The sequence below is a fragment of the Pseudomonas sp. AO-1 genome, from assembly GCF_019775695.1.
Taxonomy (GTDB): domain Bacteria; phylum Pseudomonadota; class Gammaproteobacteria; order Pseudomonadales; family Pseudomonadaceae; genus Aquipseudomonas; species Aquipseudomonas parakoreensis.
In genome coordinates this window covers 6,595,001-6,706,456 of the sequence record NZ_CP079947.1, presented here as the reverse complement: position 1 = coordinate 6,706,456, position 111,456 = coordinate 6,595,001, and the positions used below count along the sequence as shown (strand labels likewise).

The window sequence follows — 111,456 nt, the reverse complement described above, 5'->3', positions numbered from 1 at the left end:
TGACGTAATCGTCGGCACCGGCATTCAGCGCCTGGACGATATCGCTTTCGCCGTCGCGGCTGGTCAGCATGATCGCGGCGGGCGGCGACTCCATGTGTTCGCGGGTCCAGCGCAGCAGCGCCAGACCAGTGATGTCGGGCAGTTGCCAGTCGAGGATCAGCAAGTCGAAGGTGTCCCGACGCAACTGGCGCAACAGGTCCTCACCCCGTTCAAAGCTGTGCAGCGACCAAGGCTGCTCTCCCACTGCTGCCATCTGCTGCAGGGTTTGCTCGACCCGACGCAGTTCGGCGGGTTCATCATCCAGTATCGCAACGCGCATACGCGTGGGTTCCTTGTTGCTTGGGCAGTGGCCGGCCACGTTAACGGCTCGGCCTGAGCAATAAAAGTAAGCCGTTCACCATCGGTCGACGTCCGCTATGATTCTTCGGATCTACATCCTCAGACCTGTGGCCCATGAAACCATTCACTGTCCCCTGCCCTGTTTGTCATGATTAGCCCGCGTCGACGTGAAAGCCGCGAGCCGAGTCAGGTTCAGCGCCTGTTTCGGCGATTGGTGCGTGAGTGGTTGTGGATAAGTCTAGTGCTGTTGCCGCTGACTGCCCTGTTGTCGTATCGCGCGCAGATTAATCTGCACGATGCGTCACCGGTTTGGAGCGCGTTGCTTTCGGCGGGATGGGTGGCGGTTGTCCTCGGTTTGCTGCCGTGGCGTCCGCGCTGGGCGATCTGGGTAACGCTGGGTGGGGTGGCGGGTGTGTTGCTCACCAGCGCCGGACTGGCGGAAGTTCGTCACTGGTGGTCACCGACGCCGGCAGCGCTTGGCATATTGTTCGGCTACCTGGTCTGGAACTGGCGGCGCCTGAGCGTGGTGCTGACGTACTTTGGCTGGGAGCTGGCACGGCTGGATCGCGAGCCGAAAGTATTCCCGGAACGGCGCCGCGCGCAATTCACCAGCGCTGACCAGCTGCAGGGCCAGATCATGGCGCTGGAGCAGGCCATGAGCCGCACGCGCGATACCCGGCGCTTCATTGCCGACGGTCTGGAATACCTGCCGGTGGCGACCCTGATCAGCGATCCCAAGGGGCAGATCCTGCTCGGCAATCGCAAGGCGCGGGTATTGTTTGATCACCCGCTGGTTGGCGACGACGTCCTCGAGCAACTGGCCCGCCTCGGTTATCCGGAGTTGTCCACAGAACCCCGTCCGGCGCTTTCCACCTTGGCGCTGCTGGAGTTTCGCGATCACAAGGAACGCAGCTTGCGTCTGGAACGGGCGGCTTTGCTGCCGGTGGATGGCGATACCCCCATCGGCTGGCTGCTGAGCCTCACCGACCTGAGTGCCGAACGCGCCGCCGAAGAGCAGCGTGGGGTCTTGTTGCGGTTTCTTTCCCACGACCTGCGCGCCCCACATTCAGCGATTTTGGCCCTGCTCGATGTGCATCGCCATCAAGCCGGAGCGGACTCACCGCTGTTCGAACAGATCGAGCGCCAGGTACGCCGCGCGTTGGAATTGACCGATGGTTTCGTGTTGCTGGCCCGTGCGGAATCCGAGGCTTACCAGTTTCAACCCAGTCTGTTCGCGATGCTGGTGCTGGACGTGCTGGATCAGGCGCTGCCCATTGCTCAGCAGAAAAGCATCAAACTGTTGCACGCGATGGATGAGCAATCCCAGGAACGCCTGATCAGCGCGGATCAAGGCCTGTTGACCCGGGCCTTGTTCAACCTGTTGGAAAACGCCATCAAGTACAGCCCGGCAGGCACCACGATTCAATTAAGCGTCAGTTGCCAAGGCGAGTGGCTGTGCTGTGAATTGACCGATCAGGGCAAAGGCATTGCCGCCGAGGAACTGCCGGATCTGTTCACTCAATACCGACGATTTTCATCGGCGCAGGGAATTGATGGTATCGGGCTGGGGCTGTCGATGGTCAAGGCAGTGATCGATCATCATGGCGGTCGCATCGAGTGCCACAGCATCGTCGATCAAGGCACTACGTTCCGGCTGCAGCTACCGTTGATGGCCGAGTGAACAGGCACAAAAAACCGGCTATATCAGCCGGTTTCTTTACTTCCGAAAAAAACTTATGCACCTTTTACGGTATTTTATGAGCTTGAGAAATATATAAGTAAATCAATAAGTTACTTTCAATATTCAGGCTTTTTCTACAAAACCGTACACAGGTTATCCACAAAATCTCAGACAGCCAGCTGATCATTCGCGGCAGGTGCCTGCGGCGCCGGTGGCAGCGAACCCATTTCGCGCTGAGTCTGTTCGTTCCAGGATTGTACCCGGTCGTTCAGATCGGCGATGGCGCGAGGTCCAGTGCCTTCGGCGTACATCGGCTGACCGATGACCACGGTGATCACACCCGGCGTCTTGCCCCAGCCGATTTTCGGCCAGAACTTGCCGGCATTGTGTGCAATCGGCAGGACCGGAAGCGCCGCATTCACCGCCAAGGCGCTGCCACTGCGCGAGAACTTGCCAATAGTGCCGTGGGGAACGCGGGTGCCTTCCGGGAAGATCAATACCCAGACGTTGTCCTTGAGCAGCTCATCGCCTTTGGCTGCGACTTGCTTGAGTGCGGCTTTCGGGTTGTCGCGGTCAATCGCGATCGGCCGCAGCATGGCCATGGCCCAGCCGAAGAACGGCACGTACAGCAATTCACGCTTGAGCACCTGGCTCAAGGGCGAGAAATAAGCGGAGAGAAAGAACGTCTCCCAGGTGCTCTGGTGGTTCGACTGAATCACACAGGGCCGGTCCGGCACGTTTTCCGCGCCTTTGATTTCGTAACGAATGCCGAGAAACACCTTGGTCAACCACAAGGCGCAACGGCACCAGTACACGTTGATAAAACGATAACGCGCCTTGAACGGCAGAAAGGGCGCGATAAAAAAGCTCAGGCTGCACCACAGCAAGGCAGTGGTGCCCAGCAGCAGGTAAAAGAGAAAAATTCTGATGGCCTGCAGTATCGACATGGCGACGTTTACCGTTACGGGCACTGCCCGACTGTTCAAGCGCACTCCCGATCAATCCCTGGTCAGGAAATTCAGAAGCACTCTAGTTGTGGATAAGTTCTGCGGCAATCGCCGCCAGATCGTCAAAAATCAGGGTGCCGACCGGAAGGGTCTTGCCCAGAGTTTTTTCGCCTTTCCCGGTCTTTACCAAAACGGGCTGTGAATCGACGGCTTTGGCGGCCTCCAGGTCACCAAGGCTGTCGCCGACGAACCAGACATTCGTCAGCGCCACGTTGTAATGCGCCGCGATGGTTTGCAACATCCCCGGTTTCGGCTTGCGACAGTCGCAACCTTCGTCCGGCCCGTGCGGGCAATACACGATCAGCCCGACTTCACCGCCCTGCTCCGCCACCAGCGCGCGCAAGCGCGCGTGCATGGCGTCGAGGGTGGCGAGGTCGTAATAGCCGCGAGCAATACCGGACTGGTTGGTAGCGACCGCCACCGTCCAGCCGGCCTTGCTCAACTGCGCAATCGCCTCGATCGAGCCGGGCAACGGAATCCACTCCTCCACCGACTTGATGTAAGCGTCGGAGTCGTAATTGATCACTCCGTCCCGATCGAGAATCAGCAGTTTCAACAGCAGTCCCTCAACCCAGCAGCGAAATGTCGGCAACCCCGAGGAACAGGCCACGCAGGCGCGCCAGCAGCGCGTAGCGGTTGGCCCGGACCTTGGCGTCTTCGGCATTGACCATGACCGCGTCGAAGAACGCATCTACCGGTTCGCGCAATGCCGCCAGACGCGCCAGCGATTCGTTGTACTGACGCGCTGCGGCCATTGGCTGCACTGCCTGATCCGCTTGCTGGATCGCCGAATACAGCGAGAACTCGTTGGCGTTGTCGAAGTATTTGGCCTCGACCACGGTCGGCACCGAGCCTTCAACCTTGCTCAACAGGTTCGATACACGCTTGTTGACCGCCGCCAGCGCTGCCGCTTCCGGCAGTTTGCGGAAGGCCTGAACCGCTTGCACACGCTGGTCGAAGTCCAGCGCCGAACCTGGCTTCAGGGCACGGACCGACAGGTAAGTGGCGACATCGACGCCTTCGTCTTCATAACGCGCCCGCAGACGGTCGAAGATGAACTCCAGCACCGAATCGGCCAGGCCGGCAGCCTTGACCTTGGCGCCGAACGCAGTCACGGCGAAGGCCACGGCGTCGTTCAAGTCCAGATCCAGTTGTTTCTCGATCAGGATGCGCAGCACACCCAGCGCCGCACGGCGCAGGGCATACGGGTCTTTGCTGCCGGTTGGCAGCATGCCGATACCGAAGATACCGACCAGAGTGTCGAGTTTGTCGGCGATCGCGACAGCCGCACCGGTCAGGGTCGCCGGCAGTTCAGCACCGGCACCGCGTGGCATGTACTGCTCGTTCAGCGCCAGCGCGACATCTTCCGGCTCGCCGTCATTGAGCGCGTAGTAGTAACCGGCGACACCTTGCATCTCCGGGAACTCACCGACCATTTCGGTGGCCAGGTCGCACTTCGACAGCAAGCCGGCACGGGCCGCCCACGAAGCGTTGCCGCCGATGCGCGCGGCAATGTACGCCGCCAGTTTCGAAACGCGCTCGGCCTTGTCGTAGACGCTGCCGAGTTTTTCCTGGAACACCACGTTCTGCAGGCGCAGGTTGAAATCTTCGAGTTTCTGCTTCTTGTCTTGCTTGAAGAAGAACTCGGCGTCGGTCAGGCGTGGTCGAACCACTTTCTCGTTACCGGCAATGATCTGCTGCGGGTCTTTGGATTCGATGTTCGCCACGGTGATGAAACGCGGCAGCAACTTGCCCTCGGCATCCAGCAGGCAGAAGTACTTCTGGTTGTCCTGCATGGTGGTAATCAGTGCTTCCTGCGGCACGTCGAGGAAACGTTCCTCGAACGAGCACACCAGCGGCACCGGCCATTCAACCAGCGCGGTCACTTCGTCGAGCAGCGCCGGAGGCACGATTGCCGTGCCTTCCTGACGGGTCGCCAGCTCTTCGGTGCGCTTGCTGATGATCTCGCGACGCTCGTTGGCGTCGGCCAATACATAAGCAGCACGCAGGTCGGCCAGGTAGCTCGACGGCGAACCGATGCGCACGTTTTGTGGATGGTGGAAACGGTGACCACGGGAGTCGCGGCCCGCTTTCTGCGCAAGGATGGTGCAGTCGATGACCTGGTCACCGAGCAGCATCACCAGCCATTGGGTCGGACGCACGAACTCTTCCTTGCGCGCCCCCCAACGCATGCGTTTCGGGATCGGCAGGTCGTTCAGCGAGTCTTCGACGATGGTCGGCAGCAGGCTCGCGGTCGGCTTGCCGGCGATGTTCTGGCTGTAGCGCAGTTTCGGACCGCTCTGGTCGATTTCGCTCAGCTCGACGCCGCACTTCTTGGCGAAGCCCAGGGCGGCCTGAGTCGGGTTGCCTTCAGCGTCGAAGGCGGCCTGACGTGGCGGGCCGTCGAGGTTGATGCTGCGATCCGGCTGCTGGGTGGCCAGCGCCGTGATCAGCACGGCCAGACGCCGTGGTGCGGCGTAGACGGTTTTGCTTTCATAGCTCAGGCCGGCAGCTTGCAGGCCCTTGTCGATACCGGCGAGGAACGCATCAGCCAGGGTGTTCAGGGCTTTGGGTGGCAGTTCTTCGGTGCCCAGTTCAACCAGAAAATCTTGAGCACTCATTGTGCAGCCTCCAGCTTGGCCAGTACTTCGTCACGCAGGTCCGGGGTCGCCATCGGGAAGCCCAGCTTGGCGCGCGCCAGCAGGTAGGCTTGCGCAACGGAACGCGCCAGGGTGCGAACGCGCAGAATATATTGCTGACGCGCGGTCACCGAGATCGCCCGGCGCGCATCCAGCAGGTTGAAGGTGTGCGAGGCCTTCAGGACCATTTCGTAGCTTGGCAACGGCAGCGGCTGGTCGAGTTCGATCAGGCGCTTGGCTTCGCTTTCATAGAAGTCGAACAGTTCGAACAGTTTGTCGACGTTGGCGTGTTCGAAGTTGTAGGTGGACTGCTCCACTTCGTTCTGGTGGAACACGTCGCCGTAGGTCACTTTGCCGAACGGACCGTCAGCCCAGACCAGGTCGTAGACCGAATCCACGCCCTGCAGGTACATGGCCAGACGTTCCAGACCGTAAGTGATCTCGCCGGTCACCGGGTAGCACTCGATGCCGCCAGCCTGCTGGAAGTAAGTGAACTGGGTCACTTCCATGCCGTTGAGCCAGACTTCCCAGCCCAGACCCCAGGCGCCGAGGGTCGGCGATTCCCAGTTGTCTTCGACGAAGCGAATGTCGTGGACCAGCGGGTCCAGGCCGACATGCTTGAGCGAGCCCAGGTACAGTTCCTGGAAATTGTCCGGGTTCGGCTTCAGGACCACCTGGAACTGATAGTAGTGCTGCAGACGGTTCGGGTTTTCCCCGTAGCGGCCGTCAGTCGGACGGCGGCTTGGCTGCACGTAGGCGGCGTTCCAGGTTTCCGGGCCGATGGCGCGCAGGAAGGTCGCGGTGTGGAAAGTGCCGGCGCCTACTTCCATATCGTAGGGCTGAAGTACCACACAACCTTGCTCGGCCCAGTATTGCTGGAGCGCGAGGATCAAGTCTTGGAAGGTACGCACGGCTGGCGTAGGCTGGCTCACGAAATTCACCTGTTTCTTGGGCTGCGATTTAAAGAGCGGGAGTATACCCGATTCAGTCGCACCTCCACCCCCTGGAGCCTTATGCCACGCTGCTTTTGGTGTACCGAAGATCCGCTGTACATGGCTTATCACGATCAGGAGTGGGGCACGCCGCTACGCGATGCGCAGGGTTTGTTCGAGTTGCTTTTGCTCGAAGGGTTCCAGGCCGGGCTGTCGTGGATCACCGTGCTGCGTAAACGCGAGCGCTACCGCGAGGTGTTGTACGGCTTCGACGTGCAGCGCGTGGCGCAGATGAGCGACGCCGAAATCGCTGAATTGATGCTCGATCCGGGGATCATCCGCAACCGCCTCAAACTCAATGCCGCCCGGCGCAATGCCCAGGCCTGGCTGGCGCTGGAAGACCCGGTGGCCTTTCTCTGGTCGTTTGTCGGCGGTCGACCGATCATCAATCATTTCAAGGATCGCAGCGAAGTCCCGGCGATCACGCCCGAAGCGCTGGCAATGAGCAAGGCCCTGAAAAAGGCCGGTTTCACCTTCGTTGGCCCAACCATTTGCTACGCACTGATGCAGGCTTCGGGCATGGTCATGGATCACACTCAGGACTGTGACCGCTACGCGCAGCTGGTCAACGGCGGTTAGAATGGCCGCCTCGCGCACAGCACAAAATCAGGAGTGACCTGTGGAAAAGTTTAAAGGCGCCTTGCTGGTAGGCGCTCTGCGGCTGTTTGCCCTGCTGCCATGGCGGGCCGTGCAGGCCGTGGGTTCGGCGATCGGCTGGATCATGTGGAAAACCCCCAACCGTTCCCGCGACGTGGTGCGGATCAACCTTTCCAAATGTTTTCCACAGATGGACCCGGCCGAGCGCGAGCGCCTGGTCGGCCAGAGCCTGAAAGACATCGGCAAATCCCTGACCGAAAGCGCGTGCGCCTGGATCTGGCCGGCTCAGCGTTCGATCGATCTGGTGCGCGAAGTTGAGGGCCTCGACATCCTCAAGGATGCGCTGGCCTCGGGCAAAGGGGTGGTCGGCATCACCAGCCATCTGGGCAACTGGGAAGTGCTCAACCACTTCTATTGCAGCCAGTGCAAACCGATCATTTTCTACCGCCCGCCAAAGCTCAAGGCGGTGGATGAATTGCTGCGCAAGCAACGCGTGCAACTGGGCAACAAAGTCGCTGCTTCCACCAAGGAAGGCATCCTCAGCGTCATCAAGGAAGTGCGCAAAGGTGGTGCAGTGGGCATTCCGGCTGACCCGGAACCGGCCGAATCCGCCGGGATTTTCGTGCCGTTCTTCGCCACCCAGGCGCTGACCAGCAAATTCGTGCCGAACATGCTCGCCGGCGGCAAAGCGGTCGGCGTGTTCCTGCACGCCCTGCGTCTGCCGGACGGTTCCGGCTACAAAGTGATCCTCGAGGCGGCGCCCGAAGCCATGTACAGCACCGATACCGAGGAGTCCTGTGCGGCCATGAGCAAAGTGGTCGAGCGCTATGTCGCGGCGTATCCGAGCCAGTACATGTGGAGCATGAAGCGCTTCAAAAAACGTCCACCGGGCGAAGCGCGCTGGTACTGAGCAAGTTGGCACACTCTGTGGATAACCTGCAGAAGCTGCCGCAGGCTGCGATCTTTTGATCCAGCTTCTGCGGCTTATCCACAGCCTCGTTCATACAAGGGCGCATAAAGATGTCCGAACAACGCAAATCCTTCCGCATCAAGATCACCCACGACAGCTTCGGTGAGTGCCTGGGGCAGACGCGCAATCTGTCGGCCACCGGCGTGTATGTCCAGCATCCAGGCCTGGCTTCGTTGCCCAAAGGCGCGGTGGTTTATGGTCAGGTGCAAGGTTTACCCACAGGCGCGCCACGGGTGCGAATGGAAGTGGTCACGGTGGATGCCGAGGGCATTGGCCTGCGCTATCTCTAGCTTATTGCGCCTGGCGGTCGAGCTTCTTCAGAAACACGGTCATTTCCTTCTCCGCCTGCTTGTCGCCATGGGCGCGGGCGGCTTCCAGACCTTGCTCCCACGCCTGCCGCGCGGCGGCGTGCTCGCCCAGTGCAAGCTGAGCCTTGCCCAATAGTTTCCACGCCGCCGAGTACTTCGGGTCGAAACCGACACAGCGCTGGAAATGCTCGGCTGCCTTGGCGTTCTCTCCCAAATCCAGATAACCCTTGCCCAGGCCAAAGCGCAGCAATGAGTTATCCACACCCTTGGCGAGCATTTTTTCCAGGGATTCGAGCATCGGTGGAGTCCTTTTCTAGTGCTTCAGAAAGATCTGCGGTGCCGCCATCGCTGGCAAGCCAGCTCCCACAAGGATCTCGGGTGCACATCACATTTGTGAACAACCGAAAAACCTGTGGGAGCTGGCTTGCCAGCGATGGGGCCAATGAAGGCACCGCTCATTCAGGATCAGAAGAAGCTCAGACCCACATGAAACAGCTTCTCCACATCGCGGATATGCTTTTTATCCACAAGGAACAGAATCACATGGTCACCCGTTTCGATCACCGTATCGTCGTGGGCGATGATCACTTCTTCGTTGCGGATGATCGCACCGATCGTGCTGCCCGGCGGCAGGCCGATTTTCTCGATCGGCCGGCCGATGACCTTGCTCGACTTCGCATCGCCGTGGGCAATCGCCTCAATGGCTTCCGCCGCACCCCGACGCAGTGAATGCACACTGACGATATCGCCACGCCGTACGTGAGCGAGCAAAGTGCCGATGGTCGCCAGTTGCGGACTGATGGCGATGTCGATGTCGCCCCCCTGAATCAGGTCGACGTACGCCGGGTTGTTGATGATCGTCATCACCTTCTTCGCCCCCAGCCGTTTGGCCAGCAGCGACGACATGATGTTGGCTTCGTCATCGTTGGTTAGCGCGAGGAAGATATCGGCGTCTGCAATGTTCTCCTCCAGCAGCAGATCACGGTCCGACGCACTGCCCTGCAGCACCACGGTGCTGTCGAGGGTGTCGGAGAGATAGCGGCAGCGTGCCGGGTTCATCTCGATGATCTTCACTTGGTAGCGGCTTTCGATGGCCTCGGCCAGACGCTCGCCGATCTGCCCGCCACCGGCAATCACGATGCGCTTGTAGGTTTCGTCGAGACGGCGCATTTCGCTCATCACCGCGCGAATATTCTCACGGGCGGCGATGAAGAAAACTTCGTCATCGGCCTCGATCACCGTATCGCCCTGAGGCAGGATCGGTCGGTCACGGCGGAAAATAGCCGCGACACGCGTCTCGACATTCGGCATGTGCTCGCGCAACTGGCGCAGTTGCTGGCCCACCAGCGGTCCGCCGTAATAGGCGCGCACCGCCACCAGTTGCGCCTGGCCTTCGGCGAAATCGATCACTTGCAGCGCGCCCGGATGCTGGATCAGACGCTTGATGTAGTTGGTCACCACTTGCTCGGGGCTGATCAGCACGTCGACCGGAATCGCTTCATTCTGGAACAGCTGTTCTTCGCGATTGAGGTAGGACGCTTCGCGCACCCGGGCGATCTTGGTCGGGGTGTGGAACAGCGTGTGCGCGACCTGGCAGGCGACCATGTTGGTTTCGTCGCTGTTGGTCACCGCCACGAGCATATCGGCATCGTCGGCGCCGGCCTGACGCAATACCGACGGCAGCGAGCCGCGGCCCTGAATGGTGCGGATGTCGAGACGGTCGCCGAGGTCGCGCAGGCGCTCGCCGTCGGTGTCGACCACGGTGATGTCGTTGGCTTCGCTCGCCAGATGTTCGGCCAGCGAACCGCCGACCTGCCCCGCACCGAGGATGATGATTTTCATCCAGTCACTCCGTTGAATCCGTTTAGCCGCGCGCGGCAGCGATCTTGATCAGCTTGGCGTAGTAGAACCCGTCATGCCCGCCCTGCTGGGCCAGCAATTGGCGACCGTGGGGCTGTTTGATCCCGGCGGTGGTCGCCAGATCCAGTTCGCGGGCACCCGGCGTGCGCTCGAGAAACGCGGCGATGACGTCGGTGTTCTCGGTTGGCAAGGTCGAGCACGTGGCGTAGAGCAGCATGCCGCCGACTTCCAGGGTTTTCCACAGGGCGTCGAGCAGCTCGCCTTGCAGTTGCGCGAGGGCGGCGATGTCGTCGGCCTGACGGGTCAGCTTGATGTCCGGGTGGCGGCGGATCACGCCGGTGGCCGAGCATGGCGCGTCGAGCAGGATGCGCTGGAACGGCTTGCCGTCCCACCACGCGGCGGTGTCGCGGCCGTCGGCGGCAATCAGCTCGGCGCTCAGGCCCAGCCGCTCAAGGTTCTCCTTTACGCGCACCAGACGCTTGGCTTCCAGATCCACCGCCACCAAGCCGGCCAGCGCCGGCTCGGCTTCGAGGATGTGGCAGGTCTTGCCACCCGGAGCGCAGCAGGCGTCGAGTACGCGCTGGCCGGGGGCGAGATCGAGCAGATCGGCGGCCAATTGCGCCGCTTCGTCCTGCACGCTGATCCAGCCTTCGGCAAAACCCGGCAGGCTGCGCACGTCGGTGGCGGCTTCGAGGACGATGCCGTCGCGGCTGTAAACGCATGGCGCCGCAACGATACCCGCTTCAGTCAGCAAGCCGAGGTAGGCGTCGCGGCTGTGATGCCGGCGGTTGACCCGCAGGATCATCGGCGGGTGCGCGTTATTCGCGGCGCAGATCGCTTCCCACTGCTCAGGCCAGAAGGCTTTCAGGGATTTTTGCAGCCAGCGCGGGTGGGCGGTGCGCACCACCGGATCGCGCTCAAGCTCGGCGAAAATCGTCTCGCTTTCGCGCTGGGCGTTGCGCAGCACGGCATTCAGTAACCCCTTGGCCCACGGCTTTTTCAGCTTGTCGGCGCAACCGACGGTTTCGCCGATGGCCGCGTGCGGCGGCACGCGGGTGTAAAGCAGTTGATAGAGACCGACCAGCAGCAACGCCTCGACATCGGCGTCGGCAGCCTTGAACGGTTTCTGCAAAAGTTTTTCCGCCAGTGCCGACAGCCGTGGCTGCCAGCGCGCGGTGCCGAACGCCAGATCCTGGGTGAAACCGCGATCACGGTCTTCGACCTTATCCAGTTGCGTCGGCAGGGAGCTGTTCAGCGATGCCTTGCCACTGAGCACGGCGGCGAGTGCCTTGGCGGCGGCCAGACGCGGGTTCATTGCGCGTCCACCGCTGCACCCAACACAGTGCCGACGGCAAATTTCTCGCGGCGGCTGTTGAACAGATCGGCGAAGTTCAGCGCCTTGCCGCCGGGCAGTTGCAGGCGGGTCAGGCACAGTGCCTGCTCACCGCAGGCGACGATCAGGCCGTCCTTGCTGGCGCTGAGGATTTCACCCGGTGCGCCATTGCCGTCAGCCAGCGTGGCGGCCAATACCTTCAGCGCTTCGCCATTGAGGGTGCTGTGGGTGATCGGCCATGGGTTGAAAGCACGCACCAGACGCTCCAGTTCGACCGCCGGACGGCTCCAGTCGAGGCGCGCTTCGTCTTTGTTCAGTTTGTGGGCGTAGGTGGCGAGCTCGTCGTTCTGCACTTCGCCTTCGAGGGTTCCGGCGGCCAGACCGGCAATTGCCTGGACCACGGCGGGCGGACCCATTTCGGCGAGGCGGTCGTGCAGCGTGCCGCCGGTGTCGTTGGCGCTGATCGGGGTCACGACCTTGAGCAGCATCGGTCCGGTGTCGAGGCCCGCTTCCATGCGCATCACGGTCACGCCGCTTTCGGCATCACCGTGTTCCACGGCGCGCTGGATCGGCGCCGCACCGCGCCAGCGTGGCAGCAGCGAAGCGTGGCTGTTGATGCAGCCCAAGCGCGGAATATCCAGCACGGCTTGCGGCAGGATCAGGCCGTAGGCGACCACCACCATCAAGTCCGGCTTCAGTGCGGCGAGTTCAGCCTGAGCCTCAGCGTTGCGCAGGGTCGGCGGCTGCAACACCTGGATATTATTTTCCTGCGCCAACTGCTTAACCGGGCTCGGCATCAGTTTTTGCCCACGACCGGCCGGACGATCCGGTTGGGTGTAGACCGCAACGATCTCGTAAGGGCTGTTCAGCAGGGCCTTGAGATGTTCGGCGGCGAATTCCGGGGTGCCGGCAAAAACGATGCGCAGTGGCTCAGTCATGAAAGGAGTCTCATAAAAAGAAAAAGGCTTGCCGCAGCAAGCCTTTGAAGAGGGGCATCAAGCGTTCTGGCGGTGCAGCTTTTCCAGTTTCTTCTTGATCCGGTCGCGTTTGAGCGTGGACAGGTAATCGACGAACAACTTGCCATTGAGGTGGTCGCACTCGTGCTGGATGCACACCGCGAGCAGGCCTTCGGCGATCAGTTCGTAAGGCTGGCCATCGCGGTCCAGTGCCTTGATTTTTACCTTCTGCGGGCGGTCGACGTTTTCGTAGAAACCCGGCACCGACAGGCAGCCTTCCTGGTATTGATCCATCTCGTCGGTCAGCGATTCGAACTCGGGGTTGATGAACACCCGGGGTTCGGTGCGGTCTTCGGAAAGGTCCATCACGACGATACGTTTGTGCACGTTGACCTGGGTCGCGGCGAGGCCGATGCCCGGCGCTTCATACATTGTTTCAAACATGTCATCGACCAACTGACGCACTTCGTCGTCCACTACAGCCACAGGCTTGGCGATAGTACGCAGACGCGGGTCCGGGAATTCGAGGATGTTTAAAATGGCCATAGGCTGATTGCTGCACGTATTGAGTAAAGTCGGGTCGATGGCCTGGCAGGTCCGAAGATGCAGACTACCGTTGTGAAGCGTAGCTAATGCAATTTGCAGTAGCGAGCCACGGGGGCTCTGACGGTTCACGCGAACGCACATGATAAAGGGATTCGCTGCATGAGGAAAACACTACTCGCCCTGCTGCTTCTGGCTTCGGCCGCGGCTGCGCAAGGGCAAGTGCAACTCAGGGATGGTTTTCCACAGCAATACACGGTGGTTTCGGGAGACACCCTCTGGGACATTTCCGGCAAATACCTGCGCGAGCCCTGGCAATGGCCACAGCTGTGGCGGGCCAATCCGCAAATTGAAAACCCCAACCTGATCTACCCCGGCGACACGCTGACGCTCAGTTACGTCAACGGCCAGCCGCAACTGACCCTCAAGCGCGGCGAGTCACGGGGCACCATCAAGCTGTCGCCACGCATCCGCACCAGCCCGGTGGCCGAGGCCATTCCGAGCATTCCGCTGAAATCGATCAACAGCTTTCTGCTGAGCAACCGCATCGTCGACAAAGTCGAAGACTTCGACAAGGCGCCGTACATCGTCGCCGGCGATGCCGAGCGCGTATTGAGCGGCACCGGTGACCGAATCTTCGCTCGCGGGCATTTCGACCCGAATCAGCCGGTGTACGGCATCTTCCGCCAGGGCAAGGTCTATACCGACCCGCAGACCAAGGAGTTCCTGGGGATCAACGCCGACGATATCGGTGGCGGTGAAATCGTCGCCACCGAAGGCGACGTCGCCACCCTCGCCCTGCAACGCACGACTCAGGAAGTGCGTCTGGGCGACCGCCTGTTCAGCGGCGAAGAGCGCTCGGTCAATTCGACCTTCATGCCCAGCGCCCCGAGCACCCACATCAATGGACTGATCATCGACGTGCCGCGTGGTGTCACGCAGATCGGCGTAATGGACGTGGTCACCCTGAACAAGGGCAGGCGCGACGGCCTCGCCGAAGGCAATGTGCTGGTGGTGATGAAAACCGGGGAAACCGTGCGTGACCGGATCACCGGCCAGCCGCTGAAAATTCCTGACGAACGGGCCGGTCTGCTGATGGTGTTCCGCACCTACGACAAGCTCAGTTACGGCCTCGTACTCAACGCATCACGCTCGTTGGCGGTGCTCGACAAGGTGCGAAATCCTTAGCAGGCTTAACAAGTTACCAACAGAGTTATCCACAGCTTGTTCCGAATGGTTCGGGACTTATAACGATCAAGGATGATCCATGATGCTGTCTGCCAGTACCTCCATTTCCCCTGCGGAACTGGAAGCGCGTTTGCGCCTGCACCGCTTGCCGGAAATCGGCCCGAAACGTTTTGCCAAGCTACTCGAAGCCTTCGGCTCGGCGTCAAAAGCCATCAGTGCGCCAGGCAGTGCCTGGCGTGCGCTGGGTTTGCCGGCGGCGTGCAGTGACGCTCGGCGCAGTTGCGAAGTGCGCGATGGCGCGAGCCATGCATTGCGCTGGCTAGAGCAGCCGCAGCAGCATGTGCTGATGTGGGATCAAGCGGATTATCCGGCGCTGCTGGCGCAGATTCCCGACCCGCCACCGCTGTTGTTTGTGGCCGGCAATCCGCTGATGCTGGAAAAACCGCAACTGGCGATGGTTGGCAGTCGCCGTGCTTCACGTCCGGGCATGGACACCGCCGCAGCGTTTTCCCGTAGCCTGGCCGGGGCCGGTTTTGTCATCACCAGTGGTTTGGCGTTGGGTATCGATGCGGCGGCCCATCAAGCGGCGCTGGACGTCGGCGGACAAACCGTCGGCGTGCTTGGCACGGGACTGGAAAAATTTTATCCACAGCGCAATCGTCGCCTTGCCGATGCAATGATCGCCTCCGGCAGTGCGGTGCTTTCAGAGTTTCCCCTGGACGCCGGCCCGACGGCGAGCAATTTTCCCCGACGCAACCGGATCATCAGTGGTCTGTCCCTGGGCGTGCTGGTGGTAGAGGCCAGTGTCGCCAGCGGTTCGCTGATCACCGCACGACTGGCGGCGGAACAGGGCCGCGAGGTCTATGCGATTCCTGGCTCGATTCACCACCCCGGCGCGCGCGGCTGTCACCAGTTGATCCGCGACGGTGCGGTGCTGGTGGAAACCATCGAACACATCCTCGAAGCCCTGCGCGGCTGGCAGCAGCTGCCATTATCCACAGAGATGCCGGAGGCCGGACACCCGTTGCTTGCCTTGCTGCATGCAGCGCCGCACACCACTGAGGCGTTGGCCGACAGCTGTGGCTGGGCGTTGCCCAAAGTGCTGGCGGCGCTGACCGAACTGGAAATGGACGGCCGTGCGGTGTGTGAAAACGGTCGCTGGCTGGCCAGGACACGCTAGGTTTTACAGGGAAGATCGGTAAACTGCGCAAAACCTGTTTGCGGAGAGTTTTTTCATGGTCAACAGTTGGCGTGTGCAACAAGCCGCACGAGAGATTCGCGCCGGAGCGGTGATTGCCTATCCAACCGAAGCCGTCTGGGGGCTGGGTTGCGACCCGTGGAATGAAGAGGCGGTGGATCGACTGCTGGCGATCAAGAACCGTTCGGTGGACAAGGGCCTGATCCTGGTCGCCGACAATATCCGTCAGTTCGACTTCCTGTTCGAAGATTTCCCGCAAGAATGGATCGACCGCATGGCCAGCACCTGGCCGGGGCCGAACACCTGGCTGGTGCCGCATCAGAACCTGTTGCCGGAATGGGTGACGGGCGTGCACGACACCGTGGCTTTGCGGGTCAGCGATCATCCGCAGGTGCGGGATCTGTGCTCGATGGTCGGGCCGTTGATCTCGACTTCGGCCAACCCGCAGGGGCGGCCAGCGGCGCGCACGCGGTTGCGCGTCGAGCAGTATTTCCGGGGGCAGATCGATCTGATCCTCGGCGGCCAACTGGGTGGGCGCAAGAACCCCAGCGTGATCCGCGATCTGGCAACCGGCAAGGTCATTCGTCCCGACTGATCCTGCGTCGAAAACCTTTACCGTGAGTCTTCCTCGCCTGAATGGCGAGGAAGACTACGCCTGCCTGCGATTTATCCTGCAATGACGCTGTTTTCCATGTCGGAAAAGTCGCCAAGTGTCCGTATTCATTGATATTTCCCACCTGATTATCAGACTTTCTGGCGTGGCGGAATTGCCAAAAGCAACCATCCTTTCCCTGCACTTGAAACACTTCGATAAGTTAAGGTCTGCGGAGAAAGAATGGACACTACGAATTTGCAACTCACGGATTACCTGCGGGCGCTTCAGGTGACGTTGAAGAGTCACCATGACGGGTGTCGCATCGTGATGCTTGAGGCGGGGGCGGATACTCAGGAGTTCGACCGGTTTATCGATCGACAATTTCGGCTTCGGCTGCAGCATTACATGCTGACTTCACGGGCGCGGATGCTCGAAACCAGACTGGCGATAAAGTCGCGCAGTACTCACTTTCTGCTGTATCGCCACGATCAACTGCTGGCGGTATTGAGGGCGACTCCGGCACCGTTCGAATGGGTATCGCTGGCGCAGCAACACGTTTCTCCCACGGCGGCGCTGTCGCGCCATGTCGAATTCAGCCGCTTGATCTCCTACACACCCAATCAGCTACCCATCGCGGTCAATGGTCTGTTGGCAGCCGCTACCGAATGGGCCATCAAACGCGGCTATAAGGGCGTGACCGCGTTGTGCAGATCGCAACAGCTGCGCTTTTACCAGCGTTTCGGGCTGATGCCGATCGCCTCCAACGCGCTGCACATCGAACAGCGCGCACGCGGCGATTACTGGGTGGTGTCAGCCGAATGGCGGCAAATCCTCGCGGCGGTTCAACCGCCGGATCACGCGACGGTTGGCCATTTGGTGCAGAAACCGTTGGAGTGTCATCTGCCGAGGTGTTGAACGCGTTCGAACGGTGTTGCCAGCCAGGAAGTTGCAACCCTGACTGGCAAGCCGCCGAAGGTGGATCAGGGCAGCAGGATGGTCGAGCCGGTGGTGCGTCGCGCCGACAGTTCGGTCTGCGCCTTCGCCGCATCAGCCAGTGAATAGCGCTGGCTGATGTCGACCTTGAGCTTGCCGCTGATGATCATCTCGAACAGCTCGTCGGCCATGCGCTGCAGGTTCTCGGCGTTGTTGGCGTAGGTCGCCAGGGTTGGCCGGGTCACGTACAGCGAACCCTTGGCCGCGAGAATCCCCAGATTGACCCCGTCCACTGCACCGGAGGCGTTGCCGAAACTCACCACCAGTCCGCGCGGCGAGACGCTGTCGAGCGAGGTCAGCCAAGTGTCCTTGCCGACGCCGTCGTACACCACCGGGACTTTCTGGCCATCGGTCAGCTCCAGCACCCGCTCTGCCACGTTTTCGTGGCTGTAATCGATGGTCGCCCAGGCGCCGTTGGCCTTGGCCAGTTCGGCTTTTTCCTTCGAGCTGACCGTGCCGATCAACTTCACGCCCAGTGCCTTGGCCCATTGGCAGGCCAATGAACCGACACCCCCGGCAGCGGCGTGGAACAGAATAGTTTCGCCGCCCTTGAGCTCATAGGTCTGGCGCAGCAGGTACTGCACGGTCAGGCCCTTGAGCATGACCCCGGCTGCGGTCTCGAAGCTGATCTCGTCCGGCAGCTTCACCAGATTGGCTTCGGGCAGGGTGTGCAAATCGCTGTAGGCACCCAACGGGCCGCTGCCGTAGGCGACGCGGTCGCCGACCTTGAACCGGGTGACGTCGCTGCCCACCGCATCGACGATGCCGGCACCTTCCGCGCCCAGGCCGGACGGCAAGGCTGGCGGGGCATACAGACCGCTGCGGTAATAGGTGTCGATGAAGTTCAGGCCGATCGCCTTGTTGGCCACCCGCACCTGATTCGGGCCGGGCGCGGCGGGCTGGTAGTCAACATACTCGAGCACTTCGGGACCGCCATGGGCACGGAACTGGATACGCTTTGCCATCTGCCTGCTCTCCTTGGGTCGTTTGTAAGCCCCCTATCCAACTCCCCTGCTTGATCTTCGTCAACTGCGGCACGCTTGCCTGCGGTGTTATGCTACGCGCCCATTTGCGCCGCCCCCTGCCTGCGGGGCGTGCGCGTAGTTATGCCCGATTCAAGGTGAAGCCATGACGACCCGCACCGACGCCGTAAAGGCCTATCTGCTCGACCTGCAAGACCGCATCTGCGCCGCGCTGGAAACCGAGGACGGCGGCACGCGCTTCGTCGAAGACGCCTGGAGCCGGCCTGCCGGTGGTGGCGGTCGTACCCGCGTGATCGAGAACGGTGCGGTGATCGAAAAGGGTGGCGTCAACTTTTCCCACGTGTTCGGCAGCGGTCTGCCGCCGTCGGCCAGCGCCCATCGTCCGGAACTGGCCGGTCGCGGTTTCGAAGCCCTCGGCGTGTCGCTGGTGATTCACCCGCACAACCCGCATGTGCCGACGTCCCACGCCAACGTGCGCTTTTTCATCGCCGAGAAGGAAGGTGAAGAGCCGGTCTGGTGGTTCGGCGGCGGCTTCGACCTGACTCCGTATTACGGCAATGAAGAAGACTGCATCCACTGGCACCGCGTCGCCGAGCAGGCCTGCGCGCCGTTCGGGGCGGACGTCTACCCGCGTTACAAGGCCTGGTGCGACACCTACTTCCACATCAAGCATCGCCACGAACCGCGGGGCATCGGCGGCCTGTTTTTCGATGACCTGAACGAGTGGGACTTCGACACCAGTTTCGCCTTCATGCGCGCCATCGGTGACGCCTACATCGACGCTTACCTGCCAATCGTGCAGCGCCGCAAGCACGAGGCGTTCAGCGCCAAGCAGCGTGAATTCCAGGAATTCCGCCGTGGCCGTTACGTCGAGTTCAACCTGGTGTACGACCGTGGCACGCTGTTCGGCCTGCAATCGGGCGGGCGTACCGAGTCGATTCTCATGTCGCTGCCGCCGCAAGTGCGCTGGGCCTATGACTTCAAGGCCGAGCCCGGCAGCGAGGAAGCGCGCCTGACCGACTACTTCCTGCAAGACCGCGACTGGCTGGCCCAGGCCTGAGGACTGTTGATGGATCGTTACGTCGTTTTCGGTAACCCGATCGGCCACAGCAAGTCGCCGATGATTCACAAACTGTTCGCCGAACAGACCGGGCAGCGCCTGGACTACAACACCCTGCTGGCGCCGCTGGACGACTTCAGTGCCTGCGTCACGGCGTTCTTCCAGGAAGGTCGTGGCGCCAACGTCACCGTGCCGTTCAAGGAAGAGGCCTATCGTCTGGCGAACAGCCTGACCGCCCGTGCACAACGCGCTGGTGCGGTGAACACCTTGAGCAAACTGGCCGACGGTTCGCTGCTGGGCGACAACACCGACGGCGCCGGACTGGTCCGTGACCTGACGGTGAATGCCGGGTTCAGCCTGACCGGCAAGCGCATTCTGCTGCTCGGCGCTGGCGGCGCGGTGCGTGGCGCGCTGGAGCCGTTGCTGGCGGAAAAACCGGCGTCGGTGATCATCGCCAATCGTACGGTGGACAAAGCCGAGCTGCTGGCGGAGTTGTTCTGTGATCTGGGGCCGGTATCGGCCAGTGGTTTCGACTGGTTGCAGGAGCCGGTGGACGTGATCATCAACGCCACCTCCGCCAGCCTCTCCGGCGACGTGCCGCCGATTGCAGCAAGCTTGATCGAGCCAGGCCAGACCCTGTGCTACGACATGATGTACGGCAAAGAGCCGACTGCGTTCTGCCGTTGGGCCAGCGAGCATGGCGCGGCAGTGTCGATGGATGGTCTGGGGATGCTGGCCGAGCAGGCAGCCGAGGCGTTTTTCCTGTGGCGCGGTGTGCGTCCGGATACGGCGCCGGTGCTCGCCGAACTGCGTCGCCAACTGGCGCAGTAACAGAGCCTTTGTGGCGAGGGAGCTTGCTCCCGCTCAGGTGCGAAGCGCCCGCCATCGGGTTTGGGCAGCTGCGCAGCCAGCGGGAGCAAGCTCCCTCGCCACAGAGGTCTGGTATGGCCAGCAGGTCAGTCCTCAAACCGGATCGGGCATTTCTCCGGCCCTTCCAGCTTTCGTAACTCCTCCACCACCTGCGGCCGCGCCCGGCGCAGGGTCAGGCTGCGATCCTGACGCAGCAGGCGCCGCGCCTCCTGATGCAGCATTTCCACTCCCGAGTAATCGATGAAGTTGATCTGCTGCGCTTCGATCACCACCCGCGTGCCGTGCAGCCGTTGCAGGCGCACTTGCAGGTAATGGCTGGCGCCGAAAAAGATCGAGCCACCGACCCGCAGCACGTCCTCCTCGCCCTCGCGCCAATGCTGCACCCGCGGTTGTGAAGTGCGTTTGAGGTAGAAGAACAGCGACGCCAGCACCCCGGCGTAGATTGCCGTCTGCAATTCCAGCAGCAGCGTGGCGAGGCAGGTCAGCGCCATGACCACGAACTCGGCGCGGCTGACCCGCAGCAGTGAGCGGATCCCGCGATGATCCACCAGTCCCCAGGCGATCAGCAGAATGCTCCCGGCCATGGCCGGAATGGGAATGTGCGAAATCAGCCCGGCGCCGAAAATCGCGAACAGCGCGACCCAGATCGCCGAAAACACCCCTGCCAGCGGCGAGCAGGCACCCGCTTCGTAACTCAGGCCCGAGCGGGTGAACGAGCCGGCCGACAACGATCCGGAAAAGAACGCCCCGACAATGTTCGATAAACCTTGCGCGCGGACTTCCTGATTGGCATCGAGCAACTGCTGCGAACGCGCGGCAATCGAACGGGCAATCGACAGGCTGGTGACCAGCCCGAGCATACCCACCGCCACCGCGCTCGGCAGCAAGCGCAGGATCAGATCCAGATCCAGTGGCAAGCCACTGAACGGCGGCAAGCGCCCGACAAAGGCGCTGACCCGATGTACATGGCCGAACATTGATGGCCACAGCCACACCAGCAGGCTGGCCAACACCAACGTAATCAACAACGTCGGCCAGCGCGGCAGCAGTTGTTTCAGCACCACGCCAACCACCACGGTGGCCAGGCCGAGCAGCAAAGAGGGTTTATCCACAGCCCTGAGGTGGTTCAACAAATCCATCAGACTGGCCAGCGCCGTGGCTTTGGCCGGCAGATCCAGCCCCAGCAGATTGGGTAACTGGCCGATGGCAATCACGACTGCCGCGCCGAGGGTGAAACCGAGCACCACTGAATGCGAGACAAAATTCACCAAAGCGCCGAAGCGCAGCAACCCCAGCAGCCACTGAAAAATTCCCGCAAGGAAGGTCAGCAGCAGAATCAGCGTGATGTAGTCCTGCGACGCGGGCACGGCCAAGGGACTGACGCTGGCGTAAAGCACAATCGAGATCGCTGCGGTTGGGCCGCAAATCAGATGCCACGACGAACCCCACAGACAGGCGATCAGCACCGGGATGATCGCCGCATAGAGGCCGTATTCCGGGGGCAGGCCGGCGATCAGCGCGTAGGCAATTGACTGCGGTAGCGCGAGAATGGCACCGCTGAGGCCAACGACCAGATCCCGGCCGACGCTGGCGCGGGTTTGCCGGGGCAGCCAGGTCAGGAAGGGAAAGAGTGAGTGGCGACTGGGCAGGGCCATGGGTCCTCGCGGCGTGTGGGTTTAGGCAAGGTTATCAGGACGCGCCAATCACTGTGGCGAGGGGATTTATCCCCGATGGGCTGCGAAGCGGCCCCAAAACCGACGGTCTCGGTGAGTCAGGTATACCGAGTGCATAGACTTTGCGACTGCTGCGCAGCCGATCGGGGATAAATCCCCTCACCACGAGTAAGTTGTCGTCAAGTAGAAAGCGTCAGAGCTTGGCTTTGACCGCTGGCAAAGCATCCTTGCCATCCACGGTCTTCACCCCCTCCAGCCACTTGTCCAGCACCGCCGGATTGGCCTTGATCCATGCCTTTACCGCTTCGGCATTGCTGACTTTCTTGTTCACCACCTCGGCCATGATGCTGTTCTCCATGTCCTGAGTGAAGGACAGGTTGGTCAGCAACTTGCCCACGTTCGGGCAAGCCTCGGCGTAGCCCTTGCGCGTCAGGGTGTAGACGCTGCCGGTGTCGCCGAAATACTTCTCGCCGCCCTTGAGGTAATGCATCTTCAACTGCACGTTCATCGGGTGCGGGGTCCAGCCGAGGAAGGTGACGAATTTCTGCTTCTTCACGGCCCGCGAGACTTCGGCGAGCATCGCTTGTTCGCTGGACTCGATCAGCTTCCACTGGCCGAGGTCGAAGTCGTTCTTCTTGATGATTTCCTGCAGCGAAATGTTCGCGGGTGCACCGGAGCCGATGCCGTAGATTTTCTTGTCGAATTTGTCGGCGTATTTGTTCAGGTCGGCAAAGTCATGCACACCGGCGTCCCACACATAATCCGGGACGGCCAGGGTGAACTCGGTGCCGTCGAGGTTCTTCGCCAGTTGCGTGACGTCGCCGGTGGCGACGAACTTGTCGTAGAAGCCCTGCTGCGCCGGCATCCAGTTACCGAGAAAGACATCCACCTGGCCGTCCTTCAAACCGCCGAAGGTTATCGGCACCGCGAGGGTGTCGACCTTGGCCTTGTAGCCCATGCCGTCCAGCAGAAACCCTGTGATGGCGTTGGTCGCGGCGATGTCACTCCAACCCGGGTCGGCCATTTTCACGGTGTCGCAGCTTTGCTCGGCAAATGCCGAGGCGCTGCCCAGAGCCAGCAGGCCTATCGTCAGTGCTGTGGATAACTTGCGCATGGACTTCCCCTTACATTATTGGTTTTGGCAGGGTTGTGGATAACGGGCCTTGCGTTCCAGATCGTCGAGGTCGATGTGGTTGCGCATGTACTGCTGACTGGCGTCCACCAGCGGCTGGTGATCCCAGCTCTTCAGCTTGCCGATGGTCAGGGCATCGGCGACAAAACGACGACGGCGCTGGCTGGCGAGGACCTCGCGGTGAATGGCCGGCATGTCCCATTTGGCCCGCGCTTCGGCGAGAAAATCGTCGAACAGTTGGCGATGTTGCGGCGACTGGCTGAGTTCTTCGAGTTCACGCGGGTCGTTGTGCACATCGAAGAGTAGGCACGGGTCGCTTTCACTGTAGATAAATTTGTACGCGCCACGGCGGATCATCATCAGCGGGCTGACCGTGCCTTCGGCCATGTATTCGCCGAACACTTCGTCATGCCCGCCCTGCCCTTGCAGATGCGGCACCAGGGAGCGGCCGTCCAGCGGCAGATTCGGTTCCAGGCTGCCGCCGGCCAGTTCGACGAAGGTCGGTAACAGGTCGGCAGTGGAGACGGCAGAGCTGACACGGCCCGGTTTGAACTGACCGGGTGCACTTATCAACAGGGGCACGCGAGCGGCCATCTCGAACCAATGCATTTTGTACCAGAGGCCCTTCTCTCCCAGCATGTCGCCATGGTCGCCGGAGAAGACGATGACGGTGTCTTCCATCAGCCCACAATCTTCGAGGGTTTGCAGGAGTTTGCCGACGTTGGCATCGATATAGCTGCAAGCACCGAAGTATGCTCGCCGTGCGTCGCGGATTTTATCCACAGGCAGTGGCTTGTCCCACAGGTCATAGACCTTGAGCAGGCGTTGCGAGTGTGGATCGAGGGAATGTGGATCCGGTGTCGTCGGAAGCGGGATATCCGCATCGTCGTACAAATCCCAGAACGCCTTGGGGATGGTGTACGGGTCATGTGGGTGCGTCATCGAAACGGTCAGGCAGAACGGTTGGTCGCCGTCCTCGCGAATGTGGTCGAACAGGTATTGCTGGGCCTTGAACACCACCTCTTCGTCGAAGTCGAGCTGATTGGTGCGCACGCACGGCCCGGCCTGCAACACCGACGACATATTGTGATACCAGCTCGGGCGCACGTCCGGTTCGTCCCAGTTCACCGCCCAGCCGTAGTCGGCCGGGTAGATGTCGCTGGTCAGACGCTCTTCGTAGCCGTGCAATTGGTCCGGGCCGCAGAAATGCATCTTGCCTGACAGCGCGGTGCGGTAGCCGAGGCGGCGCAGGTAGTGGGCGTAGGTCGGAATATCGGCAGGGAAATCAGCGGCGTTGTCATAGGCGCCGATCTTGCTCGGCAGTTGGCCGCTGACCAGGGTGAATCGCGACGGCGCACACAGCGGGCTGTTGCAGTAAGCAGCATCGAACACCACGCCCTGAGCGGCAAGGCGCGAAAGATTCGGCAGTTTGATCGGCGACGGGCCGTAGATCGGCAACATTGGCGCGGCCATTTGATCGGCCATGATGAAAAGAATGTTCTTGCGCTTCATGTGATCGCGGCATTCCATAGTGAATAGTTATGCGACATTGCTGCGATCGAGCATGGAGTCCATGCTCTGTCGGGTAAAGCCCGCGCCGGACAATGACTAGGATAAGCACAGCTTATGTATGACGCCCTCGGCAATCTGTCCCTCGACCTGTTGCGCGCTTTCGAAGCGGCGGCCCGTCACCGCAGTTTTACTGCGGCGGCGGTTGAGCTGGGCACCACGCAGCCAGCGATCAGCCAGCAGATCAAGCGTCTGGAAGAACAGCTGGGAGCACGACTGTTTGACCGGATCTATCGTGGCATCGAACTGACCGAGGGCGGCGCGATTCTGTTCGAGCAGGTTCAGCTCGGTTTGCAGAATATCGACGCAGGATTGAGTGCGATCAGTACGCAGCAACAACACGAGGTATTGCAGGTCGCCACCGATTTCGCTTTCGCCGCCTACTGGCTGATGCCACGTCTGCACCGCTTCCACGAAGCCAACCCGAACGTCGATGTCAGCCTGGTCACCAGCGAGCGCAACCACAACATGCTGCGCACCGACATCGATGTCGCGATCCTGTTTGGTGACGGGCGCTTTAAACAGGGCGAAAGCCATTGGCTGTTCAGCGAGGAAGTGTTTCCGGTGTGCAGCCCGCAACTGCTCAAGGAGCGCGCCCTGCCCTTGCCCGCCCAGACGTTGCTGGAGTTCCCGCTGCTGCATCTACGGGGGGAAAACAGCAGCAACTGGTTTGACTGGAGCGGGCTGTTTCGCGAACTGGGCATCACTACCCCGCCGGCGCCGGGGCAATTGCGCTTCGACAACTACACGCTGTTGATTCAGGCGGCGATTGGCGGCCAAGGCGTGGCCATCGGCTGGCGCCACCTTGTGGATAACTTGCTGACCCAGGGCTTGCTGTGTCGGCCGATCGCCGAGACCACGTTGTCGCGCCTGGGTTATTACGTGGTGCTGCCGCAGCGCAAACGCCGGGGCGCGTTGATTCAGCAGTTTGTCGACTGGTTGATGGCCGAACAGGCCAGTAGCGCCGAATCTCTGACTGGATTGGGGTTACCTTCGATTGCGGTGTGAATAGAAAAAGATCGCAGCCTGCGGCCATTCCCTGCAGGAGCTGCCGCAGGCTGCGATCTTTTCAGGTACCTGAGGTCGCGACAAAATTCACATGCTGCCCCACATGCAGGTTCAGCCGCAGCTCATCGGCAATCCCCACCGCGACCCGGTTCAGCCGTTCCAGCGGCTCCGCCAGCCCCGGCTCAAGATTGCCGCCGACCTGGCTGAAATGCTCGATGGTCAGCCCCGCCACGCCGTGAGGCGCGTTAACCAGTGTCCACTGCAATGGACTGCTTTGCAGGGCTTCGCGGATTTCTTCGGCGGCGTGGCGTTGCAGGCCGTCGTCCAGTTCCGGCTCGTCGAGCACGGCAAAATTTCCCACCAGAAACAGCCGTGAAACATTGGCTGCCTGCAGGCCGTCGACCAGCGCATCGACCGCCAGCACTTGTTCCACCGGCCCAAGCACCACCGACCGTTCCACATGGTCGCTGCTGAACGGCAAGCCCGGTGCATCAAGCAGACAGATCACTGCCGAGCTGCCCGCCACGCTTTGCTTGACCCGCTCGGCATCGAACAAATCGCCGCTTTTGGTGCGCAGGCCGGGACGTGGCGCGAGTACGTTCAAATCGTCGAGAATCGTGATGACTTCGTGCTGGCGTCGCAGCAACTCAGCCATCAACGCACCGCCCAGGCTGGCCATGGCACCATAGAGCACCACTTTCACCGTCGGGGTTTCGGCATTTTTCATGGCTGATCCTTTTTATAATCCCTTGTATGGCGTGTGACATATGGGCACCGCCCAGGGTTCGAACCGATTTGCGAGGGCTTCAGATGCCAGCGATCAAGGGCTACCACGCCCACGTCTATTTCGATGCCGATACCATCGATCAGGCACGCGCGTTGTGTGAGCAAGCCGCGCAGTTGTTTCCATTGAAGATGGGCCGCGTCCATGAACGCCCGGTCGGCCCGCACCCTGACTGGAGCTGCCAGCTGGCCTTCGGCCCGCAGATGATCGGCGAGGTATTGCCGTGGCTGGCGCTCAATCGCAAGGGCCTGGTGGTGTTCCTTCACCCCGACACCGGCGACGATTTGCTCGATCACACCGAGCACGCAATCTGGATGGGCGCGATGCGGCCGCTGGACCTGTCTGTTTTCCGGTCAACGAAAGGTAGCTGAAAGGTTGCCCGATTAGGATCGCCGCCACTACCGGCAACAGACCGGTTGGCCAACGCGTGTGATCGCTCGCACGTCAGGCCCAATTAACAACAACAATGGTGATTCTGATGTCCTCTGTAGCCCGCCTTCTCGCTGAAACTCCGCCCGTACGTCTCGTGCTTCCCGTTCTGCGCTGATCCCTCCGATCCGCTCACTCAATTAGCCGCGCTACGCCTGGAGTAATCCCATGCTGACTTTCCTTGGCTTCGCCATGGTCATCACGTTCATGTTCCTGATCATGACCAAGCGCCTGTCTGCGCTGATCGCCCTGATCATCATCCCGATCCTGTTCGCCCTGTTCGGTGGTTTCGCGCCGAAGATCGGCCCGATGATGCTCGAAGGTATTACCAAGCTTGCGCCGACCGGCGTGATGCTGATGTTCGCCATTCTGTATTTCGCCCTGATGATCGACTCCGGCCTGTTCGACCCGGCCGTGCGCAAGATCCTCAAACTGGTCAAGGGCGACCCGCTGAAAGTTTCGGTCGGTACCGCCGTGCTGGCGCTCGTCGTTTCCCTTGATGGTGACGGCGCGACCACTTACATGATCTGCGTGGCCGCCATGCTGCCGCTGTACAGCCGCATCGGCATGAGCCCGCGGATCATGGCCGGTCTGATCATCCTCGCCGGTGGCGTGATGAACATGACTCCGTGGGGCGGCCCGACCGCCCGTGCCGCCAGTGCGCTGCATGTCGACCCGTCGGACATCTTCGTGCCGATGATCCCGGCGATGGCTGCCGGTGTGGTGGCGATCCTGATCATTGCCTACTTCTACGGCAAACGTGAGCGTGCGCGTCTGGGCGAGCTGCACCTGATCGGCGACGAGATCGATCACAGTGAAATCAGCGTCTCGCAGTTCCCCGATGCCCGTCGTCCGAAGCTGATCTGGTTCAACGGCCTGTTGACCCTGGCGCTGATGTGCACCCTGATCGCCGGCCTGCTGCCGCTGCCGGTGCTGTTCATGGTGGCGTTCAGCATCGCGATGATCGTCAACTACCCGTGCCTGCAAATGCAGAAGGACCGCGTGGCGGCCCACGCCGGCAGCGTGCTGTCGGTGGTCAGTCTGATTTTCGCGGCGGGTATCTTCACCGGTATCCTGTCCGGAACCGGCATGGTCGACGCCATGTCGAAAAGTCTGCTGGCAGTGATTCCGGACTTCCTCGGGCCGTACCTGGCCGTGATCACGGCGCTGGTGAGCATGCCGTTCACCTTCTTCATGTCGAACGACGCGTTCTACTACGGTGTGTTGCCAGTGCTCTCCGAAGCGGCCAGCCATTACGGCATCACCGCGGTGGAAATGGCCCGTGCCTCGATCGTCGGTCAGCCCGTCCACTTGCTCAGCCCGCTGGTGCCGTCGACGTACCTGCTGGTGGCGCTGGCCGGTATCGAGTTCGGTGACCACCAGCGTTTCACTCTGAAGTGGGCAGTGCTGGTCTGCCTGTGCATACTGGTGGCCGCCTTGCTGCTGGGGACTTTCCCGCTGTTCAGCACGATGTAACGGCATTCACTCACCATGACGCCAGCTGCTTGCTGGCGTCCTGGTTTAACACTCGCTCAAAGGAATACACATGGATTGGCTGACCAACCCCGAAATCTGGGTTGCCTTCTTTACCCTGACCGCCCTGGAAATCGTTCTGGGCATCGATAACATCATCATGATTTCGATCCTGGTCAGCCGTATGCCCAAGCACATGCAGCAGCGCACGCGGATCTTCGGCCTGGGTCTGGCGATGATCACGCGGATCCTGTTGCTGCTGTCGATCACCTGGGTCATGCGCCTCACCGCCGACCTGTTCGTGGTGTTCGGCCAGGGCATTTCCGGGCGCGACCTGATCCTGTTCTTCGGTGGCCTGTTCCTGCTGTGGAAGAGCTCGCAAGAGATGTACCACGCACTCGAAGGCGAAGACGAAAGCGGCGACGAGCCTTCGGGCAAGGGCGGCAACTTCCTCTACACCATCATCCAGATCGCGATCATCGACATCGTGTTCTCGCTGGATTCGGTGATCACCGCCGTCGGCATGGTCTCCCATGTGCCGGTGATGGTCGCGGCAATCGTCGTCGCGGTGCTGGTGATGATGGCGGCCTCGGGCAAGATCAGCGAGTTCATCGACAAGCACCCGTCGCTGAAGATGCTGGCGCTGTCGTTCCTGCTGGTGGTCGGTACCGTACTGATCGCCGAAGCGTTCGATGTGCATGTACCGAAAGGCTACGTCTACTTCGCCATGGCGTTCTCACTGGCGGTGGAAGCGATCAACATCAAGATGCGCACCGCGATCGCCAAAAAGAAAAAACAGCAGGACCCGGTGAAGCTGCGCAAGGACGTGCCGGGGCAGTAACCCGGTAGTCCGATAGCAATACAAAACCTGTGGGAGCTGGCTTGCCAGACGCCCACAGGTTTTTTTTCCAGCGGATTTTGAGCTCGTACACAAACCCTGTGGGAGCTGGCTTGCCAGCGATAGTGGCGTGTCAGGCAACATCAATGTCGCCAGTGCTGCCGTCATCGCTGGCGAGCCAGCTCCCACAGGGATTTGGGGTGATTGCGCGGGGTGTGGATAAAGCTGTTTTCATGACGCTTTTGTTTCAATCCGCACTTTAGCTGTGCAATGCTGGCGCCCAGTCCGTTAGCCAACTACAGCTTAAGTATCAAAAACGTAGAAACCGCGCGGTACCGTCAACTTGCCCCTTTGGGGCGCTGCTACTACAGGGGGTCTGCATGCTCACCCTGCTCAATTTGCTGTCTGCCGTGGCCCTGCTGATCTGGGGTACGCATATCGTCCGAACCGGCATCCTGCGGGTGTACGGTACCAATCTGCGCCATGTGATCGGCCAGAACATGTCCAAACGCTGGCTCGCGTTCGTCGCCGGCATCGTCGTGACCGCGATGGTGCAGAGCAGCAACGCCACGGCCATGCTCGTCACTTCCTTCGTCGGTCAGGGCCTGATGGCGCTGACCCCGGCGCTGGCGACCATGCTTGGCGCCGACGTCGGTACGGCGCTGATGGCGCGGGTGCTGACCTTTGACCTGTCGTGGCTGTCGCCGCTGCTGATTTTCCTCGGGGTGATTTTCTTTCTGTCGCGCAAACAGACGCGCCTCGGGCAGATGGGCCGGGTCAGTATCGGTCTGGGCCTGATCATTCTCGCCTTGCAACTGATCGTCGAAGCCGCTGCACCGATTACCCACGCCCAAGGCGTGAAGGTGATCTTTGCGTCGCTGACCGGCGACATCCTCCTCGACGCCCTGGTCGGTGCGTTGTTCGCGATGATTTCCTATTCCAGCCTCGCCGCTGTGTTGCTGACCGCGACGCTGGCCGGCGCCAGCGTGATCAGCCTGCCGGTGGCGATCGGTCTGGTGATCGGCGCCAACATCGGCAGCGGCGTGCTGGCGTTCATGAGCACCAGCATGCAGAACGCGGCCGGGCGGCAAGTGGCGCTGGGCAGCCTGCTGTACAAACTGATCGGGCTGTTGCTGATCATTCCGGTGCTTGATCCGCTGGTGCACTGGATGGACGGGCTCGACTTCAGCCCGCAGGAAATGGTCATCGGGTTCCACCTGCTCTACAACACCGCGCGCTGCCTGATCCTGCTGCCCAGCGTCGCGCCGATGGCGCGGCTGTGCGCCTGGTTGCTGCCGGAGCGCCCGGAAGTCAACGGCACCGCCAAGCCGCGTCACCTTGATTTGACGGCACTGTCGACACCGAGCCTGGCGCTGGCCAACGCGGCCCGCGAGACCCTGCGCATGGGCGATCTGATCGACAACATGCTCGACGCGATGCTCGATGTGTTGCGTGGCAAGCAGACCGCCGTAACTCAGGAGATGCGTCGTCTGACCGATGACGTCGAAGCGCTGTACAGCGCGATCAAGCTGTACCTGGCGCAAATGCCCCGCGAAGATCTCGGCGAGCAGGACAGTCGGCGCTGGGCGGAGACCATCGAACTGGCGATCAACCTGAAGCTGGCCAGCGACCTGATCGAACGCATGCTGCGCAAAGTGCAGCAGCAGAAGACTTCCCAGCGTCGGTCGTTTTCCGAAGAAGGCCTGGAGGATTTGGCCGGGTTGCATCAGCAACTGATCGCCAACCTGCGCCTGGGCCTGTCGGTGTTCCTCAGCGGTGACAAGGAAAGCGCCCGTCAGCTGTTGCGCGAGAAACGTCGCTTTCGCGCACAGGAACGGCGTCTGGCCCATGCCCATGTCAGCCGTTTGCAACGTAAGATCGTGCAGAGTCTGGAAACCAGTTCGCTGCACCTGGAGCTGATTGCCGATATGAAGCGCTTGAATTCGCTGTTTTGCAGCAGTGCTTACGTGGTGCTGGAAACGGCAGATACCGGAGCGCTGGAAGCGGATGATATTGCCGACATTACGCATTCGCCTTGAACGTCTGGGGCTGGGGTCAGTCAGTAACATTGATTCAGCTGCAAGATATTCGCGAGCAGGCTCGCTCCCACAGGGAATGCATTTCAAGGTGGGAGCGAGCCTGCTCGCGAAAGCGGCCTGAATAGCGACACGGATCTCCAAATCAGCCGTACGGAAGCCTGTTATGCGTTGCCTGTTGTTCGCCTGTCTGTTGCTCGGTTCCCTGCCCGCCTTCGCCGTTGATCGCTTTCAGGTCGAAGGCTACGCGCTGCCCAACGGTTTGCAGCTGTTGCTCAAACCCGGCACTGAACGCGGGCATGTGGCGATTCGTCTGGTGGTCGGCGTCGGCCTCGACGATTTCGATTGCGATGAAAAAGAGCTGCCGCACCTGCTCGAGCACCTGTTGTTCAGCGGCGTCGACGCCACTGGCGAAGGTGGCCTTGAGGAGCGCATGCAGGCGTTGGGCGGTGAGTGGAACGCGTTCACCAGCAACGCCGACACCACGTTCGTCATCGAAGCCCCGGCGAAGAATCAGCGCAAAGTGCTCGACCTGCTGCTCGGTCTGCTGACCCAGACCCGCATTGACGACAATGCGATCAACGCCGCCAAGCGCGTAGTCGAGCGCGAGGACGGCGGCCATTACACGCGTCTGCAACGTTTTCTCGACCGCCAGGACCTGGGCCACACCGCCAGCAATCAGCTGGCGGTGGAGCTGGGCCTGAAATGCCCGCAACGCGCCGAGGTCGGGCACCTGACCCAGCAGCAACTGGAGAAGGTGCGCAAGACCTGGTACGCGCCGAACAACATGACGCTGATCGTCGTCGGTGAACTCGACAAACTGCTGCCGGCCTATCTGGAACGCACTTGGGGCGCGCTCGAAGCGGTGGATCCGGCCGAGCACCGTGAGCTGCCGGACATCCGCACCAGCGCCGCCCATGAACGCACCCTCACCCGCGGCTTCATCGGCGACAGCGCCAAATTGCACTGGCTGGTGCCGGAGCCGATGCTCGACGATCAGTACGACGAGACCTTCGACATCCTCAAGGACTACCTCGACTGGGCACTGTACCGGCAGATTCGCCTGAATCACGGCTTGTCCTACGGGCCGTGGGCCGAGCGTGAAGTGTTCGGCGGGGTCGGTTTCATGAGCCTCAATGCCGATGTTGATCGCGATGATCTTGTCGAGGCCAAACAGGTGCTGGAAGACCTCAAGGCCGACCTGCTGAAAAACGGCCTCGACCCCGACACCTTCGCCCGGATCAAACAGGCCGCCATCGCCCATCAGGCCTGGGCGGTACAGGGCAACAGCGCCATGGCGGACTACTACTGGAGTGCGCTCGGCGATTACGAGGACGGACGCTTTGCCAACCCTGCCCGCGAGTTGCAAGGCGTGACCCTGGAAACGGCGAACAAGGCCATGCGCGAGTTGCTGTTGCAACCGGGGTATCTGCGGATCGAGAAGCCGTTGCTCAGTGATGATGAGGTGTTGTGGCTGATTGCCGGTGGTCTGGGCGTGGCGTTGCTGGTGCTGATAGGCTGGCGCTTGCATCGCCGGGAAAAACACAAAGCCGAAGGATGAGGAAATCCTGTGGCGAGGGAGCTTGCTCCCGCTGGGCTGCGCAGCAGCCCCAAAACCGACGGCTCAGTTAATTCAGAAACACCGTGCACCCAGGTTTTGCGACTGCTGCGCAGTCGAGCGGGAGCAAGCTCCCTCGCCACAGAAATAAGAGGTTTGCTGACCGGGAGCCTCGCCACGTCGCCCGGCGGACGGTACTCTGTCGAGGTTTTTTCCTACTCAGTCGTGAACCGCCACCATGCAGAAAATCCCCCTCCTGATCCAGCGCATTCTCGAACTGATGAAGCGCTATCCGGGGGTGATTGCGCTTGGCGGTTTCATCTCCGGGGTCGGCAGTTTCATTCTGGTCGATCGCCAGCAAGGGCTGGCGAGCTGGATCACCATCATCATGCTGCTCAGCTGGATCTGGCTGATGCTGGAAAACACCCTGACCGGGCTGTTCACGCGCATCTTCAAGCGGGAAATCCCCCAGCCACTGCTGCGCTACGCGACGCAGATGATCCACCAGGAAAGTCTGTTTTTCGTCCTGCCGTTCTTCTTCATCACGACTACGTGGAACAGCGGCCAACTGATCTTCACCGGCCTGCTGTGCATTGCCGCGCTGATCTCGATTGTCGATCCGCTCTACTACAAATGGCTGGCGCCACGGCGCTGGGCGTTTCTCGCGTTGCACACCCTGACCCTGTTCGCCGCCCTGCTCACTGCGCTGCCGGTGATCATGCACCTGACCACCGCACAGAGTTTCAAATGGGCACTGGGTACGGCGGTGGTGCTGTCGTTCCCGAGTCTGGCGTCGATCTTTCCGATCCGTACCGTGCGCAATGCGTTAGCCATTCTGTTCATCACCGTCGGCATCGGCGCGGTCGGCTGGACCCTGCGCTCGTGGGTGCCGCCGGCGACGCTGTGGATGACCGACGTGGCGATCAGCACGCAGTTGCAGGACCGCACGCCTGGCGCCAGCCTCGAGGAGGTCAGCGCCGAGCAGATCCGCAACGGCGGTCTCTACGCCTACACCGCAATCAACGCGCCGCGCGGGCTGGATGAACGCATCTACCATGTGTGGCAGTTCGACGGCCAGGAAGTCGATCGCATCGCCCTCGACATCCACGGCGGGCGCAAGGAAGGCTACCGCGCCTGGACCCACAAGCAGAACTTCCCCGGCAACCCGGTGGGCAAGTGGCAGGTGCGGGTGCTGACTGAAGACGGTCAGGTGATCGGCGTGCTGCGTTTCAAAGTGACAGACAGCACAGCGATCAAAGAAAAGTAATCCGGTTCGTGCTATTACGTTAGTTCGCTTAATAGCCGAACAAGCACGGAGCTTATGATCAGCAGCTCAATGAGCGGTAATGCCCAGCTGGACACGTCAATCAGCCCTGCCCGCCTGCGGGTTTCCGGGGACTGGACGCTTGCCCATTACGCCGACCTCAAGCACCTGACCGAACAACTGACCGGCCAGTACGACGCCAACACCGTGGTCGATCTCAACAGCCTCGGTGCCCTCGACACTGCAGGCGCTTCGTTGCTGGTGGAGCTGCTCGGTTCCGAGCGTCTGGGCCGCTCCGCCGAACATCCTGACTGCACGATTTCCCCGGCTGACCGCGCGCTGCTGCAAACGGTGTATCGCTCGCTGACCGACTTCTGTGTGCCGATCAGGGAGCCGGAAGTCAGCGTCAGCGTGCAACTGTTGACCCGCATCGGGCGCGCGGTGGAAACGGTCTGGCAGGACACCTTGCAAGTACTGGGTTTCATTGGCCTGATCCTCGAAACCATTGCCCGCAGCCTGCTTCGCCCCAAGCGCTGGCGCATCACCCCCGTCGTCGCCCACATCGAACAGACCGGCCTCGACGCCGCGCCGATCGTGGCGCTGCTGACCTTTCTGGTGGGCGCGGTGGTGGCGTTTCTCGGTGCCACGGTGCTGGCCAGTTTCGGTGCGACGATCTTTACCGTGGACTTGGTGGGCTTCTCCTTCCTGCGTGAGTTCGGTGTGCTGCTCACGGCAATCCTGATGGCCGGACGCACCGCCAGCGCGTTTACCGCGCAGATCGGTTCGATGAAGGCTAACGAAGAGATCGACGCAATCCGCACCCTCGGCCTCGATCCGATGGAGCTGCTGGTAGTGCCGCGGGTATTGGCGATGCTGGTGGCGCTGCCGATGCTGACGTTTCTGGCGATGCTCTGCGGGATCATTGGCGGCGGCGTGGTGTGCGCGGTGTCGCTGGGGATTTCGCCGGCGATGTTCCTCTCGCTGTTGCAAAGCGACATCGGCATTCAGCACTTTCTGGTTGGTCTGGTCAAAGCGCCGGTGTTTGCCTTCCTGATTGCAACCATTGGTTGCCTGGAAGGCTTCAAGGTCAGTGGCAGCGCCGAATCGGTCGGCGCGCACACCACGTCCGCCGTGGTGCAGTCGATTTTCGTGGTGATCGTGCTCGACGCGGTGGCTGCGCTGTTCTTCATGGAGATGGGCTGGTGAGTCGTTTACCCCGTGCGCCCTCGGAGGCGGTGATCGAAGTCCGTGGCCTGTGCAATCGCTTTGGCAGCCAGAGCGTGCACGAGAATCTCGATCTGGATCTGTACAAGGGCGAAATCCTCGCCGTGGTCGGCGGTTCCGGCAGCGGCAAATCGGTGCTGCTGCGCAGCATTGTCGGCCTGCGCCGGCCCAGCGAAGGCAACGTAAAGGTGTTCGGGCAGAACCTGCCGAGCCTGTCCGAGCATGAGCGCTCACTGGTCGAGCGGCGTTTCGGCGTGCTGTTCCAGAAAGGCGCGTTGTTTTCCTCGCTGACGGTGACCGAAAACGTCGCCCTGCCGCTGATCGAACACGCCGGTCTGAGCCGCAACGACGCTGAGCATCTGGCGGCGGTGAAGCTGGCGCTGGCCGGGCTGCCGCTGTCGGCGGCGGACAAATACCCGGCGTCGCTGTCCGGCGGGATGATCAAGCGCGCTGCGCTGGCCCGGGCGCTGGCGCTGGACCCGGACATCCTGTTTCTCGACGAACCCACCGCCGGCCTCGATCCGATTGGCGCGGCGCAGTTCGATCAACTGATCCTGACCCTGCGTGATGCGCTGGGCCTGAGCGTGTTTCTGGTGACCCACGACCTCGACACGCTCTACACCATCACCGACCGTGTGGCGGTGCTGGCGCAGAAGAAGGTACTGGTCGCCGGCCCGATCGACGTGGTCTCGGAAACCGATGACGCGTGGATTCACGAATACTTCCACGGCCCGCGTGGCCGCTCGGCGCTGGACGCCGCCAAATTGCTCAACGAGGTCTGACATGGAAACCCGAGCCCATCATGTGTTGATCGGCCTGTTCGCCGTAATTGTCGTGGCGGGCGCCCTGCTCTTCGGTCTGTGGCTGGCCAAGTCCAGCGTCGACAGCGAGTTCAAGGATTATGAAATCGTCTTCAATGAGGCGGTCAGCGGTCTGTCCAAGGGCAGCCCTGTGCAGTACAGCGGGATCAAGGTCGGTGACGTGGTCAGCCTGCGCCTCGACCCGAAAGACCCGCGCCGGGTGCTGGCGCGGATTCGTCTGGGTGGTGACACCCCGGTCAAGGAAGACACCCAGGCCAAACTGGCGCTGGCCGGGATCACCGGCACTTCGATCATCCAGCTCAGCGGCGGCACCCCAGAGAGTCCGAAACTACGCGGACACGACGGCGAATTGCCGACCATCGTCGCGGCGCCCTCGCCCATTTCCCGGCTGCTTAACGACAGCAACGACCTGATGACCGGCGTCACCGCCCTGTTGAACAATGCCAACCAGATGTTTTCTCCGGAGAACGTCGAGCGCGTCAGCAACACCCTGGCGCATCTGGAACAGACCACCGGTTCGATCAACGATCAGCGCGGCGACTTGCGTCAGGCCATGCAGCAACTGGCGAGCGTCGGCAAGCAAGCCGGCAGCATGCTCGAGCAAACCTCGGCGCTGATGCGCAACGCCAACGGCCTGCTCAACGATCAGGGCAAGCAGGCGCTGGGCAGTGCCGAGCAGGCGATGAAGTCGCTGGAGCAAAGCAGCGCCACCATCAACGGCCTGCTGAGCAAAAACCAGAACTCGCTCGACAACGGTATGCAGGGCCTCAATGGCCTGGCGCCGGCGATCCGCGAACTGCGCGAAACCCTGACTTCGCTGCGCGGCATTTCCCAACGCCTTGAGGCCAACCCCAGCGGCTACTTGCTGGGCAGTGACAAGAACAAGGAATTCACCCCATGAAGCTGACTCACTTCGCCTTCCTCGCCAGTTTTACCCTGCTCTCGGCGTGTTCGATCCTGCCCAAGGCCGAACCTTCGGATGTCTATCGCCTGCCCGCCGCGCAAGCGCCCGCCTCGGCCAGTTCGGCGGCGACCCAGCACTGGTCGCTGCGCCTGAACAAATTGCAGGCCAGCGAAGCGCTGAACCGGCCAAACATCGCGGTGATTCCACAGGGTGACGTGATCAGCAGCTACAAGGCCTCGCGCTGGAGCGATCCGGCGCCGGTGCTGGTGCGTAATCGGCTGCTCGATGGTTTTGCTCGCGATGGTCGGGTGACATTGCTCAGCACCGATGACAGCAACTTCGCTGCGGATCTGGAACTGGGCGGCAGCTTGCAGGCGTTTCAGACCGAGTATCAGGGCAACCAGGCCAGCGTCGTGGTGCGCGTCGATGCGTTGCTGGTGCGCGGCTATGACCAGAAGATTCTCGCCAGTCGGCGCTTTGAAGAGCGCCAACCGCTGAGCGATGTGCAGGTGCCGGCGGTGGTGGCAGGGTTTGGACAGGCCAGTGATCGGCTGACGGCCAAGGTTGTTGCGTGGGCTGTTCAGCAAGGCCAGCAATTGGCTCCAGTTAAACCCTGAAGTCGCCAGGATCGCAGCCTTCGGCAGCTCCTACAGGGTTATGCGTGCCTTTGTAGGAGCTGCCGAAGGCTGGGATCTTTTGCTTCAACCAAAGAACCAGTAGCACACGCCAATCGCGCCGAGCACACCGGCCAGTTCGGCCAGCAGCGCGCATCCAACGGCATGCCTTGCGCGCTGAATTCCCACCGCACCGAAATACACCGCCAGCACATAGAACGTGGTTTCGGTGCTGCCCTGAATTGTCGCCGCCACCAGCGCCGGGAAGCTGTCGACGCCGGAGGTCTTCATGGTCTCGATCAGCATCGCCCGTGCGGCGCTGCCGGAAAACGGTTTGACCATCGCCGTCGGCAACGCATCGACAAACCGCGTATCCCAACCGGCCCACTGCACCAGATGGCGGATGCCGTCCAGGCCAAAGTCCAGCGCTCCGGAAGCGCGCAGTACGCCAATCGCGCAGAGCATCGCCACCAGATACGGCAGCAGGTTCCTGGCGACGTCGAAGCCCTCCTTCGCGCCCTCGACAAATGCCTCGTAGACCTTGACCTTGCGTAATGCGCCGATCACCAGGAACAGCATGATCAGGCCGAACAGCGTCAGGTTGCCAAGGATCGACGACAGCCCGGCCAGCGCCGTGGCCGACATCGTCGCCAGCAGCGCCATGAAGCCGCCGAGGATCAGTGCGCCGGGAATCAGATAGGCCAGCACCACCGGGTCCCAGATACGCAGGCGCTGCATGAACGCCACCGAAAGGAAGCCGACGATGGTCGAGCAACTGGTCGCCAACAGGATCGGCAGAAACACCAGGGTCGGATCTGGTGCGCCTTGCTGGGCGCGGTACATGAAGATGGTCACTGGCAACAGGGTCAGCGATGAGGCGTTGAGCACCAGGAACAGGATCTGCGCGTTGCTGGCGATGGTCGCGCTGGGGTTGAGCTCCTGCAGCGCCTTCATGGCCTTGAGGCCGATCGGGGTGGCGGCGTTGTCCAGGCCCAGGCCGTTGGCGGCGAAGTTCAGGGTAATCAGACCGAGCGCCGGGTGACCGGCCGGGACTTCCGGCATCAGCCGCAGGAACAGCGGGCCCAGCACTTTCGCCAGCCACTCGACGATCCCGGCTTTTTCGGCGATGCGCAGAAAGCCCAGCCACAGGGTCAGCGTGCCGAACAGCAGCACCATGACCTCGACCGAGAGTTTGGCCATGGCGAAAATGCTTTCCACCATCGCCGCAAAAATCCCGGCGTTGCCGCCGACCAGCCACTGCACCAGCGCAGATATTGCTGCCACGACGAAGAAGCCAAGCCACAGGCCATTAAGCATCAGTCAAATCCCCCGGAAGATGCGGCGAATGATAGCGGGGTCGCCAGAAACGACAAACCCCGGATTGCGCCGGGGTTTGTCGGTAAGGCTTGCCTCAATCACCTGTAGGAGCTGCCGAAGGCTGCGATCTTTAAAAGCAAGATCAAAAGATCGCAGCCTGCGGCAGCTCCTACAGAGGTTCAGCGATCAGTTCTTGGAGATTTCACCAGCCGGCAGTTTTTCCTTGCTGCGCCAGTGCGGCAGGGAGTTCCAGTAGCGCTGGCCCTTGGCGTCGTCGTACATGCCTTCCCAACGTGCGATAACCAGTACCGCCAGGGCGTTGCCGATCACGTTCAGTGCGGTACGCGCCATGTCCATGATGCGGTCGACACCGGCGATGAACGCCAGGCCTTCCAGCGGGATACCGACACTGCCCAGCGTCGCCAGCAGCACCACAAAGGACACGCCTGGTACGCCGGCGATGCCTTTGGAAGTGACCATCAGGGTCAGCACCAGCAGCAGTTGCTGGCTGATCGACAGGTCGATGCCGTACAGCTGGGCAATGAAGATCGCGGCGATCGACTGGTACAGGGTCGAACCGTCGAGGTTGAACGAGTAACCGGTCGGGACCACGAAGGAGCAGATGGCTTTCGGTGCGCCATAGGCTTCCATCTTCTCGATGACGCGTGGCAGCACGGTTTCCGAGGAGGCGGTGGAGTAAGCCAAGACCAGCTCATCCTTGAAGATGCGCATCAGCTTGATCACCGAGAAGCCGAACAGCTTGGCGATCAGGCCCAGCACCACGAAAGCGAAGAAAGCGATGGCGACGTAAACCAGAATCACCAGCTTGGCCAGCGGCAGCAGCGAGGCGAAACCGAAGTTGGCCACGGTCACCGCGATCAGGGCGAAAACGCCGATCGGGGCGTAGTTCATGATCATGTGGGTGACTTTGAACATGCTTTCCGAGACGCCCTGGAACATCTTCACCAGCGGCTCGCGCAGGTCCGACTGCAGGCTCGACAGACCGAGACCGAACAGTACGGAGAAGAAAATGATCGGCAGCATTTCGCCGCGGGCCATGGCCGCGAAGATGTTCGACGGGATCAGGTTGAGGATGGTCTCGATGAACGCGTGTTCATGTTGTACTTCGGCGGCGGTCGCCTGGTACTTGGAGATATCCACGGTGCCCAGGGTGCTCATGTCGATGCCGGCACCCGGGTGGAACAGGTTGGCCAGCAGCAGGCCGACGATGATCGCGATGGTGGTGACGACTTCGAAGTAGATGATGGTCTTCAGGCCGATACGCCCGAGTTTCTTGGCGTCGCCCACGCCGGCGATGCCGACGATCAGGGAGGAGATGACGATCGGAATCACGATCATCTTGATCAGACGGATAAAGATATCGCCTGCCGGTTGCAGGACGTTGCTGATCCACCAGGCTTTTTCGGCACTGAAGTGGTTGAGCAACGCACCAATTGCAATCCCTAAAACCAGACCGATGAGGATCTGCCAGGCGAGGCTGAGTTTTGCCTTCTTCATTATCTTTACCCTTACTTGCGTTTGACTCAGGCACATGCAGCAACTGGAACGCTCTTTAGCGGAAAAGTCTGTGCATCTGCCTCCGTATAAGGTGCCCCGAAGCGCGTATTTACGGCTCTTCGGCAGGCGAAAAAAGGCGCAACTATTCCGATGCAAGGTTGCGCCGTCTAATGCCGTAAACGCCTACCCTATGCCGAATCGGCATGAGATTTTTTAAATGAAACTGGCGTCCCAAGCGGTTCGATTACGACATTTCAGCCGGTATAAGTGCCGTGAACCGGCCATTTCAGCTTAGGTTGGTTGTTTTTTGAACGAGTGAATTCATCGAAAAATTCAGGAAAAAGCCTACATTTGCAGACTAGAAGTCCCACAGTTTAAAGGGGCTCTTTCTCGATATACGGTCGCCAGGAAACACGGCGAAATGTTTTTCGCGCGCAGTCTGAACCATAAAAAGGCGAGCAGGACGCTCTGGATCAATGTTTTGTATCGCGCAAAGCTCAGCGCAAGTCCGTCGAACCACTGAGGGTCGGCGAACCTGCGTCGCAGCTTTTACCCTGACCCGGCCCTCGCGCAGGCACTCCCTGTACCCGTAGGTCACTCCGACCCTGCAACAGTCAGAACGTCCCGGCCCCTTGGTCATGCGCCAGCCTTCCTCGGGTAGGCGCAATAAAGGGCAGCGGGGCGCTGCCCTCATGTTCGAATCAATACCACTTCGGGTCTTTCTTCAGCGTTTCCATCAACAGGTTCTGCATACCCTCATCCGGTTTGCCGAGGAAGCGGTAGGTGACATGTCGCGTTGGCGACTTGTCGGCCGGCAGTCCTTCGGGAACATCGACGAGCATGGCATATGCATCTTTCTTGTCGAAGCTGAAAGCCACGATCAAGCGGTGGTTGAGGCACTTGTCTGCGGATTCACAGAGCGGGCCGACCAAGTACTTGTCGCCGTCTTCAGTCACGGCATTCATCTGCTGCTCTGGCGTACCGGACAGGTTCATCACCCATTCCGGGAGGCGTTCTTCATGCTTCACAACGCCTTGCCAGGTTTCCCGGTATTGCGGGTCGGAGCTGAGCAGCTCGTTGACCCGCGCCTGGCCATCATTGGCCGCGATCGCCATGGCACTACCGCCCAGAAGCAGGGCGGCTGCCAGTGTCTTTAACGCAATCATCGTTAACCTCGGCCGCGACGGCCAAAGAAGAAGGAAGCGATGAACATCACCAGGAACACGACAAAGAGAATCTTGGCGATACCCGTGGCGGTGCCCGCGATACCACCGAAGCCCAAGACGGCGGCGATGATGGCAATGATCAAGAATGTAATTGCCCAACTCAACATGGTGATTCTCCTTACTTCTCTATTTAGGGATATTGCGTGTCCTGGCGCCAGGCGCCCGAATTCGTTGGTTCGTCAGAAAACCCAGCGCTCTTCACGTGGAAGTTGATCCAGCGGCTGCGGCTGATCGACATCCATCATGCGCATCGAGGCGCTTTCGGCCTGACTGCTGCTGACGGCGCTGAAGTGCGTCTGCGTGCTGTGTTGAATCGAGATCAGCGGCTCAGGCTTCTGGCTGTTTTCCCAGCTCAGGTATTGCTGGCAGGCGATCAGGGTGATCAACAGTGCAAGCACGCCAAACAGGCCTTGCTGGATATGCAGTGGCGAGATACGCACTTGGGCGGCACGTTGGCGAGTCATCCTGGGTTCCTCACTCTTATTCGGTTGGGGCAGTGGAATCTGCCCGGGCTGAATGAGTAATTGCAGGCTGCATGCCAGGTTTTTAGTTGAAAAATATCCAATAAAATCAATGGTTTGCGAGTGAGTGAAATTCAGCGACGGACGCATCCTGCACGATGGGGCGTCTACGGTCGTGCGGAATGCACGATTATTTCGTAGGAGATTTCATTCTTATGGAATTGAGAGCACGTCCTGGATGTCAGAAATGTACGCGGGGTTACCCCTGCGAATCGGTGATTGTTTAAAAACTCAACAAAATCAATGGATTGGCCGTTATGGCAGGAGAGAGCTACCCTCCTATGGCTCGCATCGTTCAGAATCAACCATGCAACTTGCCCGATTTTTCCGGGACTAACCCAAGATCAATCACTATGGAGCGTAGGAAAAATGGAATCTGCCACTGAGCATCAAGGCCGCATTCTGCTGGTGGACGATGAGTCCGCCATCCTGCGAACCTTTCGTTACTGCCTCGAAGACGAAGGTTACACAGTGGCCACCGCCAACAGCGCGGTTCAGGCCGAGGCATTGTTGCAACGTCAGGTGTTTGACCTGTGCTTCCTTGATTTGCGTCTGGGTGAAGACAACGGTCTCGACGTACTGGCACAGATGCGCATTCAGGCGCCATGGATGCGCGTGGTCATTGTCACCGCCCACTCGGCGGTTGATACCGCGGTGGACGCGATCCAGGCGGGCGCCGCCGATTATCTGGTCAAACCGTGCAGCCCCGACCAGTTGCGCCTGGCCACCGCCAAGCAACTGGAAGTGCGTCAGCTCTCGGCGCGTCTGGAAGCTCTCGAAGGCGAGATCCGCAAACCCAAGGACGGCCTCGACTCCCACAGCCCGGCGATGAAAGTCGTGCTGGAAACTGCGCGGCAGGTCGCCGGTACCGACGCCAACATCCTCATTCTCGGCGAATCCGGCACGGGTAAGGGCGAACTGGCCCGGGCCATTCATGGCTGGAGCAAGCGCGAGAAAAAATCCTGCGTGACCATCAACTGCCCGTCGTTGACTGCGGAACTGATGGAGAGCGAGCTGTTCGGCCACAGTCGCGGTGCGTTTACCGGCGCCAGTGAGAGCACCTTGGGTCGGGTCAATCAGGCGGACGGCGGCACGCTGTTTCTCGACGAGATCGGCGATTTTCCATTGACGTTGCAACCGAAGTTGCTGCGTTTCATTCAGGACAAGGAATACGAGCGGGTAGGGGATCCGGTGACCCGCCGCGCCGATGTACGGATTCTTGCCGCGACCAACCTCAATCTTGAGGACATGGTGCGCGACGGGCGCTTCCGTGAAGACCTGCTTTATCGCCTCAATGTGATCACCCTGCATCTGCCGCCATTGCGCGAACGTGCCGAGGACATCCTGACCCTGGCCGACCGCTTCCTCGCGCGCTTCGTCAAAGAGTACGCGCGCCCGGCACGGGGCTTTAGTGACGAGGCGCGCGAAGCGCTGTTGGGTTATCGCTGGCCGGGCAACATCCGAGAGCTGCGTAACGTGGTGGAACGGGCCAGCATTATATGCCCGCAGGAACGCGTGGAAATCAGCCACCTCGGCATGGCCGAGCAACCGGCGAACAACGCACCGCGAGTCGGTGCCGCGCTGAGCCTCGATGAACTGGAAAAAGCCCACATCGGCGCGGTGCTGGCAACGGCAGGCACCCTTGATCAGGCGGCGAAAACCTTGGGCATCGACGCGTCGACCCTGTATCGCAAGCGCAAGCAGTACAACCTGTGAGCGCCCGACGATGAAACTGGCGATGAAGTTGCGCACTCGCTTGTTTCTGAGCATCTCTGCGCTGATCACGGTCGCCTTGCTCGGGCTGTTGCTCGGGCTGGTCAGCGTGATGCAGATGGCCGGTACTCAGGAAGCAACGATCCGCAGCAACTTCGTGACCCTCGACCTGGGACTCAAACTGCGCCAGACCCTCGGCGATCAACTGGTGCTGATGCTGGCCGAAAAGCCCGACCCCGTCGCGTTCGAAGCGTCAAAGCAGCATTACCTGCAATTGCTGAATGAAGGCATTTCCCAAGAGGCAGAGGGCGATGGCCGACAGTACGGGTTTACCCAGGCCAAGGCTGACTACCTGAGTTTTCTCCAGGCGTTCGAGATGTCGCGTGATCCGGGCAATGTGCTCAGTGGCAACAGCGACCTCAGGGAACGCTTCAACACCTTGCGCAACGGTTTGATTACCGAGCACAAGCACGCACTGGACAACATCAACGCAGTGCAGCATGACGCCCGGGAAAGGGCACTGCTGGTTTCCGGTCTGCTCGGGCTGGTGGGATTGGCGGTGCTGATTATCGGCTTCGTCACCGCGCACGCCATTGCCCGGCGTTTTGGCGCGCCCATCGAGGCGCTGGCCAAGGCGGCGGACAACATCGGCCAAGGCAATTTCGAAGTGACGCTGCCGATTTCCTCGGCGATGGAAATGAACCAGCTGACCAAGCGCTTCGGGCTGATGGCCGAGGCGCTGCGCGAGCATCAGGCGACTAACGTGGACGAATTGCTGGCCGGTCAGCAACGCCTGCAGGCGGTGCTCGACAGCATCGACGACGGCTTGTTGATGATCGACCGTGAAGGGCATCTGGAGCACCTCAATCCAGTGGCTCAGCGTCAGTTGGGTTGGGACAGTGACCGTCTCGGTCAAGGCCTGGGCACTGCGCTCGAGCGCCCGGAGCTCGACGCGCAACTGCAACTGGTGCTGCGCGGCGGCACCCTTGAGCGCGCCCCGGAAGATTTGAGCATTGAAGTCGATGGCGAATCGCGCTTGCTGACCTACAGTTTGACCCCGGTCAGTCACATCCAGGGGCATATTCTGGGGGCGGTGATGGTGCTGCACGATGTCACCGAGCAACGCGCCTTCGAGCGCGTGCGCAGCGAGTTCGTGCTGCGCGCCTCCCATGAACTGCGGACGCCGGTCACCGGCATGCACATGGCGTTCGGCCTGTTTCGCGAACGTGCGAAGTTCCCCCCGGAGTCACGCGAGGCGGACCTGCTCGACACGGTCAACGAAGAGATGCAGCGCTTGATGCAGTTGATCAACGACTTGCTCAACTTCTCGCGCTATCAGAACGGCTTGCAGAAACTCACCCTGGCGCCGTGCTCCATCGAAGATTTGCTGGAGCAGGCGCAGTCGCGCTTCGCCGATTGCGCTGCGGGCAAAGGCATTGCCCTGAGCGTCGAAGTGCAAGGGCCGTTACCGCGTCTGCAGGCCGATCAGGCACAGCTTGAGCGGGTGCTCGACAACCTGATCGACAACGCTCTGCGCCATACCGCCCGCGACGGCCAGATTCGCCTGCAGGCGCGGCGGCATGGCGAACGGGTGATCATCAGCGTCGAAGACAACGGCGAAGGCATTGCCTACGGTCAGCAGGGGCGGATATTCGAGCCGTTCGTGCAGGTCGGGCGCAAGAAGGGTGGCGCCGGGCTGGGTCTGGCGCTGTGCAAGGAAATCGTCCAGCTGCATGGCGGGCGGATGGGCGTCTATTCGCGGCCGGGGCAGGGCACGCAGTTCTACATGGCGCTGGCGGTCTAGGCTTCGTCGTCCAGGCGGCGCCCGGTGAGGCGCCGCCCACGGGTGATCAGTTCGATGAACTGCACCGCACTCAGGGCCTGGGCGAACAGCCAGCCCTGACCGAACTTGACCCCCTCACTGCTGAGAAACACGGCTTGCGCTTCGTGCTCGATGCCTTCGGCAATTACCTTCAACTCCAGAGCCTGCGCCATGTGAATGATGTGCGGCGCAACGCCGCTGCTGGCCGCATCATGGCCGAGCGCGTCGATGAAGGCCTTGTCGATCTTCAGGCAATCCACTGGCAGCGTCTGCAGGTAGGCGAGGCTGCAATAACCGGTACCGAAATCATCGATCAGCACCTGATGGCCGACATCGCGCAAGGCTTGCAGGTTCTCCCGCGCCACCACCACGTCGATCAGTCCGCGCTCGGTGACTTCAAAGGCTATCTGTCGCGCGGCGACCCGGTGCAGCGTCAGCAGCCTGGCCATGACCTGGCCGATGCGCGGCACCATCACGTCGCAGGCGGCGAGGTTGACCGAAATGTACAGCTGCGGATTGGCGCGCAGCACCGGTCCCAGTTGTTCCAGCAGCCGTTGCAGGACAAAGTCTGTCATCTGACGGATCTGCCCGGTGTTTTCCGCCAATGGAATGAACAGATCGGGACTGGTCAGCGTGCCGTCCGGGCGACGCCAGCGCAGCAGGGCTTCGGCGCCTACGCAATTGCGGCTATCGAGATCGAAGATCGGCTGATACAACACTTGCAGCTCGCCACGTCGAATGGCGCCCTGGAGTTCGGCGTCCAGTGACTGGCGCTGGCGCACCAGCAAAAACACAAAGAACCCGACAAACGCCCCCAGCAGCAGGCAGATCGGCACCATCCACCACCAGACGCTGGGAATATGCATGCCGCTGCGCGGGGTGATCAGCACCAACTGGTATTCCGGATTGTTGGTTGGCATGCGGTAGATCAGCCGTGACTGGGTGACTTGCAGGGGCGCGCGGCTTTTGGGTGGCCACGCTTCGGTTGGTGGCCACGTCTGCGCGGTGCCCAGTACCGGAATCGCCCGTTTGCCGTGGTCCAGCACCACCAGCAGGCTGCTGTCCGGCGGCAGGTCGACCATGTCGGTCAAATGCCCGCGTGATGTCGCCACGCGAAAATTGCCGCGCCCGAGCATCAGCGCCGCGCGGTTTTCATCCGGTTCGGTGGTAGTGTTGAGCCAGTAGCTGTAGGTCGGTCCTTTGATATCCGGTGTGCGAACCACCGACAGTCCTTCCTGACGGGGCCGATTGGAGCATATCCGCGCACCATCCATGTAGGCCGCTTCATAGACGAAGCGATAGTTGAAGGTGACTTGTTGCAGGGTTGCGATCATTTCCTCGTCGCAACTGCGCAGCGGCTGCGCTTCGAGGTCATCGAGACTTTCGCGCAGTTGTCCGAACAACTGTTCGAGCCGGGCCAGAAAGCGCTCGCCCTGGGTGTTCATTTCCTGGCTTTCGTTCTGTTCGATCTGGCGCATGGCGACGAACATTCCGCCGGCTATCAACAATGCAGCACTGAAGACAGCCGCGATCATCGCCAAAAACCACGGGCGATAAAACCAGCTACGCAGCGTCGCTCGGGTAGCAACCATCATGGAATATCCGAAGAATTACCAATGAGTTATAGCTGCTGATTACGCTTTCGCCCTGACCGTCGGGCGGGCGTCATTATTTTGTCTGATTGAGGACCTGCAACAACGCTGCTGTTTGCGCGTCCGGTGTACCGTCGAAGCGTGAAGGGCGAAAGTGCATCTGGAACGCTGCCAGGACATGGCGAGTCGCGACGTCCAGCTCGCCGGTCTGCGGGGTGTCGTAACCGACGCGCGCCAGTTGTTCCTGGAACCAGCTGATGCTTGGCAGTTCGACGTTGAACTGCACTTGCTGCCGGGCCACCGCTTGTTCATTGGGCCATACGCCCAGGCCTTCGGCGGCCAGGCGTTTCCATGGGAACAAGGGACCCGGGTCGAGTTTGCGCAGGGGCGCGATGTCGCTGTGGCCAATGATATGGCGCGGGCTGATGCCCTGGCGCTGGCTGATGTCCTTGAGCAGAACGATCAGCGATTGAATCTGCGCTTCGCTGTACGGGTACCAGAGGCGCCCGGTCGGCGTGTCCTTGAAGCCCGGATTGACGATTTCGATGCCGATCGAGCTGGAGTTTAGCCAGGTACGGCCCTGCCACTGGCTCTCGCCGGCGTGCCAGGCGCGCTGGTTTTCATCCATCAGTTTGTAGATGGTGCCGCCCTTGTCGTCGCCGATCAGATAGTGGCTGCTGACTTCGCCGTGGGTCAGCAGTTGCAGCGAGCGGGCGAGGGAAGCGGAGGTGTAGTGCACGATCACGAACTGCACGCGGCTGTCGTGATTGGCCGAAGGGTGGCTGGTGTCATAACGCGGGCCGCTGGCACAACCGGCCAGAACGAGCAGCGACGCGAGGAGGGTAAAAAATTTCATGGCAGAAGGCAGTACGCGCAAGACAATAATGCAACAGTGTAACGTACTGCCTTGCGTATCGACGCCTGACGGGCTGATTTAAACAAAATGGAACAACTTGCTCAGCCCAGTTCGACCCGGTTACGTCCGCCGTTTTTCGCTCGGTACAACGCCTGATCGGCTCTTTTAAGCACCAGATCGCTGTGTTCTCCCGGCTTGAACGACGCCAGTCCCATGGAAATGGTGATCGTCACTCGTTCACCCTTGAAGTGAAACGGGCACGCTTCGATGGCCGCCCGCAGGGTTTCCAGCAATTTGGCGCCGACGGCCGGCGTGGTGGCTGGCAGCAGCAAAACGAATTCCTCTCCGCCGAAACGAGCAATGAAATCCGCCCCACGCAGACGTTTGCGCAGCACCGTGGCGATGATTTTCAATACCTTGTCGCCCGCCAGATGGCCGTAGTTGTCGTTGATGCGCTTGAAATGATCAAGGTCGAGCATCGCCAGGCTCAAGGTGTTGCCGTGTTGTTGCCATTGCCTGATCTCGTGTTCCAGCCGTTCGCTCCAGGCAGCGCGGTTGGGCAGGCCGGTCAACGGGTCGATCAGGGCTTTCTGTCGCTGTTCTTCCAGATGTTCGCGAAAGCCCAGGGCTTCCTGCTCCATGTGCGCCACACGTTCGGCCAGGCCTTTGAGACGTGCCGCCACTTCCTGCTCGCGGGCATCGCGTTGTTGCTGATGCTGATCCATGGTACCGAGCAGGCCTTCGAGATGGTTCTCCAGCACTCGCTTCAGATCATCCAGATCAGCCGCTTCCTGCACGCTGGTTTGCAAGCCGTCGACTTGCTCGCGAATCTGCGTGTCCATCGCCCGGGCTGCCGAGCTGTTGTCGGCATGGCCCTCGCTGGCGGCCTGCAAATTGCTCTGGAATGCTTCGAGGCGTTCGTTGAGCCGCTGCAGATAGGCTTCGAATTCGTGTTGGCCGCTGTCGGTGATTGCCAGCATCAAGGTGGCAAGGTCGTCGAGAATGGGCAGGAGTTCGTACCAGTTCAGGCCATTTTTCAAGCGATCACGCATGGCCTCGGCTTGCGGGCGATGGCGCTCTGGCAAGGTTAGGTCGTCGAGCAGCCCGATCAGCGTGTCTTCGATGTGTTTGGCCACCGAGCTGTAGGAAGGCTCCGGCGAATCGGGCAGGGCGTAGAGAATGTCTTGCTCGGGCTGCTCCGGATCGATGGCAGCCAAGGCTTGGGCAATCGGGGCGGGCAGGGGCAGGCTGTCGAGGAGCAAGGGGGCCGGGGCGTCGCCCGGGTGGATCAACTCGTCAGGGTTGATCGCCGCAGTGAGGGCTGGTGGCGCAAGCGGCAGGGCCAAAGGTTCGAGGGGCGGTTTGAGTTCAGGCAGTGGTTCGGGCACCGTCTCGATGGCAATGACCGGCGGCACAAACGAAAGCACAGGCGATTCGGCCTGCGGTTGCGCTGCAGGTGCCTGTTGAGGGCCTGCCTCTGGCGGTTGCAATAGAGGCGCGGCGCTGACCGGTGCCGGAGTCGGTTCGCCTGTTGGCGTCTGTGCGGGCTCGACATCAGGTTCAGTGTTGACTGAGGGCGGCGCTGGTATTGGCGCAGGCGCTTGAGCTTGCTCCGGGCCCTGCGTCCCTGGCGTTTCTTCGGTTTCGCGATTGCCAAACAGGCGTTGCAGAAGGCCCGGGCGTTCTGGCGCGGGTGGGGTTTCCAGCTGGCTCAACGCTTTGCCCTGCAAACCGCTGAGTTCACTCAGCAGCAGCGGCATTTCCCGCGCCTGGCCGACCCGACTGTCCAGTTGCTTGGCGAATTTCTTCAGCGGCTGGGCGACTTCCCGCGGCAGCGGCAACGCTTGCAGTTGGGTAACCAGCGCGGTCAACGCGGTGCTGACCTGATCAATGCGGGTTTCGCGGCGCTGCTCGGAGTCGAGTACGGCTTTCTCCAGGCGCGGCAGCAGGGCGGCGAGACCGGCATCCATGTCGTCGGTGCGCACCACGTCGCGCATCTCTTTCATGCACTGATCAACAACCTTGTCGGTGCCTTCAGCGGCCAGCGTGCTGCGTACCAGACCGCGGCGCAGCAAGTCGAGCCGGGCGGCCCAGCGCCGTTCGAGCTTGTCCTGCTGTTCGATACTTTTGAGGTACTTCTCTTTCCAGCGCTGGGCGTCGTCGCTCATTCAGGGGTTCCGCGAGGGGCAGGACTCAACGCGGGCAATGCATCGGCCGTGAGCGAACCCGGCAGACGAATCTCTACCGCGACCGGCAGGTGATCGGAAATGGGTTGGGCCAGCACTTCGACCTTTTCCAGGGTCAGGGTCGGGCTGAGCAAAATATGATCCAGGCAACGCTGCGGCCGCCAGCTGGGAAACGTGGCTTGCATCTGCGGGGCCAGCAGGCCGAGATCGCGTAACGGTGACTGTTGTAGCAGATCGCTGGCGTGGGTGTTCATGTCGCCCATCAATACCTGGTGCTTGTAGCCACCGATCAGGTCCCGAATGTAGGCCAGTTGCAGGCTGCGCACCCGGGCGCCGAGGGCCAGGTGCATCATCACCACCACCAGCGCTTCCGGGCCTTCGCCAAAGCGCAGCAGGATTGCGCCGCGACCTTTCGGGCCCGGCAGCGGATGGTCTTCGATCGCCCACGGTTTCAGTCGACTGAGCACGCCATTGCTGTGCTGGGCCAGCCGGCCGAGGTTGCGATTGAGTTGTTGATACCAGTAAGGGAAGGCGCCGAGGTGGGCCAGGTGTTCGACCTGATTGACGTAGCCTGAGCGCAGGCTGCCGCCATCGGCTTCCTGCAGGGCGACCAGGTCGAAGTCGCCAAGCAGGTCGCCGATCTTCTGCAGATTGCCTGAGCGCCCGGTGTGCGGCAGCAGGTGCTGCCAGCTGCGGGTCAGGTAATGCCGATAGCGTTCGGTGCTGATGCCGACCTGGATGTTGAAGCTGAGCAAGCGCAGACGATGGTCTGCGGGCAGGCCCGTGGACTCCAGGTGATGCTCGTTGACCTGCGGATCATGCAGGCCAACGATGCGTTCGGTGCCCCAGCGGCGCATGGCAATGACCGCGCTTAGTTGGCAGCTGCCTTGTTGGCCGCTCGCTCTTTGGCGACCAGTTGATCAGCCAGCTTCAAGGCTTCTTCGGCACCACCGGCAGAGCCGATGTCGAAGCGGTATTTGCCGTTGACGATCATGGTTGGCACGCCAGTGATTTCATATTTCTTGGCCAGCTCACGCGCCTTGACGATCTGCCCCTTGATCGCGAACGAGTCAAAGGTGGCGAGGAACTTGTCCTTGTCCACGCCTTGTGTGGCGAGGAAGTCAGCCATGTCGTTCTTGTCGGTCAGCTTCTTGTGTTGTTTCTGAATTGCTTCGAAAACCGCAGCGTGAACCTTGTGCTCGACGCCCATTGCTTCCAGGGTCAGGAACATTTGACCGTGAGCATCCCACGGGCCGCCGAACATGGCAGGAATGCGTACGAAGTTGACGTCGGACGGCAGTTTTTCAACCCAGGGATTGATCACCGGCTCGAACGCGTAGCAATGCGGGCAGCCGTACCAGAACAGCTCCACGACTTCGATCTTGCCAGGCTCTGCCACTGGCACCGGGTTGGCCAGTTCGACATAAGGGGCAGCGGGTGCTTCGGCGGCCTGGGCGGTCACGCCGAACAGGCTGGCAGCGACGAGAGCGGCGCTGATGATCAGATTACGCATGCTTTACTCCTGGACAATTTTGGTCGCCTCGCGCGACCTGTTTTCAGACAGATCCTGGCGGGCATGAGTTCTGTAGTGTAACGGCAGCGGCCACAAAAAAGGGCGGCCAAAGCCACCCTTTTTATACTTGCTGCGACGGATTAATCGAGCGTTAACGTTGCAGGAGATGTCCATCACCGGTAACGCTCGATGCAGGGCGGTTAGTGCAGGCCCTGAATGTAGCTGGCGACCGCAGCAATGTCTTCGTCGCTGAGTTTGCGTGCGATGGTGCGCATCGGCATGGAATCGCCGTCGTTGGCGCGACCGCCTTCTTCCTTGCGGAAGTCGGTCAGCTGTTTGGCGATGTATTGAGCGTGTTGGCCTCCCAGGTGCGGGAAGCCGGCGGCGGCATTGCCGGCACCGTTCGGCGAGTGGCAGCCGGTGCAGGCTGGCAGGCCTTTGTCCAGGTTGCCGCCACGGAACAGGGCTTCACCACGGGCGACGATTTTTGGATCGGCGGCGCCGACGCTGCCCTTCTGACTGGCAAAGTAAGCGGCAATATCGGCCAGGTCCTGATCGCTCAGGTTGGTCAGCAGGCCGGTCATTTCCAGAACCTGGCGTTTGCCCGACTTGATGTCATGCAACTGCTTGTCGAGGTAACGTTCACCTTGACCGGCCAGTTTCGGGAAGTTGGGTGCCATGCTGTTCCCGTCCGGGCCATGGCAGGCTCCGCACACGGCAGCTTTTGCCTGGCCGGCTGCTGCATCACCTGCAGCATGGGCGATGCCGGAGATTCCCACGGTCAACAGCAGACTCACGATCAATTTGTTCATCAGCTAATCCAACTACGGCTAAGGGTTAAGAGTTATGGACCGGGTTTACTCTCGCTCATCCAAAGGATGATGGCCTGGTAATCCTCGGCACTGCAGTCCATGCACAAACCACGCGGCGGCATCGCCTTGAAACCCTGGGTCACGTGTTGCACCAGCGTCTCCATACCTTTCGCCAACCTCGGCGTCCAAGCTGCCTGATCGCCTCTTTCGGGCGCCATGGGTAGTTGGCCGGAATGACAGGCACCACAAACACGGTTGTACACGGCTTCCGGTTCCTGTGTAGCCTGTGCGCCGCAAAGCGGTATCAGGACTCCGGCAGCCAGCAGCCATTTCGTCATAAAACGACCTTTTCAGGGTTGAGAGCGTTCTGCGTTCTGATGCGCAATCAAGGTCTTTGGCTCTCGTGAACTTCATCCTTCGCTGGGACAAAGCACACACAAAATCTGCGGCATTATATACTGGCGTCACTGAAACGGAAGCGACACCGCGTTCCGCGCCCAATCCCGGCGCCGCCCACATCGGAAATCCCATGCAACTCAAGAATCCCATCCTCGGCCTGTGCCAACAGTCCACGTTCATGCTCAGTGCCGCCAAAGTCGATCAATGCCCTGACGACGAAGGCTTCGAAGTGGCGTTCGCCGGTCGTTCCAACGCCGGTAAATCCAGCGCGCTGAACACCCTGACTCACGCCAGCCTGGCGCGCACCTCGAAAACTCCGGGTCGCACACAGCTGTTGAACTTCTTCAAGCTAGACGATGAACGGCGTCTGGTCGACCTGCCGGGCTACGGTTATGCAAAAGTACCGATCCCGCTCAAGCAACACTGGCAGCGTCACCTCGAGGCGTACCTCGGTGGCCGCGAGAGTTTGAAGGGTTTGATTCTGATGATGGACATCCGTCATCCAATGACCGACTTCGACCTGTTGATGCTCGACTGGGCCGTCGCCGCCGGCATGCCGATGCACATTCTGCTGACCAAGGCCGACAAACTGACCTACGGTGCCGCCAAGAACACGCTGCTCAAGGTGCAGTCGGAAATCCGCAAGGGCTGGGGGGATCGGGTGACGATCCAGCTGTTTTCCGCGCCCAAACGCATGGGCCTGGAAGAGGCCTACACTGTGTTGGCAGGCTGGATGGAACTGGCGGACAAAGGTGCGGAAGCCGCGGCTGAATAATCAGGATATGGAAAATTGGTTGTAGTGCGGTCAGGCAAGGCAAAAGCGTTACTAAAAAGCGGAGTTTAGGGAACCTGAATGAGCATTTTTAGTAACGCTTTTAACGCAGCATGACCGCGCTACAGCCGATTTTTGGGTAAAAAAAGCCCCGGACTTCATATGGGGAGGGAGAAGTTCCGGGGTTTAAGTTCCGAACCGCTAGGGCGGGGTTCAGATATCTGCCAACACTTAACACAACATAGGAGCATCGAAGGGCTTCACCAGCCATTCAGTATCTCTGAGTAGTGAGTTGTCAGATTAGTTCAGATTTTTTTCAAAAAGCTTTGGAATAAGCCCAAGCGCGATTCGAAATAAGGCCATTCCGGGCATTTGCCGCGACAGTGTGTCGCGGCAAATGCCCGGTCCAGACGCCTTAGTGCGCCTCATCCCAGTTGTTGCCGACGCCGACTTCCACCAGCAACGGTACGTCCAGTTTCGCCGCTTCGCTCATATGCAGGCGGATTTCCTGACTCACCTGCTCAACCAGATCCTCGCGAACCTCCAGCACCAGTTCGTCGTGCACCTGCAGGATGACCTTGGCGTCCAGCCCGGACGCTGTCAGCCAGTTATCCACCGCCACCATGGCTTTCTTGATGATGTCGGCCGCGGTGCCTTGCATCGGCGCATTGATCGCCGTGCGTTCGGCGGCGGCGCGTTCCTGCGGCTTGTTCGAGTTGATTTCCGGCAGGTACAGGCGCCGACCGAAGAAGGTCTCGACGTAACCCTGATCCGCAGCCTGCTTACGGGTGCGCTCCATGTATTCGCGCACACCCGGGTAGCGGGCGAAGTAGGTGTCGATGTAGGCCTTGGCGGTCTTGGTGTCGACGCCGATGTCCTTGCCGAGCTTCTGCGCGCCCATGCCATAGATCAGGCCGAAGTTGATCGCCTTGGCGCCACGGCGCTGGTCGGAGGTCACTTCGTTGAGCTCGACCTTGAATACTTCGGCAGCGGTGGCGGTGTGCACGTCCAGATTGTTGCGGAAGGCGTTCATCAAGCCTTCGTCCTTGGACAAGTGGGCCATGATCCGCAGTTCGATTTGCGAATAGTCCGCCGCCAGCAACTTGTAGCCTTTCGGCGCGACGAACGCCTGACGAATGCGGCGGCCTTCAGCGGTGCGCACCGGAATGTTCTGCAGGTTCGGATCGCTGGAAGACAAGCGTCCGGTGGACGCCACAGCCTGATGGTACGACGTGTGGATACGTCCGGTGCGCGGGTTGATCTGCTCCGGCAGGCGGTCGGTATAGGTGCTTTTCAGCTTGCTCATGGAGCGATGCTCCATCAGCACTTTCGGCAGTCGATGATCGTCTTCGGCGAGTTTCGCCAGCACTTCCTCGGCGGTCGATGGTTGGCCCTTGGCGGTTTTCTTCAGCACCGGCAGGCCAAGTTTTTCGTAGAGGATCACGCCCAACTGCTTCGGCGAGCCGAGGTTGAACTCTTCGCCAGCGATCTCGAACGCTTCGCGCTCCAGAGCGACCATCTTGTTGCCCAGCTCGATGCTCTGGATGCCGAGCAGCTCGGCGTCGACGAACGCGCCCTGACGCTCGATGCGCGCCAACACCGGTACCAGCGGGATTTCGATGTCGGTCAGGACGCTGGCCAGGCTCGGGATCGCGCTGAGTTTTTCAAACAGAGTCTGGTGCAGACGCAGGGTGATGTCGGCGTCTTCGGCGGCATACGGGCCGGCCTGCTCCAGAGCGATCTGGTCGAAGGTCAGCTGTTTGGCGCCTTTGCCGGCGATGTCCTGAAAACTCACAGTGGTGTGATCCAGGTACTTCTGCGCAAGACTGTCCATGTCGTGGCGGGTGGCGGTGGAGTTGAGTACGTAGGACTCAAGCATGGTGTCGAAGGCAATCCCGCGCACATTGATGCCTTGGCTCTGATCGCCGCCAATGGCGCAGTTGGCCAGAATGTTCATGTCGAACTTGGCGTGCTGGCCGACCTTGAGTTTGTTCGGGTCTTCCAGGATTGGCTTCAGCGCGCGCAGCACAGTGTCGCGATCCAGTTGCTCGGGCACGCCGATGTAGGAGTGGGTCAGCGGGATATAGGCCGCTTCGTTGGCCTGCACCGCGAACGACAGACCGACCAATTGCGCCTGTTGCGCGTCGATGCCTGTGGTTTCGGTGTCGAAGGCGAACAGCTTGGCGTTGTTCAGTTTTTCCAGCCAGACATCGAAACGCGCCTGATCGAGGATGGTTTCGTAAGCGGCTTCGGCAGGGGCGGCGGGCACTTCGGCTGGCGGCGCGCTAAACAGATCGCCCGCCGGCGCAGGCTCGGCGGCTGCGCTCAGCTCCTGGCGCTTGGCGTCGCGATCAAGGTCATTCAGCCAGCTCTTGAATTCCAGCAGGGTGTACAACTCGTAGAGCTTGGCCGGGTCTTCCGGGCCCATTTGCAGGTCATCGAGGCCAATGTCCAGCGGCACGTCGACCTTGATCGTTGCCAGTTGATAGGAGAGGAAGGCCATCTCCTTGTGCTCTTCAAGCTTGGCCGGCAGAGTCTTGGCCCCGCGAATCGGCAGGGTCGGGACGATGTCGAGGTTTGCATAAAGCTCGGTGAGGCCGCCGTTAACGCCGACCAGCAGGCCGGACGCGGTCTTCGGGCCGATGCCGGGAACGCCTGGGATGTTGTCGGAAGAATCGCCCATCAGTGCCAGATAATCGATGATCTGCTCCGGAGCGACGCCGAATTTCTCCTTTACGCCCTCAACGTCCATCGAGCTACCGGACATGGTGTTGACCAAGGTAATGTGGCCGTCGACCAATTGCGCCATGTCCTTGTCGCCGGTGGAAATGATCACCGGGCGAGCGGCTGCCGCGCTGCTGCGGGCGAGGGTGCCGATCACGTCGTCAGCCTCGACGCCCTCCACGCACAACAGCGGGAAGCCGAGAGCAATCACGCTCTGGTGCAGCGGCTCGATCTGCACGCGCATGTCGTCGGGCATGCTGGGGCGATTGGCCTTGTATTCGGCGTACATCTCATCGCGAAACGTCCCGCCCTTGGCATCGAAAACCACGGCGAACGGGCTGTCCGGATACTGCTTGCGCAGACTCTTGAGCATGTTCAGCACACCTTTGACCGCACCGGTCGGCAGGCCTTTGGAGGTGGTCAGCGGTGGCAGTGCATGGAAAGCGCGGTACAGGTAAGACGAACCGTCCACCAGGACGAGGGGGGCTTGGCTCATGAGCAGAATCAACCTTTTCGGCGGGCCCGGCGCTAGAATAGCGGGACCGTTGACGACAAAGGGACAAGGTTATCATGCGTACGTTAAATCGCTTGCTGCTGGTCGGTTTGATTGCTGTCTCACCATTGGCCGCGATGGCGGCGGATGATGCGCCGTCGAAGGAGCCGGAAGTTACCATTAACACGCACACCGAGGGCGACAAGGTCATTCAGGAATACAGCCGCAGTGGCTTCGTGTATGCGATCAAGGTCACGCCGAAGGGCGGCAAACCGTATTTCCTGGTGCGCGCCGATGGTTCGGACGTGAACTACATCCGTTCCGACCAGCCGGATATGCTGATTCCGTCGTGGGAAATCTTTACCTGGAAGTAAGATTCCTGACTTTTTAATCGGCGCCGCTTGATCGCGGCGCCCGAACTGAGCAGTTTTTAACCATGTCTGTGTTCACCCCCCTGGCTCGGCCAGAGCTGGAAACCTTTCTTGCCCCTTACGGGCTTGGCCGTCTGCTTGATTTCCAGGGGATCGCCGCCGGCAGCGAAAACACCAACTTCTTTATCAGCCTGGAGCAGGGCGAATTCGTCCTGACCCTGGTCGAACGTGGCCCGGTGCAGGAAATGCCGTTCTTCATCGACCTGCTCGACGTACTGCACGAGGCCGATCTGCCGGTGCCCTATGCGCTGCGCACCACCGACGGCGTGGCCCTGCGTGAGCTCAAGGGTAAACCGGCCTTACTCCAGCCGCGGTTGTCCGGCAAGCACATCAAAGTCGCCAACGCCCAGCATTGCGCGCAGGTCGGTGAGTTGCAGGCGCATCTGCACCTGGCGACCCAGGGCGAGCGCATGATCAAGCGCAAGACCGATCGTGGCCTGGACTGGATGCTGGACGAGGGCAACGAGTTTCTCTCGCACTTGAGCGACGAGCCGCGTGCGCTGCTGCACAAGGCGCTGGATGAAATCACCCTGCAGAAAGACAAAATTCTTGCGTTGCCACGGGCGAACATTCATGCCGATCTGTTCCGCGACAATGCGATGTTCGAAGGCACGCACCTGACCGGGTTGATCGATTTTTACAACGCCTGCTCGGGGCCGATGCTCTACGACGTGGCGATCGCCTTGAATGACTGGTGTTCGGACGAGGATGGCCTGATTGATGGTCCGCGTGCCCGCGCATTCCTTGGCGCCTATGCGGCGCTGCGTCCGTTCACTGCCGCTGAAGCTGAACTCTGGCCGACCATGCTGCGCGTGGCCTGTGTGCGGTTCTGGCTGTCACGGTTGATCGCCGCCGAGCAGTTTGCCGGGCAGGACGTGCTGATTCATGATCCGCGGGAGTTCGAGCAGCGACTGGCGCAGCGGCAGCAGGTTCATACGCCGTTGCCTTTCGCCCTTTAAAATCAAAAGATCGCAGCCTTCGGCAGCTCCTACACAGTAAACCCTGTAGGAGCTGCCGAAGGCTGCGATCTTTTGCTTTGGGGTTACAACGATTCCAGGCAGCCGGCCAAATCGTTGCCCAACTTCTCCAGCACCTGCTCATACCCCTGAGCGGTCGCCGGCGTATAGCCGCCCAGCGCATCCAGCTCCGCCAGCTTCACCGGCAGGCCCGCCACGAGGGTTTCCGCCAGGCGTGGACGCAGTGGCGGTTCGCTGAACACACAGGTCTTGCCCACTTCCTGCAGGCGTTTGCGCATCGCGGCGACATGTTGCGCGCCCGGTTGTACTTCGGCGGCCACGCTGAACACGCCAGTGTGTTTCAGGCCGTAAGCATCCTCGAAATAGTCGAAGGCTTCGTGGAATACGAAATACGGCTTGCGTTCAACGCTGGCCAGACGCTGCTTCAGCCGCGCGTCCAACGCATCGAGACGCTCATCGAAGGCCTTGGCGTTGCGCTGATAGCGTTCGGCGTTGGCCGGATCGGCAGCGCTGAGGTCGGCAGCCATTTTCCCGGCAATGACTCGGGCGTTGACCGGCGATAGCCACAAATGCGCGTCCAGCGTACCCGGACGATGATCGTGATCATGCTCGTCGGCGTCTTCGGCGTGGGAGTGGCTGTCTTCGGCGAAGCGGCGCAGTTTCATACCCGGCAGATCCTGCACGGCCACGCTTGGCAGCGTTCGACCGTTGAGCACACGCGGCAGGAAACCTTCCATATCCGGGCCGATCCAGTACAGCAGGTCCACCGATTGCACCTTGCGCACGTCGGACGGGCGTAGTGCGTAGTTATGCGGCGAGGCACCCGGTGGCAGCAGCACTTCCGGGATGGCCACACCGTCCTGGACCGCTGCAGCGATCAACTGCAACGGTTTGATGCTGGTGAGAACCTTGACCTCGGCCTGAGCCGAACCGATCAGCAGAAAACTGGCGACAAAAGCCACAAAAACAGAAAAAAGTCGGGACACGATGACCACTCAAGGAGGCGAGAACGGGTAACATAATAACGTCTCTATCAAAACTCGTCGCCGCCCATGCCTATTACACCGATTGCCAGCCGTCCCCACGACCACTCTCATTGCGTGCACAGCGCACTGACCGAGGCCGATACCTTGTGCGCCCAGAAAGGCCTGCGCCTGACTGCGCTGCGCCGGCGGGTGCTGGAACTGGTGTGGCAGAGCCACAAGCCACTGGGCGCTTATGACATTCTCGCGGTACTGAGCGAGCAGGACGGCCGTCGCGCCGCGCCGCCAACCGTTTACCGCGCGCTGGATTTCCTGCTGGAAAACGGTTTGGTGCACCGCATCTCTTCACTCAACGCCTTCGTTGGCTGTGTGCATCCGGAGCATGCGCATCAGGGCCAGTTCCTGATCTGCCGCGAGTGCCACGCCGCAATCGAGCTGGAACAGAAAGCCATCAGCGACGCGATTATCCACAGCGCCAAAGACGTCGGGTTCATTGTCGAAGCGCAGACCGTCGAAGTGGTCGGCCTGTGCGCCGGTTGCCAGGGGGCTTGATGAGCAACCCGTTGATCCGTCTTCAGCACGTTGCTGTCACGTTTGCCGGGCAGACCGTGCTCGACAACATTGAGCTGAGCGTCGAGCCGGGGCAGATCGTCACCCTGATCGGCCCCAACGGCGCCGGCAAGACCACCCTCGTGCGCGCCGTACTCGGGCTGCTGAAGCCGGACAGCGGCAGCGTCTGGCGCAAGCCGAAACTGCGCGTTGGCTACATGCCGCAAAAGCTGCACGTCGACCCGACCTTGCCGCTGTCGGTGCTGCGCTTTCTGCGCCTGGTGCCCGGTGTAGACCGCCCGCGCGCGTTGGCGGCGCTGAAAGAAGTCGGCGCCGAACACGTCATCGACAGCCCGGTGCAAAGTGTTTCCGGCGGTGAAATGCAGCGCGTGCTGCTGGCCCGGGCGCTGCTGCGCGAGCCGGAGCTGTTGGTGCTGGATGAGCCGGTGCAGGGCGTCGATGTCGCCGGACAGGCCGAGCTGTACAGCCTGATCACCCGCCTGCGCGACCGTCACGGTTGCGGCGTGCTGATGGTGTCCCACGATCTGCATCTGGTGATGAGCACCACTGATCAGGTGGTGTGTCTGAATCGCCACGTCTGCTGCTCCGGGCACCCCGAGCAGGTCAGCGGCGATCCGGCGTTCGTCGAGCTGTTCGGCAAAAATGCGCCGAGCCTGGCGATCTATCACCACCATCACGACCACGCCCATGACCTGCACGGTTCGGTGGTCAAGGCGCCCGGTGCGGGCCACACCCACGTTCACGGAGACCACTGCAAGCATGGCTGATTTTCTGTTGTATGCCCTGCTTGCAGGTCTGGCACTGGCGGTGGTCGCCGGGCCACTTGGTTCGTTTGTGGTCTGGCGGCGCATGGCCTACTTCGGCGACACCCTGTCCCACGCCGCGTTGCTCGGCGTGGCGCTGGGCTTTCTGCTGGATGTCAGCCCGACGGTCGCGGTGACCGTCGGCTGCCTGCTGCTGGCAGTGTTGCTGGTGACCTTGCAGCAGCGTCAACCGCTGGCCTCCGACACGCTGTTGGGGATTCTTGCACCGAGCACGCTCTCTCTTGGCCTGGTGGTACTAAGCTTCATGCATGAAGTGCGGATCGACCTGATGGCCTATCTGTTCGGCGACCTGCTGGCGATCAGTCCGACCGACCTGGCGTGGATCCTCGGCGGCAGCGCGGCAGTGCTGGTGTTGTTGGTGACGCTGTGGCGACCGCTGCTGGCGATCACCGTGCATGAAGAATTGGCCAAGGTCGAAGGTCTGCCGGTAGCGGGCCTGCGCATGGCGCTGATGCTGTTGATTGCGGTGGTGATCGCGGTGGCGATGAAAATCGTCGGTGTGTTGCTGATCACTTCGCTGCTGATCATCCCGGCGGCTGCGGCACAGCGTCACGCCCGCTCGCCGGAGCAGATGGCGCTGGGCGCGAGCCTGCTGGGCATGCTCGCCGTGTGTGGCGGGCTGGCGCTGTCATGGTTCAAGGACACCCCGGCGGGGCCGTCCATCGTTGTGACGGCGGCCGCACTGTTTCTGCTGAGTTTTGTTCTGCCCCGTCGAGGGGTGTAGACTTGCTCGCTTTTTGCGCAATTAGAGAGTCGCAGGAATGAAGCCGTTCGCCTCCCGTTATCTGCTCCTTGTCGCATTTTCCGTGCTGCTGGGCGCCTGCCAAAGCACGCCGCCGGTGGCCGAAGCCCCCGACGCGCGGGCCACGGCCATCGCACAGCTGGAGCAAAGCCTGGCCAGCAGCGAACTGGCCACCGCCGAAGACCAATTGGCCGCCTTGCAGGCACAGAACCCCAACGATCAGTCCCTTGAGCAATACCAGCGCCAGCTGGCCGAAGCCTACTTGCGCCGCAGCCAGATCGTATTGCAGAAAGGTGATGTGAATGCGGCAGCCACCGCGCTGAGCCGCGCCCGTGCCCTGATGCCCAAAGCCCCGGCGCTGACCGGTGGCGTCAATGGCGCCATCACCGAAGCCCGCAAAGCCGAGCTGGAAAAAGCCGAAGCGGCGCTGCTGGCGGCCGAGGCCAAACCGAAAGCCAAGGTCATTGATCCGACTGCCGAAAGCACCACGGTGGCGTTGAACATCAACGACAGCCGCAAACTTCGCCGGCAACTGGATGCGATCGCCGCCGATGTGGTGAATTACGAGTGTGCTGTGAGCATTCAGGCGCCGCGGACTCAGGATTATCCTTGGCTGGCGACGTTGCTGAAAAAACGTGTGAAGAAATTGAATCCGGATTTCGAGCTGAAGATTGAAAAGCAGATCCTGCGCACCGTGCCGGCGCAGATGGTCTTGATTCCAGCCAAACCCTAAAAGATCGCAGCCTCCGGCAGCTCCTACAGGTGCAAGTAAACCCTGTAGGAGCTGCCGAAGGCTGCGATCTTTTGCTTTAGGCTGGAATGGCCTTGGCCTTAGGCTCCCGCGCCCAGACCCGGTGTTGCCCGATCGCCGCAAAGAACGGCTTGGTCAATCCCGGCACATCCTTGCCCTGCAGCAACCCGTCATCCGCCTCCAGCTTCAGCAGATCCTGCAACTGTTTGGCATCGCCGTGCAGCGCAATCGCCTTCAGGTGCTTGTACGCCTCCAGCAGGTAATGCAACGCCACGCCGTCACCGCTCAACGCCTTGATCGACGCCGCGCCACCCGGCACGAACACCGCATCGAAGATCACTGAAGGCATGCCTTCCATGGAGGCGTCCACTGCCAGGGCTTTGCCGTCGGCAGTCTTCACCGGTGCCGAAGTCGGGCCGAGCAGCTTGGCGTGTGCGCCTTCAGCCGCCAAAGCCTTTTTCATCGCATCGATCGCCGCACCATCGACGCCGTTAGCGGCAAGAATCGCCACTTTGCGAGTTTTGATGTCCTCTGGCAGCAGATTCGCTTGGCTCAGCGCCGGCGAATGATCGAACGAAGTCTTGCGCACCTCGACCGTGCCTTTGCTCGGCGCCGGTAACCCGAGGTTGGCCGCCACGCGCTTGGCCAATTCCAGGTCAATGTTGGCGAGAATCTCGTTCACCTGCCGTGCACGGATGAACTCACGTTCGACCTTGCCCAGCTCGAAGCTGTAGGCGGCGATGATGTGTTCCTTCTCGTGCTCGCTCATGCTGTTGAAGAACAGCCGCGCTTGCGAGAAGTGATCGCTGAACGACTCGCTGCGCTGGCGGATCTTGTTCGCATCGATGCGTTCCGGATAACTCTCGAAGCCGCCGTCTTTAGCCGCCGGTGGGGTTTCCTTCGGCCAGCCGCCATCAATCGAGTTCGGCTCGTAGGAAGCGCGACCCTTGTCGATCACCGTGCGGTGCTGCGCGTCGCGCTGGCCGTTGTGGAATGGTGCTACTGGGCGGTTGATCGGCAGCTCATGAAAGTTCGGCCCACCGAGTCGGCTTATTTGCGTGTCGGTGTAGGAAAACAGCCGACCTTGCAGCAATGGATCGTTGGAGAAGTCGATTCCCGGCACGATGTGGCCGGGGCAAAACGCGACCTGCTCGGTCTCGGCGAAGAAGTTGTCCGGGTTGCGGTTCAGGGTCATCTTGCCCAGCGGGGTGATCGGCACGATTTCTTCGGGGATCAGCTTGGTCGGGTCGAGGATGTCGAAATCGAAGTCGTGTTCGTTTTCCTCCTCGATGATCTGTACGCCCAGCTCCCATTCCGGGTAGTCGCCCATCTCGATGGCTTCCCAGAGATCGCGACGGTGGTAGTCGGTGTCTTTACCGGCGAGCTTCTGCGCCTCGTCCCACACCAGCGAGCAGGTGCCGGCGGTCGGGCGCCAGTGGAATTTGACGAAGCGCGATTTGCCCTCGGCATTGATCAGGCGGAAGGTGTGCACGCCAAAGCCCTGCATGCTGCGCAGGCTTTTCGGAATCGCCCGGTCGGACATGGCCCAGATCACCATGTGCGCCGATTCCGGCACCAGCGAGACAAAGTCCCAGAACGTGTCGTGGGCCGAGCCGCCGGTCGGGATCTCATTGTGCGGCTCGGGTTTCACCGCGTGGACGAAGTCGGGAAACTTGATCGCGTCCTGAATGAAGAACACCGGCATGTTGTTGCCGACCAGGTCGAAGTTGCCTTCGTCGGTGAAGAATTTCACCGCGAAACCGCGCACGTCACGCACGGTATCGCCGGAACCACGCGGCCCCTGCACCGTGGAAAAGCGCACGAACACCGGAGTCTTTTTCCCCGGGTCCTGCAGGAAACCGGCCTTGGTCAGCGCCGAATGGTTCTCGTAGGCCTGAAAGAAACCGTGAGCGCCCGTACCGCGGGCATGGACGATGCGCTCCGGAATGCGTTCGTGGTCAAAGTGCGTGATTTTCTCACGCATGATGAAGTCTTCCAGCAACGACGGCCCGCGCGGTCCGGCCTTGAGGGTATTCTGGTTATCGGCGACCTTCACCCCCTGATTGGTGCGCAGGGCCTGGCCGGTAGCGTCGGAGCGAAACTTCTCCAGGATGTCGAGTTTGGCGTTGGTGTTGGCGCGATCCTTGGTATCGGTTCCGGCCAGCTGGCTTTTGTCGGTGGTAGGTTTCTTGCTGCTCATCAGACGTAAACTCCTCGGTTGACCCCGTTTCCACGGGGACTCTTGAGCGTTTCCGGGCACGGTTACCCAGGGTTTCAAGTCGCTGAACTAGTGACCAATGAGCAGGAACGAGCGTTCCTTTTTTATGACCTTTGATCTTGTTATTGCCAAATCGAAGGTTAATTGCGAAATAAATGCTAAGAACCTCTATACGGACAGGCTAAAATGCGCGCCCGGCTAACCGCTGATCCTTTTCTAACGCGCCCCACAAGGTTCGCTACGTGATCGAGTTTCAAAACGTCCACAAAACTTACCGCGTCGCCGGTAAGGACATCCCCGCCCTGCACCCGACCAGTCTTTCGATTGAAAACGGTCAGGTCTTCGGCCTGATTGGCCATTCCGGTGCGGGAAAAAGTACCCTGCTGCGCCTGATCAATCGCCTGGAAGACTCCAGCGGCGGCAAGATCATCGTCGACGGCGAAGAAGTCACCGCGCTGGACGCCAACGGCCTGCGCCGTTTCCGCCAGCAAGTCGGGATGATCTTCCAGCACTTCAACCTGCTCGCTTCCAAGACCGTGGCTGACAACGTCGCGCTGCCGCTGACCCTGGCCGGCGAACTGTCGAGCAGCGAGATCAATCAGCGCGTCGCCGAATTGCTGGCGCGGGTCGGTCTGTCTGATCACGCCAAAAAATATCCGGCGCAGCTGTCCGGCGGCCAGAAACAGCGCGTCGGCATCGCCCGCGCCCTGGCGACCAAGCCGAAGATTCTGCTGTGCGACGAGGCCACCAGCGCCCTCGACCCGCAGACCACCGCCTCGGTTCTGCAATTGTTGGCCGAGATCAACCGTGAGCTGAAATTGACCATCGTCCTGATCACCCACGAGATGGACGTGATCCGTCGCGTCTGCGATCAGGTCGCGGTGATGGACGCCGGGGTGATCGTCGAGCAAGGTTCGGTGGCCGATGTGTTCCTGCATCCGCAGCACCCGACCACCAAGCGTTTCGTGCAGGAAAGCGAGCAGATCGACGAAAGCGAACAGCGCGATGACTTCGCTCACGTGCCGGGCCGCATCGTGCGTCTGACCTTCCAGGGCGAAGCGACCTACGCGCCGTTGCTCGGTACCGTTGCCCGGGAAACCGGGGTCGACTACAGCATCCTTGCCGGTCGTATCGACCGCATCAAAGACATTCCGTACGGGCAGTTGACCCTCGCCGTCACCGGTGGCGACATGGAGGCGGCCTTTGCCCGCTTCACCGCCGCTGACGTTCATATGGAGGTGCTGCGTTAATGGAAATGCTCAAGGCTTTTTTCGAAAACATCGATTGGCTGGAAATCTGGCTGGCCACGGGCGACACCCTGCTGATGCTCGGTGGTTCGCTGCTGTTCACCGTATTGCTCGGCCTGCCGCTGGGCGTGCTGCTGTTCCTCTGCAGCCCGCGGCAGTTGCTGGAAAACCGTGGCTTCTACGCCTTCATGTCGTTGGCGGTGAACATCCTGCGTTCGCTGCCGTTCATCATTCTGCTGATCGTGATGATTCCGTTCACTGTGCTGATCACTGGTACCTCGCTGGGCGTGGCCGGTGCGATTCCGCCGCTGGTGGTGGGTGCGACGCCGTTCTTCGCGCGTCTGGTGGAAACCGCGCTGCGTGAAGTCGATCGCGGCATCATCGAAGCTACTCAATCGATGGGTGCGACCACCCGGCAGATCATCATGAACGCCTTGCTGCCTGAGGCCCGTCCAGGCATCTTCGCCGCGATTACGGTGACCGCGATTACTCTGGTGTCCTACACGGCAATGGCCGGTGTGGTCGGCGCCGGTGGTCTGGGTGACCTGGCGATCCGTTTCGGCTACCAGCGTTTCCAGACTGACGTGATGATCGTCACCGTGGTGTTGCTGCTGATTCTGGTACAAGTGCTGCAAATGGTGGGCGACCGTCTGGTCGTGCATTTCTCGCGCAAATAACCGGTTTTTGTAATCAAGAGATGAGCCGGCCATTCGCTGGCAGGCGCCACACGGGCGCTTTGAAAAGGAGTTAGCTGAATGAAAAAACTGATCGCTGCTTTCGCTGCCGTAGCCGCTTTTTCGGCCCACGCTGAAACCCTGACCGTTGCCGCCACCCCGGTGCCGCACGCGGAAATCCTCGAATTCGTGAAGCCGGCCCTGGCCAAGGAAGGCGTGGATCTGAAGGTCAAGGTCTTCACCGACTACATTCAGCCGAACGTACAGGTGGCCGAGAAGCGCCTGGACGCCAACTTTTTCCAGCACCAGCCGTACCTCGATGAGTTCAACAAGGCCAAGGGCACCAGCCTGGTGGCGGTGACCGGCGTGCATCTGGAGCCGCTGGGCGCGTACTCGAACAAGATCAAGGATCTGAAGGATCTGCCAAGCGGTGCCAACGTGGTGATTCCGAACGACGCCACCAACGGCGGCCGCGCGCTGTTGCTGCTGGCCAAGGCCGGCCTGATCACCCTGAAGGATCCGACCAACATCCTGTCGACCCTGAAAGACATCGCGCAGAACCCGAAAGACCTGAAAATCCGTGAACTGGAAGCCGCGACCATCCCGCGCGTGCTGACCCAGGTCGATCTGGCGCTGATCAACACCAACTACGCGTTGGAAGCCAAGCTCGATCCGTCCAAGGATGCGCTGGTGATCGAAGGCAACGACTCGCCGTACGTGAACATCCTGGTGTCCCGTGCGGACAACAAGGACAGCGACGCGATGCAGAAACTGGCGGCTGCGCTGCACAGCCCGGAAGTGAAGAAATTCATCACCGAGAAGTACAAAGGCGCGGTATTGCCGGCGTTCTGATACAGGACCGGACAGGCGCAATAAAAAGGCGATCCCTCGGGATCGCCTTTTTTATGGGGCAAATTCCCCTGTAGGAGCTGTCGAGTGGAACGAGGCTGCGATCTTTTGATCTTGCTGTTGAAGATCAGAGCAAAAGATCGCAGCCTTCGGCAGCTCCTACAGAGAAATGTTTACCCCTGCAGGCACTGCATTATTTGCGGTTGAGCATTACTGGCAGCTGCGCAACCAGTTTGGCGTTGTTCAGCGGCGCACGAATAAAGCCGCGTTGCGTGCCGTCCGGGCCGATCACCGCGAGGTTGCCGCTGTGATCCACCGTGTAATTCGGTTTGCTGGTGTCGGCCGGAATGAACGGAATACTCACCGCATTCGCGACTTTCTGCAGCTCTTCGATCGACTTCGGCGTCAGTCCCACAAACTGCGGATCGAAGTAGCCCAGGTACTGCTTCAACTGCTGCGGGTTGTCGCGGTTCGGGTCGACGCTGACCAGCACGATCTGCAACTTATCCACAGCATCCTTGGGCAACTCGCTCTTGATCTGGCGCAGTTGGGCGAGGGTGGTCGGGCAGATGTCCGGGCAGAAGGTGTAGCCGAAGAACAGCAGACTCCACTTGCCTTTCAACTCGTCGATGGCGACCGGTTGGCCATCCTGATTGGTCATGGTCACGCCCGGCAACGTGCGGCTCTGCGGCAGCAGGATGATGCCGGCGTCGATCAGCGCGGTGGGGTCGCCCTGGCCCTTGCCGCTGAGTACTTTGTTGACGGTCAGTCCCAGGATCAGCGCGATCACGGCGACGAGGATGAAGACGGTTTTCTGGGTTCGAGTCATAGGTTCAACAGTAAGTAGTGGTCTACGAGCAGGGCGATGAACAACAGGAACAAGTAATAAATAGAGTACTTGAAGGTGTTGATCGCCGCGTGCGGCCGAGTGCCACGGTACAGCACCACGGCCCATTGCAGAAACCTTGCGCCGAGGGCGAGGGCGCAGATCAGGTAGAGCACGCCGCTCATGTGGATTACGTATGGCAGCAGGCTCACCGCGAGCAGGGCGAAGGTGTACAGCAGAATATGCACCTTGGTGTAGTGCTCGCCGTGAGTCACCGGCAGCATCGGGATGTCGGCCTTGGCGTATTCCTCCTTGCGATGGATTGCCAGCGCCCAGAAGTGCGGCGGGGTCCAGGCGAAGATGATCAGCACCAGCAGCAACGGTTCGGCGCTGACGTGGCCAGTGGCAGCGGTCCAGCCGAGCAACGGCGGGGCCGCGCCGGCGAGGCCGCCGATGACGATGTTCTGTGGCGTCGCGCGTTTGAGGAAACCGGTGTAGATCACCGCGTAACCCAGCAGCGAAGCCAGTGTCAGCCATGCCGTCAGCGGATTGGTGAACGTCAGCAGCATCGCCTGCCCGAGCAGCGCCAGCACCAGCGCAAAGGTCAGCGCCGCCGCCGGTGAAACCCGGCCCTCGGCCAATGGCCGTTTGTGGGTGCGCGCCATGACCGCATCGATGCGCCGGTCCACCACATGGTTGACCGCCGCCGCGCCGCCGGCACACAACGCAATCCCCAGGTTGCCGAACACCAGCACCGTCCATGGCACCCCGGCGCGGGTCGCGAGGAACATGCCGACCAGCGAGGTGATCAGCATCAGCACCACCACTTTCGGCTTGGTCAGCTCCAGATAGTCACGCCACAGCGCTTGCGCGGGACGTTCGCCGATCAGAAGCGCCATGGCGTTTCTCCTTTTATCGTGATGGGCGCAGCCGAATGTTTACGTGGGCTCAAACGCCAGCGCGCCAACATCGGCTGTTTGACCCGAACCAGACTGGTGCGCGCGTGGTAATTGACCAGCACCATGGTCAGCAGCAGCGCGGCGCCACCGGCGTTGTGGGCCACGGCCACCGGCAGCGGCAGATGAAACAGCACGTTGCTGATGCCAAGGGTGATCTGCGCGCCGAGGGCGACCAGCACCAGCCCGGCGAGCCGGGTCATGCCGACGGCCCTGAGTTGCCAGGCCAGACAGAGCAGCACCAAGGTCACCAGCAGTGCACCGATACGGTGAGTCAAGTGAATCGCCGTGCGCGCATCGCTGTCGAGTTGCCCGCCGAGATAATTGGGGCCGATGTGCTGGGTCAGGTGAAAGCCGTTGGCAAAGTCCGCCGGCGGCAGCCATTGGCCGTGGCAGGTCGGGAAGTCGATGCAGGCCACTGCCGCGTAGTTGGAGCTGACCCAGCCGCCGAGGGCAATCTGGCCGATCACCAGCAACAGCCCCGCCGTCGCCCAATACTGTAAGCGCTTGGGCACGGTCAGCGCCGGCAGCACGCCGGACAGTCTCAACGTCAGCAGGAACAGCAGACTCAAGGTCGCAAAACCGCCGAGCAAATGCCCGGTGACCACTTGCGGCCAGAGCTTGAGCGTCACCGTCCACATGCCGAATGCCGCTTGCGCGAACACCACCGCCAGCAGAAACAGCGGCAGTTTCAGCGGCAGGCCCGGATGACCACGATTGACCCAGGCGCGCCCGGCCAATACCGAAATCAGCAGGCCGAGGGTGCCGGCGAAGTAACGGTGGATCATTTCGTTCCAGCCCTTGTGCGCCACCACCGGCGAGTCGGGGTAATGCAGCTCGGCATGGGCCAGTTGGGCTTCGCTTTTCGGCACGCTGATAAAACCGTAACAGCCCGGCCAGTCCGGACAGCCCAGGCCTGCGTGGGTCAGGCGGGTGTAGGCGCCGAGCAGCACGACGATCAGTGCCAGCAGGGTGGCAAACAACGCGAGGCGAAATCCAGGTTTGGCCATGACGATGCCCTTATCCGATGTTCGACAGTTTCAGCAGGTGGCGCAGGTCGTTGAGCAGATCCTTGCCCTTCACGCTCGGGTCGTAGCGCAGCACCAGGTTGCCGTGCGGGTCGATGATCCACAGTTGCGGCGTGGCCTTGTCGCCGGTGGCCTTGCTCAACGCTGCGCTGTCCAGCGGGTAGCGTTGCAGCTGCGGGTATTCGCGGGTCAGCTTGGCTTCGTAGTCGGCGCTCAGCGGCTGTGCAGCGGCGAGGGCGTGGCTGGCGCGACCGGCGTCGCGACCGAGGCCGATCTGGATCTGCCGGGCGAGGTACACCAGTTGCTGACAGTCCACTGCGCAATCTTTCGGCGCGGTCACCAGCATCTGCCAGCGTTGCTCATCGGCCTGCACGCCGAGGTCGGCGCGGGTCTGGCCGTTGCCGATCAGTTCGCCGTGATAGCTGCGACCTTCCGGCACCCAGAACTGCAATTTGTACATGCCGGTGGCGAGAATCATCGGGCCGACTACGCCGAGCACAATCAGCAACAGCTGGATCCGCCCACGGCGGCGGGTGGCCGGGGTTTTCGCCTCAGACATGCTGGGTGGATTCATGGCCGTTCCCATGGTGGTTCTCCTTTGCGTTGTGCAATCCAAGGTAGAGGTAGAGACCGAGCAGGGCGGTGGCCATGGCGAACCACTGCACGGCGTATCCAAGGTGTTTTTCCGGACCCATGGCCACCACCGGCCAGTCGGCCTCGTAACTGGCAGGACCGGGTTCGGCGCGCAGTTCATAGGCGAAGCCGTCGCGATCGAGGGTTTTCCACAGCTTGGCCGGCTCGACGGCGGTGACGGTTTGCGGCCAGGTGCTGCTGGCGGGGTCGGCGTGCAACTGGAAGGTCGCGCCGGGGGCGACGTACACCCAGGCATCGATATTCACGGCATCGGCCGGGGTTTTGAATTGCGGGGTAACGCGGCGGTCCGGCCAAGCCAGCCAGCCGCGATTGACTAGCAGCCACTGGCCGCTGGCCCGATCCTGAAACGGTTGCAGCAGCTCGATACCGACCTTGCCGTTGCGCTGGCGGTTGTCGAGCAGCAGGCTGTGGGCGCCATCGAACTGGCCGTACAGATGCACACGGCGAAAGGCCGGGTCGGCGCTGTGCAGCAATTCGCTGCTGGCCATCGGCTCGGCCGCGCGGCGTTCGGCGTAACTGGCGAGCAGGGCGGTTTTCTCCGCGCCCCGACCGAGCTGCCAGAAACCCAGCGACACCAGCAACGGCAGCAACAGCGCCACCACCACGGTCGGTATCACGCCCGGGCGGAAGCGCTTCATGGCCGCGCCACAAAGTCAGTCGTCGCGATCGCTATACTCAACTGCATCGCCTGTCCCCCGGAGTTCTTCCCATGCTCAAAGCAGCCATTGTCGTGCTGCTGATTGCCACGGTGATCAGCCTGTTCAGCGGCCTGTTTTTCCTGGTCAAGGACGACAGCAGCTCCAATCGTCTGGTAATCGCCTTGAGTGTTCGGGTGGCCCTGGCCGCTGCCACCGTCGGCTTGATTGCCTGGGGCTTCTACAGCGGCCAATTGGTGTCGCACGCGCCTTGGTGATCAGTGCTCAAAGCACATAAACGAAGATGAACAAGCCGATCCACACCACATCGACGAAGTGCCAGTACCAGCTCGCCGCCTCGAAGCCGAACTGATGCTCGGCATCGAAATGGCCCTTCATGATGCGCATCAGCATCACGAACAGAATGATCGTGCCGATGGTCACGTGGGCACCGTGGAAACCGGTGAGCATGAAGAACGTCGCGCCGTAGATGCCCGAACCCAGGGTCAGGCCCAGTTCGTGGTAGGCGTGCATGTATTCCTCGGCCTGCAAGGCGAGGAATCCGCAGCCCAGCAGCACGGTGATCGCCAGCCAGATTTTCAGCGCGCCGCGATGGCCCTTCTTCAAGGCATGGTGGGCGATGGTGATGGTCACACTGGAGCTGACCAGCAGAATCGTGTTGATCAGCGGCAGGCCCCACGGGCTGATGACTTCTTTGGGCGGCGGGAACAGTTTCGGGTCAGGCGTGTGCAGTAGCGGCCAGGTGAACTGGAAGTTCGGCCAGAGCATGTGGGCGATGCCTTTCGGCCCTTCGCCCCCCAGCGCCGGGCCGGAAATATGCCGCACGTAGAACAGCGCACCGAAGAAGGCGATGAAGAACATCACCTCGGAAAAGATGAACCAACTCATGCCCCAGCGGAACGAGCGATCGAGCTGCGGGCTGTACAGCCCGGCGCGACTTTCCTTGATCACCGCGCCGAACCAGCCGAACAGCATGTACGCCAGCAACAGTCCGCCGACGAAAAAGATCAGTGGCCCATGGGATTCAGGGCGCGCGGCCTTCAGATCGTTGAACCAGGTCGCCAGACCGTACACGGTGACGAACATCCCCACCGTGGCGACGATCGGCCATTTGCTCTGGGCCGGGACGTAATAGTGCTCATGAGTTGCCATTTATTGTTCTCCTTATCGGGCACGCTTAACCGCCAGTGTTTGCAGCCACCGGAGGATGTCGGGCGGTGATATCGAACAGCGTGTAGGACAGCGTCAGGTGCTTCACGTCCTTGGGCATGTCGCGGTCAACGATGAAACGCACCGGCATCTCGATCTGCTGACCGGGCTGCAGCACCTGCTGGGTAAAGCAAAAGCATTCGGTCTTGTGGAAATACGCCGCCGCATTGCTCGGCGCGATGCTCGGCACGGCTTGCGCACTCATCGGTTTGTCGGTGGGATTGCGCGCGATGAAAATCATCTCGTTGACCGCGCCGGGGTTGGCGGTCAACTCATCGTGTTTGGGGTAGAACTCCCACGGCATGTCGATGTTGTTGGTCGAGAGAAACTGCACGCGCACCTGGCGTGACTGATCCACCACCTGCTCGCCCTCGTACTGCCCGGCGGTCTTGCCGTTGATGCCGAAGGCCTTGCACATCACGTCGTAGATCGGCACCAGGGCAAAGCCGAAGACAAACATCGCCACCACCACGCCGAGCAGGCGGGTGACCAGTTTCTTCATCGAGATCGAGTCAGCCATGGTTCCAACCTTCCCGGTGATCACTTTTGCCTGGCAATACCTTTGTGGTGAGGGGATTCATCCCCGACCGGCTGCGCAGCAGTCGTAAAGCCCGCATATGCGGTGTGCTTGATACACCTCGATTGCAAGTTTTGGGGCTGCTTCGCAGCCCATCGGGGATGAATCCCCTCGCCACAAGGGATGAGCCAGCAGAGGAGGTGTTCATTTCACTTCCGGCGGCGTGGTGAAAGTGTGATACGGCGCCGGCGACGGCACGCTCCACTCCAGGCCTTCGGCGCCGTCCCACGGTTTGGCCGGGGCTGGCGCGCCGCCACGAATGGTCTTGATCACGATGAACAGGAAGAAGATCTGCGTGGCACCGAACATGAACGCGCCGATCGACGAGACCATGTTGAAGTCGGCGAACTGCAGGTTGTAGTCCGGAATCCGTCGCGGCATTCCCGCCAGTCCCACGAAGTGCATCGGGAAGAAGGTCAGGTTCATGCCGACGAATGACAGCCAGAAATGCAGCTTGCCGAGGGTTTCGTCGTACATGTGCCCGGTCCACTTCGGCAGCCAGTAATAGGCCGAGGCGAAGATGCCGAAAATCGCCCCCGGCACCAGCACGTAGTGGAAGTGCGCGACGACGAAGTAGGTGTCCTGGTACTGGAAGTCCGCCGGGGCGATAGCGAGCATCAGCCCGGAGAAACCGCCGATCGAGAACAGGATCACGAACGCCACGGCGAACAGCATCGGCGTCTCGAAGGTCAGCGAGCCTTGCCACATGGTGCTGGCCCAGTTGAACACCTTCACCCCGGTCGGCACGGCGATGAGCATGGTCGCGTACATGAAGAACAGCTCGCCCACCAGTGGGATGCCGACCACGAACATGTGGTGCGCCCAGACGATGAACGACAGGAACGCGATGCTCGCCGTGGCGTAGACCATCGAGGTGTAGCCGAACAGCGGCTTGCGCGAGAAGGTCGGGATGATCTGGCTGACGGCGCCGAAGGCCGGCAGGATCATGATGTACACCTCGGGATGGCCGAAGAACCAGAACACGTGCTGGAACAACACCGGGTCACCGCCACCGGCGGCACTGAAGAAACTGGTGCCGAAGTGGATGTCCATCAGCATCATCGTCACGCACCCGGCCAGCACCGGCATCACCGCGATCAGCAGGAACGCGGTGATCAGCCAGGTCCAGACGAACAGCGGCATTTTCATCAGGGTCATGCCGGGGGCGCGCAGGTTGAGGATGGTGGCGATCACGTTGATCGCGCCCATGATCGAACTGATCCCCATCAAGTGGATGGCGAAGATGAAGTAGGTGACGCTTTCCGGCGCGTAGGTGGTGGACAGCGGGGCGTAGAACGTCCAGCCGAAGTTCGGCCCGCCACCGGCAGTAAACAGGGTCGAGACCAGCAGCAGGAACGCCGCCGGCAGCAGCCAGAAGCTGAAGTTGTTCATCCGTGGCAGGGCCATGTCCGGCGCGCCGATCATCAACGGGATCATCCAGTTGGCGAGGCCGACGAACGCTGGCATCACCGCGCCGAAGACCATCACCAGACCGTGCATGGTGGTCATCTGGTTGAAGAACGCCGGTTCGACGATCTGCAGCCCGGGCTGGAACAGCTCGGCGCGGATCACCATGGCGAACGTGCCGCCGAGCAGGAACATGCAGAAGGCAAACCACAGATACAGCGTGCCGATGTCCTTGTGGTTGGTGGTCAGCACCCAGCGCATCAGGCCTTTGGCGGGGCCGTGGGCGTGGTCGGCGTGACCGTGGTCATCGATGACAGCGCTCATGGCCGGTCTCCTTTACGTGAGTGGACTGGGCGGGCCGGGGCGCGCTGCCCCGACCGATTGACGAAGTACGCAATGGACCGACTCATTTGCTTTCCGCCTGTTTGAGCTCAAGCACTTCTTTTGGTGTGACCATGTCGCCTTTGTTGTTGCCCCAGGCGTTACGTTCGTAGGTCACGACCGCTGCGATATCGACTTCCGACAACTGCTTGCCGAATGCGGCCATGGCGGTGCCCGGCTTGCCGAAGTACACGCGGTGCAGGTGATCGGCTTTGGGCCCGGTGGCAATCGGCGAGCCCTTGAGCGCCGGGAACATCGGCGGCAGGCCCTGGCCTTCGGCCTGGTGACAGGCGACGCAGGTGGTGTGATAGATCTTGTCGCCACGTTCCTTGAGTTCGTCCAGCGTCCATTCCTTGCTGGTCAGCTCCTTGAGCTGCGCGGCTTCGGCTTTGCGCTCGGCGAGCCACTTGTCGTAGTCGGCCTTCTCCTTGACGTCGACCACGATCGGCATGAAGCCGTGGTCCTTGCCGCACAACTCGGCGCACTGGCCACGGTAGAGGCCGGGCTTGTCGATGCGCGTCCAGGCCTCGTTGACGAACCCCGGAATCGCATCGCGCTTGACCGCGAACGCCGGCACCCACCACGAGTGGATGACGTCGGCGGAAGTCACGAGGAAGCGCACCTTGGCGCCGACCGGCAACACCAGCGGCTTGTCGACTTCGAGCAGGTAGTGCTCGCCCTTGGCTTCCTTGTTGTGAATCTGTTCGGCGGGGGTGGCCAGGTTGCTGAAGAATTCGACGTCCTGACCCAGGTATTTGTAGTGCCACTTCCATTGATAACCGGTGATCTGGATATCGATATCCGGCTCACTGGTGTCGTACATGCGGATCAGGGTGGCGGTCGCCGGAACGGCCATCGCCACCAGGATCAGCAGCGGCACGACAGTCCAGAGAATTTCAACGGTGGTGCTTTCGTGGAATTTTGCGGCGACCTGCCCGGTCGAGCGGCGATGCACGATCATCGACCAGAACATGGCACCGAAGACGATGATCCCGATCACCACACAGATCCAGAAAATGGTCATGTGCAGGTCGAATACTGCGTGACTGATTTCAGTCGCTCCAGGCGCCATATTCACAGTCCAGGCCGCCTGGGCCGGGCTGAAAATCGACCACAACAGGAGGCCCATCCAGACGTGTGGATGTCGCATCATTGCGGGTTCCCCTTATCGTTCTTGTTATCCCGTAGGCGCAACGCCTTCGGCAAGGGAGCGGCTGCATCAGACTACGAACTTGAATCGCCGGGCCTTGCTGCGTGGGCAGTCGGGCGTCATCAGCTAACTCCATTCAATGGCGAGTATAGACAGCCGCCGGAAATTGCAATGTCGTGGCGTTAATGTTCTGAAACAGCCGGGACTTGCGCTAAAGGGCACGAATGGAGAAGGATGCAGACGAGTGGTGGCGAACCGATATAACGCTGCTGCATCAAGGATGAAATAATTATGACAAATGCGTCTTAGCATTTTTCGTAAGCCAGCTAAGTTATGTCTTCCCTATTTCATTGCCTTGTTCCCTGGAGTTTTCATGAACACCGCCGCATTGCGCGAGCAGATCCAAAAAGCCCGACAGACCGAAAACGAAACCGGACGGCTCAAGCGTCAGCTGGAAGCCAAGTTGCCTCATCTGCATTCGGCCATTCAGTTGCCGGACGCTAACCGCGAAGACGCGTTGACGAGTTTTGTCACCGCCTATATCGATGAAGTACCAGACATGCTGGACGCAGCCAATGAAGTTGCCAGGGAAGCGGGAATCGAGTCGCAGATCAAGCCGGTGCTGAAAATCGCCGAGCAGTACTTCCTCCAGCCGCCGGTCGGTCTGGACAGCCTGCTGGACGAAGCCTATCTGGCGCACCGCTTTGTCGAAGAGGTCAACGACCTGTACATCAAACACCTCGGCCAGCCACTGATCCCCTTGGACATGACGGTCGCCAACCTGATTGCTCACCAGCTGCTCGGTGAGGAATTTGCCAATCAACTGGATGAAGTCGTGCATCACACCATCGACGAGATGCTCGACGACGAGAGTTTTGCGCTGGAATCGGTAGAAGCCTACCGCGACAAACTGAGCAGCCCGGACACTGGTGCTGCATGGAAGCGCTGGCCGTGCATGGGCCGCCGCCTGGGCGTTGGCCTGGAGCTCGACCAGCCCGCTGCGTAACCCGCGTTCCACACAAATTCCTGTGGGAGCTGGCTTGCCAGCGATAGCGGTAGATCAGTCGACATTTTCAGTGACTGAAAGACCGCCATCGCTGGCAAGCCAGCTCCCACAGGGTTTATTTGTATATGAGGGATTTAACCGGCCGCACCGATCCCGGTATTGGTCCGAACCCGCCCCTCCAATCGTCGCTTCAACCCACGCGACTCGATCAACAACTTCGACCCTTTCGCGGCATTCGCCCGGCCCCACTCCTCCAGCAATTCCAGACACGAATGGTCGATGTAGCTCAGGTGATTGAGCGGCACATGCACCGTTGTGCCCGCTGGAATGCTGCCCAGTACCTGGGTCAGTGCCGGTACCTTGAGAAAGGTCGCCGCGCCCACCAGACGCAATTCCATCTCACCGTCCTGCGGCAGGTCGATCAGGCTGATCTTCAGGCGCGACGCCTTGAACGCCAGTTTCAACATCGTCAAACCGAAACCGATCAACACACCGGTCAGCAGGTCGGTGAAGATGATCGCCAGCGCCGTGGCGGCGTAGGTGAACATCGGCATCCGCCCGTAACGGCCCAGACCGCGAAAGGCCTTGAGGTCCACCAGTTTGAAACCGGTGTACACCAGTACGCCTGCCAGACTCGCCACCGGAATGCTTTGCAGCACGCTCGACAACAACAGCACGAACGCCAGCAGCCACAAACCATGGAAGATCGTCGAATAGCGGGTGGTTGCGCCAGCCTGGACGTTGGCCGAACTGCGCACGATCACCCCGGTCATCGGCAGCGCTCCGACCAGTCCGCAAAGCATGTTGCCGACGCCTTGCGCTGAGAGTTCACGGTCGAAGTCCGAGCGCACACCGCTGTGCATGCGATCCACCGCCGCCGCCGACAACAGGGTTTCGGCGCTGGCGATGAATGCCACGGCAAAAGCCGCAATCAGCAGGGTTGGATCAGCAAGGCTGAGCAAATCCGCCGGTTTCAGCCAGTCGATGGCTTCGGCCAGATTCTCCGGCACCTCGACCCGTTTCACCTGCAACGCCAGCAGCAGGCTGGCACCCGTGGCCAGGCCAACGCCGAGCAGCGCACCGGGAATGAAGCGCAGCGAATGCGGACGCAATTTCTCCCACAGCCACATCACCGCAATGGTCGCCAGCCCGAGCAGTCCGGCCTGCCAGCCGAACGACGGCAAGGCTTGCGCCACCGCGCCGGGGAAGGCCGTGAGGTTATCCAGCCCCGAGGGCTGCGGCTTGGCATCCAGCATCACATGCACCTGCGACAGAACGATCAGCACACCGATCCCCGCAAGCATGCCGTACACCACCGCGGGCGCCGTCACCCGAAACCAGCACCCAAGCTTCAAACGCCCGGCCACCAGTTGCAGGAAACCGGCGAGCAGCAGAATCGGCCCGAGCATCTCGATCCCGTGCTGGCGCACCAGCTCGAACACCAACACCGCCAGTCCCGCCGCCGGCCCGCTGACTTGCAACGGCGAGCCCGCCAGCCAACCGACCACCAGACCACCGATGATCCCGGTGATCAGGCCTTTGGCCGGTGGCAACCCGGAAGCAATCGCAATACCCATGCACAGCGGCAGGGCGACCAGAAACACAACCACCGAAGCCAGCAACTCCCGTGGCAGAACCGCTTTCAATTGAGCAGCACGCATGGTGACTCTCCCGAAGTTTTCTTCAGGCGTGGCTTCGCCGCACCGCTGAAACAGCGGCCGGCGTCAAACCACACAGATTTTTAGGAAGATTTAGAAGCGCGCTTTGGGCGTCGCCACCGGAATCGGATGGCTGCCGTCGAGCGGCAGGAAGCGTCCCTGATCCGCGTCGTAAGCTTTGATTTCGCTGGTTTCGATGTTGTAGACCCAGCCATGGATGAACAGATGACCGTTCGCCATGCGTGAGGCTACCGAAGGATGGGTACGCAAGTGCTGCAGTTGGGCGATGACGTTTTCCTCGGTGAGGATCGGCATGCTTTCTTTTTCGTCGGTGCAGTTGCAGTTGTCATGCACCATGGTCTTCGCCACTTCCGCATGACGCAGCCAGGCTTTGACTGTCGGCATTTTTTCCAGGCTGTCCGGATTGAGCACTGCGCGCATGGCGCCGCAGTCGGAGTGGCCGCAAATGATGATGTGTTGCACGCCAAGCGCCAGTACCGCGTATTCGATGGCGGTGGAAACGCCGCCGTTCATCTGGCCATAAGGCGGTACGACGTTGCCGACGTTACGGGTCACGAACAGATCGCCTGGCGAACTCTGGGTGATCAGCTCGGGCACGATGCGCGAGTCGGCACAGGTGATGAACATCGCCCGTGGCGATTGCGCCGTGGCGAGTTTCTTGAAGAGTTCTTCCTGTTGCGGGAAGACCTCATGATGAAAATGCAAAAAGCCGTCAACGATCGTTCGCAGCGCTGCATCGGCGGATTGCGCCCCAGGGACGGCTTGCGCCGACGCAGCCAACGGCTGTTTATCCTTGTCACTCATGATTCATCCTCTTTGGCGGATTCGGGGAGTCATTCCCGTGTATTCCGGTATGAAGCCAGTGGCTGTTTAAAACATCCGGGCCATCCCGACCCGTCAGTCACTCGATGAACAAGGTAGCCGCCGAAACTTAACTCAAACTGAATCGAGCGCTCTAGAACGTGTGTTCCAGGTCACAAAAAACGTGACTGAGGGTTACGACGGAAGGATTCCAGCCCCTCAACCATAGGGTCAATTGTCGCTAAATCAACGACATCTGGCGACCCGGTGGACAGAAGGCGCTGCAGTCGAGGTCATAGCCCTCGCGATGATTGAGGTTGAGGCGCTTGATCGTTTTGGCAAAGCGTTGCGCGAGCAAGTCGGCGAACGGCCCTTCCCCGCGCATGCGTGCACCGAAACGGCTGTCGTAGAGCTCGCCGCCACGGCTCTGGCGGATCAGGCTCAGGACATGGGCCGCGCGCTGCGGATAGTGCGCGTGCAGCCACTCTTCGAACAGCGGCGCCACCTCCAGCGGCAGGCGCAGCATCATGTAGGCGGCACTTTGCGCACCCGCCGCATGCGCCTCGGTCAGCAGGCTTTCGATTTCGCTGTCATTGATCATCGGAATCATCGGCGAACACAACACTCCCACCGGAATGCCCGCTTCGCGCATCACCCGGATCGCCCGCAACCGGGCCTTGGGTGCCGCGGCACGGGGTTCGAGGATGCGTTTGAGTTCATCGTCCAGCGTCGTCAGGCTAATCATCACCGCCACCAGCCGTTGTTGCGCCAGCTCCGTGAGCAGATCGAGGTCACGCAAGATCAGCGAGCCTTTGGTGACGATGGTCACCGGGTGCCGGTAGCGCAGCAGCACCTCGAGGGTCTGGCGGGTGATCCGGTGTTCACGTTCGATGGGTTGGTACGGGTCGGTATTGGAGCCGAGGTTGATCGGCGCGCACTGATAACCTTTTTTCCCAAGCTGTTCTTCCAGCACCTGGGCGGCGTTGGTCTTGGCGATCAGCCGGGTTTCGAAATCCAGCCCCGGCGACATGTCCCAATAAGCGTGGCTGGGCCGCGCGTAGCAATAGATGCAGCCATGCTCGCAGCCGCGATAGGGATTGATCGAACGATCGAAGGGCAGGTCCGGCGAGGTATTGCGGGTGATGATGGTTTTCGCGGTCTCGATCATCACCTCGGTGTTCTGTGTCTCGGGCACTTCCTGATACCAGCCGTCGTCCTCGGCTACCGAACGATTCGGCGCAAAGCGGTTGTGCGGGTTGGTCGCAGTGCCGCGACCACGAGGAGGCAAGGGCGTGTGCATCGCAAGTGTCCTGATTGCTGTATGTGCATACAGTATCGCTGGCGCGGGGAAACAGCCAGTGCCGTTCGGCGATTCGGCGCAAGAACACAGGTCCGGTGGTTCATGGATTGATATATATATTTATCGCAAACCGAAGACACATCTTTCAACTGGAAGTACAACTTGCAATGTCGTTAGTATCCGTCTTGTTGTCTTTCTGTTATTCAATATTTTAAAAGGAATTAAACGTGTCTTACTTTAACCATCGCGGCATCTTTTTGCAGAAACTTGGTCCGACTCCAGTTGATCCGGATGAAGTACTGGTGTCCATGCAGTTTGCGCTGAAGCAATCCGGCTGGGACGCAGAAAACGCCGTGCCGACCGACTCTCTGCTGGATTCGCGGATCATCATTGCGTCGTCCTATGACGGTGGCGAAACGTTCGATGTAAGCAATGAAAAAGATGTCGATGGGGATGGTGATATTGATGCAGATGATAAAGCCAAGTTGCTGGCACTGGCCAAGGCTTATGTAAGTATCATGAATCCATAATCTGGTCAGACGTCAGCTTAGTTGTGACCTGAACAAAAAGCCCTGCCCGTATTAAATACGGGCAGGGCTTTTTTTAGTTGCTGCGGGTTACCTGACCAAGATCATCAGCCGAGGTGGTGGTCATGTCGCTGGTGCGTAGATGACTGACCTCGTCTGCGCTCACCGGCGCGCCTTTGTTGCCCCAACTGCCACGGATAAAACTCACCACGTCCGCCACTTCCTGATCCGACAAGCGCCAGGCGAAGCCCGGCATGGTGAAGGTCGATGGCGCGGTGTGGGTGGCCGGCAGGGTGCCGCCCTTGAGCACGATATGGATCAGCGAGGTCGGGTCTTCCGATTGCAGCACCGGATTGCCCGCCAGCGCCGGGAACACCCGGGTGTAGCCGTGGCCGTCGGTACGGTGGCAGGCCGCGCAGTTGTCGATATACACCGCTGCGCCGCGTTGACTGTCGTCGCCGTTCCACAGGGCTTTGGCGGCTTTCTCGTCGTACTGGTGCGGCTGATCGTTCGGATCAACTGCTGGCAGTGACTTGAGGTAGCGGGCAATCGCAGTGAGGTCGGCGGCGGTCATGTATTGCATGCTGTGAGTCACCACATCGCTCATGCCGCCGAACACTGCGCTGCGGTCGCTGCGTCCGGTCTTGAGGAACTGCACCAGTTGCGCTTCGCTCCAACTGCCCAGGCCATCCTTGTGATCACCGCGCAGACTTTTGGCGATCCAGCCTTCCAGCGGTGCGCTGCCGGCGAGGAAGCTCTTGCCATCTGCCGCGCTCAGGGATTTTTCCTGCATGGTCAGCGCCCGTGGCGTATGGCAGGCGCCGCAATGGCCGAGGCCTTCGACCAGATAGGCGCCGCGATCGATCACCGGATCATCCGAAGTGGCCTTGTAGTCCTCGACCTTCGGCGCAAACAGCCAGCGCCAGCCCATCAGCGGCCAGCGCATGCTCAGCGGCCATGGAATGTCGCTGGCCTTGTTCTCCTGCGCCACCGGTTCGACGCCGTGCATGAAGTAGGCGTACAGCGCCTGCATGTCGGTTTCGCTGACCCGGGCATAGGACGGATACGGCATCGCCGGGTACAACGTACTACCGTTTTTGGCGACGCCGTGGCGCACCGCTTGGTCGAAATCCTCAAAGCTGTAATCACCGACGCCGGTTTTGTCCGGGGTGATGTTGGTCGAGTAGATCGTGCCGATCGGGGTTTCCATCGGCAGGCCGCCGGCGAACGGTTTGCCGCCCTTGGCGGTGTGGCAGGCCACGCAGTCACCCGCGCGGGCGAGGTATTCGCCTTGTTTGATCAACGCCTGATCGACGTCGGCGGCGTGCACGGCAGCACTGCCGAGCAGGGCCAGGGTGGCGATAACGAGATTGTTCATGGTCATCGCTCCTTAAGCCTGAACCAGCGGGCCGGGGTTTTTCAGGTATTGCTCGCGGATCGCCTTGGCCGACCAGTAGGTCAACGCCGCCACCAGCCCGGTCGGGTTGTAACCCAGTCCTTGCGGGAATGCCGAAGCCCCCGGCACGAACACGTTGTGCACGTCCCAGCTCTGCAGGTAACGGTTCAGGGCACTCTTTTTCGGATCGGTGCCCATGATCGCGCCACCGTTGAGGTGGGTGGTCTGGTAGGCCGCGGTGTTGAAGTGATCACCGACCTGCTTGCCGATCACCGCGATGGCTTTCGGGCCCATGGCTTGAGCGACCTTGCCCATTTTCTCGACCATGAAGCGGTTCATTTTGATGTCGTTTTCCTGCCAGTCGAAGGTCATGCGCAGCAGCGGCAAGCCGTAGGCATCGCGGTACACCGGATCCAGATCGAGGTAGTTGCCACGGTAGGACTGATGCGCGCCGTGGGCGTCCATCGACACTTGGTGGGTGTAGTAATCGGCGGTCGCGCGTTTCCACTGGCTACCCCAGGCCGGCGTGCCGGGCGGGTTCGAGGTACCGGCAATCGGACGGCTGCCGGCCTGGTTGACCCACATCGGCGAGCCGCCGACGAAGCCGTGCGGGCCGTGGTCGAAGTTGTCGGCGTTGAAGTCATCCAGCGCCACACCGTTGCCGCCCGCCCCGATGAAGTTGTTGGTGTGGGTGTCCTTGTCGAAGAACGCCTTGATGGTCGCCATGTTCTGGTAGGCGAAGTTACGCCCGACCACGCCTTCGCCGCTGATCGGGTCGTACGGTTTGCCGATGCCCGAGAGCAGCATCAGGCGCACGTTGTGCAGCTGGAAGGCGCCGAGGATCACCAGGTCCGCCGGCTGCTCGATCTCGCGGCCCTGGCCATCGATGTAAGTCACGCCGGTGGCCTTGGACTTGGTGCTGTCGAGATTGACCCGCAGCACATGCGAGTTGGGCCGCAGTTCGAAATTCGGCAGCGGCTTGAGCGCCGGCAGAATGTTCACGTTCGGCGACGCCTTGGAATACATGTAGCACACGTAACCGCTGCAGAATCCGCAGAAATTGCACGGGCCCATCTGTGCGCCGTAGGGATTGGTGTACGGGCCTGAAGTATTCGCCGACGGCAGGTTGTAGGGTTTGTAACCGACCTCTGCCGCCGCTTTGCCGAACAGTTGTGCGGAAACGGTGTTCTTCTGCGCTTCCAGCGGGAACGGATTGGAGCGATCCGGTGCGTAAGGGTTGCCGCCCTTGCCCTGACCGACCAGTTGGCCCTTCACGGTCCAGGCCTGGCCCGAGGTGCCGAAGACTTTCTCGGCGAAATCGAAAAACGGTTCCAGTTCTTCATAGCTGACGCCGAAGTCCTGGATGGTCATGTCCTTGGGGATGAAGCGTTTGCCGTAGCGTTCTTCGTAATGGCTGCGCATACGCAGCTCGATCGGATCGACGCGAAAATGCACGCCCGACCAGTGCAGACCGGCGCCGCCGACGCCATTACCCGGCAGGAACGCGCCCAACTGGCGGTTCGGCAGGGCAATGTCATTGACGCTGTGGCGGATGGTGACGGTTTCTTTCGAGATGTCCTGAAAGAGTTTTTTGCGCACGCTGTAGGTGAGTTCGTCGATGACCTGCGGATAGTTGCCGTCAGGGTAGGTGTCCTGCATCGGCCCGCGCTCCAGCGCCAGCACGTTGAGCCCGGCTTCGGTCAGCTCCTTGGCCATGATCGCGCCAGTCCAGCCAAAACCGACGATCACCGCGTCGACCTTCTTCATTACGGTTGCCATGCTCAAGCCCTCTCGCCGCGAATCGAAACTGCCGGGAAGGGGTACTGCTCGTTGCGTTCCACCCAATCCATGAAATCGGCGCGGGCGCCGGGGAAGCCGATCATGGTCCAGCCGACCATGCCTTTATTGCCGCCGTGGATCGGGTCGCAGAAGAACCCTTCCTTGGTGTTTTGCAGCAGCAGGCTGAAGAAAATCTTCGCTGGAACCGCATCGAACTGCGGTTTGCCCGCTTCGAGTTGCTTGAGCAAATCGTCTCGGGTAGCGCTGTCTTGCTCGGCAAATGTTTTACCGTTGAGGGATTTTGCCCACTGATCCGTGGCAGCGATGCCCAGGCGATAGATCTCTTTGGGCACCAGTTTGCTCTGCCAGCCCATCTCCGGCGCAGCGTCGGCGTTGAACGGACCCTGCATGTACCACAGGGCACCGGCGGCGTACGGGGTGTTCATCTGGCGGTCGATGTATTCCGGCACACCGGCTTCCAGGGCACCCGGGCCTTGCTCGTCATTGGGGATCAATTGCGCCACGGCGGCGTTGATGAAGGCCCATTCCTCGGCGGTGAAATAGCTCGGCTGATAAGCGCTGGCGTCAGCCTGGGCCGGTGTGGCTGCGGGCGCCGTCGGGGTGGCTTCAGGGGCAGCTTGCAACACGCTGCTGCCCAAGCCGGTGCCGGCGAGGGTAACCACGGGAATCAGGGTCAGGGATTTGCGCAAAAACTCACGCCGCGGGTTGTCTCGATCTGCATCAGACATGGGGTGCACCTCATCAGGCATTGATGGTTGTCCGTTTCTGCGAACGGCTTGAGCATTTTTTCGTCGCGGCGCGCGGCCCGTTTGACCGGGAAAAAGGGGACGCCTGCAACATCGTGTGACAAATGGTAGCAGGCTAATCATCGGGATGAAGCGATTCAGTGGGAAAAAGCCTCGGTTTTTTACCCGGCGCTGAATGAAATCGCCCGGATTCACAATTCTTTGACAAGAGCCTCACAGGGCTTTGACCGTCAGACGTGGAAGCTGCGAGGCCTTTCATTGATGAATTCCGATTACGGTCAGCCCAGCATGTCTCGAGTGCGTCTTTTTCCTGTTTTGTGTTTGTCGCTTGTCGCTCTGCTGCACTTGATGCCGGCCCAGGCTGATGCCGCTGTCACATCGCGCCCGCCGGAGTGGGCGCAACCGGTGGAAGTGCAGTACAACCTGTTCCAGATGTCGCCAACGCTGTACCGCAGTGCCTTGCCGGATGGCGGCGCGGTGCCGTTGCTGAAAAATCTCAAAGTGGCGACGGTGATCAACTTCCTGCCGGAAGCCGACAGCAGCTGGCTGTCGGAGCCGGGCATCAATCAAGTGCAACTGCCTTATCGCACCAACCACGTCGATGACGCCGATGTGCTCAAGACGCTGCGCGCGATTCAGGCTGCCGAAGCCAACGGCCCGGTGCTGATGCACTGCAAACACGGTTCCGACCGCACCGGCCTGATGGCGGCGATGTACCGAATCGTGGTGCAGGGCTGGAGCAAGGAAGACGCGCTGAATGAAATGACTCAGGGCGGTTTTGGTGAAAGCGGCCATTTCAAGGATGGCGTGCGCTACGTGATGCAGGCCGATGTCGACAAACTGCGCACCGCGCTGGCCAACGGCGACTGCAGCACCAGTGCCTTTGCCACTTGCTCGATGAAGAGCTGGTTCCAGTCAGTCAACCTCAAGTAAGCCGCACCCTCCACGGCATTGCACCGTGGAGGGTTATTTGCCGGCTCAGTCTTCGGACTTTTTCTTCAGCTTCGGATTCGGAAAGAACTGCACGGCCTGGACCTTCTTGTCCGGCGCCGGCTTGAGCGCGCTGGTATTGACCCGCGTGCCCAGTTCCTTGGGAACCGACAGCCCTTGCTCGTTCAACGTATCCGAGTAACCGCAGGCCACACACTCACGGTGCGGCACGCTGTCCTCGTTCCACATCATCAGTTTGTCCGGCTCGCTGCACGCCGGGCAGACAGCCCCGGCGATAAAGCGCTTCTTGGTAATCACAGGTGCCTCACTCATGCTGCTGCGTCCTCACTCAGGCCGCTATGGCGCAAGAGTGCGTCAATCGATGGCTCACGGCCACGGAAGTCGACGAACAGCACCATCGGGGCCTGCGAACCGCCACGCGCCAGAATCGCTTCGCGGAAGGCGCGACCGGTTTCGGCGTTGAGCACGCCATCCTCTTCAAATTTGGAGAAGGCATCCGCCGACAGCACTTCCGCCCACTTGTAGCTGTAATAGCCGGCCGCGTAACCGCCGGCGAAGATGTGCGCGAAGCTGTTGGGGAAGCGGTTGTACGCCGGTGGACGCATCACCGACACCTCGTCGCGCACGCCTTCCAGCACTTGCGCCACGCTGCGGCCGTCACCGTGAGTGGCGTGCAGTTCAAAGTCGAACAGCGAGAATTCCAGCTGACGAACCATCATCAACCCGGACTGGAAGTTCTTCGCCGCGAGCATTTTTTCCAGCAGATCCTGTGGCAGCGGCTCGCCAGTTTCGTAGTGACCGGAGATCAGCGCCAGGCCTTCCGGCTCCCAGCACCAGTTTTCCATGAACTGGCTCGGCAGCTCGACCGCATCCCACGCCACGCCGTTGATCCCGGAAACACCGGCGTGATCAACGCGGGTCAGCAGGTGATGCAGGCCGTGACCGAATTCGTGGAACAGGGTGGTCACTTCATCATGGGTCAGCAGCGCAGGCTTGCCGCTGTCGGCCGGGGTGAAGTTGCACACCAGGTTGGCCACCGGGCTTTGCAGCACGCCGTCGACGGTGCGGCGACGGTCGCGGGCGCCGTCCATCCACGCGCCGCCACGCTTGTTGGCGCGGGCGTAGAGGTCGAAGAAGAAGCGCCCGACGTGCTGGCCGTTTTCCTTGATTTCGAACAGGCGAACATCCGGGTGCCAGGTGTCGAAGCCTTTCAGCTCGGCGATCTCGATGCCGTACAGACGCTGAACGATGGCGAACAGGCCGCCGAGGACTTTATCGATCGGGAAGTAGGCGCGCAGGGTTTCCTGAGCGACGCTGTAGCGCTGCTCGCGGAGTTTTTCCCCGTAGAAACCGCTGTCCCAGCTCTGCAGATCGGCGCAGCCCTGTTCGGCGGCGAAGGCGCGCAGCTGCTGCAGATCCTGCGTGGCAAACGGTTTGCTGCGCTTGGCCAGGTCGCGCAGGAAGCTCAGCACCTGATCGCTGGACTCGGCCATTTTCGTAGCCAGGCTCAGCTCGGAGAAGCTGGCGAAACCCAGGAGTTTTGCCAGTTCCTGACGCAGGTCGAGGATCTCTTCCATCACCGGGCCGTTGTCGTTCTGCCCGGCGTTCGGGCCTTGATCCGACGCACGGGTGCAGTAGGCGGCGTAGACTTCTTCCCGCAGGGCACGGTCCTGGGCGTAGGTCATCACCGCGTAGTAGCTCGGGAATTCCAGGGTGATCAGCCAGCCGTCAAGGCCTTTGGCCTGGGCGGCAGCGGCCATTTGCGCCTTGGCCGAGTCGGTCAGGCCGGCGAGGGCAGCTTCGTCGGTGATGTGCTTGGTCCAGGCTTGCGTGGCGTCGAGCAATTGGTTGGAGAAGCGACTGCCCAGCTCGGACAGTTTGCTCTGCACTTCCGCGTAACGCTTCTGTTCGGCTTCCGGCAGGTCGATACCCGACAAACGGAAATCGCGCAGGGCGTGTTCCAGAATGGTTTTTTGCGCCACGTCGAAATTGGCGGCTTCCGGGCTGTTGGCCAGCGCTTCATAAGCCTGGAACAGCTCGCGGTTCTGCCCCATCTCGGTGGAGTAGGCGCTCAGGGCCGGCAGGCACGACTCGTAGGCTTCGCGCAGTTCAGCGCTGTTGCACACGGCGTTGAGGTGGCTGACCGGGCTCCAGGCAGCGCCGAGGCGATCGTTGAGTTCGTCCATTGCCAATACCAGGCCGGCCCAGGTCGGGTTCTCGACTTGAGTCTTGAGGATTTCGGCGATGGCGGCGCGGTTGTCGGCCAGGATGGTTTCAATGGCTGGCAGCACGTGTTCGGCACGGATCGTGGAGAACGGCGGCAGGTCGTAGGACTGCAGAAGAGGGTTGTTCACGCTCACGGTTGGCACCTTGGCTGGGAGAAACATGCGCCCATCTTAATTACAATCGGCACTCACCGCAGCTATCGGCGACAGAGAGAGAAATTATCGTGTCCGTTCGCAAGTACCAGAATCACACCCCGCAGCTCGGTAAAGGCGCGTTTGTCGACGCCTCCGCGGTGGTGATCGGCGACGTCGAAATCGGCGAAGACAGCTCCGTGTGGCCGCTGACCGTGATCCGTGGCGACATGCACCGCATCCGCATCGGTGCGCGCACCAGCGTGCAGGACGGTTGCGTGTTGCACATCACCCACGCCGGTCCATTCAACCAGGACGGTTTTCCGTTGCTGATCGGCGATGACGTGACCATCGCCCACAAGGTCATGCTGCATGGCTGCAGCGTCGGCAGTCGCGTGTTGATCGGCATGGGCAGCATTGTCATGGACGGCGCGCAGGTCGAGGATGACGTGATCATCGGCGCCGGCAGCCTGGTGCCACCGGGCAAGCGCCTTGAAAGCGGTTTCCTGTACGTGGGCAGCCCGGTGAAACAGGTCCGTCCGTTGACCGACAAGGAACGCGCCTTCTTCACCTACAGCGCGGCGAACTACGTGAAGCTCAAGGACCTGCATCTGGCCGAAGGCTACGACCAGCTCTGAATCGACCTACACCTGCTCAGGATTTCTCATGCATTACCAGACTGTATTGTTCGACCTCGATGGCACCCTGACTGACCCGCGTGAAGGCATCACCCGTTCCATCCAGTTCGCTTTGAGCAAGCTCGGCATCGACGAGCCGGACCTGAGCAAACTTGAACACTTCATCGGCCCGCCGTTGTTGCAGGCGTTCATGCAGTTCTATGGCTTCGACGAGGCCAAAGCCTGGGAGGCGGTGAATTTCTATCGCGAGCGCTTCAAGGTCACCGGCCTGTACGAAAACCGTGTGTTCGAGGGCGTCACGCCGCTGCTGGAAACCCTGAGCGGCCAAGGGCGACAGCTGTATATCGCGACATCCAAACCGTGGGAGTTCGCCCGGGAAATTGCCCGGCACTTCGACTTCGCCAAACACTTCAAGGTGATCTACGGCAGTGAGCTGGATGGCACGCGGACCAACAAGGTCGAGCTGATTGCGCACCTGATCGCTGAGGAAGGGCTGGATCCGCGCAACACGCTGATGATCGGCGATCGCAAGCACGACCTGATCGGCGCGCACAGCAACGGCGTGGACGCGGCGGCGGTGGGTTATGGGTTTGGCAGTTTTGAAGAGTTGAGCGCTGAGGCGCCGGCTTATCACTTTGAGACGTTGACCGAGTTGCATCAGGCGTTTTTGCGGCGTTGATCATAGCGCCATCGCTGGCAAGCCACCTCCCACAGGTGAGCAGTGTGCGCAGGTTCACCTGAATCCATGTGGGAGCTGGCTTGCCAGCGATGAGGCCGGATCAGCCGACATCAGTTCAAGATCCGGCCAAAGTTTTCAAGGCCGCTTTACGCTCCGCGACAGGTAACCCGCCTAGCTTCTCGACCTCAACATAAAACCGCCCCCAATCCCCGCCAACCTGCCTGAACAGCGCCGCAAACGCCGGCACCCACTGGTCATACAGCCCAAACGGCAACAACCGCGCATTGTTCAGCGGCAGATTCACCCACGCGTCATAACGCTTGTCCCCAGCCCACTGGCTGTCGCGCATGACCCGGTAATCGCGCCGAAACTGCTCGAACGTCGCCGCTTTGCGTTCGCGCATCTGCTCGGCCGGTAGCGGCTGGGCGTAGAGCTTTTCCAGGCGTGAGCGTGTTTCCAGCACCAGCTCAATGAACTGATCACGCTGCTTTAGCCGCGAGTCGGTATCCGCAGGCAGGCCACGAAACGCCCGCCACTGGCGGGTGCCCTCCTGCTCGACAAATGTGGCGAAGGACTCGTTGAACTCGGTGTCGTCCTTCACATAGAAGCGCTGATGCGCCAGTTCGTGAAAGATCAGCGTGGCCAGGCGCTCATCGCCCCAGCCCATCATCGAATTGAGGATCGGGTCATTGAACCAGCCGAGGGTCGAATAGGCCTCGACGCCGCCAATCGACACATCCATGCCTTGCAGACGCTGGATCGCCGCTTCGCCGCGCGCGGCGCTCTGGCTGTAGTAGCCGCGATAGGCCACGCAACCGGCGATCGGGAAGCAATGGTTCTGCGGCTTCAGGGAAAACTCCGGGGTGGCGAAGACGTTCCACACCACATAGGGCCGGCCAATGTCGGCGTACAGCCGATAGCTCTGGTTGTCCGGCAGGTGCAGGTGTTCGCTGGCAAAGTTCCGGGCCTTCTGTGACTGGCTCAGGTGCGTGCGCAGCTTGGCGTCGCGGCTCGGGTCGGCGATCACCTTGGCCACTGGCTCGCGCGCGCGCAGCAACTGCAATTGGCCGCTCGCCAACTGGCTGTAATAGCTGACGCTGGAACAACCGTTGAGCAACAAAAACATCACACCCGGAAACAAAATCCGAAAAACGCGATCAAGTAACCCATGGCTTGGAAGCGGCCTGCTCAAAATAAAAATCCTTTGGAGAGTCTGCCCGCAAGACTATCCCGCCATTTGGAGCTTCGCTATGCGCATGTTGTTGCTGACAGGAGGCCTGCTGACGCTGGCCGGATGTGCCGGATTCGGAATGCCCGACCCTGACCCCTCACAAGCCTGGATCGATCTCGATGCCCGGCAACAGGACACGGCGCTGCAAGCGCTGAAGGTCGATGACAAGGCGACCGTCGACAAACGTTATTTTGAGGTCGAGCCCGGCAGCCACCAATTACAGGTGCGCTACCAATTCCCGGTCGAAGCCACCAACATCGGCCCCGATGCCGAACCGCTATGGCGCGACTGCCAGTTGAATTTGAAATTCAAGGACTTCAACGCCGGTCAGCGCTATCAGCTGCAAGCTGGCAGCATCGGTTTCCGGCCATGGGCGAAGCTCTATGACGAGCAGCACAATGTGGTCGGCCAAGGTACGCCGGCAGGCTGTCAGCGCACGTGATCAGCGCTATGCTGGAAGTCTGAATCCTTGGACATCCATCATGCGCAAGTTGATGTTGTTGCTCGCAGTCGGCGCTATCGCCGGCTGCCAGACGCCACTGCCACCGGTCGATCCGCAAATGGCCTGGGTCGACTTCTCAACCCCGACCCCCGGCGGAAAACTGCTCATGGCCGAGCGCCTGGACAATCAACGGCTGACCGATGGGCGTTTCTTTCAGGTCACGCCTGGTAGCCACGAGCTGCGGGTGCGGTTTGACTTCGAGGTGTTTGGTGGCGGCGGTGCGCTGATGACCGGCCCGATCGAGCGGCTGTGCTACCTGTACATCCGCTACGACCATTTCGAAGCCGGCCAGCGTTATCTGCTGGAAGGTCGCTCGCTAGGGTTCACCCCGAGCGCCCGCCTGTACAACGCCAAGCATGAGATCGTAGCTGAGGATCACGACATGGACTGCCTCAGCTGAGACGGCTCAGTTGTCGTTCTTCTGATAAATAATTGCCTTGCTGCCGTTTTCACAGGTGCCCACGACCATGGCCACGTCGTGCTTGTCGGCCTCTTCCTTGCTGACGATTTCCAGCGTGTAGGACGGCACGGCGTTCGCCTGGATCTTTACTTCGATTTCTTTTCTGAGTTCTTCACAGTCTTTCGGTGCGGCAAGAACCGTTGTGGCCAATGCACTGCAGAGGATCGCCAAGCCAATACGTTTCATATCCTGAAGCTCCATGGGGCAGCGCGCACGGGCGTGCGCTGAAGCTGCTGTCACTTATTCGACCATATTCTTGCAGCGCAGGTTCTGATGTCGCTCACATCTTCAGCAATTGCGGTGCTATTCAAATCGCCTTCGCGGGCAAGCCCGCTCCCACAGGTTAGGGGCCGACCCAAATCCTGTGGGAGCGGGCTTGCCCGCGAAGGCGTCAGTGCCAGCAACGCCTTTGTCGAAGCCTGCGCAAATCAGCTGACCAGCGAAGCCTCAAGGGTAATCTTCGCATTCAATACCTTGGATACCGGGCACCCTTCCTTGGCCTTGTTGCTCAGTTCTTCAAACTGCGCCTGAGTCGCCCCCGGGATTTTCGCCTTGAGAATCAGTTTGACTGCAGTGATAGCAAAGCCGCCATCCACTTGGTCCAGTGTGACCTCTGCCTGAGTATCGATGCTCTCGGCCTTCAGACCCGCATCACCGAGAATCATCGAAAACGCCATGGAAAAACAGCCGGCATGCGCGGCGCCGATCAGTTCTTCCGGGTTGGTGCCCTTACCGCCCTCGAAGCGGGCCTTGAAGCCGTAAGGCGCTTCTCTGAGGACGCCGGTCTCGGTAGAGATCGAGCCGATGCCGGTTTTCAGATCGCCTGCCCAATGCGCGGATGCTTTCTTCACGATAGCCATGTCTGCCTCCTCAAGATCTGGCGCGAAACGCCGCGCCGTCGTGGTTTTTGCTTGCAAGGCTTCTGAGGATAGACGCCGGGACAAAGTTCAGCTCAGGTGAATCGTTGACTTTTTTAGTAGGATTTTTCCCTCAGCTATTGAAACTCGGGTATATGCCCTCATTGCACAGAACACGCTTATGAATTCGGCAGGTTTTCGTTCGCAAGAAAAAACCTGCACCCCACTCGGAGACGCAGGTTTATGAAGCAACTGTCCGACGTAAAGTTTTCCACCCTCGATCTGGTGCCGGTGCGCGAGAACGGTAGCCCGGCGCAATCGCTGCGCAACTCGCTGGATCTGGCGCAGCACGTCGAGAAATTCGGCTACACCCGCTTCTGGGTGGCCGAGCACCACAACATGGACGGCATCGCCAGCTCCGCCACCTCGGTGCTGTTGGGATATCTGGCCGGGGGGACTTCGACGATTCGCGTAGGCTCTGGCGGGGTAATGCTGCCCAACCACGCACCGCTGGTAATCGCCGAGCAGTTCGGCACTCTTGAAAGCCTGTACCCGGGACGCATCGATCTGGGGCTGGGCCGCGCGCCCGGCTCCGATCAGATGACGGCCCGCGCTCTGCGCCGCGAACGCTCCGGCAGTGCCGACGATTTCCCGGAAGACGTCGCCGAGCTGGCGCGCTTCCTCGGCCCGCGCACTCCGGATCAACGGGTGATCGCCATGCCCGGCACCGGCACCCATGTGCCGATCTGGCTGCTCGGCTCCAGCCTGTTCAGTGCGCAACTGGCCGGTGAGCGCGGCTTGCCTTACGCCTTCGCCTCGCACTTCGCTCCACGTTTCATGCATGAGGCGATTCGCGTCTATCGCAACCACTTCAAGCCCTCGGCGGTGCTCGATAAACCGTACGTGATGCTCGGGGTACCGCTGGTGGCGGCGGATACCGATGAACAGGCCGATTACTTGGCGACCTCGGTGTATCAGCGAATTCTGGCGCTGATGCGTGGGCAGAGTCTGGTGCAGCGTCCACCGGTGAAAACCATGGACGGCCTGTGGCTGCCCCATGAGCGCGAGGCGGTGGGGGATTTCCTCGGCCTGGCGATGGTTGGCAGCCCGCAGAAGATTCGCGCGAAACTGGAAGTGCTGGTCGAGCAGACTCAGGCCGACGAGCTGATTTTCACTTGCGACCTGTATGAACACGCCGATCGCCTGCATTCCTACGAACTGCTGGCGCAGGTCATGAAAGGATAAACGCGGCGCCCTGTAGGAGCTGTCGAGTGAAACGAGGCTGCGATCTTTTGATCTGATTTTTCAAAGCCACGATCAAAAGATCGCAGCGTGCCGCAGCTCCTGCATGTAAATCATCGCCCACAAAAAAGCCGACGCCTTCGCGTCGGCTTTTGCATTTCAGGCGCGATCAACCGCGTTTGTAGACGATTTCCTTGGCGCCGCCTTCACAGGTGCCGACGACTTTGCCGTCAGCGGCCGCACCCTTGTCGACAACCTCCAGTGAATACCCGGAAACGTGCTTGGCATCCAGCTTCGCCGCAATTTCGCTTTTCAACTCTTCACAAGGCTTGCCAGCAGCAAACGCGCCACCCGCAAGGCTCAACAAACCTACTGCCAATATGAACTTCTTCATCGGTCGCACTCCCTGGTCGGATTAAAAGAGGCGGGCACCGGCTCTGCCGATGCGCTCACCTTGTAGCGCTTTGCCATTCCTATGGCACTCGGCCAGCGCGCAAGTTCAGAAGCGTAGCCCAAACTCAGCTGCTGGCAATGCGGAAGCCGACTTTGAGGGTTACCTGGAAATGCGCAGCCTTGCCGTCCTTGATGTGGCCACGCGTCTCAACCACTTCAAACCACTCCAGATGCTTGATGCTCTTGTTGGCTTCGGCCAGCGCGTTGTTGATGGCGTCTTCGATGCTGCTGGTGGACGAGCCGACCAGCTCGACTTTCTTGTAGGTGTGATGGTCACTCATGGCGATCTCCTTGACGTGTGGATTTGAGACTAGCAGTGAATCTGCACTGTTGATTTCGGCGGCTCGATGCAAGCGAAGTTCAGATTTTCTGCACTTTCTCAAACCGCTGAAGTCCCAACCAACACACGCCACTCATCACCAATGCAGGAGAGCCACCATGGCCAACACCTCTTTACGTAAAGCCTCGTTGCAAAGCATGGAAGCCGAGATCGAGAGTCTGCTCAAATCGTTGGAAAGCCTGAAGGACGACGCGTCCGACGAGTCGCGCAAGACCCTCAAGGCGCTCAAGAGCAACGCTGAAAGCGCGCTGAAACATTCGCGCAGCCTGCTCAGCGATGCCTATGAAGAAGTCAAAGTGAAAACCCGCGAGACCGGCATCGCCACCCGCGATTACGCTCAGGAACATCCTTGGACCACCGCCGGTGTGGCGGTCGGTGCAATCGGTCTGCTGGCTGCTTATTTGCTGTTCAAGCGCGGCGAGTGATCCGTCTGGCGCAGCTCATTCTTGAGCCATTGCGCCAGTTGCCGGGCGCGTCCGTCTGCGGCGCGCTTGGGTAGCCACAACGCCAGTTGCGCCGGGGTTTCGCAAAAGCCCCACGGCGCAACCAGGCGACCGGCCTTCAAGTCCTCGGCCACCAGCGGCTCTGGCGCGATTGCCACGCCGAGTCCGGCCACTGCGGCTTCCAGCAGATAATACAAATGCTCAAAACCTTGCCCCAACTTCAACGCCTTGGCGTCGAGGTGATTTTGCTGTGCCCAACTCGGCCAGGCTTGCGGGCGCGATGTGGTGTGCAGCAGCGGCTCGCTGAGCAAGGCTGACGCCGGCGCCGCTTGCAGGCGTTGGTAGCCACTGAACAGCGGGCTCATCACCGGGCCGATGCGTTCTGCGGCCAGTTCGTAGACCTGCATGTCTGCCGGCCATGGCGGCTCCGCGAACAACAGCAAGGCATCGAGTCCAGGGCGCCGCGGGTCAAGATCACCTTCACCCGCTGACAAGTGCAGACGCAAGTCCGGCAGATCGGCGTTGAGCCGCCCCAGGCGTGGGATGAACCAGCGCGCCAACAGACTGCCGGAGCAGCCGAGCACGAACGGCGCGTCAGCGGTGCTTTGCGTCAGCTCGGCACACACACTGCGCAACCGATCAAAGGCCTCACCGCTGGCATCTCGCAGACGAACGCCGGCATTTGTGAGTTTCAAGCCGCGACCATCCTTGACGAACAGGCTCACGCCCAGATGCTCTTCGAGCACTTTGAGCTGACGGCTGACAGCACCATGAGTGACGTGCAGCTGTTCGGCCGCCTGGCTGACGCTGTTCAGCCGGGCGGTGGCTTCGAACGCGCGCAAGGCGTTCAGCGGGGGAAGGTCGTGGCTCATGGTATCTGTGAGTTTTCCTGACAGGTTGTGGCGATCTTATCGGTTTTCAGCCTGGAAGGTCAGGGGTAGAGTGGACGCCATTGTCTTCTTACCCGAATTCACCTGGAGCACATCATGACCCAGACTTCGAACACCTCCAACCTGCGCAGCGGCCCTGACGATAACGGCCTGTTCGGTGCGTTCGGCGGCCGCTACGTGGCGGAAACCCTGATGCCGTTGATCCTCGATCTGGCCCGTGAATACGAAGCGGCCAAGGAGGATCCAGCATTTAAAGAAGAGCTGGCCTACTTCCAGCGTGATTATGTCGGGCGTCCGAGCCCGCTGTACTTCGCCGAGCGTCTGACCGAGTTCTGCGGCGGCGCGAAGATTTACCTCAAGCGCGAAGAGCTGAACCACACCGGCGCGCACAAGATCAACAACTGCATCGGCCAGATCCTGCTGGCGCGGCGCATGGGCAAGAAACGCATCATCGCCGAGACCGGTGCCGGCATGCACGGCGTGGCAACGGCCACCGTGGCCGCACGTTTCGGTCTGGACTGCGTGATCTACATGGGCACCACCGACATCGAACGCCAGCAGGCCAACGTGTTCCGCATGAAGCTGCTGGGCGCCGAAGTGATCCCGGTGGTGGCCGGCACCGGTACTCTGAAAGACGCGATGAACGAAGCGCTGCGTGACTGGGTGACCAATGTCGACAGTACCTTCTACCTGATCGGCACCGTGGCCGGCCCGCACCCGTATCCAGCCATGGTGCGCGACTTCCAGGCGGTGATCGGCAAGGAAACCCGCGAGCAGTTGCAAGCTCAGGAAGGTCGTCTGCCGGACAGCCTGGTGGCGTGCATCGGCGGCGGTTCCAACGCCATGGGCCTGTTCCACCCGTTCCTCGATGATCAAAGCGTCGAAATCATCGGGGTTGAAGCGGCCGGTTACGGCATCGAAACCGGCAAGCACGCGGCCAGCCTCAACGGTGGCGTACCGGGTGTGCTGCACGGTAACCGCACCTTCCTGCTGCAGGACGACGATGGCCAGATCATTGACGCCCACTCGATTTCCGCCGGCCTCGACTATCCGGGCATTGGCCCTGAGCACGCCTGGTTGCATGACATCGGCCGCGTCCAGTACACCTCGGTCACCGACGACGAAGCCCTCGCTGCGTTCCACCAGTGCTGCCGCCTCGAAGGCATCATCCCGGCACTGGAAAGCGCGCATGCGCTGGCTGAAGTGTTCAAACGCGCACCGAAACTGCCGAAGGATCACCTGATGGTGGTCAACCTCTCCGGCCGTGGCGACAAAGACATGCAGACCGTCATGCACCATATGGAACAGTCGAAGCAGGAGAAACACTGATGAGCCGCCTGCAAACCCGTTTTGCCGACCTCAAGCAACAGAACCGCGCCGCGCTGGTGACTTTCGTCACCGCCGGTGATCCGGACTACGACACTTCGCTGGCGATCCTCAAAGGTTTGCCCGGCGCTGGCGCCGACGTGATCGAGCTGGGCATGCCGTTCACCGACCCGATGGCCGACGGCCCGGCGATTCAACTGGCGAACATCCGTGCCTTGGGCGCCAAGCAGAATCTGGCGAAAACCCTGCAAATGGTTCGCGAGTTTCGCGAAGGCAACAGCGACACGCCGCTGGTGCTGATGGGCTACTTCAACCCGATCCACATGTATGGCGTTGGGCGTTTCATCGCTGATGCCAAGGAAGCGGGTGTCGACGGTTTGATCGTGGTCGACATGCCGCCAGAGCACAACAATGAACTGTGCGACCCGGCACAGGCTGCGGGTCTGGACTTCATCCGCCTGACCACCCCGACCACTGATGATGCGCGTCTGCCGAAAGTGCTCAATGGCAGCTCGGGCTTCGTTTACTACGTGTCGGTGGCCGGCGTGACCGGTGCCGGTGCAGCAACTCTGGAGCATGTCGAAGAGGCGGTCACCCGTTTGCGTCGCCACACTGACCTGCCGATCAGCATCGGTTTCGGTATCCGTACTCCGGAGCAGGCGGCGTCCATCGCTCGTTTGGCGGACGGGGTGGTGGTGGGTTCGGCACTGATCGATCACATCGCCAATGCGACCACGCCGGCCCAGGCTGTCGATGGCGTGCTGGGTCTGTGCAAGGCGCTGTCCGAGGGCGTGCGTCAGGCCCGCGTCAGCTGAAGGTAAAGTTCCTGATACAGAGGAATTAGCGCCTCACATCACGGCCTAATTGAGCAAGACCGAGGGATTCAGAACCACGTTCTGAATCCCTTTTTGCTGTTGGTGCAGTGAGGAAGACTTGATGAAAATGCCGAAACGTCTGATTGCCGGACTGGGCGTGCTGATGCTCAGCGCGACGCCGCTGCTGGCCAGCGCCGATCCACGCGATGATCATGACCACGGCGGCCCGCAGCAGGGCCACTACGATAACCGTGGTGACGATCACCGTGGCCCGCAGAACGACCACCGTGGCGGCCCGCCACACGACTTCGGCCCGGTACGCCAGACCATTCGCGACAATCACGGCTATTTCGTGCGCGGTGCACCGCCGCCGCCGGGCATTCATCTGGAGCGTGGTCGGCCGTTGCCGCACGGTTACTACGGCGAGCGGCTGGACGGGCGGGCGCTGAGCCGTCTGCCGGTGTATCCGGGTTATGAGTGGCGCCGGGCCGGTGGGGACATTGTGCTGATCGCGGTGGGTACCGGAATCGTTTACGAAATTCTGGACGGTGTTTTGTACTGATCTGACACGATCATCTGTGGCGAGGGAGCTTGCTCCCGATGGGGCGCGGAGCGGCCCTGAAAATTCGGCATTCAGCCAATTTGCGACTGCTGCGCAGCCGAGCGGGAGCAAGCTCCCTCGCCACAAGATTCAATTCCAGCCTTCTGTCTCAGGGCAACTCCAGTCCGCCGGAGGCCTTGTGCAGTTTGCGCAGGTGCTCGCCGATCTGCTTCACGTTGGCTTCGCTGGCGGCAATCTCGGCCGCTCGCTTGGGCTCCAGCAACTTGCGCACTTCCTTGTCCAGATCGCCACTCAGCGCCAGCAGTTGTTTCTGGCGTTGGCTGCTTTCGTCTTGCAGGCGCTTGAACTCGCTCGGTTGCGGCAAACCGTAACCGCGGCTGTCGAGCAGTTCCGCCGGACGACTGAGGAAGCCGCTGTTGGCGAGAATTTCCTGCAGGGTCGCGTTGGCCTTGTCCATGCCACCGTTCTCCAGCTCCCGGGCACCGAGGTAGCGTTGCTTGACCTCATCCTGGGCCAGCAGCAACTGGCGGCGATAACTCGCCTGTTCCAGCAGCAACAACGCTGCACTGGTGCGCAGGTCTGCGCGCTCGAACCACTGCCGGCGTTCTTCGGCAGACAGCGATAGCCAGTCCTCGACGGTGGTCTGTTTGATCGGCAGCTGCTTTTTCAACACATCGAACATCGCCTGATAGCGATCGCGGAACGAGTCGAAGCGATAACCCAGGCGCAAGGCTTCCTTGGGGTCGTCCAGTACGCTGGTGTCGGCCAGGCCACGACCTTTCAATACTTCCAGCAAGCCATTGGGCATGATGCTGTCCAGACCGACCAATTGCTTGTTGTTGCTGCCGCTGCGCAACAACTTGAGACTTTCCACGGCGCAGTTGTTGGACAGGAAGAAGTAGTTGCCGTCGTAACTCCAGTGCATCTCGGCGGCGTGTTCGACCACCTCTTCAATTTCCTTGCGCGACAGGTTCAGCGGTACCGAAGCGAGGCTGCGCAGTTCCGTCTTGGTGTATTCGTCGATGACCTGCGCCAGCGGCAGCACGAACAGCCGTGACGGGTACTTGCCGACCAGTCCGTCCCAGCTCGACAGCTGCACGTCACCGACAAAGGCGCGGTACGACAACACCAGATGCTGGTCGAGGTCGAGACGGCAATCCGGGCCCCGTGGTCGACCCGGCGCGCAGATCACCAGGCGCAGCATGCTGTGGCCCCAGCGGCTGACCCAGTTCTGGTTGGCTTCGGCGAGCAGGTAGTCGACGGCATACACCCGCTCCGGATCGACCTGTCCCAGTGGCTGTTTGGCGAAGTCGTTGCCGGCATTGAGGAAGGCGAAGGTGTTGCTGCAGGTGTCCCTGGCCGGTGGTGCCCAGCCGAAGCGCTCCTTGTAGTAGCGATAGAGCGCAGGACGTCGGCAGGCGTAGCTCGGGTCGAGGAGGAAATACTCCATGTTGACCGCGACAAACTCTTTCGGACTGGAAATCTCGTACAGATCCGGGCTGCGGGCCACCTGGCGGTTGTGCTGTTCACGCTCGCCGCGCCGCCCGACGTACTGTTGCCAGCCGGCGAGGTCGAGCAGGCGCGGGTCATCGCTGAGGGTGAAGCGGCGTTCAGTCTGGCCGCGACACTCGTCGGGAATGCCGATCAGGCCGGCGCTGTTGCTGCGGCGAGTGCAGCGCTGGATCAGCGTGCGCTCGGCGGCGGGCCACAGGCGCGCGCGGTCATAAATGTGGGTGAGCTCGTGCAACACGGTTGCCAGCAGCTCCTGGCGCACGGTGCCGTGAGGGCGATTGGTCTTTTCTTTGGCCGCGCTGCCGTCGGTGAGGCCGGCGAGCAGTTTGCGGTTCAGGTCGAGTTCGGCAACCAGGGTCGCCTGGCCGTAGGCGTTGCCGGGCATGTCGTCGGACCAGCCGACGTCGATGCGCCGGTCCAGCTGTTCGACGAAGCTGGGCGGCAGCTTCTGCATCGCTTCATCGAGCAGCGCCTGACTGGCCTGTTGCTGGGCGGGGCTCAGACCGTCGGTCTTGAGCCGCAATTGCAGGCTGGCGTGGGCGCTGTTGCCAAGCAGCAACAACGCCCCGGCCAGTAGCCAGGCGCCGAGTGACTTCACAGGGCAAGAATGGCTTCGGCGAGCACCTGATCGCTGGCGTCGCGGGCTTCCGGCACGCGGGTGCGCAAGGTGTTGAGGGCGGCTTCCAGGTGAGCACCACGGATATCGCCGTTGGTGGCAACAAAGCTGGCGGCATCGTCATGGGCTTCGCGGATGATTTTCGAATCGCGAATCGACGTGGTGGTATCGGAGGTGAAATCGATGGTGCGCTGGGAGGCACGAACGATGATGTTACTGGTGGCTACCAGGGTGTGCGCCTGGGCCACGTCGGCCAATACAAACAGGCCAAGGGCGGCAGCAATCAGCGGGCTACGCATGGAACGACTCCGGAAGGGCAATGATAACGAAGGACTGAGATGACTATTGGACGAGAATTGCCTGTGCCAGTTCAAGGTCGCTGACATGAAGTTTCGGTCGGGATTTGCGCAAGTAATGCAGGGCGGATTCGAGCTGCGCGCCGCGCAATTCACCGTCACTGGCAACAAACGCCGCCGCGTCATCATGAGCGGCGATGATCAGTTTACGGTCGAATGGCGCGGAAGACACCATTCCGGTGGCCCAGACCGTCACCACAGTATTTTGCGTGGAGACATCAAAGGCATCGACCGACGTCGCCCAGCAGGCGCTGAACAAGGCACAGGGAATAAGCAGGTTGGTCAGAAAACGCATGGGACTCGATAACGGCTAGCGAATCTCAAGGCTAGCGTAATGCCCGGGCCAGAGCCAGTGGCGAAACATCGGGACACGACTGGCGTGCCCCGTCTGGCAACGTCCGATCAGATTGCCAGAATGGCTTGCGCCAGTTGGAAGTCGGTCGCGTTGAGTTGTGGTGCCTGATGGCGGATCAGGTCCAGGGCGCTTTCCAGTTTGACGCCGCGGATCTGGCCTTCGCTGGCGACGAAGCTGGCTGCGTCATCACGCGCGGCGATCACGACCTTGTTGTCACGCAGCGAAGAGCTGACGTCGGACGTGGCGTCCGAGGAGGACTTCAGCGCGCCAACCACGGCGTCGGTGGTGACGATGAAGCTCGAGGCGCTGGCGTTGGCAGCCACGGCCAGCAAGGCGGCAGCGCTGAGCAGGCGAAGACGGGACATGGTGTATCTCCTGATAGTAAACCGTATTGAGAGGTGGCTTGTGTCTGAGACTCAGACGCGGGTTACGGAAGATTCGCCACGTTCTGGCATGGATATTAGGCCTGCGCGCAAGGTTCGGACAGTGGGCAGAATGCTAGCGCCAGAAGGGTTTCTCCAGCTCGTTGAGCCGATCGGCGTGGCTCAGACCCAGATCCGCGAGGTCGCGTTGCCCCAGCTGGGCCAACAGACGCCGCGTCCTGGCGCGCTCCAATCCCTGCCACAGGCTACGAACCAAGCGCCGCAGCGGGTGCGAGTGAACGAGGGGTTGAATCGACGCTGTCGAAACATCCTGTAAGTCTTTCATGGCATTTTCCTTAAGCCGAGGAGGGTTAAGGACAGGCTGCGCCCGATGCAGTTTTGCCGGCAGATACACCGATGAATAATTGTACTGGTTCAGATTTTGATTATTTAGAACTGTACCTGTTCTTTGAACAACCTGCTGTACGGGCCTTTCGAACCCTGAAACGACAAGACCCGTCGCGGTTTCCCGCGACGGGTCTTGTGTGTTCAATTCGGGTTGCTGGCGGTGGGTCTAACGACCAGAGCCAGCGACGCTACTTAGCGCCAGAACGGCTTGCTCAGCTCTTCGTAGCGTTGTGCTTCGCTGATACCGGCGTCAGCCAGCAGACGCGAATCCAGACGAGCCAGTTGGTGGCGGCTGGAGATGCGGCGCTGCCACAACATCAGGTTGGCGATAACGCGCAGAGGCAGGGAAGCCTGGGTTTTTGCAGCTTTGTCTTCGAAGAACAGTTCGGAACTGAGTGTACGTTCCATGGTTGACATCCTTCCGCTTGTGGCGGGATCAGGTAGTGGTTTAACTGGTGCCCATGATCCTCTCGTTTGCCTAGTCTCTCTAGATACAGTTCAACTGTATTGTGAGTGACCAGTTAACTGTTTATAGGTGGTGTATGGGTCAAAATTGAGCAAACTGTACCTGTCCGCACTTTTGTGGTGCGTTTTTGCTCAGATGGAGGGAGGGAGTAGGCAAAAGCCGTAGGAAACAACCAGTACAGCAGTACAGTTTTTGTCGAGTGGGAGGGATTAAAAAACCGCTGACACAAACTGTGTTTGCATCAGCGGTTTGACTGTACGAATTACACCGCGAGCATGCGACCGGTTTCTTCCAGATTCATGTGCCAGCTCAACGCTTCGCGGAGGATGTGCGGGGTATGACCGCCGATGGCGCAGGCGGCGGTGAAGTAGTCATTCAGCGCCTCGCGGTAATCGGGGTGCACGCAGTTATCGATAATCACCCGGGCACGTTCGCGCGGGGCCAGGCCGCGCAGGTCGGCCAGACCGATTTCGGTCACCAGGATGTCGACGTCATGCTCGGTGTGGTCGACGTGGCTGACCATCGGCACCACGCTGGAAATCGCCCCGCCCTTGGCGATCGATTTGGTCACGAACACCGCGAGGTGCGCGTTGCGCGCGAAATCACCCGAGCCACCGATGCCGTTCATCATCCGTGTGCCGCAGACGTGGGTAGAGTTGACGTTACCGTAGATGTCGAACTCCAGCGCGGTGTTGATGCCGATGATGCCCAGACGACGCACCACTTCCGGGTGATTGGAGATCTCTTGCGGGCGCAGCACCAGTTTGTCCTTGTACTTCTCCAGATTGCCGAACACATCACTGTTGCGCCGCTCTGACAGAGTGATCGAGCTGCCCGAAGCGAAACTCAGCTTGCCGGCGTCGATCAGGTCGAAGGTCGAGTCCTGCAGTACTTCGGAATACATGGTCAGTTCTTCGAACGGCGAATCGATCAGGCCGCACATCACTGCGTTGGCGATGTTGCCGATCCCGGCCTGCAACGGGCCGAGCCTGTTGGTCATGCGACCGGCGTCGACTTCCTGCTTGAAGAAGGTGATCAGATGCTCGGCGATGGCGTTGGTGTCGACATCCGGGGTCGACACCGTGGACGGCGAATCTGCCTGCTGGGTGATGACGATGGCGACAATCTTTTCCGGCGGGATCGGGATTGCGGTGCTGCCGATGCGATCGTCGACTTTCACCAGTGGGATCGGCGTGCGCGTCGGGCGATAGGTCGGGATATAGATGTCATGCAGGCCTTCGAGGTTGGCGTTGTGCGCCAGGTTGATCTCGACGATTACCTGTTTGGCAAAAATCGCGAAGCTTGCCGAGTTGCCCACCGAAGTGGTCGGCACGATGTGGCCCTGCTCGGTGATGGCCACGGCTTCGATCACGGCGATGTCCGGCAGCTTCAGTTGCTGATTGCGCAGTTGCTCGACGGTTTCCGACAGGTGCTGGTCGATGAACATCACTTCGCCGGCGTTGATTGCCTTGCGCAAGGTGCTGTCGACCTGAAATGGCATGCGCCGCGACAGCACGCCGGCCTCGGTCAGCTGTTTGTCGAGGTCGTTGCCCAGGCTGGCGCCGGTCATCAGGCTGATCTTCAGCGGCGTGACCTTGGCTCGCTCGGCCAATGCGTGAGGGACGGCTTTGGCTTCGCCGGCGCGGGTGAAGCCGCTCATGCCGACGGTCATACCGTCTTCAATCAGCGCGGCGGCGTCGGCGGCGCTCATCACTTTATCCAACAACGAAGGCAGGCGAATACGGTCACGGTACATGGATTATTTTCTCGGGAAGCGAGTATCAGGATGCGCAGTCTAGTGAATTTCACGGGCGCCTGTCCCGCTACCAAGGTCGCAAACGAGGCGTCTATTTAGCGGGTTTGAAGTAAAACACCGTTACCGGATCTGCAACAACGCGGCAAATTGTCCGACGGTTTGCGCAAACGAAAACGCCCCGACAAGTCGGGGCGTCCGGTGCTACTGCGGAGGATTACTCGACCGCTTTGACCATGTCTTCGATGACTTTCTTCGCGTCGCCGAACACCATCATGGTTTTGTCCAGGTAGAACAGTTCGTTGTCCAGACCGGCATAGCCGCTGGCCATTGAGCGTTTGTTGACGATGATGGTCTTGGCCTTGAACGCTTCGAGAATCGGCATGCCGGCAATCGGCGATTTCGGATCGTTTTTGGCGGCCGGGTTGACCACGTCGTTGGCGCCGAGCACCAGCACCACGTCGGCTTGGCCGAACTCGGAGTTGATGTCTTCCATCTCGAACACCTGGTCGTAAGGCACTTCGGCCTCGGCGAGCAGGACGTTCATGTGCCCGGGCATGCGACCGGCCACCGGGTGGATCGCGTACTTCACGGTCACGCCACGGTGGGTCAGCTTCTCGGTCAGCTCTTTCAACGCATGCTGCGCGCGGGCCACCGCCAGGCCGTAGCCCGGGACGATGATCACGGTGTCGGCGTTGGTCAGCAGGAAGGTCGCGTCATCCGCCGAACCGGATTTCACCGGACGGGCTTCTTTCGCACCGGCAGGTCCTGCGTCGGCCGTATTGCCGAAACCACCGAGCAGTACATTAAAGAAGGAACGGTTCATCGCCTTGCACATGATGTACGAGAGGATCGCACCGCTCGAACCCACCAGCGAGCCGGCAATGATCAGCATCGAGTTGTTCAGCGAGAAGCCGATACCCGCTGCCGCCCAGCCCGAGTAGCTGTTGAGCATCGACACCACCACCGGCATGTCGGCGCCGCCGATCGGGATGATGATCAGCACGCCCATCACGAATGCCAAGGCCAGCATCAGCGCGAACGCGGCAAGGTTGCCGGTGAGCATGAAGGTTACGCCGAGCACCAGCGTTGCCAGGCCCAAAACCGCGTTCAGCTTGTGCTGACCGCTGAACTGTACCGGTGCACCCTGAAACAGGCGGAACTTGTACTTGCCCGACAGCTTGCCGAAGGCGATCACCGAACCGGAGAAGGTGATCGCACCGATCGCCGCACCGAGGAACAGTTCCAGACGATTACCCGCCGGGATCGAATCACCGAGTTGCTTGACGATGCCCAGCGATTGCGGCTCAACCACCGCTGCAATGGCGATGAACACCGCCGCCAGACCGATCATGCTGTGCATGAAGGCGACCAGTTCCGGCATCTTGGTCATTTCGACGCGTTTGGCCATGATCGAGCCGGCAGTGCCGCCGATCAGCAGGCCGACGATCACATAGCCGATACCGGCAGTCGCCAGCTCGGCACCCAGCTTATAGATGAGGCCGATGGTGGTGAGAATGGCCAGCGCCATGCCTAGCATGCCGAACAGATTGCCGCGCCGCGAAGTGGTCGGGTGCGAGAGGCCTTTGAGGGCCTGGATGAAGCAGATCGACGCGATCAGGTAGAGCGTCGTGACGAGATTCATGCTCATTACTTCGGCGCCTCTTCTTTTGCTTTCGGGGCTTTCTTCTTGAACATCTCAAGCATGCGGCGGGTGACCAGAAAGCCACCGAACACATTGACGGCCGCCAGTGCCACGGCGAGGGTGCCCATGGTCTTGCCCAGCGGCGTGACGGTCAGCGCAGCAGCGAGCATGGCGCCGACGATCACAATCGCCGAAATGGCGTTGGTCACCGCCATCAGTGGCGTGTGCAGCGCAGGTGTAACGTTCCAGACCACGTGGTAACCGACATAAATCGCCAGCACGAAGATGATCAGGTTGTAGATACCGGGGGAGATAAGCTCTTCCATCGTCTGAATCCCTGCTTAGGCGTTTTTGCGGATGACTTGGCCGTCGCGGCACATCAGGCACGCGGCGACGATGTCGTCTTCGAGGTTGACGTCGAACTGGCCTTCTTTGGTGAACACCAGCTTGAGGAAGTCCAGCAGGTTGCGGGCGTACAGCGCCGAAGCATCTGCGGCGACTTCACCGGCGAGGTTGGTCGGGCCGACGATGGTCACGCCGTTCTCGACCACCACTTGATCGGCGACGGTCAGCGGGCAATTGCCGCCCTGGGCTGCCGCGAGGTCGATGACCACCGAGCCCGGCTTCATCTGCGCCACGGTGTCTGCGCTCAACAGTGTCGGCGCCTTGCGGCCCGGGATCAGTGCGGTGGTGATGACGATGTCGGCCTGCTTGGCGCGCTCGTGCACAGCCTGGGCCTGACGCTGCATCCAGCTTGCCGGCATTGGCCGCGCGTAACCGCCGACACCGACCGCGCATTCGCGCTCTTCGTCAGTTTCGTAAGGGACGTCAACGAACTTGGCGCCGAGGGATTCGATCTGTTCCTTCACCGCCGGACGCACATCAGACGCTTCAATCACCGCGCCCAGACGTTTCGCCGTGGCAATCGCCTGCAACCCGGCCACGCCGGCACCCAGAATCAGTACGCGCGCCGCTTTCACGGTGCCCGCAGCGGTCATCAGCATTGGCATGAAGCGCGGATAGTAGTGCGCAGCCAGCAACACCGCCTTGTAGCCGGCGATGTTCGCCTGCGACGACAACACATCGAGACTCTGCGCCCGAGAGGTGCGCGGCGCCGCTTCCAGGGCGAACGCGGTAATCCCGCACTCGGCCATTTTGGCGATGGTTTCGTTATTGAAGGGGTTGAGCATGCCAACCAGCACCGTGCCACGCTTGATCAGCGCCAGTTCGGCGTCGCTGGGGGCGACCACTTTGAGAATCAGCTCGGCACCGAACGCATCGTTGGCACTGCCAATGGTTGCGCCCGCCGCTTCATAGGCACTGTCGACAACGCTGGCTTTGACGCCAGCGCCGGTTTGCACAGTGACCTTATGTCCTTGGCTGATCAGCTTTTTAATGGTTTCCGGGGTTGCAGCAACCCGTGTTTCACCGGTCTGGGTTTCGAGAGGAACACCAATGTGCACGTCAAATCTCCTGCGTGATCTTATTGAGTAAACCCAGGCACTGCGGATGGTGCGACTGGGGCGGCCGATCAGCACGATCCCGCCAAATCAGGGCGGGGCGCGGCATTTTGCAGGCGAACTTTATGCCCTTCAAGGGATTATGACGGGTGACGGAAAATTAACTACAAGTCATCCCGTGACCGAATGTCGCAGATGGCCAGTTGAATCCCTTGCAGGCCGTGCCTTGCAAGGATTCTGGCTGAATTTGAAAAAATTTCTCATCGGTGGCGTGAATAGGCCGTAATGAGTCGTGGATGAAGGCTCAAAGCCACGTCGGCAGGCGCTTGTGGGACGTCTGTACGACTTTCGGATACAGTCTGCGATTTTGCGACAAATACTTATATCTGTAGGGCTTTTAATTTCCTGACTACCGGGTTAGTAATTGTTGTAAGCCTTTATCCTTCTAGGCTGTAGCTGTTTGCCTGATTGACCAGCCAATCGCGAAATGCCTTGAGTGACGCCGATTCGACCTTGCGCTCCGGAATCATCAGGTAATACGCCTTGATGCTGGAGAGTGCATCCGGGTTGGCGATCACCAAGCGTTTCTCGGCCAGTTCGCGTTGAATCAGGAACGGCGGAATCAGTGCGATCCCCATGTCGTGCATGGCTGCCTGGGCCAGCATGGAGAATAGCTCGTAGCGTGGGCCTGTCATGTCGCGGGGGATGTTCAACTGCTGTGAGTTAAACCATTGGCGCCAGGCGTAAGGGCGAGTGGTTTGTTGCAGTAACGGCAGCTCGGCGATCTCGTCAGCCGTCAGATGCGTTCTATCGCCGAGTAGGGCTGGGCTGCACACTGGCATCGGATTTTCGCCCATCAGTCTGTGGGACTCGGTACCCGACCAATCGGCGTCTCCGAAGTAGATCGCTGCGTCGAAATCGGTGTCGGCAAACAGGAACGGACGGGTGCGGTTGGTCAGGTTAACCGTCACTTCCGGGTGCTTGAGCTGGAAATCCTTGAGCCGCGGCAGCAGCCATTGCGTGCCGAAAGTGGGCACCACCGCCAGTTCAATCACGTTGGTGCCCTGTTGGCCCATGACCGAGAGAGTGTCGCGCTCGACGGCATCGAGTTGCGTGGCCACCCGACGGCTGTAGGACAGCCCCGCTTCCGTCAGCTTCACACCGCGTCGCGAGCGTCGGAACAGTTCCACACTGAGGAACTCCTCAAGGCTGGCAATCTGTCGGCAAATGGCGCCCTGGGTGAGAGAAAGTTCTTCGGCAGCCTTGGTAAAGCTTTCGTGGCGAGCGGCGGCCTCGAAGCTGATCAGGGCTGTGGTGCTGGGAATCTTCCTGCGCATGTACGTCAACCTCACTAATGCGCCGCTTAAAAGGCATTCAGCGACGTTTCGGAGTGAGAAATTAGCACAACAGGATGCGAAATCCTCGTTTGCCGCGCTGGCGAACCGGGCCTAGGATCAATGCCACGTTAATTCACCGATTTACGAGGGCACACTCATGGGCGGTAAAGCTAGCTTCAACTGGATCGATCCCCTGCTGCTGGATCAACAGCTCACCGAAGAAGAGCGCATGATTCGCGACACTGCCGCCCAGTTTGCTCAGCAAAGCCTGGCGCCACGTGTCCTCGAAGCGTTCCGCCATGAGAAAACCGACCCGGCGATCTTTCGCGAAATGGGCGAAGTCGGCCTGCTCGGCGCGACGATCCCTGAGCAATACGGTGGCAGCGGTTTGAACTACGTCAGCTACGGTCTGATTGCCCGTGAAGTGGAGCGCGTCGACTCCGGCTACCGTTCGATGATGAGCGTACAGTCCTCGCTGGTGATGGTGCCAATCAACGAATTCGGCACTGAAGCGCAGAAGCAGAAATACCTGCCGAAACTGGCGTCCGGCGAATGGATCGGCTGCTTCGGTCTGACCGAACCCAACCACGGTTCCGATCCGGGTGCGATGATCACACGTGCGCGCAAAGTCGACGGCGGTTACAGCCTGACCGGCGCCAAGATGTGGATCACCAACAGCCCGATCGCCGACGTATTTGTAGTCTGGGCCAAAGACGATGCCGGCGACATCCGTGGCTTTGTCCTGGAGAAAGGCTGGAAGGGCCTGAGCGCACCGGCGATTCACGGCAAGGTTGGCCTGCGCGCATCGATCACCGGCGAAATTGTCATGGACAACGTTTTCGTACCGGAAGAGAACATCTTCCCGGACGTGCGTGGTCTGAAAGGTCCGTTCACTTGCCTCAACTCGGCGCGCTACGGCATCTCTTGGGGCGCGTTGGGCGCTGCCGAATTCTGCTGGCACACCGCTCGCCAATACACCCTTGATCGTCAGCAGTTCGGTCGCCCATTGGCCGCGACTCAGCTGATCCAGAAGAAGCTGGCCGACATGCAGACCGAGATCACCTTGGCACTGCAAGGTTGCCTGCGTCTGGGGCGCATGAAGGATGAAGGTACTGCGGCGGTCGAAATCACCTCGATCATGAAGCGCAACTCCTGCGGCAAGTCGCTGGATATTGCCCGGATGGCCCGTGACATGTTGGGGGGTAACGGTATTTCCGACGAGTTCGGTGTGGCCCGTCATCTGGTCAACCTGGAAGTGGTGAATACCTATGAAGGTACTCACGACGTTCACGCGCTGATTCTGGGTCGCGCGCAAACCGGTCTGCAGGCGTTCTATTAACAGGAGAGCGACCATGGGCGCGCTGTCGCATCTGCGAGTACTGGATTTATCGCGCGTGCTGGCCGGGCCGTGGGCCGGGCAGATACTTGCCGACCTTGGCGCCGAGGTAATCAAGGTCGAGCGTCCGGGCAATGGCGATGACACGCGCGCCTGGGGGCCGCCCTTCCTCAAGGACGCATACGGGGAAAACACCAGCGAGGCGGCTTACTACTTGTCGGCCAACCGCAACAAGCAATCGGTGACGATCGACTTCACTCGGCCTGAAGGTCAGAGCCTCGTGCGGGAGCTGGCGGCGAAGTCGGACATTCTCATCGAGAACTTCAAGGTCGGGGGGCTGGCCGCCTATGGGCTGGACTACGAGTCGCTGAAGGCGATCAATCCGGATCTGATCTATTGCTCGATCACCGGCTTCGGTCAAACCGGGCCGTATGCCAAGCGCGCCGGTTATGACTTCATGATCCAGGGGTTGGGCGGGCTGATGAGCCTGACCGGTCGCCCTGAAGGTGATGAAGGCGCCGGGCCGGTGAAGGTGGGTGTGGCGCTGACGGACATCCTTACTGGTTTGTATTCGACCGTGGCGATTCTGGCAGCGCTGGCTCATCGTGATCACGATGGCGGCGGGCAACACATCGATATGGCTTTGCTGGATGTGCAGGTCGCCTGTCTGGCCAATCAGGCGATGAATTACCTGACTACGGGCAATGCGCCCAAGCGTCTGGGCAATGCGCATCCGAACATCGTGCCTTATCAGGACTTCCCCACGGCTGATGGTGATTTCATTCTTACCGTTGGCAATGACGGCCAGTTCCGTAAGTTCGCCGAGGTGGCTGGGC

Annotated in this window: 112 protein-coding genes (2 of these 112 only partly in view); 48 read left to right on the top strand and 64 right to left on the bottom strand. The window is 60.8% G+C overall.

Annotated elements, in window-relative coordinates:
* On the bottom strand, positions 1–319 hold the 5' end (the start) of the coding sequence (locus KVQ82_RS30575) for a response regulator transcription factor (protein WP_222017491.1). The gene continues 401 nt to the left of window position 1, outside the view; only the first 319 of its 720 coding nucleotides appear in the window; its start codon is at positions 317–319; its stop codon lies beyond the left edge, outside the window.
* 168 nt (positions 320–487) lie between these two features.
* Here KVQ82_RS30575 and KVQ82_RS30570 point away from each other — a divergent pair, with 168 nt between their 5' ends.
* Positions 488–2,020, top strand: a complete 1,533-nt coding sequence (locus tag KVQ82_RS30570) for a HAMP domain-containing sensor histidine kinase (protein ID WP_222017489.1) — start codon at positions 488–490, stop codon at positions 2,018–2,020.
* Between the two features lie 167 nt (positions 2,021–2,187).
* Here KVQ82_RS30570 and KVQ82_RS30565 read toward each other — a convergent pair whose 3' ends face one another.
* The 4 genes from KVQ82_RS30565 to glyQ all read right to left on the bottom strand — a co-directional run bounded on the left by KVQ82_RS30565 (position 2,188) and on the right by glyQ (position 6,598).
* Positions 2,188–2,967: a 1-acyl-sn-glycerol-3-phosphate acyltransferase gene (locus tag KVQ82_RS30565; RefSeq protein ID WP_222017487.1), complete on the bottom strand. Its 780-nt coding sequence runs from the start codon at positions 2,965–2,967 to the stop codon at positions 2,188–2,190.
* Positions 2,968–3,049: 82 nt separating this feature from the next.
* Entirely contained in the window at positions 3,050–3,589 is a 540-nt protein-coding gene (gene gmhB, locus KVQ82_RS30560) for a D-glycero-beta-D-manno-heptose 1,7-bisphosphate 7-phosphatase (protein ID WP_198758022.1), read from the bottom strand.
* A 4-nt stretch (positions 3,590–3,593) separates the two neighbouring features.
* Positions 3,594–5,648 (bottom strand): glycine--tRNA ligase subunit beta, encoded by a 2,055-nt coding sequence (glyS, locus tag KVQ82_RS30555; RefSeq protein ID WP_222017486.1) that lies wholly within the window; start codon positions 5,646–5,648, stop codon positions 3,594–3,596.
* The gene (glyQ, locus tag KVQ82_RS30550; protein ID WP_003187265.1) at positions 5,645–6,598 is read right to left on the bottom strand and encodes a glycine--tRNA ligase subunit alpha; all 954 of its coding nucleotides are present in this window, start codon (positions 6,596–6,598) and stop codon (positions 5,645–5,647) included. Before glyQ ends, glyS begins: the two co-directional genes overlap by 4 nt.
* Positions 6,599–6,679: 81 nt before the next feature.
* On the opposite strand from glyQ, the gene KVQ82_RS30545 reads away from it, so the two are divergent.
* From KVQ82_RS30545 to KVQ82_RS30535, 3 genes are all read left to right on the top strand, one after another.
* A complete protein-coding gene (locus tag KVQ82_RS30545; protein WP_222017485.1) occupies positions 6,680–7,237 on the top strand; it encodes a DNA-3-methyladenine glycosylase I in 558 nt (185 codons plus the stop codon).
* Positions 7,238–7,277: 40 nt separating this feature from the next.
* A complete protein-coding gene (locus KVQ82_RS30540; protein ID WP_047596996.1) occupies positions 7,278–8,165 on the top strand; it encodes a lysophospholipid acyltransferase in 888 nt (295 codons plus the stop codon).
* A 110-nt stretch (positions 8,166–8,275) separates the two neighbouring features.
* On the top strand, positions 8,276–8,515 hold the full coding sequence (locus tag KVQ82_RS30535) for a PilZ domain-containing protein (RefSeq protein ID WP_041073615.1): 240 nt from the start codon (positions 8,276–8,278) through the stop codon (positions 8,513–8,515).
* A gap of 1 nt (position 8,516) precedes the next feature.
* On the opposite strand, the gene KVQ82_RS30530 is transcribed toward KVQ82_RS30535, so the two are convergent.
* From KVQ82_RS30530 to def, 5 genes are all read right to left on the bottom strand, one after another.
* Positions 8,517–8,831, bottom strand: coding sequence for a tetratricopeptide repeat protein (locus tag KVQ82_RS30530; RefSeq protein ID WP_007960748.1), 315 nt, complete (start codon positions 8,829–8,831; stop codon positions 8,517–8,519).
* A 167-nt stretch (positions 8,832–8,998) separates the two neighbouring features.
* Positions 8,999–10,375, bottom strand: a complete 1,377-nt coding sequence (gene trkA / locus KVQ82_RS30525) for a Trk system potassium transporter TrkA (protein ID WP_003220233.1) — start codon at positions 10,373–10,375, stop codon at positions 8,999–9,001.
* 22 nt (positions 10,376–10,397) lie between these two features.
* Positions 10,398–11,708 carry a 16S rRNA (cytosine(967)-C(5))-methyltransferase RsmB gene (gene rsmB, locus KVQ82_RS30520; protein WP_222017484.1) on the bottom strand — a complete coding sequence of 437 codons (1,311 nt, stop codon included), beginning with the start codon at positions 11,706–11,708 and terminating at the stop codon, positions 10,398–10,400.
* Positions 11,705–12,664: a methionyl-tRNA formyltransferase gene (gene fmt, locus KVQ82_RS30515; RefSeq protein ID WP_108181237.1), complete on the bottom strand. Its 960-nt coding sequence runs from the start codon at positions 12,662–12,664 to the stop codon at positions 11,705–11,707. Before fmt ends, rsmB begins: the two co-directional genes overlap by 4 nt.
* 57 nt (positions 12,665–12,721) lie before the next feature.
* Entirely contained in the window at positions 12,722–13,228 is a 507-nt protein-coding gene (gene def / locus KVQ82_RS30510) for a peptide deformylase (protein WP_027610272.1), read from the bottom strand.
* 159 nt (positions 13,229–13,387) lie between these two features.
* Here def and KVQ82_RS30505 point away from each other — a divergent pair, with 159 nt between their 5' ends.
* The 4 genes from KVQ82_RS30505 to KVQ82_RS30490 all read left to right on the top strand — a co-directional run bounded on the left by KVQ82_RS30505 (position 13,388) and on the right by KVQ82_RS30490 (position 17,121).
* Positions 13,388–14,413, top strand: a complete 1,026-nt coding sequence (locus KVQ82_RS30505; protein WP_041073622.1) for a LysM peptidoglycan-binding domain-containing protein — start codon at positions 13,388–13,390, stop codon at positions 14,411–14,413.
* A 79-nt stretch (positions 14,414–14,492) separates the two neighbouring features.
* Positions 14,493–15,593 carry a DNA-processing protein DprA gene (dprA, locus tag KVQ82_RS30500; protein WP_222017483.1) on the top strand — a complete coding sequence of 367 codons (1,101 nt, stop codon included), beginning with the start codon at positions 14,493–14,495 and terminating at the stop codon, positions 15,591–15,593.
* A gap of 55 nt (positions 15,594–15,648) precedes the next feature.
* The gene (locus tag KVQ82_RS30495; protein WP_007962683.1) at positions 15,649–16,206 is read left to right on the top strand and encodes an L-threonylcarbamoyladenylate synthase; all 558 of its coding nucleotides are present in this window, start codon (positions 15,649–15,651) and stop codon (positions 16,204–16,206) included.
* Positions 16,207–16,446: 240 nt separating this feature from the next.
* Positions 16,447–17,121: a hypothetical protein gene (locus KVQ82_RS30490; RefSeq protein ID WP_108181239.1), complete on the top strand. Its 675-nt coding sequence runs from the start codon at positions 16,447–16,449 to the stop codon at positions 17,119–17,121.
* 65 nt (positions 17,122–17,186) lie between these two features.
* Here the strand turns inward: KVQ82_RS30490 and KVQ82_RS30485 are convergent, their stop codons facing one another.
* Positions 17,187–18,164, bottom strand: a complete 978-nt coding sequence (locus KVQ82_RS30485) for an NADPH:quinone reductase (protein WP_086794075.1) — start codon at positions 18,162–18,164, stop codon at positions 17,187–17,189.
* Positions 18,165–18,327: 163 nt separating this feature from the next.
* Between KVQ82_RS30485 and hemF the strand changes: the two genes are divergently transcribed.
* Both hemF and aroE read left to right on the top strand, forming a co-directional pair.
* A complete protein-coding gene (hemF, locus tag KVQ82_RS30480) occupies positions 18,328–19,242 on the top strand; it encodes an oxygen-dependent coproporphyrinogen oxidase (protein WP_041073630.1) in 915 nt (304 codons plus the stop codon).
* Between the two features lie 9 nt (positions 19,243–19,251).
* Positions 19,252–20,073 (top strand): shikimate dehydrogenase, encoded by an 822-nt coding sequence (gene aroE, locus KVQ82_RS30475; protein ID WP_222017482.1) that lies wholly within the window; start codon positions 19,252–19,254, stop codon positions 20,071–20,073.
* Between the two features lie 125 nt (positions 20,074–20,198).
* Here aroE and KVQ82_RS30470 read toward each other — a convergent pair whose 3' ends face one another.
* From KVQ82_RS30470 to betC, 3 genes are all read right to left on the bottom strand, one after another.
* The gene (locus KVQ82_RS30470) at positions 20,199–21,767 is read right to left on the bottom strand and encodes a SulP family inorganic anion transporter (RefSeq protein WP_121182898.1); all 1,569 of its coding nucleotides are present in this window, start codon (positions 21,765–21,767) and stop codon (positions 20,199–20,201) included.
* 211 nt (positions 21,768–21,978) lie between these two features.
* Positions 21,979–22,899 carry a choline ABC transporter substrate-binding protein gene (gene choX / locus KVQ82_RS30465; RefSeq protein ID WP_222017481.1) on the bottom strand — a complete coding sequence of 307 codons (921 nt, stop codon included), beginning with the start codon at positions 22,897–22,899 and terminating at the stop codon, positions 21,979–21,981.
* Between the two features lie 15 nt (positions 22,900–22,914).
* Entirely contained in the window at positions 22,915–24,429 is a 1,515-nt protein-coding gene (gene betC / locus KVQ82_RS30460; protein WP_222017480.1) for a choline-sulfatase, read from the bottom strand.
* 114 nt (positions 24,430–24,543) lie between these two features.
* Here betC and KVQ82_RS30455 point away from each other — a divergent pair, with 114 nt between their 5' ends.
* Positions 24,544–25,494 carry a LysR family transcriptional regulator gene (locus tag KVQ82_RS30455; protein ID WP_222017479.1) on the top strand — a complete coding sequence of 317 codons (951 nt, stop codon included), beginning with the start codon at positions 24,544–24,546 and terminating at the stop codon, positions 25,492–25,494.
* A gap of 61 nt (positions 25,495–25,555) precedes the next feature.
* On the opposite strand, the gene KVQ82_RS30450 is transcribed toward KVQ82_RS30455, so the two are convergent.
* Positions 25,556–26,221, bottom strand: coding sequence for an NAD(P)-dependent oxidoreductase (locus tag KVQ82_RS30450; protein WP_222017478.1), 666 nt, complete (start codon positions 26,219–26,221; stop codon positions 25,556–25,558).
* An 83-nt stretch (positions 26,222–26,304) separates the two neighbouring features.
* Between KVQ82_RS30450 and KVQ82_RS30445 the strand changes: the two genes are divergently transcribed.
* The 10 genes from KVQ82_RS30445 to KVQ82_RS30400 all read left to right on the top strand — a co-directional run bounded on the left by KVQ82_RS30445 (position 26,305) and on the right by KVQ82_RS30400 (position 37,442).
* Positions 26,305–26,649 (top strand): DOPA 4,5-dioxygenase family protein, encoded by a 345-nt coding sequence (locus KVQ82_RS30445; protein WP_041073644.1) that lies wholly within the window; start codon positions 26,305–26,307, stop codon positions 26,647–26,649.
* Between the two features lie 226 nt (positions 26,650–26,875).
* The gene (locus KVQ82_RS30440; RefSeq protein ID WP_041073646.1) at positions 26,876–28,183 is read left to right on the top strand and encodes a CitMHS family transporter; all 1,308 of its coding nucleotides are present in this window, start codon (positions 26,876–26,878) and stop codon (positions 28,181–28,183) included.
* Positions 28,184–28,253: 70 nt separating this feature from the next.
* The gene (locus tag KVQ82_RS30435; RefSeq protein ID WP_041073648.1) at positions 28,254–29,021 is read left to right on the top strand and encodes a TerC family protein; all 768 of its coding nucleotides are present in this window, start codon (positions 28,254–28,256) and stop codon (positions 29,019–29,021) included.
* Positions 29,022–29,398: 377 nt separating this feature from the next.
* Positions 29,399–31,057 carry a Na/Pi cotransporter family protein gene (locus KVQ82_RS30430; RefSeq protein WP_108181252.1) on the top strand — a complete coding sequence of 553 codons (1,659 nt, stop codon included), beginning with the start codon at positions 29,399–29,401 and terminating at the stop codon, positions 31,055–31,057.
* 163 nt (positions 31,058–31,220) lie between these two features.
* A complete protein-coding gene (locus KVQ82_RS30425) occupies positions 31,221–32,615 on the top strand; it encodes a pitrilysin family protein (protein WP_222017477.1) in 1,395 nt (464 codons plus the stop codon).
* Between the two features lie 235 nt (positions 32,616–32,850).
* Positions 32,851–33,879 (top strand): DUF5924 family protein, encoded by a 1,029-nt coding sequence (locus KVQ82_RS30420; protein WP_222017476.1) that lies wholly within the window; start codon positions 32,851–32,853, stop codon positions 33,877–33,879.
* 54 nt (positions 33,880–33,933) lie between these two features.
* Entirely contained in the window at positions 33,934–35,082 is a 1,149-nt protein-coding gene (locus KVQ82_RS30415) for an ABC transporter permease (protein ID WP_222017475.1), read from the top strand.
* Positions 35,079–35,882 (top strand): ABC transporter ATP-binding protein, encoded by an 804-nt coding sequence (locus KVQ82_RS30410; RefSeq protein WP_041073657.1) that lies wholly within the window; start codon positions 35,079–35,081, stop codon positions 35,880–35,882. The genes KVQ82_RS30415 and KVQ82_RS30410 overlap by 4 nt, the downstream gene beginning before the upstream one ends.
* Position 35,883: 1 nt before the next feature.
* Positions 35,884–36,822, top strand: a complete 939-nt coding sequence (locus tag KVQ82_RS30405) for an MlaD family protein (protein ID WP_041073659.1) — start codon at positions 35,884–35,886, stop codon at positions 36,820–36,822.
* Positions 36,819–37,442 carry an ABC-type transport auxiliary lipoprotein family protein gene (locus KVQ82_RS30400; protein ID WP_222017474.1) on the top strand — a complete coding sequence of 208 codons (624 nt, stop codon included), beginning with the start codon at positions 36,819–36,821 and terminating at the stop codon, positions 37,440–37,442. The genes KVQ82_RS30405 and KVQ82_RS30400 overlap by 4 nt, the downstream gene beginning before the upstream one ends.
* An 84-nt stretch (positions 37,443–37,526) precedes the next feature.
* On the opposite strand, the gene KVQ82_RS30395 is transcribed toward KVQ82_RS30400, so the two are convergent.
* The 5 genes from KVQ82_RS30395 to KVQ82_RS30375 all read right to left on the bottom strand — a co-directional run bounded on the left by KVQ82_RS30395 (position 37,527) and on the right by KVQ82_RS30375 (position 41,964).
* Positions 37,527–38,756: a nucleoside recognition domain-containing protein gene (locus KVQ82_RS30395; protein WP_108181256.1), complete on the bottom strand. Its 1,230-nt coding sequence runs from the start codon at positions 38,754–38,756 to the stop codon at positions 37,527–37,529.
* Between the two features lie 186 nt (positions 38,757–38,942).
* Positions 38,943–40,274, bottom strand: coding sequence for a glutamate/aspartate:proton symporter GltP (gene gltP / locus KVQ82_RS30390; protein ID WP_047297447.1), 1,332 nt, complete (start codon positions 40,272–40,274; stop codon positions 38,943–38,945).
* Positions 40,275–40,975: 701 nt separating this feature from the next.
* Complete coding sequence (locus KVQ82_RS30385; protein WP_222017473.1) at positions 40,976–41,440, bottom strand: inhibitor of vertebrate lysozyme family protein; 465 nt, start codon at positions 41,438–41,440, stop codon at positions 40,976–40,978.
* A gap of 2 nt (positions 41,441–41,442) precedes the next feature.
* The gene (locus KVQ82_RS30380) at positions 41,443–41,607 is read right to left on the bottom strand and encodes a DUF1328 domain-containing protein (protein ID WP_003177151.1); all 165 of its coding nucleotides are present in this window, start codon (positions 41,605–41,607) and stop codon (positions 41,443–41,445) included.
* Positions 41,608–41,679: 72 nt separating this feature from the next.
* Positions 41,680–41,964, bottom strand: a complete 285-nt coding sequence (locus KVQ82_RS30375) for a hypothetical protein (RefSeq protein ID WP_047297449.1) — start codon at positions 41,962–41,964, stop codon at positions 41,680–41,682.
* 426 nt (positions 41,965–42,390) lie between these two features.
* Here KVQ82_RS30375 and algB point away from each other — a divergent pair, with 426 nt between their 5' ends.
* Both algB and KVQ82_RS30365 read left to right on the top strand, forming a co-directional pair.
* Positions 42,391–43,737, top strand: a complete 1,347-nt coding sequence (algB, locus tag KVQ82_RS30370) for a sigma-54-dependent response regulator transcription factor AlgB (RefSeq protein WP_222017472.1) — start codon at positions 42,391–42,393, stop codon at positions 43,735–43,737.
* A 10-nt stretch (positions 43,738–43,747) separates the two neighbouring features.
* Complete coding sequence (locus KVQ82_RS30365) at positions 43,748–45,538, top strand: KinB sensor domain-containing domain (protein ID WP_222017471.1); 1,791 nt, start codon at positions 43,748–43,750, stop codon at positions 45,536–45,538.
* On the opposite strand, the gene KVQ82_RS30360 is transcribed toward KVQ82_RS30365, so the two are convergent.
* The 7 genes from KVQ82_RS30360 to KVQ82_RS30330 all read right to left on the bottom strand — a co-directional run bounded on the left by KVQ82_RS30360 (position 45,535) and on the right by KVQ82_RS30330 (position 52,853).
* On the bottom strand, positions 45,535–47,148 hold the full coding sequence (locus KVQ82_RS30360) for an EAL domain-containing protein (RefSeq protein ID WP_222019467.1): 1,614 nt from the start codon (positions 47,146–47,148) through the stop codon (positions 45,535–45,537). The two genes, KVQ82_RS30365 and KVQ82_RS30360, sit on opposite strands and share 4 nt — an antisense overlap.
* 76 nt (positions 47,149–47,224) lie before the next feature.
* Positions 47,225–48,004: an N-acetylmuramoyl-L-alanine amidase gene (locus KVQ82_RS30355; RefSeq protein ID WP_222017470.1), complete on the bottom strand. Its 780-nt coding sequence runs from the start codon at positions 48,002–48,004 to the stop codon at positions 47,225–47,227.
* 101 nt (positions 48,005–48,105) lie between these two features.
* Positions 48,106–50,172 carry a GGDEF domain-containing protein gene (locus KVQ82_RS30350; RefSeq protein ID WP_222017469.1) on the bottom strand — a complete coding sequence of 689 codons (2,067 nt, stop codon included), beginning with the start codon at positions 50,170–50,172 and terminating at the stop codon, positions 48,106–48,108.
* Positions 50,169–51,047 (bottom strand): endonuclease/exonuclease/phosphatase family protein, encoded by an 879-nt coding sequence (locus KVQ82_RS30345; RefSeq protein ID WP_047297455.1) that lies wholly within the window; start codon positions 51,045–51,047, stop codon positions 50,169–50,171. Before KVQ82_RS30345 ends, KVQ82_RS30350 begins: the two co-directional genes overlap by 4 nt.
* 14 nt (positions 51,048–51,061) lie before the next feature.
* Positions 51,062–51,703 (bottom strand): thiol:disulfide interchange protein DsbA/DsbL, encoded by a 642-nt coding sequence (locus tag KVQ82_RS30340; protein ID WP_222017468.1) that lies wholly within the window; start codon positions 51,701–51,703, stop codon positions 51,062–51,064.
* Positions 51,704–51,903: 200 nt separating this feature from the next.
* Positions 51,904–52,515: a cytochrome c gene (locus KVQ82_RS30335; RefSeq protein WP_041073681.1), complete on the bottom strand. Its 612-nt coding sequence runs from the start codon at positions 52,513–52,515 to the stop codon at positions 51,904–51,906.
* A 32-nt stretch (positions 52,516–52,547) separates the two neighbouring features.
* Positions 52,548–52,853 (bottom strand): cytochrome c5 family protein, encoded by a 306-nt coding sequence (locus KVQ82_RS30330; RefSeq protein WP_041073683.1) that lies wholly within the window; start codon positions 52,851–52,853, stop codon positions 52,548–52,550.
* A 191-nt stretch (positions 52,854–53,044) separates the two neighbouring features.
* Between KVQ82_RS30330 and yihA the strand changes: the two genes are divergently transcribed.
* Positions 53,045–53,689 carry a ribosome biogenesis GTP-binding protein YihA/YsxC gene (yihA, locus tag KVQ82_RS30325; protein WP_108181262.1) on the top strand — a complete coding sequence of 215 codons (645 nt, stop codon included), beginning with the start codon at positions 53,045–53,047 and terminating at the stop codon, positions 53,687–53,689.
* A 412-nt stretch (positions 53,690–54,101) separates the two neighbouring features.
* Here the strand turns inward: yihA and polA are convergent, their stop codons facing one another.
* The gene (polA, locus tag KVQ82_RS30320; protein ID WP_108181263.1) at positions 54,102–56,906 is read right to left on the bottom strand and encodes a DNA polymerase I; all 2,805 of its coding nucleotides are present in this window, start codon (positions 56,904–56,906) and stop codon (positions 54,102–54,104) included.
* A 74-nt stretch (positions 56,907–56,980) separates the two neighbouring features.
* Here polA and KVQ82_RS30315 point away from each other — a divergent pair, with 74 nt between their 5' ends.
* A complete protein-coding gene (locus KVQ82_RS30315) occupies positions 56,981–57,277 on the top strand; it encodes a DUF2782 domain-containing protein (RefSeq protein WP_041073689.1) in 297 nt (98 codons plus the stop codon).
* Positions 57,278–57,339: 62 nt separating this feature from the next.
* The gene (locus tag KVQ82_RS30310; protein WP_222017467.1) at positions 57,340–58,293 is read left to right on the top strand and encodes a homoserine kinase; all 954 of its coding nucleotides are present in this window, start codon (positions 57,340–57,342) and stop codon (positions 58,291–58,293) included.
* A gap of 83 nt (positions 58,294–58,376) precedes the next feature.
* Here KVQ82_RS30310 and KVQ82_RS30305 read toward each other — a convergent pair whose 3' ends face one another.
* Entirely contained in the window at positions 58,377–59,297 is a 921-nt protein-coding gene (locus KVQ82_RS30305) for a zinc ABC transporter substrate-binding protein (RefSeq protein WP_222017466.1), read from the bottom strand.
* Between the two features lie 66 nt (positions 59,298–59,363).
* Between KVQ82_RS30305 and KVQ82_RS30300 the strand changes: the two genes are divergently transcribed.
* From KVQ82_RS30300 to KVQ82_RS30285, 4 genes are read left to right on the top strand one after another with little or no spacing between them, the layout of a single operon-like run.
* A complete protein-coding gene (locus KVQ82_RS30300) occupies positions 59,364–59,846 on the top strand; it encodes a Fur family transcriptional regulator (RefSeq protein WP_041073695.1) in 483 nt (160 codons plus the stop codon).
* Complete coding sequence (znuC, locus tag KVQ82_RS30295; RefSeq protein ID WP_041073697.1) at positions 59,846–60,631, top strand: zinc ABC transporter ATP-binding protein ZnuC; 786 nt, start codon at positions 59,846–59,848, stop codon at positions 60,629–60,631. The genes KVQ82_RS30300 and znuC overlap by 1 nt, the downstream gene beginning before the upstream one ends.
* The gene (znuB, locus tag KVQ82_RS30290) at positions 60,624–61,412 is read left to right on the top strand and encodes a zinc ABC transporter permease subunit ZnuB (protein WP_041073699.1); all 789 of its coding nucleotides are present in this window, start codon (positions 60,624–60,626) and stop codon (positions 61,410–61,412) included. The genes znuC and znuB overlap by 8 nt, the downstream gene beginning before the upstream one ends.
* A gap of 37 nt (positions 61,413–61,449) precedes the next feature.
* The gene (locus KVQ82_RS30285; protein ID WP_041073701.1) at positions 61,450–62,163 is read left to right on the top strand and encodes a PA5502 family lipoprotein; all 714 of its coding nucleotides are present in this window, start codon (positions 61,450–61,452) and stop codon (positions 62,161–62,163) included.
* Positions 62,164–62,239: 76 nt separating this feature from the next.
* On the opposite strand, the gene katE is transcribed toward KVQ82_RS30285, so the two are convergent.
* Entirely contained in the window at positions 62,240–64,381 is a 2,142-nt protein-coding gene (gene katE / locus KVQ82_RS30280; RefSeq protein ID WP_222017465.1) for a catalase HPII, read from the bottom strand.
* 260 nt (positions 64,382–64,641) lie between these two features.
* On the opposite strand from katE, the gene KVQ82_RS30275 reads away from it, so the two are divergent.
* The 3 genes from KVQ82_RS30275 (at position 64,642) to KVQ82_RS30265 (ending at position 67,172) form a co-directional block, all read left to right on the top strand.
* Positions 64,642–65,649, top strand: coding sequence for a methionine ABC transporter ATP-binding protein (locus KVQ82_RS30275; RefSeq protein ID WP_027610230.1), 1,008 nt, complete (start codon positions 64,642–64,644; stop codon positions 65,647–65,649).
* Positions 65,649–66,323: a methionine ABC transporter permease gene (locus KVQ82_RS30270; RefSeq protein ID WP_041073706.1), complete on the top strand. Its 675-nt coding sequence runs from the start codon at positions 65,649–65,651 to the stop codon at positions 66,321–66,323. The genes KVQ82_RS30275 and KVQ82_RS30270 overlap by 1 nt, the downstream gene beginning before the upstream one ends.
* A 78-nt stretch (positions 66,324–66,401) precedes the next feature.
* Positions 66,402–67,172 (top strand): MetQ/NlpA family ABC transporter substrate-binding protein, encoded by a 771-nt coding sequence (locus KVQ82_RS30265; RefSeq protein WP_041073708.1) that lies wholly within the window; start codon positions 66,402–66,404, stop codon positions 67,170–67,172.
* 190 nt (positions 67,173–67,362) lie between these two features.
* On the opposite strand, the gene KVQ82_RS30260 is transcribed toward KVQ82_RS30265, so the two are convergent.
* From KVQ82_RS30260 to KVQ82_RS30240, 5 genes are read right to left on the bottom strand one after another with little or no spacing between them, the layout of a single operon-like run.
* Positions 67,363–67,998 (bottom strand): SCO family protein, encoded by a 636-nt coding sequence (locus KVQ82_RS30260; protein WP_007962772.1) that lies wholly within the window; start codon positions 67,996–67,998, stop codon positions 67,363–67,365.
* The gene (gene cyoE / locus KVQ82_RS30255) at positions 67,995–68,894 is read right to left on the bottom strand and encodes a heme o synthase (RefSeq protein ID WP_047297465.1); all 900 of its coding nucleotides are present in this window, start codon (positions 68,892–68,894) and stop codon (positions 67,995–67,997) included. The genes KVQ82_RS30260 and cyoE overlap by 4 nt, the downstream gene beginning before the upstream one ends.
* Positions 68,882–69,961: a heme A synthase gene (locus KVQ82_RS30250; RefSeq protein ID WP_222017464.1), complete on the bottom strand. Its 1,080-nt coding sequence runs from the start codon at positions 69,959–69,961 to the stop codon at positions 68,882–68,884. Before KVQ82_RS30250 ends, cyoE begins: the two co-directional genes overlap by 13 nt.
* Before the next feature lie 10 nt (positions 69,962–69,971).
* Positions 69,972–70,565 (bottom strand): hypothetical protein, encoded by a 594-nt coding sequence (locus tag KVQ82_RS30245; RefSeq protein ID WP_134785094.1) that lies wholly within the window; start codon positions 70,563–70,565, stop codon positions 69,972–69,974.
* The gene (locus KVQ82_RS30240) at positions 70,531–71,271 is read right to left on the bottom strand and encodes an SURF1 family protein (protein WP_222017463.1); all 741 of its coding nucleotides are present in this window, start codon (positions 71,269–71,271) and stop codon (positions 70,531–70,533) included. Before KVQ82_RS30240 ends, KVQ82_RS30245 begins: the two co-directional genes overlap by 35 nt.
* Before the next feature lie 71 nt (positions 71,272–71,342).
* Here KVQ82_RS30240 and KVQ82_RS30235 point away from each other — a divergent pair, with 71 nt between their 5' ends.
* Positions 71,343–71,546 (top strand): twin transmembrane helix small protein, encoded by a 204-nt coding sequence (locus KVQ82_RS30235; protein ID WP_041073718.1) that lies wholly within the window; start codon positions 71,343–71,345, stop codon positions 71,544–71,546.
* 7 nt (positions 71,547–71,553) lie between these two features.
* Here KVQ82_RS30235 and KVQ82_RS30230 read toward each other — a convergent pair whose 3' ends face one another.
* The 4 genes from KVQ82_RS30230 to coxB all read right to left on the bottom strand — a co-directional run bounded on the left by KVQ82_RS30230 (position 71,554) and on the right by coxB (position 76,016).
* Positions 71,554–72,441 carry a cytochrome c oxidase subunit 3 gene (locus KVQ82_RS30230; protein ID WP_121182933.1) on the bottom strand — a complete coding sequence of 296 codons (888 nt, stop codon included), beginning with the start codon at positions 72,439–72,441 and terminating at the stop codon, positions 71,554–71,556.
* Between the two features lie 25 nt (positions 72,442–72,466).
* Entirely contained in the window at positions 72,467–73,018 is a 552-nt protein-coding gene (locus KVQ82_RS30225; RefSeq protein ID WP_222017461.1) for a cytochrome c oxidase assembly protein, read from the bottom strand.
* A gap of 201 nt (positions 73,019–73,219) precedes the next feature.
* Positions 73,220–74,806 carry a cytochrome c oxidase subunit I gene (gene ctaD / locus KVQ82_RS30220; protein ID WP_041074772.1) on the bottom strand — a complete coding sequence of 529 codons (1,587 nt, stop codon included), beginning with the start codon at positions 74,804–74,806 and terminating at the stop codon, positions 73,220–73,222.
* Positions 74,807–74,888: 82 nt separating this feature from the next.
* Positions 74,889–76,016 (bottom strand): cytochrome c oxidase subunit II, encoded by a 1,128-nt coding sequence (gene coxB, locus KVQ82_RS30215; protein ID WP_041074770.1) that lies wholly within the window; start codon positions 76,014–76,016, stop codon positions 74,889–74,891.
* A 370-nt stretch (positions 76,017–76,386) separates the two neighbouring features.
* On the opposite strand from coxB, the gene KVQ82_RS30210 reads away from it, so the two are divergent.
* On the top strand, positions 76,387–77,019 hold the full coding sequence (locus tag KVQ82_RS30210; RefSeq protein ID WP_027610219.1) for a hypothetical protein: 633 nt from the start codon (positions 76,387–76,389) through the stop codon (positions 77,017–77,019).
* 134 nt (positions 77,020–77,153) lie between these two features.
* On the opposite strand, the gene KVQ82_RS30205 is transcribed toward KVQ82_RS30210, so the two are convergent.
* The 3 genes from KVQ82_RS30205 to KVQ82_RS30195 form a co-directional block, all read right to left on the bottom strand.
* Positions 77,154–78,680, bottom strand: coding sequence for a SulP family inorganic anion transporter (locus KVQ82_RS30205; RefSeq protein ID WP_041074768.1), 1,527 nt, complete (start codon positions 78,678–78,680; stop codon positions 77,154–77,156).
* Between the two features lie 90 nt (positions 78,681–78,770).
* Positions 78,771–79,502, bottom strand: coding sequence for a carbonic anhydrase (locus KVQ82_RS30200; protein WP_047297474.1), 732 nt, complete (start codon positions 79,500–79,502; stop codon positions 78,771–78,773).
* Between the two features lie 238 nt (positions 79,503–79,740).
* Positions 79,741–80,799, bottom strand: coding sequence for a PA0069 family radical SAM protein (locus KVQ82_RS30195; protein WP_222017459.1), 1,059 nt, complete (start codon positions 80,797–80,799; stop codon positions 79,741–79,743).
* 227 nt (positions 80,800–81,026) lie between these two features.
* Between KVQ82_RS30195 and KVQ82_RS30190 the strand changes: the two genes are divergently transcribed.
* Entirely contained in the window at positions 81,027–81,329 is a 303-nt protein-coding gene (locus KVQ82_RS30190; protein ID WP_108181275.1) for a hypothetical protein, read from the top strand.
* 73 nt (positions 81,330–81,402) lie between these two features.
* Here the strand turns inward: KVQ82_RS30190 and KVQ82_RS30185 are convergent, their stop codons facing one another.
* Genes KVQ82_RS30185 through KVQ82_RS30175 form a run of 3 tightly spaced genes read right to left on the bottom strand, consistent with a single transcriptional unit; the run spans position 81,403 to position 85,250 of the window.
* Complete coding sequence (locus KVQ82_RS30185) at positions 81,403–82,704, bottom strand: cytochrome c (protein WP_222017456.1); 1,302 nt, start codon at positions 82,702–82,704, stop codon at positions 81,403–81,405.
* Positions 82,705–82,716: 12 nt separating this feature from the next.
* The gene (locus tag KVQ82_RS30180; protein ID WP_121182947.1) at positions 82,717–84,501 is read right to left on the bottom strand and encodes a GMC family oxidoreductase; all 1,785 of its coding nucleotides are present in this window, start codon (positions 84,499–84,501) and stop codon (positions 82,717–82,719) included.
* A 2-nt stretch (positions 84,502–84,503) separates the two neighbouring features.
* Positions 84,504–85,250, bottom strand: a complete 747-nt coding sequence (locus tag KVQ82_RS30175; RefSeq protein ID WP_222017455.1) for a gluconate 2-dehydrogenase subunit 3 family protein — start codon at positions 85,248–85,250, stop codon at positions 84,504–84,506.
* A 306-nt stretch (positions 85,251–85,556) separates the two neighbouring features.
* Here KVQ82_RS30175 and KVQ82_RS30170 point away from each other — a divergent pair, with 306 nt between their 5' ends.
* Positions 85,557–86,201, top strand: coding sequence for a dual specificity protein phosphatase family protein (locus tag KVQ82_RS30170; protein WP_041074778.1), 645 nt, complete (start codon positions 85,557–85,559; stop codon positions 86,199–86,201).
* Positions 86,202–86,246: 45 nt separating this feature from the next.
* On the opposite strand, the gene KVQ82_RS30165 is transcribed toward KVQ82_RS30170, so the two are convergent.
* Together KVQ82_RS30165 and prlC are read right to left on the bottom strand one after the other, a co-directional pair.
* The gene (locus KVQ82_RS30165) at positions 86,247–86,531 is read right to left on the bottom strand and encodes a YheV family putative zinc ribbon protein (protein ID WP_222017452.1); all 285 of its coding nucleotides are present in this window, start codon (positions 86,529–86,531) and stop codon (positions 86,247–86,249) included.
* Entirely contained in the window at positions 86,528–88,606 is a 2,079-nt protein-coding gene (gene prlC / locus KVQ82_RS30160; RefSeq protein ID WP_222017450.1) for an oligopeptidase A, read from the bottom strand. Before prlC ends, KVQ82_RS30165 begins: the two co-directional genes overlap by 4 nt.
* Positions 88,607–88,668: 62 nt before the next feature.
* Between prlC and KVQ82_RS30155 the strand changes: the two genes are divergently transcribed.
* Positions 88,669–89,214, top strand: coding sequence for a gamma carbonic anhydrase family protein (locus KVQ82_RS30155; RefSeq protein WP_222017448.1), 546 nt, complete (start codon positions 88,669–88,671; stop codon positions 89,212–89,214).
* Between the two features lie 28 nt (positions 89,215–89,242).
* Positions 89,243–89,893 (top strand): HAD family hydrolase, encoded by a 651-nt coding sequence (locus KVQ82_RS30150; RefSeq protein WP_222017446.1) that lies wholly within the window; start codon positions 89,243–89,245, stop codon positions 89,891–89,893.
* 115 nt (positions 89,894–90,008) lie between these two features.
* Here the strand turns inward: KVQ82_RS30150 and KVQ82_RS30145 are convergent, their stop codons facing one another.
* Positions 90,009–91,085 (bottom strand): aminopeptidase, encoded by a 1,077-nt coding sequence (locus KVQ82_RS30145; RefSeq protein ID WP_222017444.1) that lies wholly within the window; start codon positions 91,083–91,085, stop codon positions 90,009–90,011.
* A gap of 58 nt (positions 91,086–91,143) precedes the next feature.
* On the opposite strand from KVQ82_RS30145, the gene KVQ82_RS30140 reads away from it, so the two are divergent.
* Positions 91,144–91,566, top strand: coding sequence for a hypothetical protein (locus KVQ82_RS30140; RefSeq protein WP_108181281.1), 423 nt, complete (start codon positions 91,144–91,146; stop codon positions 91,564–91,566).
* A gap of 40 nt (positions 91,567–91,606) precedes the next feature.
* Complete coding sequence (locus tag KVQ82_RS30135) at positions 91,607–92,026, top strand: lipoprotein (protein ID WP_041074745.1); 420 nt, start codon at positions 91,607–91,609, stop codon at positions 92,024–92,026.
* Between the two features lie 6 nt (positions 92,027–92,032).
* On the opposite strand, the gene KVQ82_RS30130 is transcribed toward KVQ82_RS30135, so the two are convergent.
* Both KVQ82_RS30130 and KVQ82_RS30125 read right to left on the bottom strand, forming a co-directional pair.
* Positions 92,033–92,272 (bottom strand): DUF1161 domain-containing protein, encoded by a 240-nt coding sequence (locus KVQ82_RS30130; protein ID WP_007962817.1) that lies wholly within the window; start codon positions 92,270–92,272, stop codon positions 92,033–92,035.
* A gap of 242 nt (positions 92,273–92,514) precedes the next feature.
* Positions 92,515–92,946: an OsmC family protein gene (locus KVQ82_RS30125; RefSeq protein ID WP_131671836.1), complete on the bottom strand. Its 432-nt coding sequence runs from the start codon at positions 92,944–92,946 to the stop codon at positions 92,515–92,517.
* A gap of 240 nt (positions 92,947–93,186) precedes the next feature.
* Here KVQ82_RS30125 and KVQ82_RS30120 point away from each other — a divergent pair, with 240 nt between their 5' ends.
* Positions 93,187–94,188, top strand: a complete 1,002-nt coding sequence (locus KVQ82_RS30120) for an LLM class flavin-dependent oxidoreductase (RefSeq protein WP_086794121.1) — start codon at positions 93,187–93,189, stop codon at positions 94,186–94,188.
* A 166-nt stretch (positions 94,189–94,354) separates the two neighbouring features.
* On the opposite strand, the gene KVQ82_RS30115 is transcribed toward KVQ82_RS30120, so the two are convergent.
* Both KVQ82_RS30115 and KVQ82_RS30110 read right to left on the bottom strand, forming a co-directional pair.
* Complete coding sequence (locus KVQ82_RS30115) at positions 94,355–94,579, bottom strand: DUF1161 domain-containing protein (RefSeq protein ID WP_041074738.1); 225 nt, start codon at positions 94,577–94,579, stop codon at positions 94,355–94,357.
* Positions 94,580–94,703: 124 nt separating this feature from the next.
* Entirely contained in the window at positions 94,704–94,919 is a 216-nt protein-coding gene (locus KVQ82_RS30110; protein ID WP_027610201.1) for a dodecin, read from the bottom strand.
* Between the two features lie 157 nt (positions 94,920–95,076).
* Between KVQ82_RS30110 and KVQ82_RS30105 the strand changes: the two genes are divergently transcribed.
* Positions 95,077–95,403 (top strand): YqjD family protein, encoded by a 327-nt coding sequence (locus tag KVQ82_RS30105; protein WP_003220391.1) that lies wholly within the window; start codon positions 95,077–95,079, stop codon positions 95,401–95,403.
* On the opposite strand, the gene KVQ82_RS30100 is transcribed toward KVQ82_RS30105, so the two are convergent.
* Entirely contained in the window at positions 95,376–96,293 is a 918-nt protein-coding gene (locus KVQ82_RS30100; RefSeq protein ID WP_222017442.1) for a LysR family transcriptional regulator, read from the bottom strand. The two genes, KVQ82_RS30105 and KVQ82_RS30100, sit on opposite strands and share 28 nt — an antisense overlap.
* A 114-nt stretch (positions 96,294–96,407) precedes the next feature.
* Between KVQ82_RS30100 and trpB the strand changes: the two genes are divergently transcribed.
* From trpB to KVQ82_RS30085, 3 genes are all read left to right on the top strand, one after another.
* A complete protein-coding gene (trpB, locus tag KVQ82_RS30095) occupies positions 96,408–97,640 on the top strand; it encodes a tryptophan synthase subunit beta (protein ID WP_041074734.1) in 1,233 nt (410 codons plus the stop codon).
* On the top strand, positions 97,640–98,452 hold the full coding sequence (gene trpA / locus KVQ82_RS30090; RefSeq protein WP_096797304.1) for a tryptophan synthase subunit alpha: 813 nt from the start codon (positions 97,640–97,642) through the stop codon (positions 98,450–98,452). Before trpB ends, trpA begins: the two co-directional genes overlap by 1 nt.
* A gap of 121 nt (positions 98,453–98,573) precedes the next feature.
* Complete coding sequence (locus tag KVQ82_RS30085) at positions 98,574–99,014, top strand: anti-virulence regulator CigR family protein (protein WP_027610197.1); 441 nt, start codon at positions 98,574–98,576, stop codon at positions 99,012–99,014.
* A gap of 148 nt (positions 99,015–99,162) precedes the next feature.
* Here KVQ82_RS30085 and KVQ82_RS30080 read toward each other — a convergent pair whose 3' ends face one another.
* From KVQ82_RS30080 to KVQ82_RS30030, 11 genes are all read right to left on the bottom strand, one after another.
* A complete protein-coding gene (locus KVQ82_RS30080) occupies positions 99,163–101,124 on the bottom strand; it encodes a DUF4105 domain-containing protein (protein WP_222017440.1) in 1,962 nt (653 codons plus the stop codon).
* Entirely contained in the window at positions 101,121–101,441 is a 321-nt protein-coding gene (locus KVQ82_RS30075; protein ID WP_041074727.1) for a DUF2388 domain-containing protein, read from the bottom strand. Before KVQ82_RS30075 ends, KVQ82_RS30080 begins: the two co-directional genes overlap by 4 nt.
* Before the next feature lie 43 nt (positions 101,442–101,484).
* Complete coding sequence (locus KVQ82_RS30070; protein WP_041074725.1) at positions 101,485–101,793, bottom strand: DUF2388 domain-containing protein; 309 nt, start codon at positions 101,791–101,793, stop codon at positions 101,485–101,487.
* A gap of 107 nt (positions 101,794–101,900) precedes the next feature.
* Entirely contained in the window at positions 101,901–102,218 is a 318-nt protein-coding gene (locus KVQ82_RS30065) for a DUF2388 domain-containing protein (protein WP_007962831.1), read from the bottom strand.
* Between the two features lie 133 nt (positions 102,219–102,351).
* Complete coding sequence (locus tag KVQ82_RS30060; protein WP_222017437.1) at positions 102,352–102,561, bottom strand: DUF1127 domain-containing protein; 210 nt, start codon at positions 102,559–102,561, stop codon at positions 102,352–102,354.
* A 254-nt stretch (positions 102,562–102,815) separates the two neighbouring features.
* Complete coding sequence (locus tag KVQ82_RS30055; protein ID WP_003220409.1) at positions 102,816–103,031, bottom strand: DUF1127 domain-containing protein; 216 nt, start codon at positions 103,029–103,031, stop codon at positions 102,816–102,818.
* A gap of 320 nt (positions 103,032–103,351) precedes the next feature.
* Positions 103,352–104,845: an acetyl-CoA hydrolase/transferase family protein gene (locus KVQ82_RS30050; protein ID WP_041074719.1), complete on the bottom strand. Its 1,494-nt coding sequence runs from the start codon at positions 104,843–104,845 to the stop codon at positions 103,352–103,354.
* Between the two features lie 214 nt (positions 104,846–105,059).
* Positions 105,060–106,493 (bottom strand): NAD(P)(+) transhydrogenase (Re/Si-specific) subunit beta, encoded by a 1,434-nt coding sequence (locus KVQ82_RS30045; protein ID WP_086794131.1) that lies wholly within the window; start codon positions 106,491–106,493, stop codon positions 105,060–105,062.
* Positions 106,493–106,813: an NAD(P) transhydrogenase subunit alpha gene (locus KVQ82_RS30040; RefSeq protein WP_003220416.1), complete on the bottom strand. Its 321-nt coding sequence runs from the start codon at positions 106,811–106,813 to the stop codon at positions 106,493–106,495. The genes KVQ82_RS30045 and KVQ82_RS30040 overlap by 1 nt, the downstream gene beginning before the upstream one ends.
* A 15-nt stretch (positions 106,814–106,828) precedes the next feature.
* Positions 106,829–107,950, bottom strand: coding sequence for a Re/Si-specific NAD(P)(+) transhydrogenase subunit alpha (locus KVQ82_RS30035; RefSeq protein ID WP_025112356.1), 1,122 nt, complete (start codon positions 107,948–107,950; stop codon positions 106,829–106,831).
* Between the two features lie 434 nt (positions 107,951–108,384).
* Positions 108,385–109,284 carry a LysR family transcriptional regulator gene (locus KVQ82_RS30030; protein ID WP_222017435.1) on the bottom strand — a complete coding sequence of 300 codons (900 nt, stop codon included), beginning with the start codon at positions 109,282–109,284 and terminating at the stop codon, positions 108,385–108,387.
* 157 nt (positions 109,285–109,441) lie between these two features.
* Here KVQ82_RS30030 and KVQ82_RS30025 point away from each other — a divergent pair, with 157 nt between their 5' ends.
* Together KVQ82_RS30025 and KVQ82_RS30020 are read left to right on the top strand one after the other, a co-directional pair.
* Complete coding sequence (locus tag KVQ82_RS30025) at positions 109,442–110,623, top strand: acyl-CoA dehydrogenase (RefSeq protein ID WP_003220420.1); 1,182 nt, start codon at positions 109,442–109,444, stop codon at positions 110,621–110,623.
* A 13-nt stretch (positions 110,624–110,636) separates the two neighbouring features.
* Positions 110,637–111,456, top strand: the 5' portion of a protein-coding gene (locus KVQ82_RS30020; RefSeq protein WP_145593956.1) for a CaiB/BaiF CoA-transferase family protein. 401 nt of this gene lie beyond the right edge of the window; only the first 820 of its 1,221 coding nucleotides appear in the window; it begins with the start codon at positions 110,637–110,639; its stop codon lies off the right edge, out of view.

Bases quoted from the DNA above. Each gene is read 5' to 3' on its own strand.
- KVQ82_RS30030 (WP_222017435.1), bottom strand. From the start codon at position 109,284: ATGCGCAGGAAGATTCCCAGCACCACAGCCCTGATCAGCTTCGAGGCC.
- algB (WP_222017472.1), top strand. From the start codon at position 42,391: ATGGAATCTGCCACTGAGCATCAAGGCCGCATTCTGCTGGTGGACGAT.
- KVQ82_RS30355 (WP_222017470.1), bottom strand. From the start codon at position 48,004: ATGAAATTTTTTACCCTCCTCGCGTCGCTGCTCGTTCTGGCCGGTTGT.
- KVQ82_RS30345 (WP_047297455.1), bottom strand. From the start codon at position 51,047: ATGCGCCGCTGGGGCACCGAACGCATCGTTGGCCTGCATGATCCGCAG.
- KVQ82_RS30530 (WP_007960748.1), bottom strand. From the start codon at position 8,831: ATGCTCGAATCCCTGGAAAAAATGCTCGCCAAGGGTGTGGATAACTCA.
- KVQ82_RS30435 (WP_041073648.1), top strand. From the start codon at position 28,254: ATGGATTGGCTGACCAACCCCGAAATCTGGGTTGCCTTCTTTACCCTG.
- dprA (WP_222017483.1), top strand. From the start codon at position 14,493: ATGATGCTGTCTGCCAGTACCTCCATTTCCCCTGCGGAACTGGAAGCG.
- fmt (WP_108181237.1), bottom strand. From the start codon at position 12,664: ATGACTGAGCCACTGCGCATCGTTTTTGCCGGCACCCCGGAATTCGCC.
- KVQ82_RS30100 (WP_222017442.1), bottom strand. From the start codon at position 96,293: ATGAGCCACGACCTTCCCCCGCTGAACGCCTTGCGCGCGTTCGAAGCC.
- KVQ82_RS30185 (WP_222017456.1), bottom strand. From the start codon at position 82,704: ATGAACAATCTCGTTATCGCCACCCTGGCCCTGCTCGGCAGTGCTGCC.
- KVQ82_RS30195 (WP_222017459.1), bottom strand. From the start codon at position 80,799: ATGCACACGCCCTTGCCTCCTCGTGGTCGCGGCACTGCGACCAACCCG.
- KVQ82_RS30385 (WP_222017473.1), bottom strand. From the start codon at position 41,440: ATGATTGCGTTAAAGACACTGGCAGCCGCCCTGCTTCTGGGCGGTAGT.
- KVQ82_RS30070 (WP_041074725.1), bottom strand. From the start codon at position 101,793: ATGCGTTTTCTGACCAACCTGCTTATTCCCTGTGCCTTGTTCAGCGCC.
- ctaD (WP_041074772.1), bottom strand. From the start codon at position 74,806: ATGAGCGCTGTCATCGATGACCACGGTCACGCCGACCACGCCCACGGC.
- znuB (WP_041073699.1), top strand. From the start codon at position 60,624: ATGGCTGATTTTCTGTTGTATGCCCTGCTTGCAGGTCTGGCACTGGCG.
- KVQ82_RS30565 (WP_222017487.1), bottom strand. From the start codon at position 2,967: ATGTCGATACTGCAGGCCATCAGAATTTTTCTCTTTTACCTGCTGCTG.
- def (WP_027610272.1), bottom strand. From the start codon at position 13,228: ATGGCCATTTTAAACATCCTCGAATTCCCGGACCCGCGTCTGCGTACT.
- KVQ82_RS30175 (WP_222017455.1), bottom strand. From the start codon at position 85,250: ATGTCTGATGCAGATCGAGACAACCCGCGGCGTGAGTTTTTGCGCAAA.
- KVQ82_RS30055 (WP_003220409.1), bottom strand. From the start codon at position 103,031: ATGGAACGTACACTCAGTTCCGAACTGTTCTTCGAAGACAAAGCTGCA.
- glyS (WP_222017486.1), bottom strand. From the start codon at position 5,648: ATGAGTGCTCAAGATTTTCTGGTTGAACTGGGCACCGAAGAACTGCCA.
- KVQ82_RS30545 (WP_222017485.1), top strand. From the start codon at position 6,680: ATGCCACGCTGCTTTTGGTGTACCGAAGATCCGCTGTACATGGCTTAT.
- KVQ82_RS30205 (WP_041074768.1), bottom strand. From the start codon at position 78,680: ATGCGTGCTGCTCAATTGAAAGCGGTTCTGCCACGGGAGTTGCTGGCT.
- KVQ82_RS30400 (WP_222017474.1), top strand. From the start codon at position 36,819: ATGAAGCTGACTCACTTCGCCTTCCTCGCCAGTTTTACCCTGCTCTCG.
- KVQ82_RS30225 (WP_222017461.1), bottom strand. From the start codon at position 73,018: ATGGCTGACTCGATCTCGATGAAGAAACTGGTCACCCGCCTGCTCGGC.
- KVQ82_RS30230 (WP_121182933.1), bottom strand. From the start codon at position 72,441: ATGGCAACTCATGAGCACTATTACGTCCCGGCCCAGAGCAAATGGCCG.
- KVQ82_RS30130 (WP_007962817.1), bottom strand. From the start codon at position 92,272: ATGAAACGTATTGGCTTGGCGATCCTCTGCAGTGCATTGGCCACAACG.
- KVQ82_RS30085 (WP_027610197.1), top strand. From the start codon at position 98,574: ATGAAAATGCCGAAACGTCTGATTGCCGGACTGGGCGTGCTGATGCTC.
- KVQ82_RS30135 (WP_041074745.1), top strand. From the start codon at position 91,607: ATGCGCAAGTTGATGTTGTTGCTCGCAGTCGGCGCTATCGCCGGCTGC.
- KVQ82_RS30440 (WP_041073646.1), top strand. From the start codon at position 26,876: ATGCTGACTTTCCTTGGCTTCGCCATGGTCATCACGTTCATGTTCCTG.
- KVQ82_RS30240 (WP_222017463.1), bottom strand. From the start codon at position 71,271: ATGAAGCGCTTCCGCCCGGGCGTGATACCGACCGTGGTGGTGGCGCTG.
- KVQ82_RS30235 (WP_041073718.1), top strand. From the start codon at position 71,343: ATGCTCAAAGCAGCCATTGTCGTGCTGCTGATTGCCACGGTGATCAGC.
- KVQ82_RS30360 (WP_222019467.1), bottom strand. From the start codon at position 47,148: ATGGTTGCTACCCGAGCGACGCTGCGTAGCTGGTTTTATCGCCCGTGG.
- KVQ82_RS30180 (WP_121182947.1), bottom strand. From the start codon at position 84,501: ATGGCAACCGTAATGAAGAAGGTCGACGCGGTGATCGTCGGTTTTGGC.
- KVQ82_RS30420 (WP_222017476.1), top strand. From the start codon at position 32,851: ATGCAGAAAATCCCCCTCCTGATCCAGCGCATTCTCGAACTGATGAAG.
- KVQ82_RS30430 (WP_108181252.1), top strand. From the start codon at position 29,399: ATGCTCACCCTGCTCAATTTGCTGTCTGCCGTGGCCCTGCTGATCTGG.
- yihA (WP_108181262.1), top strand. From the start codon at position 53,045: ATGCAACTCAAGAATCCCATCCTCGGCCTGTGCCAACAGTCCACGTTC.
- KVQ82_RS30415 (WP_222017475.1), top strand. From the start codon at position 33,934: ATGATCAGCAGCTCAATGAGCGGTAATGCCCAGCTGGACACGTCAATC.
- KVQ82_RS30060 (WP_222017437.1), bottom strand. From the start codon at position 102,561: ATGAAAGACTTACAGGATGTTTCGACAGCGTCGATTCAACCCCTCGTT.
- KVQ82_RS30025 (WP_003220420.1), top strand. From the start codon at position 109,442: ATGGGCGGTAAAGCTAGCTTCAACTGGATCGATCCCCTGCTGCTGGAT.
- KVQ82_RS30245 (WP_134785094.1), bottom strand. From the start codon at position 70,565: ATGGGAACGGCCATGAATCCACCCAGCATGTCTGAGGCGAAAACCCCG.
- KVQ82_RS30045 (WP_086794131.1), bottom strand. From the start codon at position 106,493: ATGAGCATGAATCTCGTCACGACGCTCTACCTGATCGCGTCGATCTGC.
- znuC (WP_041073697.1), top strand. From the start codon at position 59,846: ATGAGCAACCCGTTGATCCGTCTTCAGCACGTTGCTGTCACGTTTGCC.
- KVQ82_RS30375 (WP_047297449.1), bottom strand. From the start codon at position 41,964: ATGACTCGCCAACGTGCCGCCCAAGTGCGTATCTCGCCACTGCATATC.
- KVQ82_RS30395 (WP_108181256.1), bottom strand. From the start codon at position 38,756: ATGCTTAATGGCCTGTGGCTTGGCTTCTTCGTCGTGGCAGCAATATCT.
- KVQ82_RS30270 (WP_041073706.1), top strand. From the start codon at position 65,649: ATGGAAATGCTCAAGGCTTTTTTCGAAAACATCGATTGGCTGGAAATC.
- KVQ82_RS30285 (WP_041073701.1), top strand. From the start codon at position 61,450: ATGAAGCCGTTCGCCTCCCGTTATCTGCTCCTTGTCGCATTTTCCGTG.
- KVQ82_RS30210 (WP_027610219.1), top strand. From the start codon at position 76,387: ATGAACACCGCCGCATTGCGCGAGCAGATCCAAAAAGCCCGACAGACC.
- KVQ82_RS30470 (WP_121182898.1), bottom strand. From the start codon at position 21,767: ATGGCCCTGCCCAGTCGCCACTCACTCTTTCCCTTCCTGACCTGGCTG.
- KVQ82_RS30075 (WP_041074727.1), bottom strand. From the start codon at position 101,441: ATGCGTAGCCCGCTGATTGCTGCCGCCCTTGGCCTGTTTGTATTGGCC.
- trpB (WP_041074734.1), top strand. From the start codon at position 96,408: ATGACCCAGACTTCGAACACCTCCAACCTGCGCAGCGGCCCTGACGAT.
- trpA (WP_096797304.1), top strand. From the start codon at position 97,640: ATGAGCCGCCTGCAAACCCGTTTTGCCGACCTCAAGCAACAGAACCGC.
- KVQ82_RS30310 (WP_222017467.1), top strand. From the start codon at position 57,340: ATGTCTGTGTTCACCCCCCTGGCTCGGCCAGAGCTGGAAACCTTTCTT.
- gltP (WP_047297447.1), bottom strand. From the start codon at position 40,274: ATGAAGAAGGCAAAACTCAGCCTCGCCTGGCAGATCCTCATCGGTCTG.
- KVQ82_RS30425 (WP_222017477.1), top strand. From the start codon at position 31,221: ATGCGTTGCCTGTTGTTCGCCTGTCTGTTGCTCGGTTCCCTGCCCGCC.
- cyoE (WP_047297465.1), bottom strand. From the start codon at position 68,894: ATGGCGCTTCTGATCGGCGAACGTCCCGCGCAAGCGCTGTGGCGTGAC.
- polA (WP_108181263.1), bottom strand. From the start codon at position 56,906: ATGAGCCAAGCCCCCCTCGTCCTGGTGGACGGTTCGTCTTACCTGTAC.
- KVQ82_RS30380 (WP_003177151.1), bottom strand. From the start codon at position 41,607: ATGTTGAGTTGGGCAATTACATTCTTGATCATTGCCATCATCGCCGCC.
- KVQ82_RS30450 (WP_222017478.1), bottom strand. From the start codon at position 26,221: ATGAAAAATGCCGAAACCCCGACGGTGAAAGTGGTGCTCTATGGTGCC.
- KVQ82_RS30125 (WP_131671836.1), bottom strand. From the start codon at position 92,946: ATGGCTATCGTGAAGAAAGCATCCGCGCATTGGGCAGGCGATCTGAAA.
- KVQ82_RS30040 (WP_003220416.1), bottom strand. From the start codon at position 106,813: ATGGAAGAGCTTATCTCCCCCGGTATCTACAACCTGATCATCTTCGTG.
- KVQ82_RS30250 (WP_222017464.1), bottom strand. From the start codon at position 69,961: ATGGCCAAACCTGGATTTCGCCTCGCGTTGTTTGCCACCCTGCTGGCA.
- coxB (WP_041074770.1), bottom strand. From the start codon at position 76,016: ATGATGCGACATCCACACGTCTGGATGGGCCTCCTGTTGTGGTCGATT.
- KVQ82_RS30150 (WP_222017446.1), top strand. From the start codon at position 89,243: ATGCATTACCAGACTGTATTGTTCGACCTCGATGGCACCCTGACTGAC.
- KVQ82_RS30455 (WP_222017479.1), top strand. From the start codon at position 24,544: ATGTATGACGCCCTCGGCAATCTGTCCCTCGACCTGTTGCGCGCTTTC.
- katE (WP_222017465.1), bottom strand. From the start codon at position 64,381: ATGAGCAGCAAGAAACCTACCACCGACAAAAGCCAGCTGGCCGGAACC.
- KVQ82_RS30330 (WP_041073683.1), bottom strand. From the start codon at position 52,853: ATGACGAAATGGCTGCTGGCTGCCGGAGTCCTGATACCGCTTTGCGGC.
- KVQ82_RS30495 (WP_007962683.1), top strand. From the start codon at position 15,649: ATGGTCAACAGTTGGCGTGTGCAACAAGCCGCACGAGAGATTCGCGCC.
- aroE (WP_222017482.1), top strand. From the start codon at position 19,252: ATGGATCGTTACGTCGTTTTCGGTAACCCGATCGGCCACAGCAAGTCG.
- trkA (WP_003220233.1), bottom strand. From the start codon at position 10,375: ATGAAAATCATCATCCTCGGTGCGGGGCAGGTCGGCGGTTCGCTGGCC.
- KVQ82_RS30200 (WP_047297474.1), bottom strand. From the start codon at position 79,502: ATGAGTGACAAGGATAAACAGCCGTTGGCTGCGTCGGCGCAAGCCGTC.
- betC (WP_222017480.1), bottom strand. From the start codon at position 24,429: ATGAAGCGCAAGAACATTCTTTTCATCATGGCCGATCAAATGGCCGCG.
- KVQ82_RS30490 (WP_108181239.1), top strand. From the start codon at position 16,447: ATGGACACTACGAATTTGCAACTCACGGATTACCTGCGGGCGCTTCAG.
- KVQ82_RS30260 (WP_007962772.1), bottom strand. From the start codon at position 67,998: ATGACTCGAACCCAGAAAACCGTCTTCATCCTCGTCGCCGTGATCGCG.
- rsmB (WP_222017484.1), bottom strand. From the start codon at position 11,708: ATGAACCCGCGTCTGGCCGCCGCCAAGGCACTCGCCGCCGTGCTCAGT.
- KVQ82_RS30065 (WP_007962831.1), bottom strand. From the start codon at position 102,218: ATGTCCCGTCTTCGCCTGCTCAGCGCTGCCGCCTTGCTGGCCGTGGCT.
- KVQ82_RS30165 (WP_222017452.1), bottom strand. From the start codon at position 86,531: ATGAGTGAGGCACCTGTGATTACCAAGAAGCGCTTTATCGCCGGGGCT.
- KVQ82_RS30315 (WP_041073689.1), top strand. From the start codon at position 56,981: ATGCGTACGTTAAATCGCTTGCTGCTGGTCGGTTTGATTGCTGTCTCA.
- KVQ82_RS30505 (WP_041073622.1), top strand. From the start codon at position 13,388: ATGAGGAAAACACTACTCGCCCTGCTGCTTCTGGCTTCGGCCGCGGCT.
- KVQ82_RS30115 (WP_041074738.1), bottom strand. From the start codon at position 94,579: ATGAAGAAGTTCATATTGGCAGTAGGTTTGTTGAGCCTTGCGGGTGGC.
- hemF (WP_041073630.1), top strand. From the start codon at position 18,328: ATGACGACCCGCACCGACGCCGTAAAGGCCTATCTGCTCGACCTGCAA.
- KVQ82_RS30170 (WP_041074778.1), top strand. From the start codon at position 85,557: ATGTCTCGAGTGCGTCTTTTTCCTGTTTTGTGTTTGTCGCTTGTCGCT.
- KVQ82_RS30365 (WP_222017471.1), top strand. From the start codon at position 43,748: ATGAAACTGGCGATGAAGTTGCGCACTCGCTTGTTTCTGAGCATCTCT.
- KVQ82_RS30110 (WP_027610201.1), bottom strand. From the start codon at position 94,919: ATGAGTGACCATCACACCTACAAGAAAGTCGAGCTGGTCGGCTCGTCC.
- KVQ82_RS30570 (WP_222017489.1), top strand. From the start codon at position 488: ATGATTAGCCCGCGTCGACGTGAAAGCCGCGAGCCGAGTCAGGTTCAG.
- KVQ82_RS30350 (WP_222017469.1), bottom strand. From the start codon at position 50,172: ATGAGCGACGACGCCCAGCGCTGGAAAGAGAAGTACCTCAAAAGTATC.
- KVQ82_RS30445 (WP_041073644.1), top strand. From the start codon at position 26,305: ATGCCAGCGATCAAGGGCTACCACGCCCACGTCTATTTCGATGCCGAT.
- KVQ82_RS30340 (WP_222017468.1), bottom strand. From the start codon at position 51,703: ATGCGTAATCTGATCATCAGCGCCGCTCTCGTCGCTGCCAGCCTGTTC.
- KVQ82_RS30300 (WP_041073695.1), top strand. From the start codon at position 59,364: ATGCCTATTACACCGATTGCCAGCCGTCCCCACGACCACTCTCATTGC.
- KVQ82_RS30485 (WP_086794075.1), bottom strand. From the start codon at position 18,164: ATGGCAAAGCGTATCCAGTTCCGTGCCCATGGCGGTCCCGAAGTGCTC.
- KVQ82_RS30535 (WP_041073615.1), top strand. From the start codon at position 8,276: ATGTCCGAACAACGCAAATCCTTCCGCATCAAGATCACCCACGACAGC.
- KVQ82_RS30120 (WP_086794121.1), top strand. From the start codon at position 93,187: ATGAAGCAACTGTCCGACGTAAAGTTTTCCACCCTCGATCTGGTGCCG.
- KVQ82_RS30140 (WP_108181281.1), top strand. From the start codon at position 91,144: ATGCGCATGTTGTTGCTGACAGGAGGCCTGCTGACGCTGGCCGGATGT.
- KVQ82_RS30265 (WP_041073708.1), top strand. From the start codon at position 66,402: ATGAAAAAACTGATCGCTGCTTTCGCTGCCGTAGCCGCTTTTTCGGCC.
- choX (WP_222017481.1), bottom strand. From the start codon at position 22,899: ATGCGCAAGTTATCCACAGCACTGACGATAGGCCTGCTGGCTCTGGGC.
- KVQ82_RS30335 (WP_041073681.1), bottom strand. From the start codon at position 52,515: ATGAACAAATTGATCGTGAGTCTGCTGTTGACCGTGGGAATCTCCGGC.
- KVQ82_RS30050 (WP_041074719.1), bottom strand. From the start codon at position 104,845: ATGTACCGTGACCGTATTCGCCTGCCTTCGTTGTTGGATAAAGTGATG.
- KVQ82_RS30405 (WP_041073659.1), top strand. From the start codon at position 35,884: ATGGAAACCCGAGCCCATCATGTGTTGATCGGCCTGTTCGCCGTAATT.
- KVQ82_RS30105 (WP_003220391.1), top strand. From the start codon at position 95,077: ATGGCCAACACCTCTTTACGTAAAGCCTCGTTGCAAAGCATGGAAGCC.
- prlC (WP_222017450.1), bottom strand. From the start codon at position 88,606: ATGTTTCTCCCAGCCAAGGTGCCAACCGTGAGCGTGAACAACCCTCTT.